Source organism: Proteiniphilum propionicum, assembly GCF_022267555.1.
Classification (GTDB): Bacteria; Bacteroidota; Bacteroidia; order Bacteroidales; family Dysgonomonadaceae; genus Proteiniphilum; species Proteiniphilum propionicum.
The window spans coordinates 3,235,698-3,351,040 of sequence record NZ_CP073586.1; the positions used below are offsets into that span (position 1 = coordinate 3,235,698).

89 protein-coding genes, 2 tRNA genes and 2 pseudogenes (2 of these 93 cut by a window edge) are annotated in these 115,343 nt (G+C 42.6%); 28 read left to right on the forward strand and 65 right to left on the reverse strand.

Annotation, left to right across the window (positions count from 1 at the left end):
* The 12 genes from KDN43_RS13430 to KDN43_RS13485 all read right to left on the reverse strand — a co-directional run.
* A protein-coding gene (locus tag KDN43_RS13430) for a GH92 family glycosyl hydrolase (RefSeq protein ID WP_238866908.1) crosses the window boundary here: on the reverse strand, positions 1–372 show its 5' portion. The gene continues 1,995 nt to the left of window position 1, outside the view; only the first 372 of its 2,367 coding nucleotides appear in the window; it begins with the start codon at positions 370–372; its stop codon lies beyond the left edge, outside the window.
* Between the two features lie 42 nt (positions 373–414).
* The gene (locus KDN43_RS13435; protein ID WP_238866910.1) at positions 415–2,922 is read right to left on the reverse strand and encodes a glycoside hydrolase family 38 C-terminal domain-containing protein; all 2,508 of its coding nucleotides are present in this window, start codon (positions 2,920–2,922) and stop codon (positions 415–417) included.
* A 56-nt stretch (positions 2,923–2,978) separates the two neighbouring features.
* Positions 2,979–4,898: an RICIN domain-containing protein gene (locus KDN43_RS13440; RefSeq protein ID WP_238866912.1), complete on the reverse strand. Its 1,920-nt coding sequence runs from the start codon at positions 4,896–4,898 to the stop codon at positions 2,979–2,981.
* 147 nt (positions 4,899–5,045) lie between these two features.
* Positions 5,046–8,120 (reverse strand): SusC/RagA family TonB-linked outer membrane protein, encoded by a 3,075-nt coding sequence (locus KDN43_RS13445; protein WP_238866914.1) that lies wholly within the window; start codon positions 8,118–8,120, stop codon positions 5,046–5,048.
* Positions 8,121–8,124: 4 nt separating this feature from the next.
* On the reverse strand, positions 8,125–9,885 hold the full coding sequence (locus KDN43_RS13450; RefSeq protein WP_238866916.1) for a RagB/SusD family nutrient uptake outer membrane protein: 1,761 nt from the start codon (positions 9,883–9,885) through the stop codon (positions 8,125–8,127).
* Positions 9,886–9,897: 12 nt separating this feature from the next.
* Positions 9,898–12,963 (reverse strand): SusC/RagA family TonB-linked outer membrane protein, encoded by a 3,066-nt coding sequence (locus tag KDN43_RS13455; protein WP_238866918.1) that lies wholly within the window; start codon positions 12,961–12,963, stop codon positions 9,898–9,900.
* A 32-nt stretch (positions 12,964–12,995) separates the two neighbouring features.
* Positions 12,996–14,060, reverse strand: coding sequence for a DUF4961 domain-containing protein (locus KDN43_RS13460; protein ID WP_238866920.1), 1,065 nt, complete (start codon positions 14,058–14,060; stop codon positions 12,996–12,998).
* Between the two features lie 15 nt (positions 14,061–14,075).
* A complete protein-coding gene (locus tag KDN43_RS13465) occupies positions 14,076–14,531 on the reverse strand; it encodes a DUF5004 domain-containing protein (protein WP_238866921.1) in 456 nt (151 codons plus the stop codon).
* Positions 14,532–14,562: 31 nt separating this feature from the next.
* A complete protein-coding gene (locus tag KDN43_RS13470) occupies positions 14,563–16,395 on the reverse strand; it encodes a RagB/SusD family nutrient uptake outer membrane protein (RefSeq protein ID WP_238866923.1) in 1,833 nt (610 codons plus the stop codon).
* 110 nt (positions 16,396–16,505) lie between these two features.
* Positions 16,506–17,879: an SGNH/GDSL hydrolase family protein gene (locus KDN43_RS13475; protein ID WP_238866924.1), complete on the reverse strand. Its 1,374-nt coding sequence runs from the start codon at positions 17,877–17,879 to the stop codon at positions 16,506–16,508.
* 33 nt (positions 17,880–17,912) lie between these two features.
* Positions 17,913–20,564, reverse strand: a complete 2,652-nt coding sequence (locus KDN43_RS13480; RefSeq protein ID WP_238866925.1) for an alpha-L-rhamnosidase — start codon at positions 20,562–20,564, stop codon at positions 17,913–17,915.
* 14 nt (positions 20,565–20,578) lie between these two features.
* On the reverse strand, positions 20,579–21,727 hold the full coding sequence (locus KDN43_RS13485; protein ID WP_238866926.1) for a glycoside hydrolase family 130 protein: 1,149 nt from the start codon (positions 21,725–21,727) through the stop codon (positions 20,579–20,581).
* Between the two features lie 401 nt (positions 21,728–22,128).
* On the opposite strand from KDN43_RS13485, the gene KDN43_RS13490 reads away from it, so the two are divergent.
* Positions 22,129–23,004 (forward strand): pirin family protein, encoded by an 876-nt coding sequence (locus tag KDN43_RS13490; RefSeq protein ID WP_238866927.1) that lies wholly within the window; start codon positions 22,129–22,131, stop codon positions 23,002–23,004.
* On the opposite strand, the gene KDN43_RS13495 is transcribed toward KDN43_RS13490, so the two are convergent.
* Positions 22,997–23,293, reverse strand: a complete 297-nt coding sequence (locus KDN43_RS13495) for a hypothetical protein (protein WP_238866929.1) — start codon at positions 23,291–23,293, stop codon at positions 22,997–22,999. The two genes, KDN43_RS13490 and KDN43_RS13495, sit on opposite strands and share 8 nt — an antisense overlap.
* A 506-nt stretch (positions 23,294–23,799) precedes the next feature.
* Here KDN43_RS13495 and KDN43_RS13500 point away from each other — a divergent pair.
* Complete coding sequence (locus tag KDN43_RS13500; RefSeq protein ID WP_238866931.1) at positions 23,800–25,443, forward strand: alpha/beta hydrolase; 1,644 nt, start codon at positions 23,800–23,802, stop codon at positions 25,441–25,443.
* A gap of 173 nt (positions 25,444–25,616) precedes the next feature.
* Here KDN43_RS13500 and KDN43_RS16605 read toward each other — a convergent pair whose 3' ends face one another.
* The 3 genes from KDN43_RS16605 to KDN43_RS13510 form a co-directional block, all read right to left on the reverse strand.
* Positions 25,617–25,718 carry a restriction endonuclease gene (locus KDN43_RS16605; RefSeq protein WP_294072998.1) on the reverse strand — a complete coding sequence of 34 codons (102 nt, stop codon included), beginning with the start codon at positions 25,716–25,718 and terminating at the stop codon, positions 25,617–25,619.
* A complete protein-coding gene (locus KDN43_RS13505) occupies positions 25,719–26,204 on the reverse strand; it encodes a hypothetical protein (RefSeq protein WP_238866933.1) in 486 nt (161 codons plus the stop codon).
* 232 nt (positions 26,205–26,436) lie between these two features.
* Positions 26,437–28,668, reverse strand: coding sequence for a glycoside hydrolase family 20 protein (locus KDN43_RS13510; RefSeq protein ID WP_238866934.1), 2,232 nt, complete (start codon positions 28,666–28,668; stop codon positions 26,437–26,439).
* Positions 28,669–29,167: 499 nt separating this feature from the next.
* Here KDN43_RS13510 and KDN43_RS13515 point away from each other — a divergent pair, with 499 nt between their 5' ends.
* Positions 29,168–29,926 (forward strand): copper homeostasis protein CutC, encoded by a 759-nt coding sequence (locus KDN43_RS13515; protein ID WP_238869483.1) that lies wholly within the window; start codon positions 29,168–29,170, stop codon positions 29,924–29,926.
* A gap of 24 nt (positions 29,927–29,950) precedes the next feature.
* On the forward strand, positions 29,951–32,287 hold the full coding sequence (locus KDN43_RS13520; protein ID WP_238866936.1) for a glycoside hydrolase family 20 protein: 2,337 nt from the start codon (positions 29,951–29,953) through the stop codon (positions 32,285–32,287).
* 289 nt (positions 32,288–32,576) lie between these two features.
* On the opposite strand, the gene nfo is transcribed toward KDN43_RS13520, so the two are convergent.
* The 8 genes from nfo to pstS form a co-directional block, all read right to left on the reverse strand.
* Entirely contained in the window at positions 32,577–33,440 is an 864-nt protein-coding gene (gene nfo / locus KDN43_RS13525; protein ID WP_238866937.1) for a deoxyribonuclease IV, read from the reverse strand.
* Between the two features lie 223 nt (positions 33,441–33,663).
* Positions 33,664–35,445 carry a sensor histidine kinase gene (locus KDN43_RS13530; protein WP_238866939.1) on the reverse strand — a complete coding sequence of 594 codons (1,782 nt, stop codon included), beginning with the start codon at positions 35,443–35,445 and terminating at the stop codon, positions 33,664–33,666.
* A gap of 26 nt (positions 35,446–35,471) precedes the next feature.
* The gene (locus tag KDN43_RS13535; protein WP_238869484.1) at positions 35,472–36,167 is read right to left on the reverse strand and encodes a response regulator transcription factor; all 696 of its coding nucleotides are present in this window, start codon (positions 36,165–36,167) and stop codon (positions 35,472–35,474) included.
* 54 nt (positions 36,168–36,221) lie between these two features.
* Positions 36,222–36,968 carry a phosphate signaling complex PhoU family protein gene (locus KDN43_RS13540; protein WP_238866941.1) on the reverse strand — a complete coding sequence of 249 codons (747 nt, stop codon included), beginning with the start codon at positions 36,966–36,968 and terminating at the stop codon, positions 36,222–36,224.
* Positions 36,969–37,071: 103 nt separating this feature from the next.
* The gene (gene pstB, locus KDN43_RS13545) at positions 37,072–37,857 is read right to left on the reverse strand and encodes a phosphate ABC transporter ATP-binding protein PstB (protein WP_238866943.1); all 786 of its coding nucleotides are present in this window, start codon (positions 37,855–37,857) and stop codon (positions 37,072–37,074) included.
* Complete coding sequence (gene pstA, locus KDN43_RS13550) at positions 37,845–38,720, reverse strand: phosphate ABC transporter permease PstA (protein WP_238866945.1); 876 nt, start codon at positions 38,718–38,720, stop codon at positions 37,845–37,847. Before pstA ends, pstB begins: the two co-directional genes overlap by 13 nt.
* Entirely contained in the window at positions 38,717–39,574 is an 858-nt protein-coding gene (pstC, locus tag KDN43_RS13555; RefSeq protein ID WP_238866947.1) for a phosphate ABC transporter permease subunit PstC, read from the reverse strand. The genes pstA and pstC overlap by 4 nt, the downstream gene beginning before the upstream one ends.
* Before the next feature lie 16 nt (positions 39,575–39,590).
* The gene (pstS, locus tag KDN43_RS13560) at positions 39,591–40,820 is read right to left on the reverse strand and encodes a phosphate ABC transporter substrate-binding protein PstS (RefSeq protein WP_238866950.1); all 1,230 of its coding nucleotides are present in this window, start codon (positions 40,818–40,820) and stop codon (positions 39,591–39,593) included.
* A gap of 413 nt (positions 40,821–41,233) precedes the next feature.
* Between pstS and queC the strand changes: the two genes are divergently transcribed.
* Together queC and queF are read left to right on the forward strand one after the other, a co-directional pair.
* Positions 41,234–41,902, forward strand: coding sequence for a 7-cyano-7-deazaguanine synthase QueC (gene queC, locus KDN43_RS13565; protein WP_238866952.1), 669 nt, complete (start codon positions 41,234–41,236; stop codon positions 41,900–41,902).
* 140 nt (positions 41,903–42,042) lie between these two features.
* Positions 42,043–42,504, forward strand: a complete 462-nt coding sequence (queF, locus tag KDN43_RS13570) for a preQ(1) synthase (RefSeq protein ID WP_238866954.1) — start codon at positions 42,043–42,045, stop codon at positions 42,502–42,504.
* 71 nt (positions 42,505–42,575) lie between these two features.
* Here queF and KDN43_RS13575 read toward each other — a convergent pair whose 3' ends face one another.
* Entirely contained in the window at positions 42,576–43,376 is an 801-nt protein-coding gene (locus KDN43_RS13575; RefSeq protein ID WP_238866956.1) for a glycoside hydrolase family 16 protein, read from the reverse strand.
* A 328-nt stretch (positions 43,377–43,704) separates the two neighbouring features.
* A complete protein-coding gene (locus tag KDN43_RS13580; protein WP_238869486.1) occupies positions 43,705–44,451 on the reverse strand; it encodes a glycoside hydrolase family 16 protein in 747 nt (248 codons plus the stop codon).
* Positions 44,452–44,683: 232 nt separating this feature from the next.
* On the opposite strand from KDN43_RS13580, the gene KDN43_RS13585 reads away from it, so the two are divergent.
* The 4 genes from KDN43_RS13585 (at position 44,684) to KDN43_RS13600 (ending at position 51,615) form a co-directional block, all read left to right on the forward strand.
* Positions 44,684–45,880, forward strand: a complete 1,197-nt coding sequence (locus KDN43_RS13585) for a pyridoxal phosphate-dependent aminotransferase (RefSeq protein ID WP_238866958.1) — start codon at positions 44,684–44,686, stop codon at positions 45,878–45,880.
* A gap of 5 nt (positions 45,881–45,885) precedes the next feature.
* Entirely contained in the window at positions 45,886–47,133 is a 1,248-nt protein-coding gene (locus KDN43_RS13590; protein ID WP_238866960.1) for an ABC transporter permease, read from the forward strand.
* A gap of 178 nt (positions 47,134–47,311) precedes the next feature.
* Positions 47,312–48,535, forward strand: coding sequence for a metallophosphoesterase family protein (locus KDN43_RS13595; protein WP_238866961.1), 1,224 nt, complete (start codon positions 47,312–47,314; stop codon positions 48,533–48,535).
* Positions 48,532–51,615 (forward strand): AAA family ATPase, encoded by a 3,084-nt coding sequence (locus tag KDN43_RS13600; RefSeq protein WP_238866962.1) that lies wholly within the window; start codon positions 48,532–48,534, stop codon positions 51,613–51,615. The genes KDN43_RS13595 and KDN43_RS13600 overlap by 4 nt, the downstream gene beginning before the upstream one ends.
* Positions 51,616–51,639: 24 nt before the next feature.
* Here KDN43_RS13600 and KDN43_RS13605 read toward each other — a convergent pair whose 3' ends face one another.
* From KDN43_RS13605 to KDN43_RS13615, 3 genes are all read right to left on the reverse strand, one after another.
* The gene (locus KDN43_RS13605) at positions 51,640–52,527 is read right to left on the reverse strand and encodes a helix-turn-helix transcriptional regulator (RefSeq protein ID WP_238866963.1); all 888 of its coding nucleotides are present in this window, start codon (positions 52,525–52,527) and stop codon (positions 51,640–51,642) included.
* A gap of 364 nt (positions 52,528–52,891) precedes the next feature.
* On the reverse strand, positions 52,892–53,059 hold the full coding sequence (locus tag KDN43_RS13610; protein ID WP_238866964.1) for a hypothetical protein: 168 nt from the start codon (positions 53,057–53,059) through the stop codon (positions 52,892–52,894).
* A gap of 333 nt (positions 53,060–53,392) precedes the next feature.
* On the reverse strand, positions 53,393–53,542 hold the full coding sequence (locus tag KDN43_RS13615; protein ID WP_238866965.1) for a hypothetical protein: 150 nt from the start codon (positions 53,540–53,542) through the stop codon (positions 53,393–53,395).
* A gap of 111 nt (positions 53,543–53,653) precedes the next feature.
* Here KDN43_RS13615 and KDN43_RS16610 point away from each other — a divergent pair.
* A pseudogene (locus KDN43_RS16610) lies at positions 53,654–53,839 on the forward strand (hypothetical protein); the annotation flags it as partial.
* A 384-nt stretch (positions 53,840–54,223) separates the two neighbouring features.
* Entirely contained in the window at positions 54,224–55,429 is a 1,206-nt protein-coding gene (locus KDN43_RS13625; RefSeq protein WP_238866966.1) for a tyrosine-type recombinase/integrase, read from the forward strand.
* A 187-nt stretch (positions 55,430–55,616) separates the two neighbouring features.
* Here the strand turns inward: KDN43_RS13625 and KDN43_RS13630 are convergent, their stop codons facing one another.
* Complete coding sequence (locus tag KDN43_RS13630) at positions 55,617–56,327, reverse strand: helix-turn-helix domain-containing protein (protein WP_238866967.1); 711 nt, start codon at positions 56,325–56,327, stop codon at positions 55,617–55,619.
* A 283-nt stretch (positions 56,328–56,610) separates the two neighbouring features.
* Here KDN43_RS13630 and KDN43_RS13635 point away from each other — a divergent pair, with 283 nt between their 5' ends.
* The 7 genes from KDN43_RS13635 (at position 56,611) to KDN43_RS13665 (ending at position 64,969) form a co-directional block, all read left to right on the forward strand.
* A complete protein-coding gene (locus tag KDN43_RS13635) occupies positions 56,611–57,153 on the forward strand; it encodes a DUF3575 domain-containing protein (protein WP_238866969.1) in 543 nt (180 codons plus the stop codon).
* Positions 57,154–57,164: 11 nt separating this feature from the next.
* The gene (locus KDN43_RS13640; protein ID WP_238866971.1) at positions 57,165–58,715 is read left to right on the forward strand and encodes a DUF3868 domain-containing protein; all 1,551 of its coding nucleotides are present in this window, start codon (positions 57,165–57,167) and stop codon (positions 58,713–58,715) included.
* Between the two features lie 82 nt (positions 58,716–58,797).
* Complete coding sequence (locus KDN43_RS13645) at positions 58,798–59,850, forward strand: fimbrial protein (protein ID WP_238866973.1); 1,053 nt, start codon at positions 58,798–58,800, stop codon at positions 59,848–59,850.
* A 31-nt stretch (positions 59,851–59,881) separates the two neighbouring features.
* Positions 59,882–60,823, forward strand: a complete 942-nt coding sequence (locus KDN43_RS13650; RefSeq protein WP_238866975.1) for a FimB/Mfa2 family fimbrial subunit — start codon at positions 59,882–59,884, stop codon at positions 60,821–60,823.
* A gap of 24 nt (positions 60,824–60,847) precedes the next feature.
* Complete coding sequence (locus KDN43_RS13655) at positions 60,848–62,098, forward strand: hypothetical protein (protein ID WP_238866977.1); 1,251 nt, start codon at positions 60,848–60,850, stop codon at positions 62,096–62,098.
* Between the two features lie 70 nt (positions 62,099–62,168).
* Positions 62,169–64,169 (forward strand): DUF4906 domain-containing protein, encoded by a 2,001-nt coding sequence (locus tag KDN43_RS13660; RefSeq protein WP_238866979.1) that lies wholly within the window; start codon positions 62,169–62,171, stop codon positions 64,167–64,169.
* Between the two features lie 317 nt (positions 64,170–64,486).
* A complete protein-coding gene (locus KDN43_RS13665; RefSeq protein WP_238866981.1) occupies positions 64,487–64,969 on the forward strand; it encodes a helix-turn-helix domain-containing protein in 483 nt (160 codons plus the stop codon).
* Between the two features lie 1,641 nt (positions 64,970–66,610).
* On the opposite strand, the gene KDN43_RS13670 is transcribed toward KDN43_RS13665, so the two are convergent.
* The 4 genes from KDN43_RS13670 to KDN43_RS13685 all read right to left on the reverse strand — a co-directional run bounded on the left by KDN43_RS13670 (position 66,611) and on the right by KDN43_RS13685 (position 71,337).
* Positions 66,611–67,204, reverse strand: a complete 594-nt coding sequence (locus KDN43_RS13670; RefSeq protein WP_238866983.1) for an RNA polymerase sigma factor — start codon at positions 67,202–67,204, stop codon at positions 66,611–66,613.
* Positions 67,205–67,553: 349 nt separating this feature from the next.
* Positions 67,554–69,275: an acyl-CoA dehydrogenase family protein gene (locus KDN43_RS13675; protein ID WP_238866985.1), complete on the reverse strand. Its 1,722-nt coding sequence runs from the start codon at positions 69,273–69,275 to the stop codon at positions 67,554–67,556.
* 70 nt (positions 69,276–69,345) lie between these two features.
* On the reverse strand, positions 69,346–70,365 hold the full coding sequence (locus KDN43_RS13680) for an electron transfer flavoprotein subunit alpha/FixB family protein (RefSeq protein WP_238866987.1): 1,020 nt from the start codon (positions 70,363–70,365) through the stop codon (positions 69,346–69,348).
* Between the two features lie 99 nt (positions 70,366–70,464).
* Entirely contained in the window at positions 70,465–71,337 is an 873-nt protein-coding gene (locus tag KDN43_RS13685) for an electron transfer flavoprotein subunit beta/FixA family protein (RefSeq protein ID WP_238866989.1), read from the reverse strand.
* A gap of 377 nt (positions 71,338–71,714) precedes the next feature.
* Between KDN43_RS13685 and KDN43_RS13690 the strand changes: the two genes are divergently transcribed.
* Positions 71,715–72,767, forward strand: coding sequence for a DUF6340 family protein (locus KDN43_RS13690; RefSeq protein ID WP_238866990.1), 1,053 nt, complete (start codon positions 71,715–71,717; stop codon positions 72,765–72,767).
* A 317-nt stretch (positions 72,768–73,084) separates the two neighbouring features.
* Positions 73,085–75,076, forward strand: coding sequence for a transcription termination factor Rho (gene rho, locus KDN43_RS13695; RefSeq protein ID WP_238866992.1), 1,992 nt, complete (start codon positions 73,085–73,087; stop codon positions 75,074–75,076).
* A 110-nt stretch (positions 75,077–75,186) separates the two neighbouring features.
* Here rho and truA read toward each other — a convergent pair whose 3' ends face one another.
* From truA to KDN43_RS13735, 8 genes are all read right to left on the reverse strand, one after another.
* Positions 75,187–75,936 carry a tRNA pseudouridine(38-40) synthase TruA gene (truA, locus tag KDN43_RS13700; protein ID WP_238866994.1) on the reverse strand — a complete coding sequence of 250 codons (750 nt, stop codon included), beginning with the start codon at positions 75,934–75,936 and terminating at the stop codon, positions 75,187–75,189.
* Positions 75,937–75,942: 6 nt separating this feature from the next.
* Positions 75,943–76,713: a 3'-5' exonuclease gene (locus KDN43_RS13705; protein WP_238866996.1), complete on the reverse strand. Its 771-nt coding sequence runs from the start codon at positions 76,711–76,713 to the stop codon at positions 75,943–75,945.
* Between the two features lie 10 nt (positions 76,714–76,723).
* Positions 76,724–77,848, reverse strand: a complete 1,125-nt coding sequence (gene dnaN / locus KDN43_RS13710; protein ID WP_238866998.1) for a DNA polymerase III subunit beta — start codon at positions 77,846–77,848, stop codon at positions 76,724–76,726.
* Positions 77,849–78,023: 175 nt separating this feature from the next.
* On the reverse strand, positions 78,024–78,926 hold the full coding sequence (xerD, locus tag KDN43_RS13715; RefSeq protein ID WP_238867000.1) for a site-specific tyrosine recombinase XerD: 903 nt from the start codon (positions 78,924–78,926) through the stop codon (positions 78,024–78,026).
* Positions 78,919–81,438: an ATP-binding response regulator gene (locus KDN43_RS13720; RefSeq protein ID WP_238867002.1), complete on the reverse strand. Its 2,520-nt coding sequence runs from the start codon at positions 81,436–81,438 to the stop codon at positions 78,919–78,921. Before KDN43_RS13720 ends, xerD begins: the two co-directional genes overlap by 8 nt.
* 22 nt (positions 81,439–81,460) lie before the next feature.
* Entirely contained in the window at positions 81,461–82,762 is a 1,302-nt protein-coding gene (locus tag KDN43_RS13725) for a sigma-54-dependent transcriptional regulator (protein WP_238867005.1), read from the reverse strand.
* Positions 82,763–82,802: 40 nt separating this feature from the next.
* Complete coding sequence (locus KDN43_RS13730) at positions 82,803–83,141, reverse strand: hypothetical protein (protein WP_238867007.1); 339 nt, start codon at positions 83,139–83,141, stop codon at positions 82,803–82,805.
* A 16-nt stretch (positions 83,142–83,157) separates the two neighbouring features.
* Positions 83,158–83,463, reverse strand: coding sequence for an FtsB family cell division protein (locus KDN43_RS13735; RefSeq protein WP_238869487.1), 306 nt, complete (start codon positions 83,461–83,463; stop codon positions 83,158–83,160).
* A gap of 172 nt (positions 83,464–83,635) precedes the next feature.
* On the opposite strand from KDN43_RS13735, the gene KDN43_RS13740 reads away from it, so the two are divergent.
* From KDN43_RS13740 to KDN43_RS13750, 3 genes are all read left to right on the forward strand, one after another.
* The gene (locus tag KDN43_RS13740; protein WP_238867009.1) at positions 83,636–85,279 is read left to right on the forward strand and encodes a dipeptidase; all 1,644 of its coding nucleotides are present in this window, start codon (positions 83,636–83,638) and stop codon (positions 85,277–85,279) included.
* 19 nt (positions 85,280–85,298) lie between these two features.
* Complete coding sequence (locus KDN43_RS13745) at positions 85,299–87,047, forward strand: phospho-sugar mutase (RefSeq protein WP_238867010.1); 1,749 nt, start codon at positions 85,299–85,301, stop codon at positions 87,045–87,047.
* 308 nt (positions 87,048–87,355) lie between these two features.
* The gene (locus KDN43_RS13750) at positions 87,356–87,814 is read left to right on the forward strand and encodes a methylglyoxal synthase (RefSeq protein ID WP_238867013.1); all 459 of its coding nucleotides are present in this window, start codon (positions 87,356–87,358) and stop codon (positions 87,812–87,814) included.
* 140 nt (positions 87,815–87,954) lie between these two features.
* On the opposite strand, the gene KDN43_RS13755 is transcribed toward KDN43_RS13750, so the two are convergent.
* Positions 87,955–90,081, reverse strand: a complete 2,127-nt coding sequence (locus KDN43_RS13755; protein WP_238867015.1) for a S46 family peptidase — start codon at positions 90,079–90,081, stop codon at positions 87,955–87,957.
* A gap of 269 nt (positions 90,082–90,350) precedes the next feature.
* Positions 90,351–91,847 (reverse strand): polysaccharide biosynthesis C-terminal domain-containing protein, encoded by a 1,497-nt coding sequence (locus tag KDN43_RS13760; RefSeq protein WP_286922794.1) that lies wholly within the window; start codon positions 91,845–91,847, stop codon positions 90,351–90,353.
* 239 nt (positions 91,848–92,086) lie between these two features.
* Between KDN43_RS13760 and KDN43_RS13765 the strand changes: the two genes are divergently transcribed.
* On the forward strand, positions 92,087–93,634 hold the full coding sequence (locus KDN43_RS13765) for a glycine--tRNA ligase (RefSeq protein ID WP_238869489.1): 1,548 nt from the start codon (positions 92,087–92,089) through the stop codon (positions 93,632–93,634).
* Between the two features lie 4 nt (positions 93,635–93,638).
* On the forward strand, positions 93,639–94,178 hold the full coding sequence (locus KDN43_RS13770; RefSeq protein ID WP_238867019.1) for an FKBP-type peptidyl-prolyl cis-trans isomerase: 540 nt from the start codon (positions 93,639–93,641) through the stop codon (positions 94,176–94,178).
* A gap of 35 nt (positions 94,179–94,213) precedes the next feature.
* Here KDN43_RS13770 and dacB read toward each other — a convergent pair whose 3' ends face one another.
* The 8 genes from dacB to KDN43_RS13810 form a co-directional block, all read right to left on the reverse strand.
* Complete coding sequence (gene dacB / locus KDN43_RS13775) at positions 94,214–95,650, reverse strand: D-alanyl-D-alanine carboxypeptidase/D-alanyl-D-alanine endopeptidase (RefSeq protein WP_238867021.1); 1,437 nt, start codon at positions 95,648–95,650, stop codon at positions 94,214–94,216.
* 157 nt (positions 95,651–95,807) lie between these two features.
* The gene (locus tag KDN43_RS13780; protein WP_238867023.1) at positions 95,808–96,563 is read right to left on the reverse strand and encodes a polysaccharide deacetylase family protein; all 756 of its coding nucleotides are present in this window, start codon (positions 96,561–96,563) and stop codon (positions 95,808–95,810) included.
* Positions 96,564–97,067: 504 nt separating this feature from the next.
* A complete protein-coding gene (locus KDN43_RS13785; protein WP_238867025.1) occupies positions 97,068–97,673 on the reverse strand; it encodes a porin family protein in 606 nt (201 codons plus the stop codon).
* Positions 97,674–97,959: 286 nt separating this feature from the next.
* Complete coding sequence (locus tag KDN43_RS13790; RefSeq protein ID WP_238867028.1) at positions 97,960–99,177, reverse strand: M16 family metallopeptidase; 1,218 nt, start codon at positions 99,175–99,177, stop codon at positions 97,960–97,962.
* Between the two features lie 16 nt (positions 99,178–99,193).
* Positions 99,194–99,898: a DNA alkylation repair protein gene (locus KDN43_RS13795; RefSeq protein ID WP_238867030.1), complete on the reverse strand. Its 705-nt coding sequence runs from the start codon at positions 99,896–99,898 to the stop codon at positions 99,194–99,196.
* Between the two features lie 214 nt (positions 99,899–100,112).
* On the reverse strand, positions 100,113–101,069 hold the full coding sequence (locus tag KDN43_RS13800; RefSeq protein ID WP_238867033.1) for an NAD(P)-dependent oxidoreductase: 957 nt from the start codon (positions 101,067–101,069) through the stop codon (positions 100,113–100,115).
* 157 nt (positions 101,070–101,226) lie between these two features.
* Positions 101,227–101,300, reverse strand: a tRNA-Asn gene (locus KDN43_RS13805).
* Between the two features lie 32 nt (positions 101,301–101,332).
* Positions 101,333–101,406, reverse strand: a tRNA-Asn gene (locus tag KDN43_RS13810).
* A gap of 204 nt (positions 101,407–101,610) precedes the next feature.
* Between KDN43_RS13810 and KDN43_RS13815 the strand changes: the two genes are divergently transcribed.
* Entirely contained in the window at positions 101,611–102,168 is a 558-nt protein-coding gene (locus KDN43_RS13815) for an IS1096 element passenger TnpR family protein (protein ID WP_238867035.1), read from the forward strand.
* A gap of 193 nt (positions 102,169–102,361) precedes the next feature.
* Complete coding sequence (gene miaA / locus KDN43_RS13820; protein WP_238867037.1) at positions 102,362–103,273, forward strand: tRNA (adenosine(37)-N6)-dimethylallyltransferase MiaA; 912 nt, start codon at positions 102,362–102,364, stop codon at positions 103,271–103,273.
* Between the two features lie 433 nt (positions 103,274–103,706).
* Here miaA and KDN43_RS13825 read toward each other — a convergent pair whose 3' ends face one another.
* The 13 genes and pseudogenes from KDN43_RS13825 to KDN43_RS13875 all read right to left on the reverse strand — a co-directional run.
* Positions 103,707–103,877 carry a type II toxin-antitoxin system mRNA interferase toxin, RelE/StbE family gene (locus KDN43_RS13825; protein ID WP_256448712.1) on the reverse strand — a complete coding sequence of 57 codons (171 nt, stop codon included), beginning with the start codon at positions 103,875–103,877 and terminating at the stop codon, positions 103,707–103,709.
* Positions 103,878–103,911: 34 nt separating this feature from the next.
* The gene (locus tag KDN43_RS13830) at positions 103,912–104,577 is read right to left on the reverse strand and encodes a transaldolase family protein (protein ID WP_238867039.1); all 666 of its coding nucleotides are present in this window, start codon (positions 104,575–104,577) and stop codon (positions 103,912–103,914) included.
* Positions 104,578–104,796: 219 nt separating this feature from the next.
* Positions 104,797–104,886 (reverse strand): hypothetical protein, encoded by a 90-nt coding sequence (locus tag KDN43_RS16615; RefSeq protein ID WP_407681797.1) that lies wholly within the window; start codon positions 104,884–104,886, stop codon positions 104,797–104,799.
* Between the two features lie 140 nt (positions 104,887–105,026).
* Entirely contained in the window at positions 105,027–105,200 is a 174-nt protein-coding gene (locus tag KDN43_RS16620) for a glycoside hydrolase domain-containing protein (protein WP_349678463.1), read from the reverse strand.
* 51 nt (positions 105,201–105,251) lie between these two features.
* Positions 105,252–106,442 (reverse strand): mannitol dehydrogenase family protein, encoded by a 1,191-nt coding sequence (locus KDN43_RS13835; RefSeq protein ID WP_238867040.1) that lies wholly within the window; start codon positions 106,440–106,442, stop codon positions 105,252–105,254.
* Between the two features lie 6 nt (positions 106,443–106,448).
* Positions 106,449–107,117, reverse strand: a complete 669-nt coding sequence (locus KDN43_RS13840) for a D-lyxose/D-mannose family sugar isomerase (RefSeq protein WP_238867042.1) — start codon at positions 107,115–107,117, stop codon at positions 106,449–106,451.
* Between the two features lie 2 nt (positions 107,118–107,119).
* Positions 107,120–108,121, reverse strand: a complete 1,002-nt coding sequence (locus KDN43_RS13845; protein ID WP_238867044.1) for a carbohydrate kinase family protein — start codon at positions 108,119–108,121, stop codon at positions 107,120–107,122.
* Positions 108,122–108,139: 18 nt separating this feature from the next.
* Positions 108,140–110,359, reverse strand: a complete 2,220-nt coding sequence (locus KDN43_RS13850; protein WP_238867046.1) for a GH92 family glycosyl hydrolase — start codon at positions 110,357–110,359, stop codon at positions 108,140–108,142.
* Positions 110,356–111,660 carry a glucosidase family protein gene (locus KDN43_RS13855; protein WP_238867048.1) on the reverse strand — a complete coding sequence of 435 codons (1,305 nt, stop codon included), beginning with the start codon at positions 111,658–111,660 and terminating at the stop codon, positions 110,356–110,358. The genes KDN43_RS13850 and KDN43_RS13855 overlap by 4 nt, the downstream gene beginning before the upstream one ends.
* A gap of 54 nt (positions 111,661–111,714) precedes the next feature.
* Positions 111,715–112,594, reverse strand: a pseudogene (locus tag KDN43_RS13860) (family 16 glycoside hydrolase); the annotation flags it as partial.
* A gap of 158 nt (positions 112,595–112,752) precedes the next feature.
* On the reverse strand, positions 112,753–113,880 hold the full coding sequence (locus KDN43_RS13865) for a DUF4998 domain-containing protein (protein ID WP_238867050.1): 1,128 nt from the start codon (positions 113,878–113,880) through the stop codon (positions 112,753–112,755).
* An 11-nt stretch (positions 113,881–113,891) separates the two neighbouring features.
* Complete coding sequence (locus KDN43_RS13870) at positions 113,892–115,136, reverse strand: DUF4959 domain-containing protein (protein ID WP_238867053.1); 1,245 nt, start codon at positions 115,134–115,136, stop codon at positions 113,892–113,894.
* A 38-nt stretch (positions 115,137–115,174) separates the two neighbouring features.
* On the reverse strand, positions 115,175–115,343 hold the end of the coding sequence (locus tag KDN43_RS13875; RefSeq protein ID WP_238867055.1) for a RagB/SusD family nutrient uptake outer membrane protein. It continues 1,766 nt past the right edge of the window; the window shows 169 of its 1,935 coding nt (coding positions 1,767–1,935); the start codon falls outside the window, past its right edge; it ends in the stop codon at positions 115,175–115,177.

The following is a 115,343-nucleotide window of genomic DNA, read 5'->3' on the forward strand; positions in this document are numbered from 1 at the left end:
CGTGCCCGCACTTGTCTTAAGATCACCCGTTGAAGGCATGACAAGAAAGTTGCCCATATCTCCATTCCAGCCAATACCACTCAGCTGGGTCATGGCAAACCCTTCAATGGTCTGGTGTTCGTAGCTGTAGCCTGAGCCGTTGTCACCACCAGTAATTGTGTTGGGACTAACTTGTACCATGCCAAAGGGCGTGGTTGCACCCGGGAATGTTTTTCCCAAGCCATGATAAACGCCTGCTGCATCGATGCTGGTACTAGCTCCGATAAACGGATTCACATAGATAGCATAATCACTGCCCTTCTCCATGTGATTACCTATACACCCCTGCAACAACAGGAGTAATACAGGTAAAAAAGATAGTTTGTCTGTCATTGTCAAATATTTAGTGTAGGAAGACTCTTTTTTTATAATAAATCAAAAAGGTTTTATTCTCTTAATTCTCAGTGTTTTAAATCCAAACTGAGGAATTGAAATCTCAGTGGACAATTGGCCGTTGGCCTTTTTCTCATAAGCTACATCCGCTATCTTGTCTCCTTTTAAATCGATCTGTTCAATGCCGTCCACCTCACCATTCAGGATAATTCTCTGAGGTTTTTTGTCTGATGAACTGTTGTATAAGCGAACAATCAGCGCCTCATTCTCTATCTTAGCTGAGGAGATTTCAAGATTGCTATCGATCGTTTCAATAAGATTTCTGACAGAAGTGGAGAGTTTGTTACTGAATTGTGCGATCAGTGGTTCATTCCATGCATCACTCTCCCGCTGCACCATCCCTTTTTCCCAATCTCCGGCATGGGGAAACAATGCATAGTGAATCTCAGTGGGACCGTGAACCTTATAATCACGACCCCATAGCGCCTTTCCGATATACTGTACGGTTAATCCCAAAGGTAGATCGTCGTGTTGAAGGTAGCTGGTGGTATGGTCTGTGAAAAGGGCAACGCCTCGTTCTCCGACCTGGTCGGTCAGATCAACCCAATGTAAAATCACATTGTGCCTGAGACTGTCCCAGCTGGAAAAAAGAGTATTCCTCAGTTCACTTTCACATACATCAAACGGCGCATTTTTAAATAATCTCTCTCCCACTTTATCTAGCGGAAACTCAACATGTAGTTTGAACTTATCATTGTAAAATGCTTTACGCCGATCTGTTGCCTCGTAATTGTCGTGATGATCATACGCTCCAATTCCGGGCTGACCTTCCCAGTCGATGTGCAAGGTAAAATCAATCCGCGGATTGTTTTTATGGAATGTTACCAGCTGATAATAGCTATTTCCGGCTATTTGGTTCTCTACTTTTACTGTGATGAAGAGTGGACCATCCTCAACCACGGAAAGGGTGGCGGGACTCTCGGCTCCTTCATGGAATTTCTCCTCCCGGTAGAAGAAACCCTTCAGGTTATTCAGCGAACGATTGCTCATCACAAGCTCTGCCCCACAATTCCTTTTATCAACCAAGCTTGTAATGGTTCCCCCTTTCGCGGGATCAAAAAGTACTGAATAATAATTGGTTTCAATTTTTAGGCATTCGTTTGAATCCCACACCATTTCTGTTTTATCGGAGACTGAGACAGCTGTTTTCTTCAATTGGAAAGTTGTATATCCCATTCCTGAAACTTCTGCTTCAAAATGAATCAGTTTATTTCCCCGGCTATCGAGGGAAAGTTGAGAGGGAACCACATGGTTTTCTGTATCAATCACCGTGAGATTGTTCTCCTTCAAATAATCCGGCAGAATCAGATCAACTTTTTCTTTTCTTGTAGAGCCCAATGTATTATACACCCGCACAAAGGCGGACTCTTTGGCTTCTCCGAACAGCGAAAAAATCTTTTCATCCGCTATCCTGTTTGTGGAGCGGGTCCACCGTGTGACTTTATCGGCCCAGGTATTGCCCTGTTTACCGTTATAGGGGACGATCCAGCAGTCGTGATGCTGGGCAAGCATCAGTGTGCGCCATGCCTCTGCAAAATCCTCTTCAGGCCATGGTTTGTTGTGATACAAATAATCGAGGGTTGCCATTTTTTCGGCCGCAAGAAGCCGGTTCTCACTCACACGCACCTCTTGTGCGATTCGCTGCATGACCTGTGCTCCCCAAACCAGTCCCGGTTGAATATCCTCCTGCGTAAACCGCCAGTCGGAAGCTTCTACCCTATCCTTTATCCTCTCTATATAATCGGTCCAGGTGGTATACGCCGTCGGTTGATATGCATTGCGCCAAGGCCCGAAATCCCAGCCTGCATCCTGAAAACACATTCCGACCGGATACTGTATCCCATCCTGAAAACAGGCATGAATAAATTCCCTGGAATTGGTCCACGAATCGGTTTGCCAGGTAGATTCCTTCGACAGTCCCTCAATGGCGTACCGGGGAACAGCCAATATGGATGTACCATCGGGGCCGATCCAGTTGACCATATCTTTTCCGAAAGCGCTGGTATATCCTCCCCAACAGGTATTGGGATTCCGCAATACGGCATATTTGAACCCGAAACCTTTCAAAATCTGAGGCAGACTGCTCGTAAAGCAGGGTTCTTCCACGGCATAGGTACGAAAGGTCGCGTTGGGAAAGTATGCACGGGTTTTTGCAATCCCATAGGAAAACTGTCTGATAATACTCTCCCCGGAAATATTATAACAATAGGGTTGTGCCCAGGTGGGATTTACAAATTCTATCCGGCCATGACGTCCTTCCTTGTCGTAGTACGCCTGCAATGCAGCAAAATTATCTGCATCCTTTATACTGATTGTATCCCACGTCTCCGGCTCAATCTCCAGATTGATTACCCAACCAGGATTGGCTTTTAGCTGATCGACCATAAATTTTGCCTGCCACTTGGGATAATGCCCATATATTCCACCGTGATAACCATCTGCGAACCAGGCTTGTTGCGCTTGCAACGAGAAGCCTGCAATCATGAACATGAGAAATATGTTTTTTTTTGCTGTACCAATTATGCAATTCATATATAACTGATTTGTTAGAGTCCAATCACCGACATGGGTACTCTTATCGCTTTCAATCGGTAATAATAAGCGTTCATTGCTTTGTTTCCGTTTTCATCAAAAAAGTAATCCTGCTGGTCACAAGCACTGAAGTTCAGAGAATAAGTGAGTAAAACTTCATTCTGCTCATTCACGCACCAAGGATGTATGATGGGGGTATAAAAACGTGCTTTGCCCCCGTTGATATTTTCTTCTATTTCATATACTTTTATTTTTTCAGAGAAAGGTTTTACGGGACTCGTTGACCAGGATAGATAAATATTACGCTCTTCGGTACACCAGAAACCCATGTCCATGGACATCATCAGATACTTATCCCCCACCTTCACTACACTTGTCGTGGCTTTGGAAGTAGCTATCGACTTCTTTTTCGAGGGTTCCGTACTCCATCCATCTCCATTCCAGAAGGTCCAGTCAGCCAATGGATTATTTTCCGAAAATCTTCTCATAAACAAATCGGTCGTATATCCGATTCCATCATTGGCCTGGTGGCTGTAGCAATACACATAGCCGTCACCACCCTTGACCATTCCGTCTGCTCCCCCTACATTGCGTGGTGTCTTGCGTTCCACCTTCCATGAAGTACCGCTTTGCTGATGCAATACATATAATGCATCGTTGATGGCTTCAAGACCTTTTCCTTCACCGGCATACACATATACTTTATCACCGATCTCTACACCCACACCAGGCCAGGTCCAATCCATACCCTCCTGCACATCCATCATCTGGTACTCTCTGTCGGGATGTCGTGTATCGGGGTTTGTCAGGTTCACTGCCTCGTGAGGGCTCCAATTATCTTTGGAGCGCTGAAGAATTATTGAGTTGTTGTACCTGAAAAAGCTGTTTCCGTTGAGCAGATCGGGTCCCAGCATCTGTGCAGCATCCCATGCATCTTCCGTGATCCACAGTATCTTGCCGTTGTTATCACCCCAGGTGAGGGGGATTGAATTGCCCTGATCAAATGCGACCGATCCCATCCAGGGTTCGTTTCTTCTAAAAAAATTCTGCACCTCCACATCTCTGTAGCTTTCATAAGGAATAGGATTAAGGTACCACAGTTGCGAGATGTTGTCTCCATCAGCAAGTAGTTTCAACTCACCATCAGCCATAGTAAGCAGCAATCCGTTCTGCTTGTTTATGATCTTGTATTTATTTGTACCAGCGGTTTGGATGGTCCACAACTGTTTATCTCTGTCTTCACTGTATGCCTGATCCTGAAAGAGGGATATACCATCGGTCTCATTTCCAACATGAAGTGTAAGGTAGAGACCACTGAAAAGATTTCTGAGTGTAAAATATCTTTTCCCATTCTCTTCTTTTTCGAATATAAAGTGCCATTTTTGCCATTTGCGTCCTTCATTGTTTTGAAGATTTATCACGGCGTGATCCCAGTACTTGTCATTATACAACAAATCGCCTTGTACACCCGGCACTTTGTTACCTGTCACACCGGTGATAATAAAGGTACCGTATTCCATTGTATTGATGTCATTGTCCACAATTTCAAAATGTATGATCCACTCCCTGCCCTGTCCAGAAGCTGCCGTGACCACATAACTGGATTGAAGATTCTTTGATATATCAATCGCCGCTCCCGATGCTGGAGAGATAGAAGCTCCTTCTGATATGGTTATCTCAGGAATGACAGAAGTGAGATCCACGGACCTGTCAATGGTCACATGAACAGTAAAGTTATCCACATTCACTCTCTCGGCTCCTATCTGTCCATTCTTTATTTTAAATGATTTGATAGCTCTGCCGGTGTTGGGCAGAGGTCTTGTTTCCTCTTCGCAGGAAATAAAGAATAGACAAAGAAAACTACACCAAAGGAAGGTAGTCAACTGCTTTCTGGAGAAATTACTTACTCCCCGCTTCAAAGCACTCTCTTTCATCTCTTTACGGTTTTGTTGATTGGTTTATTCAATCAGGCAATACAATGGCATGACTGCATTCGGCAGGCAATTCTGCTTCTACATACAGCCATGCCACATCTCTCTCTTTTAAAAAGTAACTTTCAATTACATATCAACGACTCATTCTTAGAAAGATACCTGAAATCCCAGGTTAAATACCCGTTGATTCATATAGGCATCACCTGCAGAGTTTGTGGAGATCTCGGGATCTTGTTGATATTTATTATAGTTTGTCAACGTAAGTAAGTTATAAGCATTCACGTAAATCCTGACCGAATCTAGAAAGCCGGGAAGCATTCTTTTCGGGAACTGATAGGAAAAATCCACCGTCTTCAACCGAACATACCATGCATCAATCAACCAGAAATCCGACATATAGTTCTCTGCACTGTTGATAGTCGCCGGATTACTGGTCAAGCGGGGGAATTCAATCTCTTCCCCGTTTTGATAACTCTCCAATGTCCAGCGTTTCATATGAAGTGGCTGAAACTGGCTTTTAAAGGGTTCTATACCTGTACCTACCACACTGAAGCTGTAGTTGAACGAACCCTGGAACAACAGACTCAAGCTAAATCCGTTCCAGTTGCCTCCTATGTTCCATCCCAGTGTGGTATTCGGCAGGTTGGGCATGCCGATAGCTCCTTTGTCATAATCGTTGATGACCCCATCGTTGTTCAGGTCCATATACTTCAGGTCTCCTGCCTGTACCGGAATATCGGTATTGGGGACAGCCGGGGCATCTTCAGCACCTTCCGTAATTTTCAGTATCTCATCCGGTGTATAATAACCGATGTTGATATAACCGAAAGGTTGTCCAATGGGTTTTCTCGTTTCTGCAAGCCAGTCATACTTCTGTTGCGCCTCTGCTTTGTAGATTACCTTATTCTTCGCGTAGGAAAACACCAGATTTGTATTAATATTCACTGAACCTACACGAGTCTGATAGCCCAACTGACCGTCCACACCCCGGTTGTTTGTACGTGCCACATTCAAGGGGGCAGTGCCAATACCAAGCAACAAAGGTGTATCGTTTCGCCTTACCAGCTGGTCGTAGCGTTCATCGTAAAAATAGTCGATGGTAAAAGAAATCTTATCGAAAATATTCAAATCGAGTCCCAAGTCTAATTTTCTGGCCTTCTCCCAGGTCACGTGTTCATTGCCCAGATCCCCTTCTCTATACCCTGGGAAAGTCTGTGCCCTGTCGCCGAAATAATAGTTGTCACCCGCCTCGTACACTTGATTATAGAGATAACGTCCCCCTGGTGCGATGTCAGAGCCGACCAATCCGTAGGAAGCTCTTACTTTCATCAGCTGCACAAAGGAAAACCGATTTTTGAAAAAAGATTCTTCTGAAATGCTATATCCTACTCCCACTGCGGGGAACCACCCAAAGCGGTTGTCGCGTCCGAAACGGTCCGACCCGTTATACGCCATATTGAAATCGATCAGATATTTATTCTTGTATTTGTAACCAATAGTGGAGGTATATCCTTCAAAGTTTTCAGGTATCTTCTGTCCCGTGTGTTCCGTAGTTCGGCTTTGACGATTATAAAGCAGCATGGCGCTCACGTCGTGAATTTCCTTGAATGTACGTGCATAGTTCAAGGATGCCTGAATGTTCAGGTCCTTCACCGATTGGTTGATGCCTCCCCCTATTCCGTAGGTGCCATAGGCATATGTTCCGTTGGGATTGATGAAATAGATCTCTGTTTCCGGATCATAATGATAGGTGGGATAGCCATCACTGAAACGGTATACCGACCGGTTATTCTCATAAATATTCGAGTATGCTACACGGAAGTTGGAACTAAGTCCTTCGGTAATAAAATCCATTTTCCAGTTTGCGCCGTACAAGATATTGTTGTCGTTCCGGCGGGTTCGCTTGTATCCTTCGTTAGCCAGTCTTGCATTTAAAGTAGGACTATGGGAGTCCGTATCATATAAATAAGCAAAAGAACCATTGGGGTTTAGAAACGGTGCCGAATAGGGACGCATTTTGGAGAAATTATATATTTCACCTGTTGCGTTCATGTTATTCGGTTCATTGATATTCATGAAACGCGAGGTCACATCCAGGCGCATATTCAAGCTTTTGGTGATGTCAAAGTCGAGATTCGTACGGTAATTAAACCGACGATAAAAATAATTGGTATTGATATCGTCATTAGCACTGGAAAAGTCCTTTACCAATCCATTTTGTGAAAAATAACCCGTAGAAACAAAGTATTTCAGTTTGGCCGTTCCTCCAGAAATATCGACATTCACGTTCTCCTGGAAAGCAATCTTTTTAAAGATCTCATTATACCAGTTCACATCCGGATGTCCGTAGGGGTCTGAACCATCTTTGAATGCCTGCAGGTCCTCATCAGAAAACAAGGGTTGCAAACCGTCATTTGTATAAGCTTCATTCACCAGGGAAGCTGTTTCGTAAGAATTCAGAAATTTGGGCGTACGAACAGGCGTTTGCACCCCTCCTTCCATACGCAGATTGATCTGTGGCTTTCCTTCAAGCCCTCTGCGGGTTTTCACAACCAGTACTCCATTGGCACCCTTGATGCCATAAATAGCCGTGGTAGATGCATCCTTGAGGATAGATATACTTTCAATTTCGTTGACATTGATCTGTGAGAGCTGATCATAGGAATACTCCACATCATCCACGATGATCAACGGCTGGTTACCTGCATCATTCAGTGAACTCTTGCCACGAATAAAGAAATCTGAAGCATCCTTACCCGGTTGTCCCGAAGTTTGTTGTGTAAAAAAACCTGGCAGTTTTCCATACAAGGCATTCTGGATGTTGCTTGTAGGTACAGTGCGCAGTTCGCGGGCAGTAACTCCGCTCACAGCTCCGGTCATGGTGATACGTTTTGCTTTTCCATAACCCACAACAAGTACCTCATCCAGGCTTGTCTGGTCGGGTTCCAGCTCGATCTGTACATTTTTTTGTGCTCCCACCACATATTCCAGGTCTTTAAAACCAATATAAGTTAGCACCAAATGTTCTCCTGGCTCCACAGCAAGCTGGAAATTTCCGTCAATATCTGTAATTGTTCCTCTTCCCGTATCTTTCACCTTAATATTTACCCCGATCAGAAGCTCACCGTCGGTGGCAGTAACAACTCCTTTCAGGATGTTGGTCTGTCCGATGAGAAGGGTGATGATATGTAGATAGAATAGTATGATGATTGTTCGTTTCATAAAATTACCATTTTGGATTTTGAACCATATTTATATTCTTGTTCACTTCGGAATAGGGAATGGGATAGAGATAGCGCCTCTCATTGAAAGGAGCCTGAATCAGATTGATCTCCTGATAAGAAGGGTTGCCCTGGCTTAGGACAATTTGCATTCCTTTGACCGGTTCCGAGAAAACATCTTCGGCAATCCTCCAGCGACGTATATCCCAGTAGCGATGCTCTTCAAATGCCAGCTCGATGCGTCTTTCATTCTGAATAGCTTCGCGCATTTTACTTTGTGACATGTTGCTTTCCAGACCATACTTCTGGTTGTCTCCGGGTTCAATTCCGGCTCTCCTGCGCAATGCAATCAGCACATCATATATCTCGTCGGAGGGTGTATCCAGATATTCATTTTCTGCTTCAGCGAAATTGAGTAGTATCTCCGCATACCGGAACATGATCCACAGGTGAAGCGTATTGCCATATTGATCAGCATTCTCAAAATCACCCAGAAACTTTCGCATATAGTAACTGGTTCTTGAGTACTGACCTGTAGCAGCAGGATTGTGAGGCCCTCCCTGATAGGTTTTCAACTGTGTGCCAAGCCAGTTCGATCCGTTGTGCAAGACTGTCTGGTCGAGTCTGGGATCACGGTTATCATAAGGTCTTTGAGGATTGTATGCGTATTTCGGACTTTCGCCACGTGCAAACCCGTCTTTCATCGGGAAAGCATTCACCAAGTTCTGAGTGGGGTTGGTACGTCCGTTTCCGAGCCTGATACCAGAGAAGCCCAAAGGTCCGTTTACCGTTTCCAATCCTGTGTTGTTTCCGGTATTCCGGAAGAAGATCAACTCAGGATTATCTCCCCCGTACCAGTTGGTAAAAATCTTACGGAAATCGGGAGCCAACTTGAATACATTGCTGCCATTCTCACCGTACGTATCCATAAAACTTCTTGCCGCATCGGCAGCATACTTCCAGCGTTCACGTTTATAAGAAGCGTACCCTACCAGCTCATTTCCTTCTTCCAGGGTGTTTCCGTTAAACAGAGGACTGGCAGCATATAGAAGCACCCTGGTCTTCAAGGCCAATGCCGCTTCGCGGGTTGCTACGTGCGCAAACTCCTCAGGGTATTCAAATGGAATGGTACGAAGTGAATCTTTGATCTCCTCAATTTCATTCACGATATAATCCACACAATCGGAAAATGTATTCCTTGGGAGCTCCAGATTATCTTCGAGTCCGAAGATCTGATCTCCGATCAAGGGTACCCCCCCGTAACGTTGAAGTAGTTCAAAATAGAAGTAAGCTCTTAAAAAACGTGCTTCGGCCTTCATCGATGCATTCAAGGGTCGTTTATTTCCCAAAGCATCGGTATAAAAGCTTTTGAACGGTACCACATCGATATTTTTGATCAGGATGTTGACCTTGCGAATAGAGGCATAATAATCGCCCCATTTCATATCAGAGTTTATCCGGTTGCTTGCTGTATATCTTCCCAGCAACAGTTTATATACATCGGGTTCATCATCCAGGGCAATGGAAAGGGCATTATCTGTAGCTGCCTCAAGATAGTCACCGCCCACACCATTGTGTCTGTTTGGCAATTGCTCATAAATCATGTTCAGGAATTGTCGCGCCTGTTTGCCCGTAGAGTCAGTCGTTGAAAAAACAAACTCATCGGTAAACCTGTCTACAGGCAGACTTTCGTAATTATCTGTACACGAGAGTTGTGTAAAGAAGATGATTCCGACAATCCATACAAAATATTTCAATCGTTTCATGTAAATCTTGATTTAAAATTTGAAATTAATTCCGGTACTCACACAACGCTGCAATGGAGCACTGGTAAAACTGACCTCAGGATCGACCCAGTTCTGCGCTGATTTTGTAAAAAGATTCTGTCCACTTACAAATAGTTTCACCCTCACACCTCCCAGCAATCTTTGAGAAACAGATACCGGCAGTGAATAGGCCAGGTGGATATTCTTCAGGCGGTAGAAATTACCCGATTTCATCCAGAGTGAGGAGTATTGATGGTTATACCCGTTTCCTCCGGCAGAGAGTCGCGGCAGAGTGGCTGTGGCAGCGTTCTCCGGTGTCCATCTGTTTAATAGAACCTGATACGCTTGTCCATAGCTCTGCCCGATAGATTGGAATCCTTCGGTGAGGGTTCTGTCACTGAGATAAATATCCCGGTTGTAGGCCCCCTGCCATAACATGGAGAATTCAACTCCGCGCCACTCAAAACCCAAGTTCGCACCAAAGTAGCTGAAGGGTTTATCTCCGCCAATCACAGTTCGGTCAAACTCATCAATGGTACCGTCCTTATTCATGTCCACATATTTCACATCTCCGGGCTGAATGTTTTCATAACCCTCCATCACGGGATAACCGTTCTTCAGGTCGCCAGCTGTAAGAAATCCGTCTGCTACAAGTCCGAAAAGTGCCCCTGCAGGACGACCTGTTTCCCGCAGATAATCATAGGGTACATTTTGTTCGTCCTTAAACAGGAGACGACTTTGCTCCGTACTCCAATTGGCCGACAAGTAATAATTGAGTGAGCCGACATGGTCCTGGTAAGTCAACCAAACATCTGTTCCAAATCTTCGCACTTTTCCAATATTTTCTGTAGGGAAAGAAATACCCATCAGCTCTATATTCTTGCCCCGTGTTTGCAATAGATCATAATATTTATCATTATAGTAGTCGACAGTCAATTGCAGGCGACGGTTAAAGAAAGATGCATCCAGACCCAGATTTACCTTTTGTGATTTTTCCCATGTTATAAAAGGATTCGCCAGCGCGCCGTACTCCCGAGTGAAGTATCCGTTGCTCATTGAGGAACCCTGGGGATAAGCAGCTGTAGTAATCTGCTCGAAGGTCTGTCGCCAGTCGTAGTAACCCGTATTGTCTATGCCATTTCCTGTTTTACCATATACGCCACGCAGTTTGAACTGATTGATGTTTTTATTGAACGAAGACATGAAATTCTCTTTACTGATGTCCCATCCAAGACCCACGGCGTGAAATGTACCCCAGCGACGCCCTTCGGCATACCGATTGTAATAGCTCTCGGTCAATGCCAACTGCACGAAATACTTGTCATCATAATCATATGACAATGTTTCCATCACGTTGGAGGGAATTTTAGGCAGTTCATTATTTACCAGTTCTGTTCTTGTATCTCCCAGCAAGGTGGCCTGAAAATTATGTTTGTCAAACCGACGCGTGTAATCCATGGCAAACTGACCATACATATACTGATAATTTGATTTGGCGAAGAAATTATTACTTTGAGGAGAGGAAGAACCATACATCGTATAGGAAGGTTCCACGGATCCCTCCTCCAGCTTCAACTGATAGACCGGTGCCCTTTTGGTTCGGGTAACGGAAGACCGGTTTTGGGTAGATACACTTCCGATGAAACGTGCACTCAATCCTTTTACCACTTTGTGAAAATCATACTTCAGGTTCATGGTCCCCAAAATATCCCTTGAGTTGTCGGCAATATAACCGGAATGAAGAGTCTGGGCCTTCAAATTGTTGTTGAAAGTAAGATTGCCACCCCAACTGTCGTTCGGGTTTTTCACCGGATAAGCATTGTTGGGTGTGGTGTAAATGGCATTCAACAAATCACTGTATCCAGTACCTGTACCTCCCGGCTGGTTGTTTTCCTGTAAACGGGCCAGTGCAGTGAGGGAAGCGGTAAAATCTTCCGTGACATTTATATTTACCTTTGAAGAGATCATGTAACGCTCAAACTGAAAATTGGTATTGTAACTGTTGGCCGGGTCAGTCTTAAATAATCCGTTTTCGTTATGATACCCAAGACTGATATAGTACTGTGCGACCCTCTCTCCACCCGATACATTCAGGTTATAAGACTGTGTAGTGGCATGGTCATTCAACAATTCATTCTGCCAGTTGACATCGGGATGGGTGAAAGGACTGCTCTGATCGAGATATTTTGCATAATCATCGTAATTGTAAAAAATCTCCTTATGATCATTCGACAATGCTTCATTTAACATATAAGCGTATTGTGAGGCAGAGAGTGGCTTTGGCTTGTTAATCATGCTTTGTACCCCAAACTGTCCTGTTAATGAGAGGTGAAAAGCTCCCTTCGATGGATTCTTTGTCGTAATTATCAGTGCGCCCCGTGAGCTTCGCATTCCTAAAAACATGGAGGAAAGTGCATCTTTTTGAATAGAAACAGACTCTATTGCTTCGGGATCAATCGATAACAGATCACGCTGCACTCCATCAATGACCACAATCGGGGAATTTCCCCGGGAGTTCAGAAAAAACTGCGAATTGTCACTTTCCGTTAAGCGGGTACCTCGGTATTGCGAAATATACAGTCCGGTCAACCGTCCTTGCAAAGCTTCTAAAATGGTTGACGAAACAGTTTTTGTCAGGTCGTCCGTGTATACGGTAGATGAAGCCCCCAAAAAAGCATCTTTTGGCTTACTTTCGCCATAAGGTCCGGTAACAGGTTGATTGTTCTGCAAAGCATTCTCTGTCAGATAAATCAAGTTCTCCCCACTGTTCTCCTGTGATACATTCAACGTGATTTCCTTGTAGAGGTAGTCGGGATGAGTAAGTGTAATTATTTTTCCTTTTTCGTATTCACAGGAAAAAAAGCCCTCACTGTTCGTCTGCGAAAAGGCATTTTCTCCCTTTGCTCTGATCACAACACCTGACACAGGGTTGTTCGCCTGGTCCAGAATCCTGCAAGTATACATTGCATTCCCTTTATCCTGTGCCATCATTTTTATCGGTCCCAGGCCCATGCAAAAGCAACAGATGACGCAAACAAATAAAGGGCAGTATTTTTTTGTAAATGAAATTGTGTACATACAAATAATTTTAGTTTTTAAACAATGATGAATCATTCACACAAAAACTCGAAATAAAAGGGAGCCATCTCTTCCGGGTTTTCTTCACCCAGAAGGGCATCATCATCCGTTTTGGAGATCACAATGGTTTCATTTTTATTTGTGAACCAATAATCCACAGATACAATGTGTTCATCATCATTGACACTGAAAAAATCTGAAGGCCAGATTGTAATACTATAGGTATCAGAAAAGGCGTTTTCTTTTGTCAACTGTGTTTTTCCACTCTTTTCATTCACTGTGTAACGATTCCCAGCATCAGTGACAGCAATTGCTTTCAGGTAGACTTCTCCCGATTTGGAGAGTGCATTATCCAGGTTTACGGCACCATTGAAACTGAAAGTCACAAAATCATCCTGCAACGATGCCAGTGGCTGCACTTTATTGTAGTGATCATTGCAATAGTCGATTGTAAGACCTTTTCCATCCACGACTTCGAAGCATTCATCGCTGAATTTCACCTTTTTATGATCACCACCGTTGCTAAAACCATCATCGGTGTGATTCACAAAGAATCCCAGCGTTGCTTTCATATTTTGTTCTCCCACATTCGTCCGAATGTAAATGGTATAATTGGGATTGGCATTATTGACGATATCCCATGAGTCGTCGGTCCAAAAAACCACCCATTCCATGTCATCCAGCACGTTGGGACCCACACCATACTCCTGTGTCAATGCTTCCACCCAGGTGCGTCCTCCGCCGTTCTTGGGCAAGGATGTTTCTGGAATTAATGACATGGTTTTTTCCTGATTGGGATCCTCAGCAAGGTCATTTTTGTAGGTAACCTTCGCGTTCTGCGACACTTTCCAACTCTTTGGAGCAAGGAAACCCACCACAAATTTTACACCGTTATGATCTTCATGGCATTCAATGTGTCCCTTGAGCGTAAATGTAGCGATGTCTCCCGCTTTTGCCCAGGCTACTTCTTCTCCGTCATATATCTGCGTTACTTTTACTGAATCAAGGTATACACAGCTAAACATGATTAATCCCAGCAAAAGCAAAATCGTGTAGAATGCTTTTTTCTCCCGGATTGTTTGTATCATTTTTTTCATCAGATTATCTCCTTTTTATTGTTGATCTGTTCTGTTAAATACATAAGTATAAACGTTGCTGAAACAGCCAGGACTAAGGTCAATAGAGAGTGAACGCTTTCCGTTTACAATCATATATTCAATTTCAACGTTTACTTCCTCCGAGCTTCCCCCTTCTTCCTCAAATATCAGGTGAAAAGGGTAAAGAGGATCGTCCACTTGCCATCTCCCGTTATTTTTTACCACAAAAGGCAGGTAGTTTTCAATCACATAGTTTCCATTTTCTTTCAGTTCGAGGCTGAATTTGGAAAAGTCCATCAGTCCGGTAATATCAATTCCGTTGCGTGTTACTTTTTCCAGCTTCCAGATCCCGCTCAAGTCCTTGTGAGTTTCTTCATACACGTCGCTCTCCGTCGCACTAAATTTGTTACATGCATTCAACACGATCATGGAGAGCAGCACAAAAGCCACTTTTATTATCTTGTTTTTCATATGATTCTTTTATTTTTTTACGCTCACACTATTAATCATAAAAAGGATTCTGTAACAAATCTGGCGATTTTACTGTCTCCTGATAGGGGATAGGCCAAAAGTACATACCCTGACGGAATACATGTTTTCTCACATCAAACTCACGCCAGGTTTTATTACCATTTGCTTCTCTGGTAATTTCCATTCCACGCATCATGACATTGTCTGTCTGCTCTGCGATCTTCCAGCGACGCACGTCGAAGAATCGGAAACCCTCAAATGCAAGTTCCAGACGACGTTCCAGACGAATAGCATCTCTCATCTCCTCCTTGCTCATATGGGATTTAAGACCATACATTCCATCTTCACCCGCTTGGATACCAGCGCGTTTTCGAATGAGTTTCAAGGCTGTATAGACACTCATCTCCTGTTCACCAAGGAACTCAGTATAATCAGGGCCAAAAAACTCGTTGGCCGCTTCGGCATAGTTAAGTAATATCTCTGCATATCTTATCAGAGGACGATTCTGTGGCGGCTCGAGCCAATAATTGGCAGAAGCATTCCGATGAATCATTTTGCGGATATAATACCCGGTGGGAGTCCCGCTGTGCACCGCATCCTGCGTAGCCCCCCTACCCTGACGGGTGTATACAATATGATCTGCATTGCCTCCGCTGTAAACCTTACAACTGTCATAGATCACCGTATTTGCGAACCGGGGATCTCTGTTCAGGTTGGGCCGCAACGGATTGTAGGGATATGCACTTTCACCTATCGGCTTACCGTCAATCATCGGAAAGGCATTGGCAAGATCACCGTATACATAACCAGCATCGCCGCCACCGCCGCATGAAGGAGGATCCAGAAAAGACATCACCGTGACACCATGACGATCTTTTTTCTCGAAAATCAATTCGCAATAGGCTCCCATATCAAATGTCTGCCCTTCGTATTGCGTAATATTATTAAAATCGGGCGGAAAGAAGATCGCGTAAAATCCAAATCCCGGTTCATATTCCTTGCGATCATTCAAATGATAATCAAACAATCGGAAGTTACCGCTCATCGTCAGCATATTCCTTGCCGCGTCGAGTGCCAGTTTCCACCTGTTCTCATCGTAGGTGGGATAACCCAGCAGTTCTTTTGTATCTTCGGTACCAAATCCGCTCCCGTTGTATAAAGGACTGGCTGCATATAACAAGACACGGGATATCAGGCTCCTGCAAACAGCTTCGCTCACCCTTCCATTGTTACGACCCCTTGTGCGTGGTTGCAGGGTATGTGATTTCAGGACTGCTTCGGCCTCTGTTACAATGTAATCCACACACTCGGCAAAAGTGTTGCGACTGGTTTTCATTTCATCCTCCGCACCATAGACCTCATCTCCAATCAACGGTATCCCTCCGTAGTGACGTAAAAGGATAAAATAATACCATGCCCTGAGCGCTCTGGCTTCCGATTTATACTGTTGTTTTGTGGATTCAATAATCGGCGCTCCGTCAACTTTTTTCAAAAAAACATTCGCCCGACGGATGTTCCGGTAACATTTTTCCCAGACATCTGCCGTGACCGTCACAGGATTGATGGTTCCGGTAGCAAACATCATCCCGGTGGAAATGGCATTCGACTGAACAAACTCAGCTTCGTCGCTGGCAACCTGCAACCCTCCTCCTTTCGTACCCCAGCCATTGAAGCGGTTGAGGTCGGTATCAAATCCTACATCCACATAGATCTGGGTTAGAAAACCGGCGGTATACGCACTGTCGGAAAAGACTTTGTTCTCATCCAAATCTGTCGTTTGGGTCTGATCCAGAAAGTCATTGTTGCAAGAGGCCAGACTCCAGACAAAAAAAAGGAATAAAGTAAATTTCAAAGAATTCTTCATAGTAAACCATTATTCAAATAAATACTCATTTTTTTAAGACTCTATTTTTTTATGTATATTTTTTATGTATATTTTTTATGTTGACAGAATGCATCGATTAAATTCATGTGTCAGAGTTTGATCAGTTCAACCTTCAATGCTTCAGGTCTATTTTCGCGGTATATCTGATCGGTCAGATGCTGTTGTTCTTCGATGGTATTTTTACGAACACTTTCACTCCTTAAATGAAGCCAGTATTTATGGTTCCAGTTCACAAACGGATCAATCTCTCGGTATTTAAGGAGCGTATCCACAGCCGCTTCATCTCCTTTCCACAACATTCCTGTTCTACGCATCAAATGATATTCCATCCAGTAATACTCTCTCATTTCCCTTTCCATCAACCAGCGCTGCTCGTTCAACCTGGCTATTTTCTGTGCTCTCTCGTATTGCGGGGTATTTCCATAAGAAGCCAGGTTGATTCCCCGTCTTAACTGGTATGCCGTAAAACGGGCAATCTCCTTTCCTCCAATTTTTAGCAAGTAGTATCCATCTGGTAACCCTGCTACAGTCAATACTTCCTGGTTCAGCTCCTCCATAAATGGAATCACCTTCAAGCCATCAGCCTGATTGTGCAATTCATTGTCATAATAGGATGAATCGATAGGAAAAGGAAGTGATTTTGCCAGATAAGTAAAACAAATATTTTGTGCAGAAACAGAAAGATCTGAAACAGTACAATTCACTGCATGCGTAATGGCTTTCCCTGCAGCATAGATGGAAATATCAGCGACCGGATTACCAGCCAGACCCTGTGCTCTTAGGAAAAGATAAGCCATGACCAGATGACCGTCTGTGGAAGGATGAATGCGATCACGTCCGCACAAAGTGAAGGTAGAATCAAACTGTTGTTCCCGTTGATTGATTGCGACCATGGGACGGTTGAAATCAATAAAATACCATTGATTATCCGCAGCTCGCTTCGCCAGATAATCTGAGATATCCGCAATCAGATTGTTTTTCCCAGGAAAAGGGACTTTATTCAGTTTTGAAGTTTCATCATACGGTGAACTACCAATCAGTATTTTTTTTACGCGCGGTTGTTTTTTCAGGATCTTCTCCATCTGTTGATAATGATTCAGGGAGGTTTTTACATTTCTCTCTCCGATTGTATCATTTCCAGGAAGCGTAAAATCCATATACCCCACATCGTTCATCCCAAAAGTGAGGGTCACAATGGTGGGACGATGCTCAAACACTTTATCCATTCTCTGTGACATTTGTTGTACCACATCACCACCGATCCCTTCATTAAAGATATCGATCCGCATTCCCGGAAAATGGGTCATATAATAAAGCCAGATATAAGAGTGATAACGACCACCGCAGGTGATGCTGTTTCCTATAAAAGCAACCCGTTCGCCCTCTTTGAAAACGGGAATACTTTGTGCGCTCATATGAAGGGCGACTGACAGCAGATAAATAACGACTACAATTTTTTTCATTCTATAATTGATATAAATGAGATAATTTCTTTTCTAATTCAAACCCGGCTGCGGCAACACAAACTCTACATCGTATGTGCCACTTTTCAGAAAGAGGTCGCCCTCCAAAGAAAGTTCATCCTCATTCAGTGTCCCTTTTTGTGTATGTTTGGGTACAAGAACTGTAGCCTCCACTCCCGCGGGCAACAAGAAGTGCATCCGTTGCACGTTGTCTTTCACTTCCCATTTCAGGATGATGGTCCCGTAGGGAGTCTCCTTGGTCGTATGCGCCCATGTCACTCCTTCGGGGATCTGCGGCTCAATAAAAACATGCTGATAACCAGGGTACTGCTCATCGGGGCGGATTCCTCCCACAGCCTGGTAGAACCAACTACCAATACCGTTGTAGCAATTATGAACCCTGCTGCGTTCACCGCTCCAGTATTCCCAGGTGGTGGTGGCATTGTTTTGGAGCATGTAGAGATAACCGGGATAATCCCGCTGCTTTAACATGTCATACATAAAATCTGCTTCCCTGTTCCGGATTGTCCATTCAGTTAGAATGGGCACTCCAACCAATCCGGCTGCAATATGACCCTTGTGCTGCTCCTTGGTCCGGGAAATCAACTGATCTCTCACTTTTCCGATCAACTCCTCTGGCACTGCTCCCACCAGCATGGGATAGGACATATCGAGCTGCGATCCTGTGGCATAGATATTCATTTCGGCATCGAAGAATGTTTGATGAATCAACTTGTTCAGTACAGCGCTTTTATCGGCAAAAAGCTGTGCCTCATCCGGCTTATCAAGTTGTAAGGCAATCTTCTCCAGTGTTTGCAAACACTCGCTGATAAAACAGTTGTTCACCAGATCAATGGAAGACTGAGCACCGGTATCCACTCCGTATGGAGCAAGCCAGTCCCCCAGATACCAGTCACGGTAGGGGGTATCCGGCCAGCGTTTTAACAAGCCCTCCACGGTATATTTATCCACATAGCTCATCCACTGTTTCATTGCATCGTAGTAGAGCTCCAGGGGACGGGGATCGCCATAGTTGACAAAAGTCCGCCAGGGAGCCAGCACCATGAATCCGCACCAATAAGGTCCCCCACCTCCTGCACCGGGATTTGGCGCCACATGAGGCAAGCTGCCTCCCTCACGCATTACATCTTTCCAGCTCTGTAACCAGTTCATATAGGTGGGCGATACATCAAACATCGTCTGGAGCGCTTGTGTTGATGAGTTCCCGTCGCCGCCGTAACCGGTGCGCTCCAGATGGGGACAATCCACCATATAACCGCTAAATGTGAGACAACGCAGGGTATAATTGACCATGTCATGAATAGCATTCAGCTCATTGTCGGAACATCTGAACGTTGCCGCCGGCTGATAATCACCGTGTATCAGATATGCTTTTATCTGACTGGAAGTGGGCCTCTCCGGCAGATTGGCAATCTTGGCATAACGGAAAGCGTGATGGTTGAATTTATTTCGAAACAGATCCCCTTCCCTGCCGGAAGCAATGTATAGATCCCGTTCACCCTGCTCTTCAATTTGACCCTCTTTGGTCATGAAATCGCTGTATGTAACTACGATCTCGTGTCCTGCATTGAGTGCAGGAACCGACAGTTCGAACCATCCCGTCACCATTTTTCCCATATCTACGAGCCAGGTATCGTTGCCCAATGCTTCGATACTCTTTGGGGAAAGTACCTCCTGTATCCTGTTGGTTTCACACATTTGAGATGAAACCTGATGAGGCGTAATGGCCATCACTTTTGCCGGCTCCCATTTCAATCTATCCAGGTTCTCGGATGTCAAACAAGCCGGAAGAAGTCGACCGTCTATTCTTTCTCCTCCGAACTGCAGGGCCTGCCATGTTCCAGTGTCTGCGTATCCGCTCGCGCGACCGCTCCAGAAAGCATCTGTCGCCACAATCTGTCGCCATTTCCCCTGCTGCAGGGTACACATTTCGGCTCTTACTACCGGTCCGTCGTGTTCAGCTCCGAAAGTTGTCTTCTTATACCATCCCTGTCCGAGCCATAGCACGATTTCGTTTTTTCCCTGCTGCAGATAAGAGGTCACGTCATAGGTAACCACCAACGAACGTTTATTTAACTGCGATACGGCAGGCGATAACACATCCTCTCCTACTTTTTTCCCGTTGATGTATATTTCGTGATAACCCAAAGAATTGACATGCAAGAATGTGACACCTCGTTCGTTGACAACAAATGATTTTCTCAGGAGAGGCGATCTGACATCTCCCCCACCCAATCCAATATATGCTCCCTTCAGATAATCCTTCGCTACGATACCCACAGCAAAACGTTGCACAGGGCTCCAATCAGAAGTTTTCCCATGCTCATCCCATACGCGTACCCTCCAATAGCAAAGCAAGCGGGATCTCAAGGAGGCTCCCTGATAGGGAACCATCACCGAGGCGGATGAGTGAATGCGGGTATTCCACAAATCGGCTTTCCCTTTATCAAACAGCACACTATCTGTAGCGACCTGAATTTCAAAGGATTGTTGCCTCGCGATGGAATCCCCTTTTAATTTCCAACTGAAGTGTGGCGCCAGGTTATCTATGCCTATTGGATTTATGAGGTTCTCACAACGCAGATCCACAAGACTGATCGGCTTGGCAATCAAAAAATAGAAATTGCAAAAAGCGCATAAAAGAAACAAGATACTTTTCCGCATGATACTAAATTTTTTCATTGTTGTGTGGACGGGTCATATACGGCCACTGCCACTTTTGAATCGGCACATCCATAATAAAGAAACCATTTTTGTTGAAAATAGACCAACCCTTCAATAAAGACTGTTCCGGCAGGATATTGTCCGCTCTTCTCAAACTCTTCTTCGGGAAACAGAAAAGGTTTATCCAGTCGTGTAATCAATTTTTCAGGATCATTTTTATCGAATAGAGCCTGTCCGGCACAGTATGCATTCGGTGCATATTGGTGATCACCCTCTCCTTCTTTGTTCTTTCCATTATACAACAGAATAATACCCTCTTCCGTCCAAATGGCAGGAGGTCCGCATTCAGTCAGATCACTGTCGAAACAACCCTTTCTGGGTGACATCAAGACCGCCAGTTCATTGTCTTCATTCAGAATGGGCGTCCAGTTGAGCAGGTCGGTAGATGTAGCACCATAAATCACATACTCGCCCCAATACATGAAGTAATGTCCATTTATCTTTTTGATGACCTGTCGATCATTCTTCAGGCAGGTCAGGATGCTGGATGCTTTTGACCACTCATTCAGGAAGCGGCCTTCGTATGCTTTAGCAAATGCAGGCCCCTGTTTTTCCCAGTGAATCAAGTCTGTAGAGGTAGCTACGCACAATCGGGCCGTTTTTCTGTCCCACGAAGTGTAAAAAAGCACAAAAGTACCCTCTTCGGTCACTGCTATACGGGGGTCCTCGCATCCTCCCGGCCATTCGTATGCTTTGTTCTGGTCGCTATCCGGGTAGATCACCGGAGCGTTCCTTTTATTCATTGTATATCCATCAGGGGATTCGGCCAATCCGATTCTTGAAACACGCGTACCTATACCCACCGATGAGTTGTCTTCTGCGCGGTACAAGAGATGTAGCTTTTCTCCTTTTACCACGACTCCAGGATTGAACACATCCCCTTTCTCCCAAAAAACATCGCTGTTATTCATTGGACAGTGAAACAGCGCTGTTGTGTCGGGAACAATGATTGGATTCACGTACCTGGGGCGGACAAATTCCCCCAGGGGAAAAGCAGGTTCATATTCCTGGTTGGAATGATTGCAGGAACAGAACAGGAGAACCAACGAAGTGATTCCGAGAATTGTTGTAACAAAAGGGGTACGATTATTTTTAAATTTCATTAAAATTAAATCTGAAAATATTGGTAAGATTTCTCTTGATATTGTATTGTGTCATTTTTTCCAAACACACAAATTTACGCGCAAAACGGGAGGATTCCATTTCAAAGTAGCGCATAAAGTAAAACTATTGAAAGGGCAAAATCCTTATTCCTCTCATTACATACATATTAGCGACACAATGATCGATCCCTTTGGTAAACCATTTTGAAGAAAATAAATCGCTTTTCTTGCAAAAAAACGGATCTTGACTTAAAGGGTATTAAAAAAAAAGGTGTGACATTCGATCTTTAAATTATATATTTTTTATTTTGCCTTTTTAAAAAAACCCAGTATTTTTAACCAATGAAAAGGCATATGCTTGCCCTTCCTGATCAAAGTTTGACACTGTAACAATAGAATAAATGATGAATAAAAGAAAAGCGACTCGAATTGTGAGAGGCCAACATGCGGTAGATGGCGCCGGTGTTCGTTTACGCAGGGTATTGGGTGCAGAAACCAATCCCGATTTCGATCCATTTCTCATGCTCGATGGATTTGACTCCTCAGATCCAAAGGATTATATCAAAGGGTTCCCCTGGCACCCGCACAGAGGCATCGAAACGATCACCTACCTGGTGAAAGGCAAAATTGAACATGGCGACAGCCTGGGCAACAAGGGAACCATCCATGACCAGGAGTGCCAGTGGATGACAGCCGGATCGGGAATCATCCATCAGGAGATGCCGAAAGCGTCGGAGAGGATGCTGGGGTGCCAGCTCTGGGTCAACCTGCCGGCAAAAGATAAGATGACCGAACCCGCCTATGGTGATATCACGAAGGACAAGATTGTCGTTACAACGGAAGAAAATGCGGTTGTCAGGATACTGGCAGGCTCTTATAAAGGAAAACAAGGCGTCTTTGAAGGCAAGTATGTGAAGGTTACCTACCTTGATATCGATCTTGCACCCGATAGTACATGGACCTACACGGAAACCCCAAACAATGAAACGCTGTTCATCTATCTGCTGGACGGGACATTGGCTGTGGATGAGCAGCTCTCGGATTTTGAAGAGAAGTCGTGTGCCGTTTTATTTCGTTCCGCCAATCCCGATGAAGAGACAAACGATGCAGTCGTTGTACGCTCAGGAAATCAGGGTGCCCGTTTTGTGCTGCTGGCAGCCAAACCACTCCGTGAACCTGTCGCTTGGGGTGGCCCCATTGTGATGAACAGCCGGGAAGAGTTGCAACAGGCTTTCGACGAACTGGATCGCGGCACTTTTATCAAACGAGTCAATTAAACACCCTGTTTTCATTTAATGAATCATTTTCATTGACCTGTTCATCGGAGTCCAGGAATTCTTCTTCGTTATATCGGCTGGCCTCGCTTTGGTCGGGATCGATCTCCAGGTCGATATCCATATCCAATTCAGGGTCCCATTCCGGATCTTCATCCAGGTCGATGTCCGGATCCTCATCCAAATCTGTCTCCAGGTCGAAGTCGTTGATATTATCCTCCTCCGTTATATATTGGCTCGGATCTTTTTCCATTTTCCGGCTCTTTCCGTCAAAATCTTTCATTGCATTCATAATTAGATGATTTATGCTGTATCTGATGCATCTCAGTACATTTTTAGAACCGCAGAAAGAAACAAAATGTTCTTGAACACGTACGAATTGTGTTTTTTTTAACGCTCCACCTGAACCCAAGGTAATACAAAAGTTGCTATCCCCCACTATCCCTTATTATCATCCAAACTAAATATTTGGAAGGATAGCGTTGGCAAAGTTGGACGGTACTGTATCTTCCTGAACTGGTACAACTCCTAATATCGCTCTAATATAGTCATAATGTACTCCTAATAGGAATGGAGTTGATAAGGCTTACATTAAACCGAAATCAGGTGAAAACAAGATGATAAAATAACTTTGACCATCAGCTGGAATAAGCTACTTCAAAGAATTTACTTACTTTTGTTCTCTTTACTTTATATTTAAAAAATACGACTATGAGAAAGATGACATGCTTATTAGCTTTGTTTATTAGCATTAGTTTATTTGCTAGTGAAAGAGTTAATATTTGGCCAAAGGATAAAATGCCACATAGGCAAGACCATCAGATTGCTGCCATGACAGACGAGGCCAGGCAAAAAGATTTTAAAGCGGACAAGAATCGGGTCGCTTACTTGGAATGGTACGATGCACCAGCTGAGGAAGTACGCAATGGAGGATGTATGATTCTTATTTCGGGCGGTGGTTACGAGTCCTGTTGTGATATGGAACTCATTAAACTATGGAACAAAACATTTACGCAATTAGGATTTCAATGTGTGAACTTTGTATATAGGACGCCCAGACCCGTGGGGCTGCCAATTTATCAAACTGCATGGGAAGATGGACAACGTGCTGTTCGTAAAGTTCGAAGCGAAGCAAGGAAACGTGGATTTGATCCGGAAAGGATTGGAGTTATCTCCATGTCGGCAGGTTCGCATTTAGCCTTGCTATTGGCTACCAGTTCGCAAACTTCGGCTTATGATAAAATAGACCCGATAGACGAGCTGCCTTGTCATATCAATTGGGCGATTGTGAATGCCCCGGCTTATGGTACTACCGATGCCGAAACAGGCATACCTGCAAGCCGACAAGGATATGGAACGGATGTAAAATTGAGTTCAGTTTTTAAATTTGATGAACGAACCTGCCCAATGAGTCTTCATCACGGAGGAACCGACGTTTATGCTCCACATACTTCAACATTGGTTTACCGGCAACTCAGACGAATGAATATTCCTGCCGAATTACACCTGTATGCGGATAAGGGACATGGCGCTTTCGGACTGGAAAGAGGAATTGAATTTATGCGCCAAATGGGATATATGGGTAAGTTAGAAGAAGAGGTGGAGTTGATGGAGCGCTATGCCGATGATAGCGACCGCCTTGATTACTCGAAAATGGATATCTGGCCAGAGGGAAAAACACCAGATATTCAGCCTAATCAGTGTACACCATATCTAGAATGGCATACACCAAAGAACCTGAAAACAAAGGCAATACAGATTATCTATTCGGGAGGAAGTTATACAGGAAACGACCCGGATGGTTTTGAGGTAGCACCTGCGCGTCGTTTCCTGAATGAAAAGGGGATGACGGTAGTAACCTTAAAGTATCGTACACCTCGGCCTACAACTGGGTTGGCTAAGCATACAACTGCCTGGCAAGACTTGCAGCGTACCATTAAAATTGTACGAAGCGAAGCGGCTAAGCGCGGACTTGATCCGGGACGAATTGGTATCATGGGCAGTTCGGCAGGCGGACACCTAACTTTAATGGGAGTTACTTCGTCTTCACATCGGTCTTATTTGCCTATTGACGCAATTGACAAACAGCCTTGTCATGTGCAGTGGGGGATTGGCTTTTATCCTGCCTATGCACTGACCGATGGATTGAATCAACCCAATGTGAAAAAAGGAAATGAAGATGATGCTGTATTGGCTCCGGAATTCTCATTCGATTTGAAAACTGCTCCTATGCTGTTTATACACGGAGATGCCGATGGATGGGCAGCCATGAACTCAGTAAAGACTTGGGAGAAAATTCTACAAATAGGCATTCAGAGTGAACTTCATACCTTGGCTACTCGCGAACATTGTTTCCAGCGAAAAGCTTCTCCGGAAACAGGAAGTTATACCCACCTGGAACGTATTTGGGAGTTTCTTACCGCAAAGGAATTTAATAAATAAAAGTTTCGTGTAAGTTTTCAGTCTAAAGATTACCTCTGGAAGTTTATTTAATTTTTTGCAAAAAACTCTTTTTAGGATATTTTTCTTTTCAAAATTTTTTTTCGTGAGAAGGTTCGCTACATTTCACTGACAAAATTTGAAATTCTCTTTTTCCATGACTTAACAGATTTACTTCATTTTTCCACCGGCGTGTTGATGTAAAATCCCTTGGGTAGCTTCACATATACACTCACCTCGCTGCTTATATCCAATTGTTCGGCAAATGGTTTTTCCACCTAGGGAGAGTCGAAGATCACGTAATCGTACAAGTGTTTATTTGCCGGAATTGCATTTACACCAAGCTTTCCTTTCAGGGTTGGCTCGATGAAGATTTCCGTGCCGAAGCTATCGTTTTCCTCTTCATCGAACAGACCCAAATCCTCCTCGTAATCCTCTTTCGTGACTTTAAAATTGTCACGGTAGACAAAATCGTTCCCGGTATTGTAAGGGGGATCGATATAGATCATCTTCACCTTGTTCAGGTAGGGGTTTTGCAGGAGCTTTAACACATCGAGATTGTCGCCTTCTATATAAAGGTTCTCGGTAGTGTTCCAGTCCTTGATCTCCTCCTTACCGGGTCGAACTGTTTTGCGAATAGGATGGTTCCCCTCAATGATGGATTGCTTCTTCCCCACCCAAGTGAACTCGTAACATTCATCACCATCGACCACCTCAAATGTAAAATTTTCCTGCTCTTGTTCGCCATGGTTTTTGGAGCTCAATTACCGGCACAGACTGTCAAAAAAAGAAGTTCGCCTAAGTGGCAACGCATATTGTCACTACACACAGAGACGGTGCACATATCAGTCGTAACGGATTGGGGAGATAGACTTACCTCGGTTGCAATCATACTCAATCAGCCGCAGGTGTTTCAGTAATCATTTGTTCTTGGCATACAACGGATCTTATCTACACACGACAAATGGAAGAACAAAACGTTGTTCCCCCTTGAACTTACCAAACAACTATCTCATCGAGAAAAACCCAGCCGCCTTTTATTCCGTTCGCTATGGCTTTGTAACGGATGTATCGACCTCTTGCAGCTCCCTGCCATCCGAAATTCTGGAACAGCGTTCCGGCCTCCTTTTCAGATACGCTGTTTTTGATACGCGATAATTCAGTAAACATTTTGTTATCGTCAGACACTGCAATTACCACCTCTTTGGGAAACCATATCCACGGGCCAATACTCTGCATAAACCGTGCATTGACAGAATAAACGGACTGCGTACTTCCCAGGTCTATGGTTACATCCATTCCATTGGTCATAAATCCCTGCCAACGACCGTCGCCATGAGATAATCCACCGGTCAAACCGTTTACCAGGGCTTTTTCGCCCCCGGCAGCATAGTAAGGATTAACAGGGATATTGTAAAAGACCGGTTTCCCGATAGCCTTATGGTAGTCGAACCGGCGTGTTACAGCGGGGCCTGATGGCTTTTCACCGTCGAACAACTGTGCAGTAACAATGACAGAATCAGGCACCTGAACAGGGCCGCTATAAACAGGCGACTGAGCATCGGGCAGTGATCCGTCGGTGGTATAACGTATATCCGCCGGCGCTTTTTCTGTGGAAAGTGTTACGGTAATGGCATTTTCCACGGAATCGGTATCGTGTGAAAAATCCACTTCGTTGGATAATGTAAACGGGTTATAACCCTTTTGCTGCAACACGGGTATAGCACTGTTTACACGTGTACGGAAATCTGTCCACGATTTGTTCCCGGGCTGTGTCCATGCCACTTCTGCCAAAGCAAGCAAGCGTGGGTAAAGCATATATTCAACATGTTGTTCCGTAGGAATATATTCAGCCCATAAGTTGGCTTGTACACCTAATATATGTTTCGCCTCTTCGGCCGAAAGAGCAGCCGGGACAGGATCGTAGGAATATACTTTTTCTATGGGCAAGAAACCGCCTATGGCCTCGGGTTGAGTTCCGGGATTTGCCTGATAAGCATCGAAATAACAAAATTCGCCTGGCGTCATCACAGCATCGTGCCCACTTTGCGCAGCAGTAATCCCGCCTTGCTCGCCACGCCACGACATCACGGTAGCATCTGGTGCCAATCCTCCATCGAGAATCTCGTCCCAACCCAGCAGTTTTCGCCCTTTTGAATTCAAAAACTTCTCTATGCGCTTTATAAGATAGCTTTGCAATCCGGCTTCATCTTTCAGGCCTTCGGCTTTTATCCGCGCCTGGCATTCAGGGCATTTTTTCCAATGTTCGCGACTGGCTTCATCGCCACCCACATGAATAAATTCCGACGGAAAGATATCGATAACTTCAGTCAACACGTTTTCCAGGAACTCAAACGTTTGATCGTTCCCTATGCAAAACTCGCTGCTTGTATATGGTTTTCCAGTACACGAAAGATGCGGATAAACAGCCAGCACCTCTTCGGAATGACCCGGCATCTCTATCTCGGGGATCACGGTGATATGTCGTTCAGCAGCATAGCGTACAAGCTCCCGTGCTTCGTCTTGTGTATAATAACCGCCATAAGCACCTGGTGTGCCTTCAGGCAGATATATTCGTTCCGAGTCCCACCACTCTTTCCATGTGGCGTGCGTTCGCCAGGCTGCAATACCTGTAAGTTCGGGATATTTTTTGATTTCTATACGCCATCCAGGCCCATCGGTCAAATGCCAGTGAAAACGGTTTAACTTATAGTATGCCATCAGGTCGATTTGTTTCTTGAGAAAATCGAGCGATACAAAGTGACGCGAACAATCGATCATAGCCCCTCTGTAGCTGAAACGCGGAGCATCTTCGATTTTCACGAAAGGGATGCTGGTCCTGTTTTCAACCATCTGCAGGAGCGATTGGATTCCGTAAAACAGTCCAGCTTCGCTCGAAGCCGAAATCAACACACCATCACTATTTACTGTCAACATGTAAGACTCATGCGGAGCAGGTAATTCGCTTGGGTTCTCCATCACCAATTGCAGTTTCTTACCTGAAGGAGATATTGTTACACTGTTTTTTAAGAAAGTTAATAGTATCTCTGCTGATTCGGTATCAATATTTTTTGTCACAGCATTAAACCCACTTGAGATATTAAGATTTCCCTTACCAAATTCAGTATTATTGGGCTTGGGAATGAGGTTTAATTCTACCTGAGTACCCTCTTTTTGTTTACACGAGAATAAAACTAGAAGTAGTGAAAGAACAAAATACTTTTTCATTAAAATTTGATTTTAGTTTCGCATGCTTAAATTTCTCCATTTAAAGCTAAATTTAAGTCATATATATGTTTTATGATGTAAAGGTAGTGAAAATAATTATCAGGCATAATTACTCAAAATGTTATATAATATAAATTTTTAATTTATATAATTGTAAATCTGTTCACTATAGGGCCACTCATTATGCTTTATATCATCCTATTATCTAATATTTTCTAAGGCTGTACAATATTGTAACGGTCGACAAGGAACAACTGATTTTTTTGAAAAGGTTTAATTTTGTTGTTAATATTATTACATTTGCAATATCATTTTGCCAATGCTTCGGTAATTATTTTTTAAACTCCTGACAATCAGCGAAAGTGCTACTGGGTTTTGGGTGGGTTTGTTTTGCTGTTAATTAATGGATTACATGGCGTTTCAATACTTTTACCGGGCTGTTGGTTTCGCAATAAATTTAGTTTAACAAAATTAGAACTACGTGAAATTCAATACAAACATGTCAGATTATAAACTAGAGATATGCGCCAACTCGGTAGCCAGTTGCGTTGAAGCACAAAAAGGTGGCGCTTACCGTGTAGAGCTATGTGCAGCCATTCCCGAGGGGGGGACAACGCCCTCTTACGGTGATATAGCCCTGGCACGCGAACTGCTCGATATCAAACTAAACGTAATCATCCGTCCCCGGGGAGGTGATTTTCTATACTCCGCCCTTGAGCAGAGGATCATGCTCAAGGATATTGAGATAGCCCGTAAGCTGGGCGCCGACGGTGTGGTAATAGGCTGTCTGACAGCTGAAGGTGAAGTAGATATGAAACGTAATAAGGAGCTTATTGATGCCGCAAGCGGGATGAGCATCACCTTTCACAGGGCATTCGACATGTGCCGGGATCCTTTTGAAAGTCTCGAAAAAATAGTATCTTTAGGCTGTGATAGAGTCCTCACTTCCGGCCAGCAACCCAAAGCTGAACAAGGCATTCCTCTACTGAAACAACTAGTGGAAAAAGCCGCCGGCCGCATTGTCATCATGCCAGGGAGCGGCGTTAATGCGCAAAATATTGCAAAGATTGCAAAAGAGACCGGAGCTAAAGAATTTCATCTCTCCGCGCGTGAGCAGATAGAAAGCAAAATGGTTTACAGGAACCCCGATGTTAAAATGGGTGGTAAAACCATCGTAATAAACGAATACGCGCAAGAGATCACTGGCGCCGGGATTGTTAAAAATACATTGCTGGAACTGAAAAAAGTACTAAGATAAAGTCAAACAAATTAAAAAAGAAAAATGAAGAGAATAATTAAATTAAGTATGCTTATTGCATCCATCTGCTGTATGACATCGTGTAATACCGGTAGCAGCAGCCAGGCTGAAGTGAATTACAACGTGGTTCCTCTGCCCGGAGAAATTGCTATTACTGAAGGCACACCGTTCACTCTTTCAGGATCGACAAAGATTGTATACCCCGAAGGAAATGAAAAAATGCAGAGAAACGCAGAGTTTCTGGCAGATTACCTGGAGATATCCACCGGGATTAAACCTGCTGTTACATCAGCTCCTGCCGATCAGAACGCCATAGTCCTTTCTACGGGGCTGAACCATGAAAATTCCGAAGCCTATGAGATTACTATAGACAACCAGGCCATACGAATAAATGGTGCTTCCGAAGCAGCTGTATTTTACGGTATACAGACATTGCGAAAATCCACGCCTGTTGAAAAACAGAGAACCGTATCGTATTCGCCGGTAACCATCAACGATGCTCCACGATTTGCATATCGCGGAATGATGCTGGATGTGGCACGCCATTTCCAGCCAGCGGAGTTTGTGAAAAAGTATATCGATCTCCTGGCATTGCACAACATCAACCGCTTTCACTGGCACCTGACAGAAGACCAGGGATGGAGAATTGAAATAGAATCATACCCGAAGCTTACCGAGATCGGTTCCATGCGGAAAGAGACAGTGATAGGCAAAAACACCGGTAAATATGACGGCACCCCTCACGGGGGCTTCTATACCAAGGATGAGCTGAAAGAGATAGTGAAATACGCCGAAGAACGTTATATTACAATAATCCCCGAGGTGGACCTGCCTGGTCATATGCTAGCCGCGCTGGCAGCCTATCCCGAGTTAGGTTGTACTGGTGGCCCGTATGAGGTATCACGTGAATGGGGTGTCTTCGACGATGTGCTATGCCCCGGAAAAGAAGAGACTTTCGCCTTCCTTGAGGCGGTGCTGGCAGAGGTAATGGAGATCTTCCCATCAAAGTATATTCATATAGGTGGTGACGAAGCACCAAAAGTACGCTGGGAAAAATGCCCCGACTGTCAGACACGTATCAGAGAGCTGGGTTTGAAAGACCGTGACGGACATACTGCCGAACACTACCTACAGAGTTATGTTACTGCTCGCGTGGAGAAATTCCTTAACGATCACGGCCGCAGCATTATCGGCTGGGATGAGATACTTGAGGGTGAGCTTGCTCCCAACGCCACCGTTATGTCGTGGCGCGGAATGGGAGGAGGAATACAGGCAGCACAGATGGGTCACGATGTGATCATGACCCCCACCACTTACTGTTATTTCGACTATTATCAGACACAGGACACTAGTGATGAGCCTCTTGCTATCGGCGGTTTCCTGCCTCTTGAACAGGTTTATAGCTTTGAGCCTGCGCCCAACACGTTGACAGATGATCAGAAAATGCATATATTAGGACCACAGGCCAACTTGTGGACGGAATATATCAGAGAACCATCGCATGTTGAGTATATGACTCTGCCGCGACTGGCTGCAATGTGTGAAGTACAGTGGATGCAGCCCGGACAAAAGAACTATGAACAGTTCCTTACAAGGCTGCCTCAGCTGTTGTCGCTATACGAAAAGCTTGGTTATAACTATGCTACTCATGTTTACGATGTACAGGCATCGCTCACTCCCAACTTCGACAATAACGCCCTTGACGTTGAGTTCTCCACCATTGACAATGCTCCGGTATTCTACACGCTTGATGGCAGCGACCCTACCGTCTCTTCCACGAAGTACGAAGATAAATTCTCCATCAGGGAAAATGCGGAACTTAGAGCAGTAGCCATTCGTGAAGGAGTAAAAGACAGCAAGGTATTCAAAGAAAACATCACCCTCAGCAAGTCGAGCTTTAAACCGGCCCAGTTGCTTACTACCCCTGCAGGAAGTTACGAGTACTCGGGCGCCGGGATGCTTGTCGACGGGCTTAACGGTAACAGCACTAACTATCGTACCGGAAGGTGGATAGGTTTCCAGGGAGAGGATCTGATTGCTGTAATTGACATGCTGGAGCCTACAGAAGTCTCATCGCTTGAGGTATGCAACGCTGTAGTAACAGGCGACTGGATTTTTGATGCTTCTGAGATCATCATTGAATCTTCAGATGATAACAAAATCTTTGCAGAGGTGTCGGCTCTTAAGATTGCAGATGAGAAAGACGGACACTGGTCAGATATCTCTACCCACAACCTTTCATTTGAGCCGGTGACGGCACGCTACTTTAAGGTAACGGTGAGACCTTCGGTTATGCCGGACTGGCATCCGGGAAAAGGGAACAGAGCCTTTATTTTCGTGGATGAGATAAAACTGAATTAAAACAGATGTACCTGATCAGATGATATTGGTACAGATTAGTAATAAAGTAAAGCGCCACCTCCTTCGGGAAGTAGCGCTTTTTTTTGATGATTATACTATTTTATCGGGGTTCTTCCTGCTTTATCTGGTTCTTCCTGCTTTATCTGGTTTTTTCCTGCTTTTAAAGGATTGAGCCCTCTCCGAAAACCTCAAAACCCAATTTTATCGGTTTGTAACTTATTGATAATCAATGTTCATCTTGTGAAATTTTCAAGAAAAAAGACTTATCGGACGAGACTCAAGGATTCTATTATTTTTGAGGGTCTTCCTGTTTTATCAAGCTATATAGCGTCTTAATCTCTTCCGCCCAAATGGTATCATCGGGAGTTTCAAGAATTAAAGGCATGTCGTCAAATCGCGGGTCATTTACAATAAATGAGAACAGATTCATGTTCATCACCCCCTTTCCGAGGCTGTCGTGACGATCAACCCTTGAAGCTAGCTCTTTCTTGGAATCGTTGATATGTAAGCCTTTTAAATAATTAAATCCGACAATTTCATCAAATTTTTTAAAAGTATCATCAAAACTCTCCTTGGTCCTTATTTCGTAGCCGGCAGCCAATGTGTGCGCCGTATCGAGGCAGACACCCACCCTGCTTTTATCTTCCACCCTGTCAATAATATGCGCAATCTGCTCAAAAGTGTGTCCCAGATTAGTCCCCTGACCAGCCGTATTTTCAATCACTGCGGTTACTCCATTGGTCTTCTCAAGTGAGATATTAATTGATTCGGCTATCCTGTTAAGACATTCATCAATAGGTATCTGATTCAGATGGCTCCCGGGATGGAAGTTGAACCGGTTCAATCCCAACTGTTCACAACGTTTCATCTCATCATTAAAAGCAGAGCGGGATTTTTTCACACCCTCCTCTTCGGGATGTCCCAAGTTAATAAGATAGCTGGCGTGCGGCAGAATATGATCAGGAGAGAATCCCAGTTCATAACAGCGCGATTTGAACAGTTCGATATTTTGCTCAGTGTACTCTGCCGCAAACCACTGGCGTTGATTTTTTGTAAAAAAAGCAAATGCTTTAGCTCCTATTGCCTGTGCGTTGAGTGGTGCATTTTCCACACCTCCAGAAGCACTAACATGGGCACCAATAAATTTTTTCATTCAATCTTATTATATTAATAGTACGGTAAAAAAGTTTCTAGACACCTTTTAATGAATCAATTATCATTAAAATAGTTTTTTGCTGAAATTTAAAGGCCTTTCTTTAGGAATATCAGGTGTTTAAAAAAATATTTACCGAAGTGTTGTTATATTATTCTGATTCTTTTCCCTTTTTTATGAATCGGTTGTAAGGTAAAAGGTATGTTCCTCCTGCCCTTGAAAGTCATTTTCCACTTGCATCGGGAATGTTGTCCCTCTCCTGCTTAGGGAATGTTATAAGAAACATAAGCCCTCCTTCAGCCCTGTTTTTAGCCACTATACTCCCTTTATGAAATAGTACGGCATTCTTCACAATAGACAACCCCAATCCTGATCCTCCTGTTATACGTGTCCTTCCTTCATTCACACGATAAAACCGTTCAAAAATACGCACCAGATGCTTCTCTTCCACTCCGGTTCCGGTATCGTAAAATTCAAAATAATAAACATCGCTGCTTTCACTGTAACAGCTGATCACAATCTCAATATTTTCTCCGGCGTATGCGACAGAGTTCTCAGTCAGATTCCGGAAGATTGAGTACAAGAGAGTACGGTTTCCGTGAATTACCACATTATCCCCAACATCAACTATAAACCTGTCACTCTTTTCGCTCAGCTTATCAGCCATATCGGAGGCCAGCTCTTTCAACAAAAGGTTCATTTGAACCGGCTCCTGTTCAAAACATTCGGCAGCATCCTCTATTTTGGTCAGCATACTTATATCTCTCATCAGTTCTGAAAGACGGATAGTTTGTACATATGCCCTATCCAGGAAATTGAGAATCTTTTCGTCTTTCTCTCCCTCTTTTTCATAAAGGCTCAATATGGTTTCAAGATATCCCCGAATGCTTGTAACAGGGGTACGTAGCTCATGAGCAATATTGTTCGTCATCTCCTGCTTGAGCAGGCGGGTTTTTTCGGACTTGGTGATATCGCTGATATAAAGTTCAAAGCTGTTATCATCGAAGATAATTACCCGGGCATTAAACTGTTTGCCGCTTTTAAAAATCCGTATTGATAACACATTGCCATCTCTCGATCTATTATCGATGAAGGCCACAATATCTGTAAAATTGGGGTCTGAAAACAGCTGCTCTGTTTCCAGAGTTGGCTTATCAAGGATCAGGTTAAGAAATTGCAGGAAACGTGAGTTGGCATAGATTTTTCTTTTATCCTTCGAGAAAATTGCAATCCCCTCATCGGAATATTGAAAATGCTTCAACAGCTTTTCCCGTTCAGCCACAAGCTTGCGCTTATTCTGTTGCAGGAGGTTGTAACTCTCCACAATATCGGCGCTCAACTCCCCCACCTCGTCATCGGCAAACAATAAAGAGGATGGTATAGGCAGGCCTTTTTTTACTTTCAGCGAGAACTCTCTCAGTTCCTTTATAGATTTTGTAAATCGGCTCGTAAAATAGAGCATCATCAGCACGCAAACTATAAAAAACAGTAGTACAATAAATGTGAAAGAGTTGCCTGTATCTGTAAAAGTACCCATTTCAACATTATAGGGAAGGGCCATCCGTATAAAAAAGCCCTCATTGTATTTTTTTGAATAGTAGAGATATTTGATATTATTGCTGCCAGAGAGACGGATGTGCGTGCCTTCTCCAAATCCGAGGGATTTTTTTACTTCAGGCCTGTTCAGGTGATTCTCCATCAAGCTTGCGTCCATAAGGTTGTCATACATCACGTCACCCTGCCAGTCAATAATCGTGAACCGCAGACTGGTTGGCAAATACCTTATAAGTTCCTTCACCTTTCTGGCATCTGAAACAGTAATATTGTTTTCATTCATATATCTGTAAACAATATCAGCATTATTTTCGAGATTACGTTCCAGACATTTTGTACGTTCTTCTTTATACTGTTGTTGACCGAAAAAAATTATCCCCACAGTAAATACAGCGATAATAATTGAAAAGTAGAACAAGATCCTCTTTTTAAAAGATACTTTTCGCCTCATAAGATAAAAAATTATTATTCCACCTTTTAAACTTCGTTCTTAGTATCCGGATTGAGGCAGTAGCCGAATCCTGATCTGTTTACAATAATATTTCCGTATGTGCCCAGTTTTTTCCTCAATCGTGTAATATGTACATCTACAGTACGATCAAGTACAAATTCATTATCTCCCCAGACACTATCGAGAATTTCAGCACGCGTAAGTACATTGGGTAATGCCTGAGACATAAGCGAAAGTATCTCAAACTCTTTTTTGGTAAGCTGCACTTCATTATCATCAATTGTTACCCTGTTAGCCCGGATATCAATGGTGAGTCCACGGTATGTCCATTTGGCCACTGCGGGCATTTTGACAGGTGAAGTACGTTTGAGAAGAGCTTTTACACGGGCAAGTACCTCCTTTACCGAAAAAGGCTTTGCAATATAATCATCGCACCCCAGGGAGAAACCTGTAAGCATGTCATTTTCGGTATTTTTGGCTGTAAGGAATATAATAGGCACAAAATTTTCGGATTTCCTAAGCATATCTGCAATCTTAAATCCCGACACTCCTCCCATCATAACATCCAGGATAATAAGATTGTGAACATCGTTAATCTTATCCAGTGCCTCTTCGCCGGAATAAGCCACGTCCACCCTATATCCCTCATTCTCCAAATTAAATTTCAGAATATCGCAGATATCTTTTTCATCGTCGACTACAAGAATTCTCTCTTCCATAATCAATTAAAACAGCAGATCAGCTATAATTGTTTTCTTTTACCATTTATATATATACTACTTCACTTTCTCTCCCTCTTCAGCAGGTTTTTTGCTTACATTCACGTGGCGGATATCCCTTCCCTCTATGAGATATACTGCCGATTCGGCTATATCAACTGCTTTATCTCCAATTCTCTCCAGAAAATAGGAGATGCTGTTAAGGCTCATTATATTAACCAGCGACTGTGTACTATGCACTTCGTTGTGGAAGTCTTCCGCCAGCTTCCTGTCAATTTTACGTTCCATCCTGTCTACTTTGTCGTCCATCTGTATTGTATCGTAAGCCATCTCGTTGCTCACGCCTGAAAAGGCAAAGAGAGCACTTTTCAGCATCTTGTCTGTATGGAAAAACATCTTATAGATGGGTTTCTTGTATTTGTCGAAACCGGGAAGAGAGAAATCCATCTCTTGCAGAGAGTTGGTAATATTCTCTATGAGGTCGCCCACGCGCTCCATTGAGATTGTCATATCGTGATATGACATCAACCTTCGCAGATCGGATGCCCTGGGGGTAAAAAGCATGATAGCATTTATCACCTTCTCTTTAATGGTTACATCAAGCGAGTTGATTATCTTCTCATTTCGCTTCAACTCTATGAGGATCTCTTCGTTATATTTGTCGTTCACCAGATCTGAAGCTAATTTCAACTGTGTAAGTACAATTTCTGAGATCAACTGAAAATCGCTATGCAGTTGTTCAAGATAGCGATCTTTGATTCCCGTTACTTTTGAGTCATTGCTATTTTCGTTTCCGCTGTTCATAGTTTCTCAATATTAATTGGACCGCCAACGGGTGATGGACGGTAATCCGGTTTATGTTACGCAAAAATAATCATTTTTTCTTTCTGTATACCTATCATTTCCATTAACCAAAAACGCCTGTCAGATACTCTTCGGTGCGCCTATTTTTCGGCTTGGTAAACATCTGGGTGGTATTGCCATGTTCCACCATCTCACCAAGGTACATAAACATTGAGTTGTCTGAAATACGTGCAGCCTGCGACATATTGTGTGTAACAATGACAATGGTAAAATCATTTTTTAATTGCAACAACAGCTCCTCAATCCTGTTTGTCGAGATAGGATCGAGAGCCGATGTAGGCTCATCCATCAGCAACACCTCGGGGTTAAGAGCAAGCGTACGTGCAATACATAAGCGCTGCTGCTGCCCTCCCGAAAGGAACGACCCCCTCTTTGTCATTACATCTTTCACCTCGTTCCACAACCCCACGCTCATTAGGCTTTTTGCTACAATCTCATCTTTATCTCCCCGGTTTAAACGGATACCGTTTAGTCTGTATCCGGCAAGAACATTGTCATATATACTCATTGTGGGGAAAGGGTTGGGCTGCTGAAAAACCATTCCGGCCATACGGCGCACCTCCATAGGGTCTGTCTCAAGCACATTCTTTCCTTTAAGGATTATCTCTCCTGTGGTTTTGATATGTGCATAGAGGTCGTGCATCCGGTTAATGGCACGCAAGAGCGTACTTTTCCCACATCCCGAAGGTCCCATAATGGCAGTAATGGTATTGGGGTAAATATCGGTAGTAACCTTGTTCACAGCATACTTTCCCGGTGTGTAGGAGACCGATACCTCTTTCAATTGAAGGATCGGACCTTTTCCGTTCGTTATTTTTATACTTTCCATTTACTCGCTACAATTTTGGCTATCCAGTTTAACAGAAATATTACAATCAACAACAACAGCGATGTTGACCAGATGAGGCCGATAAGGTTCGGGTCGTTATAAAAATCCCATATCAGCAGCGGTATTGCACTGGTAGGTTCAAGCACATCCCAGTTAACCACGGAGGCACCCAGTGCCGTGAGCATAAGTGGCGCCGTTTCTCCCGTAACACGCGATATGGCGAGAAGTATTCCGGTGAAAATACCACCGAAGCCCGAGGGAAGCAATATCTTAAATACTACGTTCGTATATGATGATCCAAGGGCAAGCCCGGCTTCCTTATATGCCGCCGGAAGCATTTTTAGCGTCTCTTCGGTTGAACGGACTATCATTGGCAGCATCATGATTGTAAGGGCCACACTACCAGCCAGTGCAGAGTAGCTGCTCAGCGGTTTTACCACCCAAGAATATGCAATAATACCGATAACAATGGATGGCATGCCCTGCAACAGGTCAGTAAGATAGCTTATCACTTTAGCAAAATGCCTGTCACGATTATCAGCCAGATAAATACCAATAAACAACCCTATGGGAACAGAAATAAGAATGGCAAGTCCCACGATAAGCAACGTACCGGTTATACCATTCAATATACCACCCGGAATGGGATCATTATTCATTCTTGCCATAAGCGCGTCCATCGATGAAGGCGTTACCTCTGTAAAAAGACGCAGATTAAAATTTTCATATCCTTTTGAAACTACATCCCATATAATCAGGAAAAGCGGCACCATAGTGAGAAAAGCAAAGAAACAGACCATCCAAAAAACCAGTTTGTTTTTTCCTTTACGTGCCCGGGGCAACACTATCTGATTTTGATTCATAGTTGTGACAATTTTTTCATTACTATCTTGGCAATCAAATTAATGACTGCTGTAATGATAAACAATAACAGTCCGATGGCAATCAACGCACTTAATTTTAACCCATCGGCCTCTCCAAACTGATTGGCTATTACGCTGGCCATTGTATTGCCCGTATCACGCAAACCAAGCGGAATTCTGTTGGTGTTCCCTATAAGCATGGTAACAGCCATCGTTTCGCCTAGAGCCCGGCCCAGAGCAAGGATGTAGGCAGCTACAATGCCCGATGCAGCGGTTGGAAGGCTGATATGCCTTATCACTTCTATCTGTGTGGCACCCAGGCTATAAGCTCCCTCTTTAAGGTTGTCTGGCACCATCGATAAAAATTCGCTGCTCAATGATGACGCGTAGGGAATAATCATTATAGCCAGTACTATCGACGAGAGAAAAATACCAAATCCCTGCGCATTCACACCCATTTCAATAATTACCGGGCGTACGGTATAAAAGCCCCACAATCCGTAAAGGATGGAAGGAATACCCGCCAGCAGATCTACAATGGAACTAAGGGCAGAAGATATTTTCTTCCCTTTGAAATACTCCCCGTTGAATAATGCCACAGACAGTGAGAAAGGAATACAGATAAACAAGGCAAAAAACGCCGTATAAAGTGTGCCCATAATAAACGAAAGTGCTCCGTACTCTTCGGTGGCAGAACGGGGATCCCACTCACCATTGGCAATAAACCCCCATACGCCATACTCTCCGAATGCTTCCATTGATCTACCCACCAACGCATATATAATTCCTGCTGTAAGCAACAGGATAATCAATGATGCCAGGAAGAGAAAAAAACCGAATATTTTATCCTTCATAATGATGAATAGTGGTTTATTGTTCTGCAGGAATAATTTTTGAAGTCACGTTTAGCACGTTTTTGGAATTTTGTAAGCTTTGACCATTTTGTAAGTCTTTAACGCTTTGTGGGGCGCTTTGGGCGCTTTGACCGTTTTCTGGGCTTTGCGCAACACTATCAGACTTTGAATTTAATTGCTTGTAAGGCGAAATAATTTCACCCCCGTAATTTATCTCACCTATCAGCCTCCTTGTTTTCTCCACAGCCTGCTCAGGGAGCGGAGCATAATTGATCTGCGCGGCTACCTTCTGTCCCCCGGGGCTAATTATATAATTGAGTAGATCGACCAGCATCCGGGCTTCACTTTTTGTACGGTTATTATATTGCTGGTCCCTGAAGATAAGAATCCAAGTAAAAAGGCTGATAGGATATGCATTGGGATCGCCAGAATCGGTGACGGTGGCACGCATATCGACGGGAAGTTCCACATTGGCCGCAGCCGAGATGGTTTCGAGCGTTGCATCCACATAGTTTCCGGCTCTATTTTTCAGCTTGGCAACAGGCAACTCTAGCGTAAGAGCATATTCCGACCCTATATATCCAATTGCTCCTTCCGTTTTAAGAACAATACCGGCCACCCCGGGATTACCTTTGGCTGCGATACCTGCTTCCCATTTAAGCGCTTTCCCTTTTCCCATAACCGACTTCCATCCGGGACTCACAACCGACAAATATTCTGAGAAATTATAAGTTGTGCCACTGCCGTCAGACCGGTAAACAGGCGTAATATCCAAATCGGGCAACTGCACACCGGGATTTTCCCTCACCAGCTTTGGGTCGTTCCATTTTTTTATCTTTCCCATATAGATATCAGCAATAAGGGAACCTGTCAACCGGAGGCTGTCAATGCCTTTAAGCGTATATGCCATAACCACTCCCCCCATGCAGGTTGCCACGTGTATAACCTCACCATTCATAGAGGCTATCTCCTTGTTGTTAAGAAAGGCATCGCTCGCTCCAAAATCTACCGAACGGTCCCGCAGGCTGCGAATTCCTCCTCCGCTGCCTATTGCACCATAATTCACGGTTATTCCTTCGTGCAATCTCATATAGTCGCGAAAAACAATGTTATAGAAAGGATAGGGAAAGGTTGCTCCTGCACCCGAAATGGTACCACCGGAACTCGTCCCGCCAGAATTAGTGGAAGCGTTATTACATGAGAATAATAAAACGGACAGTGATAAAAACAGAAATAATCTTCGCATTTTATTGAACTGAGTTGTCCTGTTTATAAATTTCATTACAAAATTACAATATCATTGTTACAAAACAGTTACAAAAATGTTACAGATTTGTTAAGATTATAAAGGACGAGTCCACTTTAATAAGTCGTTTTGTTAAACAATGACATTTGATTCTTAAGTGATTACGATGATAAATCTTCTAATTTGAGACTTTTTCAAGCAGACTCAAGGACGGATTATCAAAGTTCGATAACAGGGTAAACAAATCTCATATGCCAAAAGCAGTGAGAGAGAGGTAAAAGATATACTTGCGCAACAGATTGGAAATAAAACCAATTAAACGGATTGAATCTCCTGGAAAATTCGTAATTTTGTAGGTGGAAAGCAACAGCTTTTCTGTGTAGCTTAGGGAACCACATAAAAAACAAAGAATAATGAAAGATTATAAAGATCAGGATGCGCTGGTACTTTTTTCTGGCGGTCAGGATTCCACCACCTGCCTCTATTGGGCAAAGCAGCATTTCAAAAATGTTTACACACTCTGCTTCAGCTACGGCCAGCGTCATTCGCGGGAAGTGGAGAACGCACGGCGCATTGCTGCCATGGCAAATACCCCTTTTCAGCTTCTGGATGCTTCGGTAATCTCATTTCTGGCACCTAACTCACTTACAGACCTCTCCATGCATATGGATGAGGAGAAACCTGCCGGATCATACCCCAACACCTTTGTACCCGGCAGGAACCTTCTTTTTCTCACCTTCGGGGCGACTATCGCCTATGCACACGGGATACGTCATCTTATAACCGGTGTGTCTGAAGCCGACTACAGCGGTTATCCGGACTGCAGAGATACGTTTATCCGCTCAGCAAACACCACTCTCAACCTGGCCATGGACAAGCAGTTCGTGGTTCATACTCCACTCATGTGGCGTAACAAAAAAGAGGTATGGCAGCTAGCCGATGAACTGGGGGTTTTCGATATAGTGAGGAATGAGACTCTTACCTGCTACAACGGCATTCTTGCCGAAGGGTGCGGACACTGCCCGGCTTGTCTGCTCCGCAACAAGGGGCTGGAGGAGTATCTGAAGGAAAAAGCTCTTTAACAATTAACTATTAACCGAACTTTCGCAAGTGTTATTATTACAGACATACCTTTAAGCTTAAGCTGGATGTTTGAATACTTTCACAATAGACAGACAGATGCGAAAGTTGAAAAATTAACAGCAAACAAACTTTTCAGAATATGCAAAACAAAGGACTCACCCACCTGGGCAGTAAAACAGAGTACAAACAGGATTATGCACCAAAGGTGCTGGAAGCATTCGAGAACAAACATCAGGGTAACGACTACTGGGTATCGTTCGACTGCCCTGAATTCACCAGCCTATGTCCCATAACGGGCCAGCCCGACTTTGCAACAATACGGATCGACTATATCCCCGGCGTGAAGATGGTAGAGAGCAAAAGTCTTAAACTCTATCTGTTTAGCTTCCGGAATCACGGCGCCTTCCATGAGGATTGTGTAAACATAATAATGAAAGATCTGATACAGCTTATGGATCCCAAATATATTGAGGTGACCGGTATCTTCACCCCACGCGGTGGTATCAGTATCTACCCCTACTCCAACTACGGACGGAAGGGGACCAAGTATGAGAAACTGGCCGAAGAGAGGCTTTTCAACCACTCATTCCCCATAAAATAAAAACGGGGACATCCTGCCGTTGGTAAAAACCGGTCTGTGGATGTCCCGTAATATACTTTTAATAGCTACTGCTATTTGGCGACAGCTGATTCTGGTTCGTAATAACGTACCCAGTCTATAAACATATCTGCGGGTAGGGCCGCGGGATCGGTCTCCTTGTTTAGTCTAATACCGATAAAGATATTAAACTCCATGTCATCAAACGGGAACTGCCCTGGAATATGGGTGAGGATACGAGGATACTTTTTTGTACGGATATTATCCACGAAAAAAACCAGGCTGTCGGGATATTTTTCCACTCCGTAAATATGATATTCATTGGGGTTTACACCTACCAATGCACTGGAGGGGGGATTATCAGGCATTCCTTCTGTGGTGGTGTATTCAGATGTTACCGACTGATAGACGAACTCATCAAGGCTATACCGCTCCATAACATCAATTGCAATATTCTTCGTTCCATCGGCAGGCAGTAAAGTGACAAAGGGTGTTGCTCCTTCAACGGGATTCATGCGGGCTTTTACCTCTATTCTGCTCACACTGCCCTTCTTAACACCTTCCCGGGTGATCCCCCCGGTGAGAAACGGAATTGCTTCTGTATCTGCGTTATTAGCCACTCCGCGCAGCACAAGGTTCCCTTCCTGCATGACATAGAGAGCATCGTTGCTACTCATATACAAGCTCATATGTGTCTTTCCCCTGGGCGATTTTGACCATTCGTCTTCATTCAGCTTACCGTTAAAATCATCTTCCCAGGCAAGTGCCCACCCCTTTCTGAACTTCTCATCTTCATTACCTTTCTGTTCAGAGCAGGATATCAGTCCCGTCACAAATACAAGAGCCGCTACCAGGATTGTGTTTGATTTGTTCATCTTTTTTCTTTTTTTTAATTATACTGCTTGCAATGCTTTTTAATTGTACAGCTTGTACTGTTTTAAAATGCAATGTTTTTTAATTTCACTGCAAAATTAGGTATAATCCTTATTTTACAATCCAACGCCTCCACAATAAGTGTTAATCATTCAAAAAGCCTGTAAATAGAAACTTTTACGTGCGTAATTTGCCCATAACGATATTTCTAGCTTACACCATTAATAAACATTCAGGCATTGCGAATGTTAGCACAATTATAACCCGTTATTACTCCTTCAACGTGTAGAACCTTGCCATTGCTATCTATTCTGCTTTTTCAACAACATATCATTCCTTTATCCCGTAGAACCGTACCCAGTCTATATACATCTCCACAGGCAAACCGTTGGGGTCAACCTCTCCTACCCAATTACCGCCAAGCTGCATATCCAGCAGCAGATAGAATTCCTGATCGTTGAACGGGAACTGCCCATCTTTATCGGTCTCGATACGTGGATATGAGAATGTGCGCCTGTCGTTCACGAAGAAGACAAGGCTGTCGGCATGTTTTTCAACGGCATATAAATTATACCCTTCTGGATCTATTGGTGCTGTACCGCTGTTAACGGGATCCTTAATCTTAAGGTTGAATGTATAATTTGTGTGAACTGTCTGATAAACAAAATCTTCGTGGCTCAGTCGTTCCATAATATCTATCTCACCGCCATTGGGCCATTTTGTATTTGCCGGCAGCATCCAGAATGCAGGCCATGCCCCTGTGGCACCATTAAGCCTGGCTTTTATCTCTAACCGTCCGGAGCCAAACGTTTTTTTGCCTTTCGTGAAAACGCCACCGGTTATAAAAGGGGCTGTATCGTTGGGAAGCACATTGTTAACTATACCTCTGAGAATAAGGTTGCCACCGGCCACACTATACAGGGAATCATAATCGCTCATATAGTTATTCCAGTCGCTTTTTCCACGGGGAATCTTGGACCATACTCCATAATCTATACTTTCACCGTCGAAATTTTCCTCCCATATAAGCTTCCATTCAGCTGCTTTATCCGAAGTCTGTTGTCCGGTACATGCCATTAATGCAAGACATGCGGCTGAGACCAAAAAAATAACAATAGTTCTGTTCATTTGCGTTTTATACTTGAAATTTAATACTTACTATTGAATTTAATTTTCTTTTCGATACTATTCATTCATAACAACATTCCACAAAGATATGTAAAAGCAGAAGAATAGTAAACTTTTTTATTACCTTTGCCTCCTACAATCAAAGAAAAAGATTTATAAGGTTTCAATCAACGCGATCGCTATGCCCGAGATTTCCCGGCGCGGCATTCAGATGCCCGCTTCACCCATACGCAAACTTGCTCCACTGTCAGATGCAGCTAAAGCCAGGGGAGTAAAAGTATATCACCTCAACATCGGCCAGCCCGATCTTCCCTCTCCCGTTTCGGCACTTGATGCAATCAGGGAGATAGATCGCACCACACTGGAATATAGTCCCAGCGACGGTTACAGGTTTTACAGAGAGAATCTGGTTACCTATTATAAAAAGTTCGATATCGATCTCTTGCCCGAAGAGATAATTGTCACGGCAGGAGGCTCTGAGGCGGTACTGTACGCATTTATGGCCTGTCTGAATCCTGGTGACGAGATCATCGTCCCCGAACCGGCCTATGCCAACTATATGGCTTTTGCCATCTCTGCCGGTGCAGTTATCCGCACAATTCCCTCTACTATGGAAACTGGGTTTGCCCTTCCTCCCATACCTGAGTTCGAGAAGCTGATAAACGAACGTACCAAGGGAATACTTATTTGCAATCCCAACAATCCAACCGGTTACGTATACACAACGCACGAGATGATGCAGATAAGGGACCTGGTGAAGAAATACAACCTCTATCTCTTTTCGGATGAGGTGTACAGGGAGTTCATATATAATGACACACCTTACATATCGGCATGCCATCTTGAGGGACTGGAAGAGAATGTGGTGCTGATAGATTCAGTATCGAAGAGATACAGCGAGTGTGGCATTCGTATAGGAGCACTTATAACAAAAAACCGCAAGGTGCACGACACCGTGATGAAGTTCTGCCAGGCACGGCTGAGCCCTCCGCTTATAGGGCAGATAGCAGCTAACGCGTCTCTCAAGGAGAATGGATTGTATATGCAAAAGAACTTCGATGAGTACAAGAGTCGCCGCGACTTCCTTATCGAACGTCTTAACAACATTCCCGGAGTCTACTCGCCCATGCCGCAGGGTGCTTTTTACACTTTGGCAAAGCTACCAATTGACGATGCCGACGCCTTCTGTGCATGGTGCCTGTCCGATTTCCAGTATGAAGGACAGACTGTATTCATGGCGCCCGCAACTGGATTTTATGTGACTCCCGGACTGGGTAAAAACGAAGTACGTATTGCCTATGTCCTGAACAAGGAATATTTAGAAAAAGCCCTTACTGTACTGGAAAAAGCACTGGAGGCATACCAAAATACCCGATAATATTTATGAATGCGGAGCTGTTCATAGCGAGACGGATATACAAAGGAGACAAGAAGAACGACAAGCGTGTCTCGTCACCTGCCATAAAGATAGCCATTGCGGGCATAGCGCTGGGACTGGCAGTGATGATTGTATCGGTCTGCATTATAGTAGGCTTCAAAAAAGAGGTTCGCGCCAAGGTGATAGGCTTCGGTTCTCACATTCAGATCACAGCTTTCGACAACAACTCCTCATATGAGCATGTGCCTATAGCTTTCTCCGATACGCTTGCGGCTACACTGGCTGCCAATCCCGATATCCGCCACATTCAAGAGTTTATCACCAAGCCGGCCATTATCAAAACCGATAAAGACTTCATGGGGGTGGTGCTGAAAGGGGTTTCCGAAAACTATGACTGGAGCTTTTTTCACAAAAACCTGCTGGAAGGCGACATCATTAATAAAAACGACACCGCCGCCGGCAACCAGGCTATCATATCAAAAGATATTGCAGACAAGCTGCAATTAAATATGGGGGACAACTTCACCTGTTATTTTGTCCAGGAACCTGTCCGGGCACGCAGGTTTAACATTATCGGCATCTATCAGACCAATTTCGAGGATTATGACAAGCTTTATGTCATCACAGAAAAGAATATACTCTCAACTATTAATGGATGGGACAATGATATGGTGAGCGGTATTGAACTGTTGGTGAAAGACTACAACAACCTGGACAAGACCTCCAGGGATCTTTTTTTCGACATGGCCTCATACAAAGACCGTCTAGGCAACAATCTCTACACACGATCAATTAAGGATATCAATCCCATGATTTTCAACTGGCTTAACCTACTGGATATGAATGTGTGGGTCATAGTAATACTCATGTTGGTGGTCTCCGGGTTTACAATGATCTCCGGCCTGCTTATTATCATTCTGGAACGGGCCAACATGATAGGCATGCTGAAATCGATGGGTGCAAGAGATTTCAGTATTCGCAAAGTATTTCTCTACCTCTCGGCCTTCTTGATAGGACAGGGCATGTTGTGGGGAAACCTGTTTGCTCTTCTCTTCTGCTTAGTTCAGGACCGGTTTCAGCTGCTGCGGCTCGACCCCTCTACCTACTATCTATCGGCGGTGCCGATAGATATAAACCCGTTATATATTATCCTTCTAAATATTGGTACCCTGATAGCTTCCCTGCTGATGATGACAGGCCCCTCCTATCTGGTGGCCAGGATTACTCCCGCAAAATCCATCCGGTTTGAGTAAATAAAATCTTTCCACCACGCGCGGATATCAGAGGGAAGAAGTAATCTGGCCGGATTTATCGGGGACGATTTAAATTTGTATCTTTACAACAATAAAAAATTACATATGCATGCGTTCTCTTATTTATATGAGACATAGGATGCATTATTAATCATGATGATAAAAATACAGATCAGGAATGAGAATACTTCATACATCGGACTGGCATCTGGGGAAGAGGCTTGAAGATTTTCCACGCCTCGAAGAGCAGCAGGCGGTGATGCATGAGATCTGCGAAATAGCGGAACGGGAAAAGGTTGATGTTGTGGTGGTGTCGGGCGACCTGTTCGACACCTTCAATCCTTCCACCGAGGCGATAGAGCTGTTCTACAAAACCCTGAAGCGGCTGACAGCAGGCGGGCACCGCCCAGTGATTGCCATCGCAGGTAACCACGACTCTCCCGACCGTATTGAAGCCCCCGACCCATTGGCCCGCGAGTGCGGCATTATCTTTGCTGGCTATCCCCATTCGGAGGCTACCCCGTTCGCACTCGACAGCGGCCTTACGTTGCTGCAAAGCGAGCAGGGTTTTCTAGAGTTGCAACTCCCCGAAACAAATATTCCCCTGAGAGTTTTGCATACCCCTTACGCTAACGAGTATAGGTTGAAAACCTTTCTCGGACACGAGGATAGCGACGAGGAGCTACGCACCCTCCTTCAGGAGAGATGGGAAAGCCTTGCCCAGCGCTACTGCGATACAAGAGGGGTAAACATACTTGTTTCGCATCTCTTTATGGTGAAGAGAGGCGATGAGCTGCCGGAAGAGCCGGAAGATGAAAAGCCAATACTGCATGTGGGTGGTGCCCAGGCAGTCTATACCGAAAATATTCCTCGGCAGATACAATACACAGCACTGGGGCACCTGCACCGCATGCATCAAGTGTCATCATCACCTTCGCCCGTATTTTACAGTGGTAGCCCCCTCTCCTACAGCTTTGCCGAGGCAAATCAAAAGAAATACGTACTACTGACCGATGTTATGCCGGGTAATCCCGCCGTCATCCGCGAGGTGGAGCTCACCCGCGTGAAACCATTGCTACGTAAACGAGCCATGGGAGTGGAGGCGGCACTACAGTGGCTGGCAGAGAATCCTAACGCACTAGTAGAGCTTACGCTGGCCACCGACACCTTTCTGACCGCTGTGGACAGAAAAAACCTGCATGCCGCTCATCCGGGTATCGTTGCTATTATCCCGGAGGTTGCAAACGCTGAAAACCTGTTCACCACCCATCATAAGCAGATCGACCTGAGCCGGAGTGTGGAAGCGCTGTTTCGCGACTACTTCTTCCATGAGAAAGGGCAGGAGCCCAATGAGGAGATCATGCAGTTATTCACCGAAATAATGGCAGAAGAAAAACAATGATACCCATACAACTAACCATAGAGGGCCTCTACTCCTACCGTGAGAAGCAGACCATCGATTTCGGAAAGCTGACTTCCTCGAGCCTTTTCGGCATCTTTGGGACAGTAGGTAGCGGCAAATCCTCCATCCTCGAAGCCATCACCTTTGCACTCTACGGACGTACCGACCGGCTCAACCTGTCGGGCGATAACCGCTACTACAACATGATGAACCTAAGGTCGGATACTCTGCTCATAGATTTCATTTTCGAGAACGGCAGCGATCAGTGCGCTTACCGGGCAACAGTTAGAAGCAAGCGCAACAGCAAGCGCTTCGAGGATGTGAAAACGCCCGAGCATACCGCCTATAAAAAGATCGGCGGCCGGTGGGTACCGATTGGAGTCAACACTCTCGAAGAGGTTATCGGGTTGAGTTACGATAACTTCAAGCGCACCATCATCATTCCGCAAGGACAGTTTCAAGAGTTCCTGCAACTGGGCAACAGAGACCGCACACAGATGATGAAAGAGCTTTTTAACCTTCATAAGTTCGAGTTCTACTACCAGGTAGTTTCATTAGAAAGTAAAAACAACGACAGGAAGAAGTATGTTGAAGGTCAGCTTCAGCAACTGGAGTATGCCTGTCCCGAACAAGCAGTTAGGTACGAGTCGGAATTAAACGACCTGTCGGAAGCGATAGAAGAGCTTGATCGTAAACTGGGCGAAAGCATAAAGAATGAAGAGTCACTCCGAAATTTGCAGGAGTTGACCCAGAAAAAGGGAGAAGCAGAGATGGAGCACAAGCGCCTGTCGGATCAGGAACCCCTGTTTGTGGAGCTCGAAAAAAGAATCAACAGTTATGAACAGTGTGTTATACAGTTCAAATATTTGCTAGATTCACTTCGTGATTACCGGAAGAAAAAAGAGGATAGGAAAAAACAGATTAATGCTGACACTCAAAAGTTTAACGGAATAACCTCCGGTATTGATCTGCTGGAAAAACAGATTGGAAAGCTCCAGCCTGCCTACGAAAAGAGGGAACAGCTGAAAAAAAAGACAGAAGATTTAGTGCGCCTTCTACAGATGAAAGAGCTTGAGAAGAGCGTTGCGAATGAGGAATCCCGTTTAGAAAAAGGAACAAATATATTCGATGAGACAACCCGTAATGTTGAAAATCTGAGAACAGCAAAACAGCAGTTGGAGGTGGTCATTAAGGAAGGGCGAAACGCCCTTCCCGACCTTGCCCTCCTATCGGAAATAAGAGCATGGTATAACGAAAGAAACAGCCTCGGCAAACAAATGTCCGTAATTGATAAAGAGATTGAAAAATACGAAGAACAGGAAAAAGAGATCCGGGAGTCCAGAGCAAAGCTGCTGGCAGACCCACTGTTTGAACTGCTCCCGTCTGATGCCGGTTATACCGAATGCAGCTACCACCTTAAGGAGGCGACAGAGAAAGTTAAAGGGAAGCAGTACCTCCTGGGAGAACAGGAATCACATCTGCGGGTAAAGGAGCAGCTGAAGAGTTATGCCGAAGCCCTGAAGGAGGGATCCCCCTGCCCTATTTGCGGATCGCTCCATCACCCCGGAAAGTACAAGAGCGGGGATATAGACGAACAGTTCAAACAGATCACGGTAGAAAAACAACTGCTGGAGCAACAACTCAACCGGATTGCCTCGTTTGGCAAGCAGTTTGATCTGCTGGAAAGCAGGTATAAGCAGTCCAAGAGAGATCAGGAGGAGTGGCAAGGTAAAAGAGAGATCCTGCAGCAAACCGTTACCAACCATAACAGGCAGTTTGTGTGGGAGAAATACAAAGAAGAAGAAACGCTGGATACCGCTTTCAAGCGGGCAAAGCAACTTCGGGAGGAGCTCTCAAAGCATGAAGCAGCTCTGGCAGAGAAGGCCGCACAACTGGAAAAAGAGGAGAGCAACAGGGATCGTTTCAGGGAAGAACTTGAAAAGATAAGAACCTCTCTCACCATTCACCGCACAGAGCTAACCACCATCGGGCAGCAGTTAACACAGATCCGCCCCGGCGATTGGCGTGAAAGCTCTTCGGGAAGCATAGAGCGGGAGAAAGATGAATTACTGAAGGAGTACGTTCGGATAGAAAAAGAGTACACCGAAAGTAGCCTCCTTCTACAGGAACAGAAGCAGCGGAAAGAGGCACTGAGAGGGAGTATGGAGATCAATCTCAAGGAGCTGGCACAGGAGCAGTCGGTACTCACCAAGCTGCAGCACCAGCTGGATGAACAGCTTGAAAAATCGACTTTCGGATCCCTCGATGAAGTAGTTCAGATTCTGTCGGAACAGATAGATACTGAAGCTGAGAAGTTAAGGCTCAGCAACTTCAAAGATCATCTCCTGCGAAGCAATTCAGCGTTAGTACAACTTTTGAAAGATATTGGCGACAGGGAGTATAATCCAGATAGCCACCAAGCCATTCTGGCAGAGATCGTTACTCAACGGGATCAGATCAGGGAAAAAACCCAACTGAAAGGAGAAACCGCCCAGCAGCTCAAAAAGCTTCTGCAAGATTTAGAAAGTCAGGTGTTGCTCCGTGAAGAGTTAAACAAGCTCGAAGCAAGGGCTGAGAACGTTAAAACCATGAAGTCGCTTTTCAAGGCAAGCGGATTTGTTAACTACATCTCGTCTGTCTATCTGCAGAATCTCTGTAACGCAGCCAACGACCGTTTCTTTCGGCTCACCCGCCAGAGGCTGAGTCTTGAGATCACCCCCGACAACAATTTCCAGGTGCGCGACTTCATGAACGGCGGTAAGGTAAGGAATGTAAAGACTCTTTCCGGCGGCCAAACATTCCAGGCCTCCTTGTCGCTTGCGCTGGCATTGGCCGACAATATCCAGGAGATTACCCGGTCAAGCCAGAATTTTTTCTTTTTGGATGAAGGCTTTGGCTCATTAGACAAAGAGTCACTCGACATTGTGTTCGACACACTTAAGTCGCTACGAAGTGAGAACCGCATCGTAGGTGTTATCTCACACGTGGAAGAGATGCAACAGGAGATAGATGTACACCTTTACATTGAGAATCACCCAGATAAGGGCAGCGTCATTCATTCCAGCTGGGATCATGCATAGACGTAATAGCAAGTTTTAGGTGACTCATTTTTTTATTCGCGAGTCAATATATTTTTGAAATTCTGGTGAGTCCATGATCTCAATATCATCAATCAGTCCGATCACAAAACGTCCTACTCCTTCGAAGGAGCACACCTCCGTATCCAGCAGCCACTCATTGTCAGACACTTTTTGAAGCACTTTCGATGCAAGCGGAAACTCTTCCATGAGCAGGTTCGCCGACCGCAGTCCCAGTTTCAGTATCACCCGCATCTTTTCGCTGCTGTGCATCCTGAAAACGTCCATATAGCCGCTCTTATGCTGCAGCTCATGCCCCCACGGCTCTGGTGATATCTCAACGCTCCCTATCCTGGATAACCTGAACAGTTTGTTTTCATTGTCCTCCAGGCAGTAGCACCACACCTGCTCATAGTTGGTAGTAAACGAGAACGGTTCAACTACCCTGTCGCGAATATCACTCCCATGCGAAGAAGAGTATTTCTTCAGTACCACGCACTGATGGTTCTCTATAGCCTGTACCAATCGTTTTACATTGCGGCTGTTTTTACCATCCACAATGGTTTCTGCAAGGATCTTATAATCATACACGGTATAGAGTTTCTTCTTCAGGTTCTGCTTAAGCAGGTTATTATCATCGATGCTCTCGATGGCCGATTTCAGGATATAAGCCTCCTCTTCTGTGAAATGGATTAGTTCGCTGATATCCCTGAAGTATTGTGATGAGCTATCCAGTTTAATGTAGTTGTTCACTTTCTTCACTACAAATCCCGCCTGCCGGAATGTATCTATATAGCGATATACAGATCGAATAGAAACAGATAACCTATCGGCAATCTCTTCAACAGTTAATGAATTGTTGGCGGTAAGCATTTTCATCAGTCTTAGAATACGCTCGATTTTAGGCTGATCCATGGTTCAATTTTTTTAGGAAATTATTCAATATTGAGTCCACTTTAAATAGTGGCAATTTTAAGTTTAAAAAAGTAATTCGTCTATTTTTCATTTCCAGTTTTTGAAAAGCGAGGAAGTAAAAAATCGAACACGTTGAATAGTTTCTCCATTATGGAGGTCTTTATATAGCGAAAACTGGTTATTAAACCATTTTCATGCGCTCTTTGACTTATTGTTATCAGATAATTTCCAAGGCGGACATGGTCTATCCATAAACATCTGGCGAAAGTAAATCATTTGTGCCTGAGCAATCCTCTTTATCGTGTTTTGTTATTCCTCGTATGAAAGCAATACTGAAAGATGGTTGCCTCCACGTTGTTTCTTTTCATCTACTCCTGCCCGGGGATAGCCGCGAGTTGGTGCTTACCTTCTCCCGAATGTTGGTGACGGCATCCTTCAGGTAGCCGCTGTCTGCGGCATTTGCCAGTTTCACCTGAACGTTTAGTTTATCTTTCTCTTGGTCCGTGTCATCACAGGTATCGGTGATGTTCACACTATAGCTCTTTACCTTTTGGTCTCTTTTTTTCGATAATCGGCATAGGAGTCATTGTGATTTTGTACGCTCCCGGCCGTGATATCCTCTTTGGAACGAAGGATGGTCTGTTCCTTGACTACCTCGTATTGTTTGTGGAAGACACGGTGAAGAAGATCTTAGCCGGCGGTGCTTTCTGAAAGGCGTTTAAGAACCTGATAAATGAGCTCACCCAGGGAAGAGATTTTCTCACCGAGAGTTTCACTGTTTAAGCGGTAAACCATCTTCCGAGCATCTTCTTCTAAAAATTGAAGGACCTGTTTCCTGAGCCCGGGGTTTAAAAGAAGCATTCCGCTATCGCCCAGGTCCTTTGATAAATCCGCGGAAAGTGTTGTGAATAATCTCGAAACGGGAGTACCAGGCGATGTTACTGCCTATTAGCTTACTATCCATGCGGACAGACTTACCGGATATCTTGAAATGGATTGAAGATGTGGAAAACATGTCATTTTACGGATTTACAGATGTCTTCTTGAATATGATTTTTGTCTTTTACGTGATGCAAAATACGATTTTTTTATCTGATAACAATGGATTTTTAGAGCATTTTATCAAAAAAACGAAATTCCCTACCCCAAGATCATCACCGAGTCGGGACGTGCCCTTACGGCACGCCATTCGATACTTATCTTTAAAATGCTGGAAACAACAACGTTACCCGAATGAGGAGAGGAGGTGGAAATTCAGGAAAACGACCATGAACTGGTAAAAGAGCTGTTCAAGATCTGGGACAACCTGCATAACTTGTTTGGCGACACCAACGTGGTACACGTTGTAACGAGGGACGAAAACACAGGATATAAAATAGAGCAGGTAATTGATGGGGAGACGGTTGCCGGAGTATTGGAGTATGCGCAGTATAACGCCAAGAAGTTAGTTTACTTTCATACATCGTAGATTAAGGTTCCTTTTCTTTGTTTTTACATCTTGTCGTGAGTGCTCACTCAAGAATAAGGTTCTCTAATTCTCTGAAAAAATATCAATAATGAAATAAATTTTAGTAACTTTATACTCGTGAATCAAAGTGGATTCACAATTAAAACATTATTGATAAGCATTTTAAGCCTACAGATCTTTTCTCTATATTTCTATTTTTAAATCAATTTTAAACACTATACACTATTCATGGCTTCAATTAAGTTCAAGTTGAATAAATCCACACAAACGGTAAAAAATGACTATCCATTAACGATACAGATCCTTCATGCGCGAAGCAAAAGTATCATGTTCACTCCGTACCATTTGCGGAAAGAAGATTATAATGAACAAGCAGAACTTGCACTTCTCTCCTGCAAACAATCCAAGGCAGAAGAAATTAACAGTTACATAGCAAAGCAACGGGACCGATTGCGTATAATTATAAGCGATCTGGAAAAAAGAAATCAGCCGTATACTGCCAAAGATATTCTTTCTATATACAAGTGTGGAGATAAAGGAATGTTTTTGTCTTTTATTCATCGCCTTTCCAATGAATTAACAGCCTGTAACAGGCAAAGTACAGCACAGCTTTACATGGCCGTATCTTCCCATCTAACCCAATTTACCCAAAGAAGTTTCGTTATTTTTTCGGGCATCACGGAAGGCTTCGTAAATTCTTTTCGGTTTTATTTACAGAATCAACAGTTGAAGCCCAACAGTATCCAGTTGTATCTTCGTGTTTTCCAAACGCTTTATCAAAAAGCGCTGAAAGAAGGTTTTCAAACACAAGCGCCCGATCCTTTCGGAGATATCAAATTAAGCAAACACCGCACATTAAAAAAAGCGATATCTGCACATACGTTGCGTAAAATAGCCACAGCCGATTTGCCGGGGCATCCCTGCCTTGTAAAGAGCAGGGATACGTTTCTTCTGAGTTTCTACATGCGTGGAATGCCCTTTGTAGACATGGCATACCTTCAGGAGAAAAATATTTCACACAACTATGTATGTTACAACCGCAACAAAACGCAGCAACCGTTACAGGTATATATCGAAAAAGAGATGAAAGTGATTCTTGAAAGGTACCGCACCCCGGGGAATCCCTATTTAATGAGTTATATTGATCCGCAAAAATCCAACTCTTATTACACCCAATATAGAAATGCATTGAGGCGGTATAATCGTCATTTGAAAAAAATAGGAGAAATTCTGCACTTGGATACGGTACTTACCTCCTATGTGGCTCGCCATTCCTGGGCAACATTTGCTCGTGACAACAACATTCCTGTTTCCATTATCAGCGAAAGCCTGGGGCATGCCAGCGAAGAGATTACCTATACGTATCTAGCCTCCATCGGACAGGAAAAAATAGATAAGTCGAATCGGAAACTAATTAAACTGCTCGGAACCTGATTCTCTATTTAACACAATTTGTTATCTTTGTGCTTTAGTTGTAGGAAAGAGCTAATAGATAAATAAATTCATAAAAACACCGCAAAGGTAAGAAAACCAGTCTAATAAATTGTTATACATTTTACCCAACTTGTTTCACTTTTTCACGCTTAACATATTTTTACTTGTTTTTATTACACTTCATTTTTTAACAGATCCCTTTTCGGCAATTTTCTGCAGGACAACAATGGCCCTCAATTTTTTTATGCCTAATTTCAGAAGCAGAATGGCCAAAGTTCTCTTTACAAAACCTGGCAAAATGGGCAGGGGATGAAAAATGAAAGGTAAAAGCAATGGATTTCAAAGGAACTGTAGGATCTTCTAAATTCTGTAGTATTCTTTTTTTTCTTTCATTTATCATCCACTTGTAGGGGCTCGAGCCAAACTGTTTCATAAATTCGCGATTAAACGTATTATACGTATACCCACATAACTTGGCCAGCTCTTGCACATTTTTTGCTTTGAGATGATGAAGCAACACCTTGTTTTTAAACTTGTAGTCACTACATATCAATGGAGAGAAAAAAAGTGAATTCTCTTCTGGAGAATAATTAGCTGAATATAAATAGAATATTAAGTTCAGCATTCGTTTTAGTATTTCAGGATTCGTCAACCCTTTGGAATCATGAATAAGGTTTATTATTTCGAGAAATTGATTCAGTTCCGGTTTTATATTCAGCAGATACGGCTTACAGCATTTTTGATGTTTTTCGTTGAGAACATTTTTCAACGAATTAATAAAGAGCCCATACGACGGATCTGTCATCTCAAAAAAACTGATGAACATCATTTCTGAATCCCGTAGAAGTTTACAGGAAAAAGTAGTGGAAATTGGACACAAAACCATTTGTTTTTCCATCAGGTTATATTTTTCTGTTACGTGGCTTTCGCATTTTCCACATCCTTTTCGCATAAAAACTATGCAATGTGTGGTTTCAAAATTTTCGTGTACAACTTGATTTTTTGTTAACTTTAAACAATTTAACTTCATATATATAAGCATTTTAGTTGAACAGGTAGAGGACGGACATATCGTGTATTTCAACTATCTGTTCCCTCTGAAACGCTGTCTCTTTTATCTTATTACAAATCAGTATATTATTTTTCGTCTCTTTCCTACAACTAAAGCGACAAATTTAGAGATGAAAAAAATGGCATGTATCCTCTTGTTTATGGGGGTTGTTGCTGCTTTAACCGCCCAGCAAACCGGGATCAAAACGAATACGGTATTCTTAGTAACGGCTTCACCCAATATGGGGATTGAATTTGGGCTGGGTGAAAAATTCTCGTTGAGTATTGAAGGTGGTTACAACCCATTTCAACTTAAACCGGAGTTGTTTTGGAAGCACTGGTTTGTTCAACCCGAGTTACGCCGATGGTACTGCCACCGCTATGCAGGATCTTTTTGGGGCATACACACGTTTTATGCAGGGTACAACGTGGATGTACCTAAAATAACCAGGTCACGTTTTGAAGGAAGCTTGTACGGTGCCGGCGTATCCTACGGATACAGTTGGATGCTGAATAACAAATGGAACCTCGAAGCAACAATAGGAGCCGGGTATGCCCGCATGCTATACGACAAGTACGAATGCGGGGATTGCGGTGAGAAGCTCGGCTCGTACAGCCGTAATTATTACGGCCCCTCCAAAGCGGCGGTATCCCTTATTTATTTTATTCACTAACTCGTATAAGTATGAAAAATAGATCCTTGCCAGTTTCACTATTTACCTTTCTGATTTCTTGTATGCTGCCTTTTCAGACAAAAGCGCAACAAAACAAAGGACAACTTTATATTCAAGAAAAAGAAATTATTCAAAAGGATAACACGCTGCGTATTCATTTATTGATAGATGCGCGAGAGATTAAGGTGAATAGTGCCACTGCCCTGGAACTTATTCCTGAACTTTTCGATGAAGAGTTGCATACTTTAGCGTTACCGAAAATTGTTCTTAACGGCCGAAAAAGACACAGAATAGAAAAAAGAAAGCAAGTATTCGACGTGTCCCATAGCAGCGGGCAGGACGTATATACCATTATACAACCCGAAACAGATCCTGCAATAATTGACTATGACGTAACAACGCCTTACGAAGGATGGATGAATGCCTCCTCATTGCGTGTGCGCCAAGCCCTTTGCGGTTGTCCTGGCGAAAGAGAAGTGTTGGCTGATAATCTGCTGATTGAAAATCTACTGGGAGAGGGAAAACCCGATATTGCTCAACGGGAAGCGCCCCAAGAGGAAAATGTCACGCTATACCTCCATTTTATGGAGCCTGGCAAAGAAGAAAAAAAAGCGCGATCGGAGTACGGCGAAGCCTACCTTAATTTTATTGTCAACAAATGGGACATACTTTACGATTATAAAGACAATGCCAAAAAGCTTAATCAGGTACAAGATTTTTTCAAGCGGGCACAAGAAGACAAAGACATTGTGATGGACGGCATTTCCATCATCGGTTATGCATCTCCCGAAGGCACGTATGAACACAACATGATGCTCTCGCAAAAAAGAGCCAGCTCCTTTGCCAACTGGATACAATCGCGATTCAGTTTCCCATACAGTCTGTATAGTGTGGAATGGTACGGTGAAGACTGGGAGAAACTGATAGAGTTAGTAGAGAAAAGTTACATGCCCGAAAAATATCAGGTGGTGGATATCATTCGTAACATTGGCGTGTACGAAGGAAGGGAAACCAGATTGATGAATCTCAACGGCGGACGCACCTATAATTATATGCTGGAAAACATGTTTCCACAGTTACGCCGTGTGTATTACCGCATCGATTATACGGTACGCCCGTTTACAGTGGAAGAAGGCAAAGAGATTATGAAAACCAAACCGCAGCAAATGAGCGTATTCGAATTATACTCAGTGGCCAACACCTATCGGCGGGGATCAAAAGAATACAACCGGGCCATGCAAGAAGCAGTTGAGCAGTTTCCGCAAGATCCGGCAGCGATAAATAATGCCTCGGCAGTGGCGTTGCAGGAAGGGCGTTTGGGTGAAGCGAAAGCACTGTTGGATAGAACCCCCGAGTCGGCATCCAGACAAAACAACTTGGGAGTATATTATATGCTCACGGGTGATTGGGCACGTGCGCAGGCCGCTTTTACCAAAGCGCTTAACGGAGGTATATCGGATGCACGGCACAATCTGGATATTGTGGCACGCCAGCTATCGCTCAAGAAGCAGCGTGAACGCGAAGAAACCGAACGAAAAGCCATTCCCTATAGAATAAGGTAAGATGATAAAAGAGACTTGTAAGGCAACGAAACAACTATACAACCAATCAACTCAAAATTAATAATTAAATAGCAAGAAAAAAATGAAAAAATTATTATTAAGTATTGTGGCATTATGCCTGCTTTTCACATCCTGCGATAAAGAAACGGAGGTGACAAAAAAAAGAACAGCGATGTCCATTTCACTGGTGGCCGAGGCAGGGACAAGAGCTTCCACGGATGTAACCCAAGAAGAAGAAAACAAGGTAACCTCCATGACGGTATTAATTTTTTCTGCTACATCAGATGTACTTGAGAGAAAAGCCGAAATTCATGGCATTACCGGCAAGATTACCGATCTTACGGTAGGCAACAAAAAAATTGTAGTCATAGCCAACCCCTCATCGGCATTGAAAACTCAACTTGCCTCTGTTACCAGCTATGCCGATTTAAACGATGGTACGAAAGTAAATCTTGAATTGTCTTCACAATTTCAAGGCCCGGCTGACGGGTCCATGAACCAGACAGTAGGATTAACCATGACCGGTGAAGCCACAGCTTCGTTGTCGGCCGGAGATGAAAACAAAGTAGGGGTAACCGTGAAACGCGTGGTAGCAAAAGTGAAACTGGGTACGGTAACCATTACTCCCGATGTAGGCTATGACAAAACAAAATTCCAATTGCTGGGTGTGTCCGTACAAAAGGCTCGCAGCAAATCGATGCTCGGCTTTACCAGTCATTTGCTACCCGAAGTATCTCCCTCGTTGTTTAATTATTTATGCGGCACCATAATCTCAGCTAGCCCCAACGTGGATTATCGCTTAACAGGCTCGGCAGTAGAAGGTCAAAATACGGAATACTTTTACGTGATGCCCAACAACAACGATACCGGCAATTGCACTTTGCTGGTTATTAAAGGAAAGTACGACGGAAATCAACAATACTTTGTATTCCGCATAAATGATGTATATGACAATGTTAATCCGCTTACAGGTAGATTCATTGAAGCCAACCATCAATATACGTTGAATGTAACGTTAAAACGCTTGGGCGACGGCAGCACCGACCCGAATGTACCCAGCGATCCCACTTCACTGGACGTAACGGTTACTCCTGAAAACTGGGTGGTGGTTCCTACACAAGACGTGACGTGGTAATTTCCCGCTAATCATTACAGGACGGCTTCTAATGACACAACAAAGCCGGGAGCGCATTGAGATGAACAAAAACAGTACATACACACTCGTTGTGGCCATCGTTACCTTGCTGAGCGGTTGCATTAATAGCGATTTGTCGCATTGTGGCAAACAGGCCCAATTGGTAATAAAGGCAGTCAACAAGTACGGAGACGACATTACCCCCAGCGGAGCAACGGGGGATGTTATGTTATTTGTTTTCGATGACGAAAATAGATTTTTATCCCACCAATATTTGCCGGTTCAAGATATCAGGGACAGAAGAAATATTGAGGTAAAGCTGCGTAGTGGCGAAGCCTTTAGGTATGTGGCTTGGAGTAACATATCCGATACTGTAAAGATGTTTGACTTCGATCCCAATTGGTTATTGAGCCAAAACAAAGTAAAGCCCCTGGCGCTGTCTGACAATATTGTATCTATCCCGGCAGATATATTTTATGGCAGAAAAAGAATGTCTTGTGCCGATGACGAATATTCGCCTGTGACTGAATTGGTGATAAAACGCTCTGTTGCACAGATTCATGTAGCCGTTGTGGGAATGCCTGCCGGTGATAGTCCCGGCCAGTATTTGGTTGTACTGAGTGATAAGGAAGACAAACTTAATTTTGAAAATCAGATATTGCTACTGGGAGGCAACGGCATTTATGTAAAAAAAGCCATGTGGTTCCAAAAAGGGGTGATGATGGGAATTGAAGACGCATTCCGAGCTTTGCCTTCTTTGGGAGGAGCTAAGACTGTGTCGCTCTACAAAGGGCAACAAGTGGTGGCTGCCGTTACACACGACATAGAAAATAAACCCATTGCCCCAAGAGCCGACGAAAGAATAAACGTACTTATTAATTTGAACCAAGACAACCCTTCGGAAACAGCCGGTGTGGAGATGCGGATGGTTGTATCTGACTGGGATGAGGTGGTGGAATGGAAAGAATGGTAAGACGATAATGATAAGATAAGACAGATGAGAAACAATTCTTTCAACAAATATTTATTGTCACCGGTTGTTTTCATTGTTGCGATGCTCGTGTTGTTGGAGTATTCCTGCAGCAATGAACAACAAATATCTGCTCACGGCAACACCCCGGTTTCAGTAACATTTACTCTTGCCAATACACGGTCGAAAGCACAAAGTGAGGTTGAAGGAGATGAAACACAGATACAAGAAATGCTGCTGTTGCTCTTCCGCAACGAAAAACTGGTACAAATACAGCCCATAACTACCCTGCAACCGGTAGACGGTATGGCAAACAATTACAAGTTCAACGTGCTGGTACTCTCTACTTCACGTCCGTTGCGGTTTGTTTTTTTAGCCAATACGGGATGGCAATCTTCTCAACTGGAAGAGTTAATGGGTAAAACTTACTCAGAGGTAATTGCCGCGCTTCCTCCTTTCCAGCCGGAAATGAACGCCACAGGAGTGCAAAACCCGTTCCCCATGTGGGGTGAACTGGTACGTGAGCAAGGTGTACCGCCTGCCACAGACGAGGAGCCAACAATAATGGCAAACATCCGGCTAATGCGTGCTGTGGCTAAAGTGGAAATCACAAAAGACCCTGCTCTGACAGAGCAGGTGTTTAGGTTAAATTCTGTACGGCTGTTTCGATGTCGGGACATGTCGGTAGTCCCTTTATTGGAAAATATGAGTGAAAACATCTCGGAGTTCCAGGTGGTAAAACCAACCTTACCCCCTAACCCAGACATGGCTTCCATACCCACGGTCATAGAAAGCAGTACCCTGCCCATCAGGATGTATGCTCCGGAAAGCAAAGGCATAGCTGTTACGGAACCCGGCTGGGCTACAGCAACAACAGTAATAGTGGTAGGAGGATTTTTCAACGCAATGCAGCAAGAAACCTATTATCGCATCGACTTTATAAAAAATGGGCCGGCGGAAGGGGGTGCCCAACAAGTCTCTTATGGTGAAATATTACGCAACCATCATTATTTATTCAATATAACGGAAGTGAAAAGTGCAGGGTGCTATACTCCCGAAGATGCTGCCGAAAACGCTACCTGTGGCATATCGCTCAAAGTAGCCGGGTGGATAGACCGTCCTTGTGATTTTCCCGATGTGGGAGCAGGATCCGGCGGAATACTAAAAGTAGCACCCTGGATTACAGCTTCTTCAGAGCAATATATTGGAAGCGGATGGTCGCTGGCCGTACCGTGGACAGAGGGTGGATATAATCCGGATGTGGGCGATGCGGAATAACGCAATTCTCAATTAACAATACACAATTGAAAATCAGGATGAATAGTAAAAGATAAAATAAACAATATATATGATGAAGTTTCTTTTTCAACAATGGCTATTTGCTGTCCTGTTGCTTACCGGTTTTGTGGCATGTAGTAAAGAAATGCCGGTCTCCGGTAATGAAACGGATGCAACCGTGCAGGCAGCTTTCAAGCTGCAGGTGAAGCCCGTGGAGGAATACTTCACACGCGGGGCTGCCGTTGCGGCTTGTGAGGTACCGGAAACGGATGACGCCATGACTGTAACCTTTACTCGCGACAAGCGTGAACTTCAAACTCGCGCGTCAGGCGATATTTCGGAAAATAACGAAGAACGCGTAAGCAACGTGTGGGTATTGCAGTTCGATGGCACCAACCCGGAAGCTAAACTGGTGTTAAGGCAGTTTTTCTCCGATTTGGGAAGTGATTACATCGTCCGTCCGTCACTGCTACACAACAGTACCGAGCAAACCATCTATTTTTTGGTAAACACCAATAACTCGTCACTTTTTAGTGATCTTCAACTCAACAAATACACGCTGGCCAATTTTGAGGAAACACCCTCGCGTCAGTATGCAGACCAATTGGAGGTTACCTCCAATGGAACAACATTGCCCATGGCAGCCAAATACACGGGCATACCGGGGGAGGCCCTTAAGAACATCACAGTAACGCGCATGGTATCCAAGATAACCTTTAGCTACACTACTCTCCTCCCGGCGGGGCATAGCTTTGTAGCCAAAAGTGTGCAGTTGCAGGATATTCCCCGTACAGCACTTTATGCCGGGCAACTCACCGGAGGCGTTTTCCCTACCGAAGAGGGTGTGAATTTTACGGACTACGACATGGTGAACCTTGCCCCCGGCGCTTCATGTACCTGGTACATGCCCGAGAGCATGAGGGGAGAGGTGCCGGCCGTAACTCAACCGGGGATGAAAGGAGCGCACAACGCGCCCAAATTTGCCACCAACATTGTTATTACGGGCGACTACACCAAGCCGGGAGCACAGGGCGAAGAAACACAAACAGTTTTGTACCGCATCTTTCTGGGCGAAAACGACACCTACAGCTTCAACACCAGGCGCAACCATCACTACACCCTGAACGTGGTAATAAGGAATATGATGGAAAGCGATAAACGCGTGTTGGTTGCCAACAATGCGCTGGCCCGTTTTGCCACCCATGATTTGGCGGCTTTGAACACATTTGCTGAGGGCCCGGAGTGGCAGGCCCCGGTAGCTTATTGGCAGTGGGGACGCAACAAAGCCTTTCCAAACGCTGTTCCAAAGGCGAATGTCGAACGTTTCATTAGTTGTACCGACCCTTTATTGTGGGAAACTGACGCAATGATCTGGAGAAAATCAATTTCTAGCACCTCCATTACCTCAATTTTCAATAATATAAATGCCAGCTATACATGGAGTGATGTAGTGAAATCCGCCATAGGTACGGCTCCCGAAAGCTATATCGGCAACAATACCGACTACCTGGGAAACCTTTCGGGAGACCCTTGCCCGCAGGGATGGCACGTGCCGGATGACGCAGAGTATCAAGCAATAACAATACAAACCAACGACGCAACCATAAGGGTGGGCGGTAAAACGGGGGTATACAGTGGACAAAAAACCACCAATGCCGGGGTAACGTACGGACTTAAATTCATTCAAGACAACAACTGGGATATGCTTACCGCTTACCGGTGGGAGAAAGTAACGATTGAGGGGGTGGATTGTCTTAAAATCACCTCCCGATACTTGGGATTGGCAGGACGCAAAACAACTGTTGCCGACTTGGTGCCACACACGTATTGGAGCAAAAACAACGCGCAAGACGTTGTGCGTTATTTCCCGGTAAGCGGAATATATACTTATATTAAAAAAGAAAATGCCTCGAGTGTTTATCGTTTTGCTTCTGATTATATAAAGTACTTATCAATGGGTGCAGATTATTCCGCACTTAATGTTTTTGCAGCTAAGGCTGGTTTCTCTTCACAAAGCAATGAGCAGTCTGTGGCATCAAGTATGATGCCTGTTCGTTGCGTCCGAAATTAAGAGGAGAGTTCCACCGTCGCCTATCCGCTCTTTTTGATGATAGAAGTCGCCCACGAAAGGCTCGCAAGGCGACAGAAAGCCTGTGTAAGGTATCGGCGTATTTCTCCATTGCTTCAGTGGCAATTCAGACGGACAAGTGTTTCGTTCATCCAACAGTACATAAACTTACTTGCGAAGACGAGAAGCAACAGACATTACAACAAGAAATCAGCATGCTGTATGCTAAGTTATGGAAAAAGAAGATATAAAGTATTTGTTGGAGGTTGGGGAGTAACAATCTACGAATCACCATTAAACACCAAACATCATTAACTTGTATGTCAAACCAAAAAGAGATATCTTATTTATATTCGAACGTAGTTTCGTGTTCGCTTGAGTTTGCCGACGGTAGCAGGAAAACTATTGAGTTGCCAAAAACGAAGAACTATATGAAATTGCAATATTTGGATGTGGAAGCGAAGAATCGTTTTTTTGCCGATGCAGTGAACGTTAAGATGAATACGTTGATGAACAAACCTGCCACAGTATCGATGCTTGCGAAAAAATGCGGATACAATTCTCTGAAAACATTCACACGCCACTTTAAGAAATATTTAGGCATAACACCTTATCAGTGGATGATGGGCAAAAAAATGGACTATGCGCGCTCAAAACTATTAACCACCACCCTTTCTATAGACTCGGTATCTAAATTATCCGGCTTTGTCAATACCTCTCATTTTTATAAATGTTATTTGAACCGATTCGGTAATTCTCCCGCTCAGGACCGAAAAATGCGTCGGCCGGGGAAGGATTTTTAGAGCATTCTATCAACAAAAACGAAATAAAAACAATAAAATTTAAGTCGGCGACTTTTTATAGTGGACTGTACCTTACCAAAATAAAAATAAACGTACGAAATGATTTTATTTCAACGAGAGCCCTATCGTTTTCAGTAGTCTGATATCCTATTATGTAAGCCCATAAGGAAAATCAGTGGAGATCGAGAATGAATTCTATATATCTGAGATCTCTAACTACCCTGAAAAAGAGGCCACCTAATCTGGCTATACTTAGTTCTGCGGTAAAAAAAGCAAAGCAAAGTAAAAACAAAGCATTTCAATAATGCCTCACCTGACAAATTCTATATTTCATACGTTAAAGGAAACAATACAAGGAAACATTAACTCATAAAATTATCTTCAAAGTCGGCCAAAATATATAAAATACTCCCTTTTGAGTATACTATTTACTTTTCCTGTCATGTAACTTCGCACTAGAAATGCCCTGAAAATATTGAGTTCACTATCGGCCTATCGATCATTAAAGAAAGGGATCTATAACTGACACAATTGCTTATAACAAAAATCGCCATGGAACAGGCGATTTGCAAAAGCTGTTCAAAACCTGTTGATAATGTATTCATAAGTTGTTTATAATAACAGCCTGAAATATTTGCTTTTTTCCTTGTAAGGTTATTATATTTGCAAACAGCGATAAAGTTTATCAGTACGATTATCGTACACAAGATACTAGGAGTTCATTGACATTTTGTACACAACCCGGAAGGATTTCATTCAAAAGAAGAACAGATTCGTTTGTAACTCTTGAAACTAAGGAAGACAATAGCTTAGCCGCTTTTATCAGAATCAGTTGAATGATTATCCTGTTGCACATTGAGATTTTGCAAAAGTTGTTGTTATCCATTTCGGTTGAATGGCACTCCTTAACCGGTTTGTTATCTCCGAAAGCCGATGCAATAATTTGCAACAATTGTAAGGATTTTCGGAATGCCGTAATTACCATATTAAAAGTATGGCAATATACTCCCCTTTCCGAATCTAATGGAAATTGCATTGAGAGAAAAAATTTCACGAGCCAACGCAAGAGAGAAGATTTCTTTTACAGTAATTATCCTGTTTCAGAAAAAGATTTTCTACTACATCGGTTTTCCGTTTGCGGAAACACACGGATGGTAAGAAATTCCGAGGTTGAATAAGTTACATAATCCTGCGTATTCCCGCAGCGACAGAAGCAGGTAAAGCTGCAATATGTCAATAACGGAATCGTTGAGGTTGTATATTCTGCTTCACAGTCCGGAAAAATTAGTATCAAACGATTTCCTGTTATCGAATAGGATGGTATATAAGACTTCTCATAATTGCTTAAACAGCTTCAAACACTGTATTGGAAATTATTTGAAGTATCCGTATTCTGAAGTACAAACCTGGCAAAGAAACAAAAAAGAACTTAATCGTTACTTTTCTGATTCTCACGTTTTTTTGAAATATTCCAAACAAAAATTGCATGCACTGTCAAAATGGCACCGAGTGTGCAGAACGATTTGAACTCCTACCCTATACAAAAAGCCGACTATCCAGCCGGCTTTTTTGTTTTGTTGACAATGTAATAGACAGATGGTTACAAAAAGATGATTTATCTCTAACCTGAATATCTTATTTCTAACTTAGCGTCAAAATCATTCTGTTATCAATTGCCAGTTTGCGCATGTTGAGGATGGCATAACGCATGCGCCCGAGGGCAGTATTGATGCTCACACCGGTTGCATCGGCTATTTCCCGGAAACTTAAATCCTTATAATATCTCATCTCTAGCACTTCACGCTGTGTTTCAGGCAGGAACCCAATCAGCTTCCTTACATCACTTAGTACCTGTGTCTTCACCATCTCCCTTTCCACATTGTCATTGCAGAGGGAAGGGTTATTCAGCAGGTCCACCTCGTAATCGTCATTGGAAACAGTGTTTTCGTTTTTTTTCTGACGGAAATAGTCGATCATCAGATTATGAGCAATACGCATAATCCATGCTCTGAATTTGCCTGTCTCGGTGTATCGCCCCTGTTTTATGGTAACGATTGCTTTAATAAAGGTATCCTGAAAAATGTCTTCCGCTAGGCCACTGTCGCGTACGGTAAAGAAAATATATGCATAAAGAGGTTGCTTGTGCCTGTTGAGTAACTCATCAAACGCAGCATCATTGCCCCCGGCATACGAAACAACCAACTCCTCATCGGTCATCGTGCAGAAAGTATCCATTGCTTTACTTCTTAAACTATTATGTTAATCAAGTGGAGTAAAGAGGACTTATAGGCGAATGATTTTAGTGTTTGTTATTATTCAGTAACAAAGAAAAATAAAAAACACATAACTGCCAAACAATAAAGGATAAAAATTCTCTGCAAACTATTTGTTCTTTGTCGGCGCTCAAAACATAATACCTGTGGTTGACGTTAGACACTCAAAATAGCAACGTATCAAATCTTTGTTAATCTCGTTTATGAGTTGCCCGTAGTGACAAAGCTGTTGAATCTTGAATATTGCCTCAGGCACAAAAAAAGGGATCCGTGATAGACCCCTTGTAAAGTGAATATGCTTTTTAATAGGATTACTCTTCGGCGAGAGCCGGTTTATAGTAAGCCATATCTTCGATACGCGACTTGGTAACAAAATTGTAGTTCTTCACCACCTCTATCTGTCCATAATGGATATATACCTCTGCACTTCGGCGGAACAGCTCCGGATCTTTATTGGCATCCTGCAGAAGCAGGTGTCCCATGATTATATGTCCGGCACTCTCCACAAGCCGGCGAGAGTGAAAATCGAGATAATCCTCATCTTTGGGTGCGGTAACCAAATCGACCAACTTTTCATACATCTGTGTCATCTTCGACAGTACCCGCTTCAGCGGCTCTAGCTCGGGCGCAACCGGCATATCGGCATACTCTTTGATCCTTTGAAGATAGGTTCCTGTAGTGACATGACGGATGGCAGCCACCACCTGCAACTGCGTGGTACCTTCATAGATATTGGTAATACGTGCATCGCGATAGAGCCGCTCACACTTGTAGTCTTTCATATAACCCGATCCGCCATGTATCTGGATGGCATCGTAGGCATTCTGGTTGGCATACTCGCTACTCATACCCTTACCGAGGGGTGTGAAGGCATCGGCCAGGCGAGAGTAGTACTTCATCTCATTCCGTTCTTCAGGTGTAAGCTTGCGTTCTCTTGCAATATCTTCCAGTGTTTTGTACATATCTACAAAACGGCAGGTCTCATAGAGCATGGTACGTGATGCATCGGTCCTGGCACGCATGTTGGCCAGCATCTCGTAAACCGGAGGAAACTCTATGATGGCTTTTCCAAACTGACGGCGCTCGATAGCATAGTTGTATGCTTCGCGGGTGGCGGCTTCGGAAAGGCCTACCGACTGGGCAATAATTCCCAGGCGTGCACCATTCATAAGCGACATAACATATTTAATCAATCCCATCCGGCGTGTACCTACTAACTCAGCTTTTGCATTTTTGAAAACCAGCTCGCAAGTAGGTGCTCCCTTGATCCCCATCTTGTTCTCAATGCGGCGCACGTTGACACCTCCGTTTTTCTTATCATAAACAAACATCGACAGGCCCCTGGCATCTTTAGTGCCTTCTTCAGAACGGGCAAGCACAAGGTGAATATCGGCATCGCCGTTAGTAATAAAGCGCTTCACTCCGTTCAGGTACCACTGATTTTCTTTTTCGTTGAAAGTGGCCTTCAGCATCACTGCCTGCAGGTCTGATCCAGCATCGGGCTCTGTGAGGTCCATCGACATGGTCTCGCCCTTCACGATACGGGGCAGATATTTTTCCTTCTGCGCTTCATCGGCAAATTCATAGATAGTTTCGCCACAATCCTGCAACATCCAGATATTCTGAAAGCTGGCATCGGCACGGCTCACAATATCGGCACTCATCATATAGGGTACCATGGGAAAGTTAAGACCGCCATACCTGCGGGCCAAACCCATTCCCATCAACTCTGCCTTATTAAGCGCATTGAGGTTCTCCTGCGTGGGGCCGGCATAAGTCACACGCCCGTCTTTAACGGTAGGGCCACACTGATCAACACTTTCGGAGTTGGGTTCAATGATGTCACCGCAGATCTCGCCCACCACTTCCAGCACTTTATTGTAACTGTCCATTGCATCTTCGAAGTCCATTGGGGCATAGTCGTAAGTATCCTTGTCAGAGTAGTTTCTCTCTTTCAATTCCACAATTCGTTTCATCAGTGGATGATGAATATAATGACGAAATTGTGGTGTATCTGTGTAAAAGTTTGCCATTTCTTTTTCGGTATATTTTTGTTATTGTCTTTTATATCAAAGAGCTTTGCTGTCACTCTTCAATTTTCATTTATTTCGTGTTTTTCTTATAATATTTAATCATCTTCGGTATCACCTGCTCAATTTCTCCGGTAATTACATAGTCGGCAATAGCATTGATGGGCGCATTGGGATCGTTGTTAATAGAAATGATGATAGAACTATCTTGCATACCGGCAATATGCTGTATCTGTCCCGAGATGCCACAGGCGATATACACTTTAGGGCGGACGGTTACACCCGTTTGTCCCACCTGACGTTCATGTTCTACAAATCCGGCATCTACAGCTGCACGTGATGCGCCCACTTCAGCACCCAGCACGTCGGCAAGCTGGTAGAGCATCTGGAAGTTTTCTTTCGACCCCACGCCATAACCTCCTGATACAATGATGGGTGAATTTTTAATATTTACCTTTGATTTCTCAACGTGACGATCGATAATGGAAACAATGAAGTCTTCTTCTTTCACAAAATCTTTCACATTGTATTCCACTTTTTCACCTTTATAGTTAAGATCGTAAATCTCCTTTTTCATAACCCCTTCGCGTACCGTAGCCATCTGCGGACGATGATCGGGGTTAATGATCCATGCCACAATATTTCCACCAAAAGCGGGACGTATTTGATAGAGAAGGTTCTCATAATTTTTTCCAGCTTTTTTATCCTCGTGGTCGCCTATCTCTAACGAGGTACAGTCGGCGGTTAACCCGCTTCCCAATGCCGATGATACGCGTGGGCCAAGGTCGCGCCCTATAATGGTAGCCCCCATAAGACAGATTTGCGGCTTTTCTTTTTTGAAGAGTTCCACCATGATGGATGTATGAGGCAGTGTGGTATAAGGCGACAATCTGTTATCTTTGAAGATATGCAACACATCTACTCCATAGGGAAAAACCTGTTGATCAACATTATCGAGTTTTGATGCAGCAGCCACAGCCTCAAGCTTGCATCCCAGCTGGCTAGCAAGCGATCGCCCTTTGGTCAGCAGTTCCAGACTCACATCAGCTACCGTTCCCTCTTCTATTTCCAAATATACAAATAAGTTGTTCATTTATTCTTAATAAATTAGACTATTTCCTACCATAACAGATTTCAAACATACTTCTATTCTGTTCATATAGCTTAGCAAAATAGTTCATTGTAATTTTTATTATCCAATCGTATGACTTTCTATTAGCTCCCTCATCAGCTCGTCAATCTCCATATCACTGCCGCTGAGTCTTTTGCTCTCTTTGGCCTGAAAGACAACGTTCTCAATCTTTTTCACTTTCGTAGGAGAACCGGAGAGGCCGCACTGAACTATGTCCGCATCTACATCGGCCACACTCCATTCGGTTAAGTTCAGATAGGGGCGACTGCTATATATATCTATGTAGTCGATATTTTCAGTCTGACGCTCGGTGATGGTTCTGGCGTGTTTATACTTTTGCAGCAGCTTCGCATTGCGGGGCCTGCATGTTCGAGCCGATCCGTTAACGGTAATCAACACCGGAAGGGGGCACTCCACCACTTCTACACCGTTATCAAGGCGCCGTTTAACAGTTACCTTATTTTTTTCTATTCTTTCGATGTCCTCGGCATAGGTAATTTGGGGTATTCCCAGTTTTTCGGCCACCTGGGGACCTACCTGGGCGGTATCACCATCGATAGCCTGTCGTCCGGAAATGATGATATCGAATTTTCCAAGTTTCCTGACAGCCATGGCCAAAGCATACGATGTAGCCAGCGTATCGGCACCGGCAAAAGCCCTGTCGGTCAATAACACTCCGTCATCTGCACCACGGAAAAGCCCTTCGCGAAGGATTTCGGCAGCACGTCCCGGTCCCATAGTCAGCACCGTAATTGTAGATCCCGGATAGCTCTCTTTGATTCCAAGGGCCTGCTCCAAAGCATTCAGATCTTCGGGATTGAATATAGCGGGAAGTGCCGCTCTGTTTACAGTTCCATCGGCTTTCATCGCATCTTTCCCAACATTGCGTGTATCAGGTACCTGCTTCGCCAACACAATAATGTTAAATGTCATACTTCTGTTAGTTTCTTTTTTTATGTTTCTGTTGTGTATTTTTAAGAGTGCCACAAATATACATAAAAAATTGCCAAGCCAATCATAGGGAAACGAACTTTCTAAAAAAAGAAATAATCGTATAATAGCTTACACTCAAAAAAAACAAAACCCACATTAAACCAAATCCGTTGAAATGCATCTTTAATAAGGGTTCGATCTTTGGTGTTCTGAAAACTTTTTCGGACATAGAATTGAGCACCATGTCATCTTCAGTTTATATTTTTAGTGTTCTGAAAACTTTTGCGCTACCGTAAATGTTAATAATGTACGAGAATAAGTTCTATATGATATCCTCAATAATAAATAGGTTAAATAGGTTAAATAGTTTAAACCGTATGAATCAAGCATACAAGCCATTCCTGTCTGTTCTTTTTGCAGGAATGCTTCTGAGCAGTTGTGCAGGAATAAAATATCTGTCAGTGGAAACACGTGAGCCAGCCCAGGTAGCATTACCATCGAATGTGCTGAATATAGCAGTAGTAAATAATGTAGTACAGCAACCCGACGAGATTGGGCATTACATAAAACAACTGGGCCGCTCAGCCGCACAGAGGACGAAAGCCTCGTCCGACAGTATTGCCATATACTACACCGAAGCCCTTTCACAATTTTTGAATGAGGAGGATTATTTCCAGCGGGTTGTGTTCTATAACAAACCTTTGAGAAGCGACAAAGACTTCTTCAGGGAAGAGCTTATTGCCCCCGAAACAATGAACGAAATTAGAAGGATGACCGGCGCTGACGCTATTGTTTCGCTCGATAAACTGATAATAGAGACCAATAAAAGGGAGCATTTCAGGCAGCAAGGCTACACATACAGCGATTTGACAGGAAAGATAAACTCAGTTATACGTGTGTACCTTCCCACCATGGAGGGGAAAATTCCTGCAGTACAATATACCGACAGCATTCGTTGGGAAGGCTTTGATATTCAGGATGGGATGGCTTATGCGGAAGTAATGATTCCGTCAACCGAAGAGGCTATGAAGTTATTGGCTGTAAAGGCAGCCGAAAAGATGACATATGTGTTTGCACCTCACTGGGAGATGCAAGACAGATGGTATTACACACTCCCCAACTCTTTGATGCGAGAGGGAGAGACATTTGCAAAGGGAGCCAGATGGGAAGAAGCAATAGAGAAATGGCAAACTTTTTATAATTCCCTCTCAAACAAAACTGATAAAGCCAAGGCAGCAAATAATATTGCACTTGCCTATGAGATGATGGACGATATGGATAAAGCATCTGAGTGGGCGGAAGTGTCAAACAATCTGTTTGTTCAATCCACATCTCCAAACTCGCTGGAAAGAAGAAGGTCTTTGTTGTATAAGAATGAAATAGAGAGGCGCCGCAACAACTCAAACAGAGTGAATCAGGAGGATTTCTGATTAGTTTGAATTATTTTGGCTAAACTTTGCCAATAAAATGGCTAAATATTGCAACTTTTTTGGTTAAATTCCGCATTTTACAAAAAAAAACGCGAAGTTATTCAGTGTTATCAAAAAAAACACTACCTTTGTGATTGAATCTTCAACAGTACACATTCTCAATTTTTACTGTTATTATTTGTTTATTCATTTCAAATTCAATTATATCCGCCTTTTTTAGAATATTTGTATGCTAAATCATACATCCGTTGCTGAAACCGGAAATAATTTATTAACAATATTTATTCAAAAACCATAACGAAATTCAATAGATCTACATGGCTTATAACATTATTGAGCTTAATGAAAAGCTTACAACCGAATTACGGGTACTTGCCAAAGAAATGGGAATAAGACGCCCGGACGCATATAAGAAAGAAGAACTCATCTATAAAATTCTTGACGAACAGGCAATTGCAGAGACAAAAAAAATGAGCGCCGAATCAGCAACCAGACAGGCTAGCTATGGGAAAAACCGATCCAATGCCAACGCTAAGAAGGGTGGTTCTGATAAAAAAAAGGTGGAGCCGGAAAAGAAAGCTGTTAAAAACGAACCGCAAAAGAAAGAACAGGATACATCAAAAAATCAATCGAAACCTGCCGTTGCTGAAACAGAAAAACCAAAAAAAGTAGTTAAAGAAGATGCAATGCCGGAAAAGAGTGCTGCGAAAACTTCTTCTCAATCTCAAACCCAGACAAAATCAGAGTCGGCAAGCCAAAAAAAATCAGAGGCAGCAAAAGACACGACTACAACCACAAAAGGGACAACTGCCTCTACAAAAGAGGCAACTACAGCTACAAAAGAGGCAACTGCAGCACCAGAAACTCCAAAATCTCCCGGAAGGCCTATTCAATTGGTATTCCGCTCATCAAAGCACCGAAACGATGAAAAGAAGAGTGCGCCTGCTCCAGTAACCTTACCACCGGTAGTTGCAGAAGAAACATCTGAAGTAAAAGATACAGCTATTGAGAAAGAAACTCCCGTTTTGGGCAGTAAAGTATCGATGATGGATCTTATTTCACCTTCACCGCTACAACCCAAGCAGCAGCCACAGGCTCAACAATCGAAAAGTCATGGGCAGTCACAGGCTCAACCCCAGGGGCAACAGCAACAGCAACAGAAAGAGAAAGAGAAAGATCCCGGTTACGATTTCGATGGTATACTCACGGCATCGGGCGTTCTGGAGATTATGTCTGACGGTTACGGATTTCTGCGCTCTTCGGACTACAACTACATGTCTTCGCCAGACGATATCTACGTTTCACAATCGCAGATCCGTCTTTTCGGACTTAAAACGGGTGATGTGGTGGAAGGGCCTATTCGTCCTCCCAAAGAAGGTGAGAAATTTTTTCCTCTGGTAAAGGTAGATCTAATCAACGGTCGCAAACCTGACGATGTGCGTGACCGTGTTCCATTCGATCACCTGAAACCACTATTCCCAAATGAAAAATTCAACCTTACCAAAGGTCATAACGATAACCTTTCATGCCGTGTGGTAGATATGTTCTCACCCATTGGTAAAGGACAACGCGGACTGATTGTAGCGCAGCCGAAGACTGGTAAAACCATGCTGCTAAAAGATATTGCAAATGCAATTGCAGATAATCATCCTGACGTATATATGATTATTCTGCTTATAGATGAGCGCCCTGAAGAGGTGACAGATATGGAGCGTAGCGTTAATGCCGAGGTGATATCTTCTACCTTTGATGAGCCTGCAGACCGTCATGTGAAAATTGCAGAAATTGTATTGAACAAAGCCCGCAGGCTGGTGGAATGTGGTCACGATGTGGTGATACTTCTAGACTCAATCACTCGTCTGGCACGTGCTTACAACACAGTACAGCCTGCATCGGGGAAGGTACTTTCTGGTGGTGTGGATGCCAACGCACTGCATAAGCCCAAACGTTTCTTCGGTGCTGCCCGTAATATAGAAAACGGGGGTTCTCTAACAATTATAGCGACTGCCCTCACAGATACCGGCTCCAAAATGGATGATGTGATCTTTGAAGAGTTCAAGGGAACAGGCAACATGGAACTTCAGCTCGACCGTAAGCTATCAAACAAACGTATTTTCCCGTCGGTGGATATTATTGCATCGAGCACACGTCGCGATGATCTTCTTCTTTCTCAGGAGACGCTCAACCGCATGTGGGTGCTCCGAAATTTCCTTTCGGATATGAATTCAGTAGAAGCCATGGAGTTTCTGCTTAACAGGATGAGACGCACATCGAGTAACGAAGAGTTTCTTATTTCAATGAATGACTAATTATTTCAATTAATCATTGATAACAGAAAATATAAATGTCTGAAAAGACGAAAAAATTCAACGCAGCGGCTTCACAGTCCCGCTGCGTTAATTTTTCACCCATATACCTGTCATAACCAAATATTATCGGGATAGGAAACATCTTCCAGGAAAAGGGCATTTCCCGGAACAGAGTCACCAGCCACACTTCGGTTTTTAGCTTCAATAACACGTCGCAGGCCACGCTCATCAAGCCTCCCCCTGCCTGCTTCGAGCAGTGTTCCCACTATAGCACGAACCATATTCCTGAGAAATCTGTCGGCCTTGATTGTAAAGACATACTCTTCTCCCACCCTCTCCCATCCGGCATATTCAATCTTGCAATTGTTGGTTTTCACATCTGTATGCAGTTTGCTGAAGCTTGTAAAATCTCTGTACTGCTGTATTACTGAGCATAAAGCGTTCATCATCTGGATATTGAGGTGATAACGAACCCTGTATGTAAATTCATGGCGAAAAGGATCCTTTACAGTTGTAACATAGTATCTGTAAGTACGTGAAATTGCACTGAACCGGGCATGCGCATCTGGGCGCACCTCACGTATTGAGGAGATAGATATATCTTTCGGAAGAAAATTATTAAGTTTCCGCAACAGATTGTCTGAAGAAAAATCGGCTTCTTCCCAATCGAAATGGGCAATCATTTTCCGGGCATGAACGCCCGAATCGGTTCTCCCAGCCCCCACAACTTCCACCTTATCTCGCAGAATAGTTGACAACGCACCCTGAAGAACTTCCTGCACACCAGTCCCGTTGGGTTGGACTTGCCATCCAACGTAGTTCTTACCATTGTATGCAAGGGTTATGAAGTAACGGGGCATGAAGAATTATCCGTTAAGTTCTTTTAATCGTATTTTGGTGAGTACCTGTTTGGTATTCATCGGGAAATCACCATCCATCATCCAGGAATAATAGCTTGGCTCGTTTTTAAGTACCTCACTGACCGGCTTCCCCTTATGTTTTCCGAAGTTGAACACCTCTACACCCTCTTCATTATAGATGAAACGTCCTGCAAAATCGACATTATTATTGAAGCTTGAGTACTCCTTAGATAATACATCTATATCATTTACCAAATCGGGATAGCGGTCGAGTTGCGACTTGAGCACTTCATAGGTCGCCATTGCATCTGCCTCAGCAGAGTGAGCATTATCCAGTTTTTTATCGCAGTAGAAAGCATATGCTGCCTCCAACGTACGCTGTTCTTTCTTGTGAAAGATGATTTGCACATCCACAAATTTACGTTTGCTCATATCGAAATCAACACCAGCACGAAGAAACTCCTCTGCCAGCATAGGCACATCGAACCTGCTGGAGTTGAACCCTGCCAGGTCGCACCCCTCCAACTGGTCGGCAAGTGATCTAGCTACCTGCCTAAAGGTGGGGCAATCTTTCACATCTTCGTCAGTGATACCATGTATTGCCGTTGACTGCGGCGGAATGGGCATCTCGGGGTTTATACGTCTCGATTTGATTTCTTCCTTACCGTTTGGATATACTTTAAGAAACGATATTTCAACAATTCGATCGTGTGTGATATTTATTCCGGTAGTTTCCAGATCGAAAAAAACCAGCGGATTTTTAAGATTCAATTCCATTTTATTCCCTTTAATCGTTCAGCATCATCGGCATAAGTAGCGTTAGCATATCCTCGTTATCCTCTTTCTCCACCGGCAGTATTAATCCGGCACGTGAAGGATCGGAAAGTTCTACTCGCACATCAGCAGAGGGAATATTATTAAGAATATCTATAAGGAACAACGCTTTAAACCCAATATTCATCACGTTGCCTTCATAAGTGCAGGGTATCGTCTCTTCTGCAGCAGTAAGAAAATCAATATCCTGCGCGGAAACAACAATTCTGTCTTCGGAGAGTTGCAACTTTACAAGGCTGCTTGAAGGATTTGAAAAGACAGCTACTCGCTTAAGTGCGTTCAAAAATGCCAGCCTGTCCAATGTAAACGTGTTGGGGTTATTTTGCGGAATTACAGAGTTATAATTTGGATATCTACCCTCAACAAAGCGGCATACCATTTTGTATGTAGGCAGGGTAAAATATGCGTTGTTCTCATCAAATTTGACATCAACTTTTCCCGTTTCCCTGGGAAGGAGAGATTTTAACAGGTTAGCCGGCTTTTTGGGAAGAATAAACGATGAGCGCCCCTCACCCTGGGCTTCAGAGGTAGTCACTCGTACTAATTTGTGACCGTCGGAAGCTACAAAAGTGAGATCATCGGCTGTAATATCAAAATATATTCCGTTCATCACCGGACGAAGTTCATCATCGGCAGTAGCAAAAAAAGTCCGGTTGATTCCTGTGAAAAGGGTTTCTGCATCAATCTCAAGTGACATAGCAGAGTCATTAAGTGGTTTCGGTTCCGGATATTCATCACCCTTCGATCCCACAAAATTGTATTTACCATTGTGGTAGTAGATAAACACCTCAAGGGTTTCATCATTGATATCGAAAGTGAGTGGCTGATCGGGAAGCTCACGCAGAGGATCGAGCAGATTTCTGGCATTAATAGCCAAAAATCCTTCACCTGTTGCACTGTTAACCTCAACCCATGTCTCCAATCGCGTTTCACTATCGGCAGCCGTTAGTGTGAGCATATTATCTTTTAAATCCAAAAGGAAGCAATCCAGAATTGGTAATGTATTTTTGGTATTTATGACCCTGCTTATGGCCTGTAAATGATTCAACAATGTGGCGCTTGATACTACAAACTTCATGATGATATATCTGTTTAATAAGTTTTAATGAGCAAATATATAAAATAATCCCGGAGGTTCTATCTATTTCAATATAATTTTATCAACACGCTCAACATGCTCCTCTCTTTGATGTCTTTTACTTTTAGGAGTATCCATTACACCATTTCTTGTTTCTGACTATTGAGCTCTAGCCTTACTTATTGCTTTTCCTGTTTCTGGGATGATGATTTATTATCTCCTGCCGCAAAAAGCTACGGTCTATATGGGTATATATCTCTGTTGTAGTTATTTTCTCATGTCCCAGCATCTCCTGGATTACACGGATATTAGCACCTCTTTCGAGCAGATGCGTAGCAAACGAATGACGAAAAACATGCGGGCTGATCTCTTTTTGTATACCTGCCGCTTCGGCATACTGCCTTATGTAGTGAAAAACTGTTACACGCGAAATCGCCTTACCGCGTGAACTGACAAAAAGTACATCTTCGCTTCCTTTCCGAATATTAATCTGATTACGGTATGGTATCCAGTTCCTGATTTTCTGCACAGCCGTTTCGGAAATGGGGACTAACCGCTGTTTACTCCCTTTACCTTCCACACGGATAAAACCTTCCTCAAAAAAAAGATCTGAAAAACGCAGGTTTGTCAACTCCGATATACGCAGGCCACAACTATAGAGCGTTTCGATAATTGCATAGTTACGTGTTCCCTCAGCTGTAGACAGATCTATTACGCTAAGAAGAGAATCAATCTCATTTAAGGATAATACCACGGGAAGTTTTAATCCGATCTTGGGCGATTCAAGCATTTCGCCGGGATTATCATCCCTGTAGTTATCAAGCAGAAGAAAGCGGAAAAAGGATTTTATCCCCGAGATAACGCGGGACATGGATCGGGGAGAAATTTTTTTATCGTGCAAATCGGCCACGAACTCCTCCAGATGATTCTGCCCTATGGAATTAAAAGTGAGTTGCCGCGACTCAGCGAAATTAATCAGTTTCTGCAGATCAGACATATAGGCTTCAATGGTGTTAGAAGAGAGCCCCTTTTCCAGCAGAAGATACCTTTTGTATTTTTCAATCACCGGATTACTCATCGTCTTTGTTTTCAGACAGTTCTCTTATAAAAACATGTGCCTCGTCCACACTTTTTCTAATAGCATTAAACAAATACTCCTCTTCCCCGGCAAATATAGGTTGCTCTCTCTCCAGTTGTTCCAGAAGAGTAATAACCTGCTTATCACCAATCATCCGGAAAAGCGGAAGCATTTTATGAGAGAGATTGCCTGCTGATTTGTAATCTTGCCTATCAAAAAACTCTTTCAATGAGCCCAAATCTCTAACCATCTCATCAGAAAATGATTGCAGTATTTCCAAAGATATTTTCCTGTCTGTCCTCACAAAATTGATAAGTGCTCCAACACCTTTTTTTATTTCAGGCTTAGACTCAACGCGAAAGACAGGTTTCTTGTTATTTTTTTGGGTCACATAGCGCAAAATAATACGATATAGCTGATCCTGAGTAAATGGTTTGATCAGAAAATCGGTAAACCCGTAACCTTTTACATCTGATGCTGAAAGATCTGAACGTGCCGACAAAGCTATGACTGGAATATCATCAATATTAATATTTTTGGTCTTTCTTAACTCCTGAATAACCTCAAAACCATTTGCTCCGGGCATCTGAAGATCAAGGAACATTAAATCGAACTTTGTTTTCTGAATGAGTGATGGCAAATTAAAAGTATTTACCTCTGAAATGCATTTCACCTTCATATTCTCAAGCATCCCTGATATCATTTTTAATTGAATTGGATCGTCGTCAACTGCCAGAACAGAAATATCATTCAGATCATGCCTTTCAGAAAATTCAACCGGTGCAGCTGCCTTTTCGGATAGTACCGGTTTCAGGGGAATTTTCACAATAAATTCAGAACCTGCTCCTTTTTTAGATTTAAGTATTATTTCACCCTTTAATATTTCAACAAATCTTTTTGTAATAGACAACCCAAGACCACTTCCATCTAAATTTCCGCTCTGGTCAGCACCTTCATCCAGCTGCTGAAACTCCCCGAAAATAAGCTGTTGTTCGTCAATATCAATTCCTATACCTGTATCGATAACTGAAAATATTAACCATTTGGCTGACTCCCACACCTCTTCTCCTGTGACAATTAATATTCTCCCATTTAAAGTATATTTTACTGCGTTAGAGATAATGTTTCCCATAATTTGTCTGATCACATAAGGATCGCCATGACATTCAGAATCTACCGACAGACAATTCTCTACTATATACTCCAGCCCTTTTTGTTCAGCAAGCGGCTTAAAGCTCGACACAGTTTCGTTCACCAGGCTGTAAAGATTAAAATCGGACTCCTTAGGCTGCCACGTACCCGATTCAAGCTTATGGTAATCGAGCAGCGTGGATACAAGTTGCAGCACGTGTTCTGCTGACTTTCTCATATTGCCGAGATAGGTGCTGCTTTTACGGTAGGCACCAGAATTCATCAAGTCAATAAATCCAATGATGGAACTCATAGGCGCCTTAATGTCGTGAGAGATGGTTAGCATCAGTTTCTCACGTGAGAACAGCAATTCCGATATGCGCTTGTTGGATTCTTCAAGCTGTTTTCTGTAACGCTGGCTTCTGTTGATATCAACCAGAAATAGAATACCGAATATGATAACAATCAGTATTGCCAGACATAGCGCAAAAAACATAGTGCGCTGCGATGATGAAAGTGCACGCTCCTTATCAATGATAAGCTGAAGAGATTTTTTTATCTCCTCCTGTTCTATTCCTTTCAACATTTCATCGATGCGATTTGTAAGCATTCGGTTGGTATGATTAAGCTCCTCCTGCCGTTCCAAAAAAGCCTTTTTAAACTGATTTTGCCGTTGCAGGTCGAGTGTTTCCGAATAGCGTACCTTGTTAATGAGGGTGTCGACAATCTTACTAAGGCTATTTTCTTCTACAACAGACCTGTTCTCAATTACGAGAGTTGAGTCGTTTGAGGGGACAAACACATCGCGGACCCGGTTCAAAAAGGTTCTACGTCCTTTCATTACTACAGTAGTATCGCTTTGAGACTTGTCGCGATCCTTTATTTTACTATCTTCCAGATAATCTGAAATTTCCCTGTTAAGCTTTTTAGGTACATAGCTGCTCTCGGTTATACGGATAATCTCCGGCGCTTTCCCGATAGAATCCAGCAGTACAGCAACAGTTTTCAAATTCTCCTTTTTTTTGACTATAAGAAGTTTGATGGTGTCGAGCTCTTCCTCTCGGTAGGAATCTCTGGCAAGAATTTTTAATGAATCAAGACTAGAGTGGATTTCTGGAACAATAGAGTCGTATTTGGAGAAATATTGTTGCGCACCCTCGGCTGTGAATAGATTCTGCTCGCTCTCAATTTCATAAAGTTTAGACAGTACATTACCCACAAGCAGCAGTTCCGACATATCTTCGTTTTTAATTTTCTTATTGGAAAAATCGACAAGATAATTATAAATGGCAAGCAGCCCAATGGCCATGATAAATACTACCAGCAGATATCCGGCAATAACGGTTAATTTTATCTTTGAAAATCCTTTTTTTTTCATCATTGGTAATATATATAGTTATTTATCAACCGCTTGTTGTAACATTATAGAGCTTGATCTTGTTGTACAATGTTTTCCTGTCAATATTCAGTATAGTTGCTGCCATAGTCTTATTTCCTTTGGCCAGTTCAAGAGCCTCAAGTATTTTCTCTTTTTCATAGTTTTCCTTGCGAAGGCCCTCTATTGTTTTCACAGATATGTTGCGATCTCTTTTTTTCGGCATATTCCCGAACAGGCCAGAAACAACAGAAATATTAATATTTGTCCCTTCGGTAAGCAAAGCTGCTTTAATAATACAATTTTTCAGTTCCTGAATATTTCCGGGCCATTCATATCCGATGAGTGTATCCTGGAAGGCTGGATCGATACTCTCAATTTTTTTGTCAAGGGTGATATTGGCGAACCTGAGAAAATAGGATGCGAGATACATTATTGCCTCTTTTTTCCCTTTCAGTGAGGGAAGGGTCAAACAATCCTTTTCGAGCAGGTAGTAAAGTTTTGGAATCAGATTTTTCTGTAAATTTCTTTTGCTCATCTCTGTGCTCATGACTACTTGTGTAAAATCATCGTCCCTTTTCTGTTTGGTTAAAATAGTCAGTAATTCGTCCTGCAGGTTGATGTTGAGCTTATCTACTTTCCGGATGTACAAAAGGCCACCCTTTGCCAACTTGAATTTTTCCATTAAAATAGACCCTTTCTCATCAGTCTCATTAAACCGGCTATTTAAGCTGGCGGCATCTGTATATTGGTCAAAATCAAGCACAACAAGCGGTTTGGATAAATGAAGGCCTCTCTCGTATATGTATTTTACGGTAGATGCTTTCCCCGTTCCCCTGCCACCGATAATAAGCAGATGTCTGTTATTTTCGGTAACCTTGCTGAGTTTATAGAAAACCTGTTCATACTCACTGCCGGGAAGTTTTATGAAATCATTGGAAAAACGTTTTCTTTTAAGCCTGTTTTCCTGAATATTAAACGCCTCGTCGATTTTCAGATAAAGCTGTTCAGGATCAATTGGTTTGGAAATATAATCCGCAGCACCTGATTTCATGGAAGCAACAGCAGTTTCAATATCGGCATATCCAGTCATCATGATTACAAGTATTTCAGAATCATATTTTGTAATCCATGATAAAAAGGCAAAACCATCGGTTTCAGGCATTCTTATATCACTTAGAATTAAATCAAACGGCTGTTCTTTCACCATCTGTTTTGCCTCTTTAACGCTTAAAGCCGTTTCGACATTGAAATTTTTCTTTACCAACCACGATTTCAACATCAGACAGACTGTTACATTGTCGTCGATTATTAGTATGCTCTTATTCATTCATTTTTTTTAAAGAATTACGTGCGTGTTGCTGTAGTTCTTATGATTCGCTGATATTTTCCTTTTCCAGTTCTCTGGGTATTGTAATTGCGGCATAAAGGAGAAAAACTGCGCCTGCTATCATTGACAATGCCCATTCGTTACGCTGCCTGAACATAAGGTATGTGGCAACTATCATCAGTGCACATGAAAAAATCTGGAAATTAAACAGCCTTTTACCCCGGATACTTTTCCCGGGATAGGGTTTTGTAACAGTCAGTGCAGAAAAGATTAACACTGACAGAGCCATTATCCATGGTGCTACAAACGGAGCAAACAGATAAAGGAGCGCTGAAAATAATATGCCTGAAGCGGCAATTCGAAATAATATATCTTTCATCTCACAGATATTATATTTACTCAATAATGAAAATTTCTTCGTTTTCCTTTTTCATGAGATAATTTTCTCGTGCGAATTTTTCCAGATCATCTCTATTTGATTTGAGTTCATTCAACTTTTCTTTATCAGCATCTGCCTGCTGCCGGTAAAAATCAATCTGGGATTCAAGATCTTTGATCTGCGTTTCATATTTTATCCTTTTGGTTATGCTGCTGTCACTAAAGAAAAAAAGCATCACAATCAGTATCAGAAGGAAAATTATCTGATAAGATGTAATGCCAAGTATTCTTTTTGATCCGAATTCTGTTATTTTAACTTTCATATAGTCCACACAGTGAGGTTTATTATCTTCACAAATATAACCTGTTTTTTTCAAATATGCGAACCATTTATGCGAAATAAAATAAATATCCAGGCTACTATTTGGACAGATTGAACAAAATAAATTATCTTTACACTGTTGTAGAAAATTTTGTGATAATCTTTAAATATATATGATACGATTCTTTCTGACTACGCTCGCGGTAATATTTACCACCTTTTTATCACTTCCGTGCACTAACCTACTCGTTGGGAAAAAAGCATCTGCCGACGGTTCGGTGCTTATCTCGTATGCTGCCGATTCATACTCCCTGTATGGAGAATTGTACCATTGGCCTGCAAGACAATACCGGCCCGGAGAAATGCTCAAGGTGCATGAATGGGATACCGGAAAATATCTGGGTGAAATACCACAAGTGCTTCAAACATATAATGTGACAGGGAATATGAACGAATATCAGCTTGCCATTGGAGAAACCACCTTTGGTGGGCGCGGAGAATTATCCGATTCCACCGGTATTATGGATTACGGAAGCCTTATTTATATTACACTCCAACGTGCCAAAAATGCGCGTGAAGCCATTAGAATAATAACCGGCCTGGTAAAAGAACACGGTTATTACAGTTCCGGCGAATCGTTCTCTATTGCCGATCCTGATGAAGCATGGATAATGGAGATGATTGGGAAGGGCACCGGAAATAAAGGTGCTGTATGGGTGGCCGTGCGTATTCCCGACGACTGCGTGTCAGCACACGCTAACCAGGCTCGCATACAGCAGTTTCCGTTGAATGATCCGGAGAACTGCCTTTACTCACCCGATGTCATCTCTTTTGCCCGGGAGAAAGGTTATTTCAACGGTGATGATGCCGATTTCAGCTTTGCCAAGGCCTATGCCCCATTGGACTTCGGTGCACTCCGTTTTTGTGAAGCCCGTGTATGGTCGTTCTTCAATCGGGTGAACAGGGAAATGGGCAGGTATCTGCCTTATGCGCAGGGAAAGACAACCGACCCAATGCCGCTTTATATCAAACCTGACAGGAAACTGAGCGTTCATGATATTCAGGAAATGATGCGCGACCATTATGAAGGCACCGAACTGGACTGGCGCTTTGATGCGGGTGCAGGGCCTTTCAACTCTCCTTACCGCTGGTCGCCTCTCACATTTGAGGTTGACTCCGTTCAATACTGCAATGAACGTCCCATATCTACACAGCAGACGGCATTCTCTTTTGTAGCGCAGATGCGTTCATGGTTGCCCAATGAAATTGGAGGTATTCTCTGGTTCGGTATTGACAACGCTGCCCAGACAGTATATTACCCGTTCTATTGTGGACATAACGAGATACCTCACGAAATGGCTGAGGGTAATGGTGATCTGCTGAGCTTCTCGTGGACATCAGCATTCTGGGTGCATAACTGGGTCTCCAACATGGTTTATACACGGTATAGAGATATGAGTGCCGACATGAAAAAGGTACAAACTAAGTTAGAAGATCAATATAGAGAATCTCAGCCCGGGGTAGAAAAACATGCTGCCGAACTCCACAAGCAGTCGCCCTCTGAAGCAGTTCACTACCTTACTCAGTATACAAACAATCTGGTTAAAGAGGGTGTAGCGGAATGGAAAAAACTGGGTGAATACCTTATGGTTAAATATGTTGACGGTGTTATTAAAAGAGAGGAGGACGGCCAGTTTAAACGCAATGCCTATGGACAACCTGCATCTCCAATACGGCCGGGTTATCCAGATGAATACTACAGAAAGATAGTAGAACAGACCGGCGATAAATATAAAGTAAACACAATTGAAAAATAGATAAATTCATTGCTTGAATATGGAAGAAGAAACATTATTAGCACAAGTCACAAACAAAGCCATATTATGGCTCAAAGGAAACTACGATTCTGAAACGAAGGAAGAGGTCCAGAAGATGCTCGACAGCGAAGATAAGTCGAAACTTATTGATGCATTCTACAAAGATCTTGAGTTCGGGACGGGCGGATTGCGAGGCATCATGGGTGCCGGAAGCAACCGGATGAATATTTACACGGTTGGCTCGGCAACACAGGGCCTCTCCAACTACCTGAAGAAAGAGTTTTCAGAGCTGGATGAGATAAAGGTGGTGATAGGACATGATTGTCGCAACAACAGCAGAAAATTTGCTGAAATCTCGGCCGACATCTTCAGTGCAAATGGTATTAAGGTGTTTCTTTTTGAAGATCTGCGTCCAACCCCCGAAGTATCTTACGCCATCAGAAAGCTTGGCTGCCAGAGCGGAATAATGATCACCGCCTCGCATAACCCGAAAGAGTATAACGGGTACAAGGCATACTGGAATGATGGGGCACAGGTGTTGGGGCCTCACGACAAAAATATCATTGCTGAGGTTAACCGCATTAAATGTGTTGACGATATCCTCTTCAAGGGAAACAAAAAACTGATAGAGATCATTGGAAAAGATATGGACAAAGCGTTCATTGAGGAGGTCAAAAGGCTTGTACTCTCACCTGAGTCAATTAAGCGGCACAATGACATTAAAATTGTTTATACACCAATCCACGGCACAGGCATCACCCTGGTACCCGATGCACTAAAAGCCATAGGCTTTACCAATATCATTCATGTACCCGAACAGGATGTGATCAGCGGTAATTTCCCCACAGTGATATCTCCCAATCCCGAAGAACCCGCTGCATTGGATATGGCTATTAAAAAGGCAGAGGAGACAGGTGCAGAACTGGTTATGGGGACCGATCCCGATGGTGACCGTTTTGGGACAGCTATTCGCGATGATGAGGGCAATTTCATACTGGTTAACGGTAACCAGACAATGCTACTATGCCTTTATTACCTTATGAATAAACGCGGAGAGCTGGGCTTGCTCACAGGAAAAGAGTATGTGGTAAAGACCATTGTTTCCTCAGAGTTGCTGAAGAATATCGCTGTTAAAAAAGGTGTTGATATGTATGATTGTTACACCGGTTTCAAATGGATAGCAGATGTTATCCGAAAAAATGAGGGAGTAAAAAACTATATCGGCGGCGGTGAGGAGAGCTATGGCTTTCTGGCAGGCGACTTCGTGCGCGACAAGGATTCTGTATCGGCATGTGCTCTTTTTGCAGAGATAGCAGCCTGGGCTAAAGATAATGGGAAAACCATGTACCAGCTGCTCCAGGATATCTATGTAGAGTATGGTTACTCAAAGGAGACAGGTATCTCTCTTGTGCGCAAAGGAAAAGCAGGTGCGGACGAGATTGAAAATATGATGAAAAACTTCCGTACCAATCCTCTGAAGTCATTGGGTGGTTCACCCGTTGTACTGATTAAAGATTTCGCGAAGCTGGAAGCAGTGGATTTTGTCAGAAACGAAAATGTTGCCCTTGAGATGCCTACCACCTCAAACGTTATACAATATTTCACCGAAGAGGGCACAAAACTCTCTATCCGCCCTTCAGGAACAGAACCCAAGATAAAGTTCTACATAGAAGTGAAGGGAAAAGTTAAGTCGCGTGAAGATATTAAACAGGCAGAGTACGCTGCCAGCGAAAAAATAAATGCAATCAGAGAGGAGCTGGGAATTTAATGAATGAGCCTGCCACGAAAACCCTGAACATCTAAAACAATCATTCGTAATACACTGAATATCTACGTGTATGGTAATTCGAATGCAATGGAATAGGCTTTTCGAAAGGGTTCCATGAATCAATATTTCGGTAATTTTTTTAAAATAATTCTTATAATTCACTAAATATCAATAGAGTATACCCCCTTTGAGGATTCGACATAACTTATTGACTGCCAGTGTTATAAATGAGGATTTATCGAAACATTAATAAATAAAAATAATATTAAAATGAGAAATCATAAAAACAAATTTTAAAAACAAACCAGATGAATAAAAAACTTACGATAGCTCTTGTTGCGCACGATCACCGCAAAGCAGACATGGTTGACTGGGTAATTTACAATTCCGACTTTCTGTCGGAGCATCATCTTGTTTGCACAGGCACGACAGGTAAGCTGGTGCGTGAAGCACTCCATAACAACGGCGTTTATCCCGATATAACTATCATGAACTCGGGGCCAATGGGAGGTGATGCCGAAATTGCGGCCATGGTTGTCCGCAAGGAGGTTAATCTAGCAGTCTTTCTTATCGATGATCTCAATCCACAGCCTCACGAGGCGGATATAATGATGTTGTTACGCCAGTGCAGGGTACACAACGTACCTATTGCCTGCAACCGTTACAGTGCAGACCTTATGATCACCAGTTCTCTATGGGACGACAAAGAATATGTGCCCCTGCCACCACGGTATGAGGAGTTTGACAGGAAAGAGTTTAACCTGTAACATTAATTTTTCTAATCCGGACATAGGCATACGGTCAGTTCGACATGAAAAAATTTCACCTGCAACCTCATATGAACGAAACAGCCTCTCATTAGCTAAAAAGCTAATGAGAGGCTGTTTCGTTCGTTGAAAGACTACTTCTATTTAACTATCTTCAACTCTTTTATAATATTTGGCGCTTCCATCACCCTATCTATTATATACAAAACATAACGAATATCGACACTGATCATGCGCTGCATCGAGGGTTCGAAGAGGATATCACCACTCAGCGACTCCCAGTTACCATCGAATGCCAGGCCTATAAGCTCCGCTTTACCATTCAGCACGGGGCTGCCGGAGTTGCCGCCAGTAATATCGTTATCGGACAAAAAATTCACCCTCATGCAGCCATCTTTATCACCATACATTCCAAAATCCTTTGAGCGGATGGCATCGAGGATATATCTCTGTACATCAAACTCCGGGTCACCCGGTTTCTGTTTCTCCAATACTCCCTCTGTTGTTGTATAGTAATCGTACCAGACAGCATCACGCGGTTTGTAACCTTTCACCGTTCCGTAGCTCATCCGCTGCGTGAAATTGGCATCGGGATAGAAAGTTCTATGGGAATCCATTTCCATCAAGGCTGCCATGAACTCCCTTTCGCCACGAAGTATTTTCTCATAGGCCGGCATCATCTTTCCCGACAGTTCATACCCCATATCGGTCGCGGACAGCGCCAGCTCCATAGCCGGATCGTTTGTCAGCTCCTGCATATCGGCAGACTGCAACAGCTGCAGTAACTCTTCCAGAGAGGTAAACTGTGTATTGCAAAACAGCCAGTCGGCATATTTTTCATAATCGCCTCCGAACTCCTCCCTTATTTTATTGTAAATATCGGGATGATATTGTTCAGGCACACGTTCTGCATAAAGCTTCATTAAAATGGGAAGCACCTTTTTATCCAGTCCGGGATCATAATTTTTATACGACTCTATAAGACGGTCGTTAATAAACGCCTGCTTGTCCTCTTCGGTTCCACCGGAATCGAACTGAAGGATGGTGTTGGCAAACCTTATCAGCTCTATACCGTTATTGAATGTCTCTAGAAAGTAGGTAGTATAACGAGCCATTTCATCTGAGCCGGTATAGGCCTCTTTAAGAGTTGTGAGAGTGCTATCGTATTTTGCTTTGTTGTTGGGATTGCTGTTGATCCATTTAAGCAACCTTGCTTCCAGTAACTCTTTCCGGGGTAATACTTCAAGATTGACAATTGCCTTGTTCATTCCCATTGAGTTTTTCCAGTAGTTGGAGCTTCCGGCGTACTTATTGGAGTATTTGATGCGGATTGTGTCGTTTTTTTTCATGGCATCCCACCATACATCCTGCTTTGCGCCCCTCACCTCAACACGGGGAGTGTTTTCAGACTCCATTGTCTGGTGTATTCCCCAAGACGACAAATATCGTTGCGTACTCCCAGGATATCCTACCGTCATCGAATAATCGCCCTGCGTAACACCTGCAATCGAAACGGGAACTACATGTTTGGGTTTGTACGGAACGTTGCTTTTACTGTAATTTGCAGGCTTGTTGTTCTTTCCGGCATAGACACGAAAGACAGAGAAATCACCTGTATGCCTCGGCCACATCCAGTTATCGGTATCACCCCCGAACTTCCCCACCGACGAGGGAGGAGCAACCACCAATCGTACATCACGGAAAACATCATAAATAGCCATATAGTACTTGTTGCGGGAGTAAAAAGGGACTACACGAACATGAGTAAACGGATCATCCTCATACTCCCTGATCAACTCGTTAGAGATGGAGTCAATAGCCAGCTCCCGCTGTATTTCACTGAGCACTAATGGCACATTGGGCACAATACGGCTGGTTACATCTGTCATCGACCTGAGGAACGAAACGGTAAGGCCATCTGCATACAATTCATCATCTCTTTTGTTTGCAGCAAAACCGTTCTTCAAATAGTCATGCTCAACATCGCTTAGTTTTTGTATAGCTCCATATCCACAGTGATGGTTAGTGAAAATCAATCCTTTTTTTGATACCGCAACACCACTGCATCCTCCGCCAAAGATGACAACAGCATCTTTCAGCGATGGGCTGTTTTCACTATAAAGTTTATCCGCTGGAAATGTAAAGCCCAACTCCTGCATACGTGCAACGCTCTCGCTATTAAGCTCCTTTAGAAGCCACATGCCCTCATCGGCTCTCGACAAGAATGTTACGAGCAATATAGCAAGAGATAAAAATGGTTTCTTCATAAAGAATAAAGTTTCTATATTGATTATTGATTATTGATTCCCAATTTTCTGATATTACATATCATCAAAATTGTTTACAATCTTAAATTTTTCTGATGTATCATCAAAAATTCTGAAATCTGAGCTCAAAATTCATAGTTGCAATTTCCAAATTACAAAATCCAAATTATGAGTTAATGATTCTATTTTAATGATCACTAAGTTTTTTTCTTCCCAATTAATTTTCTTTGAGTGCATCTTTTAGTGGCCCGTACTGAACTTATTGGGTTTTATGCCTTAAAATATTTCCCTATAAACGGCCATTCTCTCAAAGGGAATTCCCTCTTCACAACCACAAATATATACGCCACTATAAAAGCGGTGTTTAACAACAATCTGCTCCACAGATTTGGAACATAGTTATATGTTGACACAATTCCTGCAAAAAGGATTATTGACAGCAGAAAAAAGAATCCGGCTGATTTTAAATTGTATGGAATAGGATAATTTTTTTGCCCCAGGAAATAAGATATTAGCATCATAGATAGATTGGCAATGAATGACGCCCAGGCACATGCCATATAACCAAAGTGCGGAATAAACAGCACATTTATTAATATGGTGATAATAAAGCCAAATATTGAAATATATGCTCCCCATTTTGTCTGATCGGTAAGTTTGTACCAGAGAGAGAGATTGAAATAAATCCCGAAAAACAGCTCACCCATAAGGACAATTGGCACCACTTTCAATCCAACGTGATATTTAACGGGTATCAGATATTTGATAATATCAATGTAACCTACGGTCACTAGAAAGATTAACAATCCGAAGATGATGAAATATTTAGTAGCATCACTGAACGATTGCCTGTCGCCTGAAGCCTCTTTATTCCGGGCAAAGATAAATGGTTCAAAGGCATAGCGGAATGCCTGGGTAAACATCACCATAATAATGGCTATCTTGAAGTTCTGTCCATAGATACCCAACTCCGTATAAGCATTTATCTTATCAGGATAAACCCAGGGAAAGACAATCTTATCGACTGTCTGATTCAAAATGCCCGCAACACCAAGAATAAGAATGGGGAAAGAATACTGCAACATTTTGCGGAGCAGCTGCATGTCGAAAGTCAATCTGATTCTCAGCTCCGGCGATACCATCAGAAACTGAATAACAGAAGCAGCAAGATTTGATATAAGTATGTAATCTACACCTTTACTGATATCGAACCAAGAAAATATGTCTGGGTAAACGGCTTGAAGCCGTGGACAAGCCAGAAAGAAGAAGAGGTTGAACAGGATGGTGAGTACTACGTTCGCTATCTTGATAGTCGCAAAACGTATGGGCCGCTTTTTAAACCTGAGATTGGCAAAAGGAATTGAACCAAGTACGTCAAAGCATAGGATTACAACCATGATTAACAGGTAGTGAGGTCTCATTGCCGTGCCACCCAATGCTAATGCTGCCGGCTTCAGAAATAATAATGCCAGGATAAAGAATATCGATGTTGTTGCAGCGATGCTGATAAATGTGGTTGAAAAAACCCTTACAGGGTTATCCTCCTTATTGGCAAAACGGAAAAAGCCGGTCTCCATCCCGTATGTAAGAATCACCTGTAGAAGAGCCACCCAGGCATAGAAATTGGTGAGCACCCCTATATCGGAGACCCTTGGCAGTGCAAAAGCCCAATAAAGCGATAAAAGCCAGCTAAGGAGTTTTGGCAGGACGCTTCCCAAACCGTAAAAAAAGGTCTCCTTTGCCAACGTTTTCATTCCATTCGCCATATTTATCTGAAAATTTTCATCGTTTCAAGTGATACGGTCACAAAAGTACAATTTTTCGTCAAGCTCTCCCAAAAAGGGGGTCATTATTTATCTTTAAGAATAATGGTAACCAAAAATTCAAAAAAAACCACTTACTTTGCAGGTTGAAACAAATATAAAGATAGAAATATGAAATAAAAGCATGTAATCAGCCTGTAACCTGAAGAAAAAGGTACTGGTAAAACATGCACTACAAAATTATGGCACAACAGGACGACGTTTTTAAGAAACTGGTATCGCATTGCAAAGAGTACGGGTTTGTATTCCCTTCAAGTGAGATCTATGATGGATTGGCAGCTGTGTATGATTACGGACAGATGGGTGTGGAACTAAAGAACAACCTTAAGAAATATTGGTGGGACAGCATGGTGCTACTGCATGAGAATGTGGTAGGAATAGATTCCGCCATCTTCATGCACCCTACCATCTGGAAAGCATCGGGACACGTGGAAGCTTTTAACGACCCGCTTATAGATAACAGGGACAGCAAGAAACGGTATCGTGCCGATGTACTGATAGAGGAGTATCTGGCAAAGCAGGATGACAAGATAGAGAAAGAGGTAAAAAAGGCTGAAAAACGTTTTGGAGACAGGTTTGATGAAAAAATGTTCCGTGAGACCAACCCTCGAGTATTGGAATACTGTGAGAAAAGGGATGAGATTCACAGCCGCTTTGTTAAGGCGCTTAACGATAACAATCTGGAGGAGCTACGCCAGATTATAATTGACTGCGAGATTGTTTGTCCAGTTAGCGGAACACGTAACTGGACAGAGGTGCGTCAGTTCAACCTGATGTTTGCCACAGAAATGGGATCTACATCCGACGGTGCCATGAAGGTTTATCTTCGACCCGAGACAGCACAGGGTATCTTTGTCAATTTCTTAAACGTCCAGAAAACAGGACGTATGAAGATACCTTTCGGCATTGCACAGATAGGGAAAGCATTCCGCAATGAGATCGTTGCCCGTCAGTTCATCTTCCGAATGCGTGAATTTGAACAGATGGAGATGCAGTTTTTTGTTGCCCCGGGAGAAGAACTGAAATGGTTTGAGCACTGGAAGCAATTCCGTATGAAATGGCACCAGGCTCTGGGTTTTGGGTCCGCAAAATATCGTTTTCACGACCACGATAAGCTGGCGCACTATGCTAACGCTGCTACAGACATAGAGTTTGAAATGCCGTTTGGATTTAAGGAGGTGGAAGGAATTCACTCCCGTACCGATTTCGATCTGAGCCAGCACGAGAAATATTCTGGCAAGAAGATGCAATACTTTGATCCGGAACTGAACAAATCTTATGTACCGTATGTGGTTGAGACCTCAATAGGTGTGGACAGGATGTTTCTATCGATACTGGCCGCTACCTACCACGAAGAGAGATTGGAAGACGGAGAGACACGGGTATTGCTGAAGCTGCCCCCAGCACTTGCACCCGTTAAACTGGCCATCCTCCCGCTTGTTAAAAAAGACGGGTTGCCAGAGAAAGCACGTGAAATTATGGACGAACTTAAATTTTGCTTTACCTGCCAGTACGACGAGAAAGATAGCATCGGCAAACGATATCGCCGACAAGATGCCATAGGCACACCTTTCTGTGCCACCATAGACCATCAGACGCTCGAAGACAATACGGTAACAATTCGTTATCGCGACACCATGGAACAAGAAAGGGTATCCATAGATTCACTGCAACACACCATTGCCGACAAGACCGATATGAAATATTTACTGAAACAATTATCAGAATAGAATTATGAAGATGTATTCAACCATATTCATCATTTTAAGTGCTGCCATTCTGTTTACATCATGTGATAAAACAGAGACATTTGATGACAAGTGGAAGCTCGACAACGAAGCACAGTTTGCCCTCATCACTAACGATGCCAGGTATAAAAAGATAAATTCTCAATCAGGAAAAGGGTTTATCATGCAAAAGGAGATTGAGTCTGGTGACGGCGCAACCCCGTATTTCACCGACAGGGTTGAAGTGCTTTATACCGGATGGTATAAGCGCGACTGGTCGAAATCGGACACCTACAAAGATGATAAGGGTAACATCATCTACAATAAAGTAATTTTCGATTCAACTGCAAACAGAAATAATATCCCCAGTAAATTCCAGATAAAAGAGCTTGTAGATGGTTTTTCCACTGCACTGCAGCATATGAAGGTGGGTGACAAGTGGGAAATTTGGATCCCATGGTATATGGGATACGGAGAAATTTCATCAGGGACTATCCCCGCTTACACCACTCTGGTTTTTGAAATTGAATTGGTCAGCATCCTTTAGAAATCACGTTAATAAACGAACAAACACCTGTTTTTTCACAAACTAAGCAAAAACTGTTCAATGGCACCTTTTACCTGAATACGGGCTCCATTGAATTTATTGACCATCACGGTAAAAGCCAACTTCTTGTTGCCATCGACCAGATATCCTGCGTAACACTGTACTCCGCCAATGCTGCCGCTCTTTGCCGAAACTTTACCACTTAGCCGGGTATTTTGGAGGAAGTTCTGAAGTGTTCCGTCCTGCCCTGCCTTCGGAAGTGAATCGAAGAAAGGAATTGAATAATTGCTTTTATTATACATATAAACCAGTAGATCATCTAAAAACAAGGCGCTCACCGCATCCTGAGGTGCCAGGCCACATCCGTCGTACATTTGCAGCGATGAGACGTCAACCCCTTTTCTCTTCCAGAACTCCTTAACATACTCTATACCTGCTTCAAGCGGATCGGCATAGATATCTTTATTGCTGTATCTTCCAATGGTACGGATAAGATGTTCGGTATAGTGATTGTTGCTCTCTACGTTTATCTCATGTATAATCTCCTTCAATGTGCGGGAAAGCTGTGTAAAGATAACCCTGCCGATATGGTACGGTTGGCTTCTGTCTGATGAGCAGTTCAGTGAAAAATAATCTGAACGGGCTGTCTCCACCTTGCCAATTTTAAAGCCGGCCCGGGAGAGATAAGCGGCAAGAGTCTCACCCAGCAGCAAGCCAGGATCGGGAATATCTCCTTTTATGCTGAATTCGACCCGCCCTGCAGGTATATCTCCTCTAACGGCCCGATCGTAAGAAAAAGGAACTCCATAAATATAACCGTTATCAAGTCCCGTGTTATTCAGCGACAAGCTGTTCAGAAACTTAAGCCCTTTTATTGCAGGTTCCGTGCGAAGAATTTTTGGACAGCCATTCTTATCGGTAGTATTGAAAAATAGCCTGTAGCTATTATCGAAAATACTGATCCCGTAAGCGCCAGCTGCATAATAATTACCAATGTCTATCCATGTCCATTCAGGAGAAATACCATTGTAACCAAACAGGTTATCAACAACGTAGATAAAATATTCCGGGTCCACAGGAAGAGACTTTTTCAAGGCATCGACACCATTAATGAAGAAAGCGTTGGGGTTCTCTCTAAATGCTTCACTCCCCAAAGTGGGATCACCAGATCCAATAACCAGTATACGAGAGGGATCATTTGCATCTATCGCCAGGTCGGTCTTATATCTGTAGTTTTCGCCAAGAACTTCAATTGCTGTAGCTGTGGTAACCAGCTTCAGCACCGATGCCGGAGCGAGCGATTTATCGGCATTATATGACACAATCCTCTTCCCGGTTTTCATATCGGTAACAGATATTCCAACCGATGCATGCTTAAGAGCAGGATGAGTGATGAATTGCTGTAAAGCTGTCTGTGAATAGCCAAAGCTTGCTAAAAACAGGAAAACTGAGAGAACGAGATTTTTTTGCATCGAGACTTATCTTTTGATTTTAGCAAACTTACATAAAAAATTTGTGATCTTTTATGGAGCTTGAAAAAAATCAATGAGAATTTTTCGAAACAATATATATGATATTCCATATTGAAGTCACAGATAATGGGAAAAAAGAGATTAACAGGCAGACAGCCTACCCTTTCAGCAGTTCATCAATCCTTAACAACCGGTATTCTCTTTTTTTTAACTCTTTTATCAGATCATCCAATAAATCATACAGCTTATCGGTACGCTTCGGATCGGTTCCAATATGAATTAAAAGTACAAAACCATTCAATCCATCTTTCTCTTCATATTCTAAAATATTGTAATAAATTGTTTCCGAAGAACGGTAGTTCTTCATATCGGGAGTGGTGTAATCGGCATTTGATGTAGTTCCAGGTGTAAAATTTACTATCTGTACTCCCTTCGCTTTTGCCCAATAACTGATCTCCCGGTTATACCATTCATAAGGTGGCATAAAATAGCGGGGCGACTGAATTTTCAAACCAATTTTCCGCATTGCTTTATAGTTATCATTCAGATCTTTTTCAAACTGCCGGCGGGTCACAAGTGTTGAGTCGCGCTTATTCCAGTCGGCATATAGCAAGTGTTTATCGGAGTGTGGGCCCATATAATGGCCCTCCTCTCCTAGTTTTCGTGCTATGACAGAATATTTGCGATAAAACTCACCTGTGAGAAAAAATGAACCTTTCACTCCATTTTTTTCTAATGCTTGCAGAATGGTTTCGGCACCATCGGCATATTCGTGTCCTGTAAAAACCAGCGAGAGCTGCTTTTTGAATGTATTCCCACGCACTATGCCTCCCTCTTCAATTTTTTTATTTTTGCTTATCAGGACAGCCTTCGTAATACCCCCTTGAGGATAATAAACGTGGTTAAATTGCATAAAGTCCTTTTCTGCACATAACATTTGAGAAAAAGAAATCAGCAAAAAAACAAAAATCAATTTCCTCATATATTTTTTTATTCAACTTTCGGATCTGTTGCAACTACAGCCGTACATACTATATTTCAACACTTTATATGTTTATACAGAAATATTGATTGTAATTCGTGCAAGATACAAATTATGTATGATTCAAAAAAATTTCAATCAGAAGTTGCTTTTTTGAATAGTTCTCTTCTGTAATAAATCGCAAATCTTTCATCTAAGATACAGATAGGCAAGAGGTTACGCAGGACCCTCGAAAGAGCCATACTCTATTGACATTCAGCGATTTATAAGATTTAAAAAAAACACCAAACTATTGATATTGCATATAATATCAACATCTTTATTGGCACATTTGTAATAGATGAAACTTTTAGAGGGATTATAAGGTCAAAAAGCAGCCACAAAAAACCCTGCACAGGTAAATATGCAGGGATAGTAAAAATATTATGATCTGATTTAAAACTTATATCCTACAGAGAGATATGCGTTTTGGTTTTTTACATCGCCATTGGAATAATTGGCAATCTTAAGCAATCCCATATCCCATCCGAGATCAACAAGGAAAGGCCCAAATTCTGCACCTACACCGAGTCCTAACCCGGCATCAAATGGTTTAAGTAATCCATCATCGCCAAAAGTATCGGCCAGGTCAACACCACCACTTGAAATTTTACCTCCTACACCATAAGCTACATAAGGGCCGCCATGAAATACCATACGTGTTCCCGGGGTAATATCAGTCTTATAGGCATAATGGACAGGGATCTGCAAATTCAACGAATTAACTGTGCCGTCCACTTCTCCGATGATTGGAAAATCATAATCAATTTTTGTGCCTTTGGTTGTAAAAAAAAGCCCGGACTGAATTGCCATTGCAGGAGCAAATTCATACTCGGCAGCTAAACCAATATTAAACCCGAACTTAGCATTTTTACTGTTCAGTTCTTCACCCCAGAAATTGGACATATTCACGCCACCTTTTACTCCGAGACTTACTTGTGCGCTGACAGCCGTTGCAATTGCAAGCATGGATACAACTGCTACAAATCTAATTTTTTTCATAATTAATCAAGTTAAGTTTTAGTTAATATACCTATTATATATCTCATTCACAATACTTGAATTAAAACATTTTTAAAGGTTTTTTGTTCGCACCTGAAAGTTTATTTACCTATTCAACTCCCTTATGCATTAATTTCTGTCTCGTACAGCTAAATATGAGGAATATAGATGTTATTTTGGTAACAAAACAATATAATACATTTCCTTTAGGTAAAATCTATTTTACCGCAGTTCCGCGATCTTTCTTTCTGATTGTGTAGTGTTTGAATATTTACCGAAGTATTGGCTATAAATATCGCAGTTCAAACATGGGAAATGAGAAAATTTTATTTGCAACATCCTTTATCTGTTTGGAGGTTATTGCGTCTATTTCGGAAAACAGTTCATCCAACGAGATATAACGGTTAAAATGCAAATAGTATTTTGCCATGGTCAAAGCATTATTTTCTCTGCTTTCAGATGCAATTCCCAATTGCCCTTTCCACTGTCGCTTAGCCAGCGACAGCTGCATAGGTGTTAACTCGATCTCTTTTACTTTATCTATCTCTTTATTAATAAGACTAATGCACTTATCCTTATTTTTGAGGTCACTTGTGAAATATATGGCAAATAGTCCAGTATCGGTATAAAAAGTGACATTGGACTCAACATTATAAGCCATGCCGTATCTCTCTCTGAGCATATTGTTAAGACGACTGTTCATACTTCCGCCACCCAGAATATTATTGAGCAGGTAGAGAGCCTGTTTTTGTGGATGATACATATCAAACGTATTACATCCCAACATAACATGTGACTGTGATGTGTTTTTATTTAGAACACGCTTATGTGGTGAAAAAAGAGCAGGTGCAAACCTTTCTTTGACAGGGCAAAAGGACTGGGGAACTGAAAAATATTTTTCCACCAGCCGTATTATTTTTGTAAAAGGTGTTTTACCAAAAGAAAAAAACAACATCTCTGAAGGGTGATATTGCCTTTGCACAAAACTAACAATACTATCCCTGTTAAAATTTCTCAACGAATCAGGATCCCCTAATATATAGTGTCCGATATCGTGTCCGGTGAACATCATATTCTCAAAATCGTCATAGATAAGCTCCGATGGTGAGTCGTAATAAGAGTTTATCTCATCGATAATAACCTCCCTCTCCCTGTCAATCTGATGCGAAGAGAACTCGGAATGAAATATCAGGTCGCTCAGTAATTCCACTGCCCTTGGAAAATATTCATGCAGAAAAGTAGAATAAATAAATGTCTCCTCCTTTGTAGTATAGGCATTCAGCTCTCCTCCAACATTCTCCATTCTATTGGAAATATGGTGTGCCCTGCGTTTTGCCGTACCCTTGAACAGCATGTGTTCTACGAAATGAGCCATACCATACTCTTCTGGATATTCATCACGGGCGCCTGTATTCACCACTATCCCACAATAAGATATTTCGGAGGAAAAAGCTTTGTGAATAATTCGAAAACCGTTTGGTAATATATGTGTCTGTACTGTCATAATTTATTAGAAACTCCTATGCTCTCTGCATATACTTTTTTTTATGCCCTGAAGAGAGTCTTTCAATAGCATAACGCAGCATAGTGCGTGGCATTTTCTTATAGTATTTGTCGAGAAATCCTGTAAGCACCGATTCATCGCGTTTGCCTGTCTCTCGTAGCATCCAGCCGCATGCTTTATGTATCAGGTCGTGGTTGTGATACAAAAACTTCTCAGACAGCTGCAATGTATCCCCGAAATCGTTATCCCTGATAAACGCCATGGTGGAAACAACAGCTATACGCTGATTCCATAAAAGGCCGCTATCTGCCAGGCAATATAAAAGAGAGCGGTCTTTCTTATTCTTCAACCATTCGCCCACTATTTGGTAACACGACAAATCCACAAGATCCCAGTTATTTACGCACGATGTATGTGCAAGATAAAAATCAACGATCTCATTTCGTTTCAGCTCACCAGCCTTTTTATACTGCTCAACAAGTATTAGCAATGCACATAAACGACACTCATGTAATTCATCGTTCAGCAGTTTTTCCAACTCCGCGAATGACATATTTTTATGTACTTTAGCCACATAACGTGTTTCCGGAACTGTACATCCGATAAATTTATCTCCTTCCCCGTATTGCCCCTCTCCTGTCTTGAAGAAATACTTAGAATGTTCTGCTTTTTTGGGATTTCCCAAAGCAAGGAGCTGTCTTTTTATATTTTCTGCCGTCATCAAATGATATGCGTAAATTCTAAATATTAGTCTGCTCTGAAAACCCCAAAACTCGATTTTGGTGGCTTACAACTTGCTGAAAATCAGCGAGAATTTTGGGCGATTTTCAGCAGAAAAGACTTATCGGAGTGAGCTCAAATATTAAGGTGAAAACTCTAATAACGGATAAACTGAATACATTAATGCTGATTTACTGACTTAGAAAAATCACAACTCAGTTGACCCGTGACACCGGATAAGTACCTTCATAAAATCCCACAATATTTTGTGACATTTCAATTGACATATTTATACGGTCTTCGATGGTCTTTGTGCCGGCATGCGGAGCTAACACTACATTGTCAAGCTCAACCAGTTCGGGAATAATATGCGGTTCGTATTCAAAAACATCAAGTGCTGCGGCCCATATCTTTTTTTCTCTAAGCGCCTTAGCCAAAGCCTTTTCGTCCACCATACCCCCCCGGGCCGTATTAATGAATATGGCTGTAGATTTCATCATGTTCAGTTGTTTTTCGCCTATCATATGATATGTTTCAGGAGTGTAGGGAGCATTAAGTGAAATGTAATCAGCTGTCCTAAGCAGCTCCTCAAAAGTAAAATAACGGGCATTGTACTGCTTTTCAAGAGATTCATTCAATCTGTTCCTATTATGGTAGATTATCTCCATCCCCGATGCCACTGCACGCCTGGCAAGTGACTGTCCTATACGTCCCATTCCTATAATACCCAAAGTTTTACCATACACAGACTGTCCACTTTCGGCATATATACCCCAGTTAACGCCTTCTGGTAAACGCAACTTGCGATCATAATACCCTATACGTCGGCCTGCAGCCAGGAGAAGCCCGAAAGCAAACTCTGCCGTAGGTTCCCGTGTTGAATTAGGGATATTTGTAACTGTAACCCCTTTCGCTGTCGCATACTCTACATCAATATTGTTATACCCAACACCAAAATTGGAAATCAGTTCCAGCTTCACGGCCTTATCCAATATATCTTTGCCGGTATAAAAGCTGAAATTAGGGACAAGAACCTCGTAATCGGGAATCAACTCCATAACTTCATCTTTTGTAAAATAGGATTTATTTTCAGGAAGCGTAACCTTATATTTTCCCTCCAGCATTTTTAATCCTTCCGGTTTTAAACGATAAGCTATCAAAACTTTCTTCATTGTTGTAATATTAATGATATTAATGATTCTAACCGCATATTCAGGACAGATGATGTATCTTTTAACGAGTTATCAATGCAAATTGTTTTTGGGAAACAATTATGATTAAGTAAGTAGGTATGCTAACAAAAAAACGAGCCTTTAGACTCGTTTTTTGCTCTTCAGGCTGGACTTGAACCAGCGACCCTCTGATTAACAGTCAGATGCTCTAACCGACTGAGCTACTGAAGAATTAATACACCCTTTAAAACTTTACTTTTCTGCTCTTCAGGCTGGACTTGAACCAGCGACCCTCTGATTAACAGTCAGATGCTCTAACCGACTGAGCTACTGAAGAATTAAATTTTCGATCTCAGAAAAGTGATGCAAAAGTAGTATAAATTTCCGAATTAACCAATATCTGTAGCGAAAAAAATGGACATCTAATTTTTTTGTGTAAAAACAGGCTCGGGAACGATCAATTTATGATTTGTCGAATATAAATATTTGAAACTTTTTATTACCTTTGAAACGTAATCAATCAGCATAAACAAAGATTAAAATGATATTCAAATTTCTAATTCTTTCCGATGAAGCAGATAACTTCAAAAGGGAAATCAAAATTGATGCCGATGCCACTTTTTTGGATTTCTACCATGTTATTTTAAACTGCACCGGTTTCAGCAATAAGGAAATGGCATCGTTCTTCTTATGTGACAACAAGTGGCGTAAGCTGCAGGAAATCACGCTGGTAGAAATGGATACATATTCTGATGAGGACTCCTATATAATGGAGAAATGCATTTTGAGCGACTATCTTGAAGATGAAAAGCAAAAGCTGATGTACGTTTTCGATTATCTCACCGAACGCGCACTATATATTGAATTATCAGAAATAATTCCCGGAAAAAACCTTGATAAAGCAATCTGTTCACTTTCCGTTGGCGAAGCACCCAAACAGCTATTGAATATTGAAGAAATAAAAACCGATGGCGTTTTATTGGATACCGGCGAATCGTTCTACGGTGATGAAAATTTCGATATTGATGAATTGGACAGAGAGGGATTTGAAGGATTGGATGATATCTCTGTTGATACAGGCGAAAGTGATATCTTTTGAATTGCCCCATCAACATTATCAAATCATCAATGAACGCCGGATATTAATTTAATAATAACGGGAAACTGAATCAATCCGTTTTAATATCGCTCATAATCGTTCAATCTGATTATTTACGGTTAAAGTTCAATTAAACCTGGTTTTGTATGTTTCAAACTCTCCAAATATCAATCAATCTCATTAAATCTGAATAATGAATACCCTTCTCGTGCTGCTTGGTCCCACAGGTGTTGGAAAAACCGAATGGAGCCTGCGCATCGCCGAAGAGATAAAAAGTCCCATCATATCAGCCGATTCACGGCAGCTATACCGGGGAATGACCATTGGAACAGCTGCTCCTACAGAATTACAACGTAAACGTGTACCACACTATTTCGTGGGAGTACTTTCACCTGAAGAATATTACAGCGCCAGTGAATATGAACAGGATGCCATGGCTCTGCTAAGTGAACTTTACAAGCAACATCAGGTTGTAATTATGACGGGGGGTTCTATGATGTATATCGATGCGGTGTGTAAAGGTATTGATAATATACCCTCTATTGATATCAGGTTGCGAAAAGATGTTCAGGAGCTCTACCGTAAAGAGGGGCTCGATCCTATTCGCCGGCAATTGAAAATTCTGGACCCTGCATTTTATGATGAAGTGGATCTGAAAAACCCCAAGAGGGTCATTCATGCATTGGAGGTGTGCCTGATGGCCGGGAGACCTTACTCTTCCCTACGTACTAACCCTAGAAAAAAGCGTCCTTTTAGTATAGTGAAGATAGGATTTACCCGCGACCGGCAAGAGCTGTATGAACGTATCAATAATCGTGTTAATCAGATGATAAAAGAGGGACTGGTTGACGAAGCTCGTCACTTTTATCCGCACCGTTATTTAAACTCACTTAACACTGTTGGTTACAAAGAACTTTTCGATTACTTCGACGGTAACTGCACGCTCGATTTTTCTATAGAGAAAATTAAACAACACTCCCGAAACTATGCCCGCAAGCAGATGACTTGGTTTAAGAAAGACCCGGAGATAAATTGGATAAACCTGTCAGAAGAAAATAGAGATGTGATAAATGAGATTAAGGATATTTTGAAATTAGATTGTTGAACAGATTCTTTTATTCATTGTATGAGTCCCGTCCGAAATATCTCGATTTTTCATGTTTTTGAAAAATGAGGTTTTAGGAGGGGACTCAAATATACAAATTAGAAGTACCGAAAAGCTAAATCTTACATAGTGTCGATCCTTTTTCCTTTTTTTATTGTAATCATTCAGTTTCATATAAAAATATATTTATACTTTTAATTATTCAGAACTTTTAAATGTCTCCCATTCATGTTTACTAATTTATTATGCGACTAATACTCCATTAATTAGCATTTTACAACAGTTCTTTATTCTGTATTAATGTTCACCACTCATCACACATGCATGGATTGAAACGCTTTTCTTCCATCGCTCATGGCGAGAATTACCGTTTGTTCTGCAGCAAGCAATGTCGCCACCGGCAAAATGATCTTATCGGCCGTTTCAGGTATCCCTAAGGTTTAAATAATTCAGAATGACTACCCAATCGTATCAATTTGATCACATCACTGTTTTCGTCTATCCAAATTAAAAGAAAATCACCCTCGATATGGTATTTCCAACATCCCTTGTAATTTCCGACCAAAGGGAGAAGTTTAGTTTTTACAATTTTTTCAATTGTCATCTTTAATATAAATCGACCAACAATTATACGATCTTCAAAACTTCACATCATACAAATGTGAGCCATCTCGCTCAAATTCCATTACCCCCTTGTCGGTCATCGGATGCTTCAGAATAGCTTCTAACACATTATATGATGCAGTTACGGCATGGCAACCAACCATACTTACGCGATATATCTGATCAACATTTTTAAAACTAGCTCCTAACACTTTGCAAGAAAATCCGTATAATTTGAATGTATTTACAATATCAGCCACAACATCAATACCATGAGAGGAAATATTATCGAGACGATTGACATACGGTGCAACAAAGTCAGCACCTGCTTTTGCCGCAATTAATGCTTGTTGCTGGGTAAAAATTGCGGTTGCCGTAACATACATTCCCGCCTCTTTTACCATTTGTATTGCTCTAAAACCTTCTTTAGTTACAGGGATTTTAACAAAATAATTATTATCGAATTGAAAATAATCTTTATAGCACTTAGCTTCACGTAAAATATCATCCGCTTTTTCACTTATTGTTTGTACGTGAATCATTTTATCGCCTATACATTCCTGAATTTTAGGAATAATTTTTGATAAAGGTTCATTTTCATGAGCCAGAATAGTCGGATTTGTAGTTACACCCTCTATTGGAAAGTGCGTGAACAAATCTTTTATTTCATTTATATTTGCTGTATCTGCTAAATATATCATAATATTGTTTTTAATTAAATTATATCAAAAAAATATCTTTGCCTTATCTCTTTACGTCAGCCTCTCCGAACGTGAGTTCTGAGTATCCTATTAAAACAACGTCTTCGTGAAACTGTTCATCAATATCGAAAATACACTTGCTATCGAAGGAAATAACTGGGACTTGGTCCCATGTATTACCTTGTTCATAAGCTTCTTGACGTCTCAAGGCAACTTTATCTAAAAGATGGCTTTGTCCGTCTCATAAGGAAACAAAATGTCTCCTTTTTTAACGGAATCACCCTTTCCCTTTTTTATTTCTGTTATGATATAGCTTTCAACTGATTGCCCCTTTCGTAGGCATAATGACTAAAACTGCCATAATTCTTGTCAATATCTTTTTTAAAACAATATATTGATTTCATCTTAAAAGAGAAGAAAGAAAATATAAAGTGGAGGACATATCTATTTCAATCATCGCACCGCTTCATAAGGGTTGTGTGGTCCAACCAGCTTTTGGTATGATTCTTACCGTTCAGGATTACCCTATCGATATAACGATTTTCTGCATTATTGCTAGGGGCATCAATCACTTTTTTTACCGTTTTCAAGATGAATGGTTGCTCTCTTGAATAACGTGGCACACATCACATAAAAAGCAAGGGACAGGGAGTATATTATGAATTGAATTATCCTTACTCATATTCGTTTGTCTTATTGATCTGGTTTAAAAACAGCATTGCTTCGCCCTCTGTCAATCCGCATATTTTCTCAAGAGTATTAAAAACCCCGTGCTCTTTCAATTCCTTGTGAAACTCGATATCCGGGGGATACATCTTACCGTTGATATCTGTTGCCTTGAATCTCAATGCCGATTCCAGAACCTTCCCTATCCTGTCATACGGCAGTCCGTTATTATACGCCGACATTAGTGGTGTAACAATCCTATCGTCGAATGATAGCTTACGAGGCAGATCGCAACCAACCCGAAACACCGTATCTTCCAAAAGTTGATTTGAAAAACGACGAAGCAAATCATCAATATGCTCATCCAGGTGGCGGGTTGAAAACACACCGGGATATTCATATTGTAGAGCTCCAGCACTCTGCTGCATTGCTTCATGTACGAAAGCCATTATCCTCCCATCTTCAAGCACCTCCCATAAAAAAGTCTGTTCGGGGTGAAATCTATATCCGAGATAGGCAGTCGCAGCATGCCCAAAATTGTGAATGAACAGTTTGCGATCGACCCAGGCTTTCATGTTCTCTTTCGCTTGCATTCCAGTAATAACGGGTATGGGATTTTTAAATGCTTCCTTGTTTACGATAAGTGTGTTGTAAGCCTCTGCATAAACAGAAAGGATGTCATTATCCTGGTGATTAACAGTGAAAGGCACCATTTTCCCGATACTTGTTTCCACAAGTCCCACATATTTGTTCAAAGGATAGCTTTCCGGCAGAACTTTCGCCAACTCATCACGCATAAATACATCCGCGTTCCGCATATTTTCTGCCAGGACGATATCAATCTTTCGTCCCGGACATACGTTTTCGCGTGCCAGCAATCCGCGTGCCAGCGTGGGAACGATATGTTTCAATCCGTTCTTTCCGATAGATACGGCAATGATATCTGCAGAGATAATCTCACAGATGACCTTTTCCTCATCCTGGCCCTGTACACCCCGTACATTATCTACAACAATTATTTCCGGACTCGTATCACAGATAATGACTTTGTAAGAATGTTTCTGATTTAAAGCATCGACAATGTTTTGGTCTATATCAATAAAAACAACTTCATATCCGGAACGGCTGAACAGTTGACCAATAAATGAGCGCCCAATTTTTCCGGCACCGAATAAAACCAATTTTGGAGATTTGGTCATTCTTATTTATCTTCCATACTCATTACACAGACAAAAATGCATGGGTTCATCTTCCATGATTTCCGGATAGCGCCCAAGTGATTCATAAAAACGATTATCATTACTATCATCGTTTACCGTCGAGACTTCACCCACAAGTGCCGGTCCGCCTTCCGCCCAGAAAGCATGATACACATACGGTTCAAGGCAGATACTGTCACCCGGTTTCAGGCTAAAAACATCACCAGCATTAAATGTTTTCCTCACACCGTCTATTAATAAAGAAAATCGCTCATTGGTTTTTTCTTCCGTTTGCTTATCGGCTTTCCATAGTTGAATGCAAAGATCTCCCCCACCCCGGTTAATAATATCTTCCATCTTTTTCCAGTGAAAATGCATGGGAGTGACCTGCTTTTCTCCAACAATCATTATTTTCTCACAGTATGTTTTATAAGGCACACGCGAAGGGTAGCCGTTACGAAGGGTAAATAAAGTCAACCCTTCTTCTTTAAAGCGTCCTTTCCCGAAATCGGTAATATCCCAACCCAATTGTGCCAACCGTATCTCTTCATACTCTTTACCTTTGGTCTTCCACTCTTCCGGAGTAAGGTATGCCCATGAAGGCAATTTGAATGAATGCTGTTTATAAAATTCAATCGCAAAGTCAATGGCATTGTTAATTTCACTTCGTTTCATAATCAATCTGTTTTTATGTATTTCTGTAATTCGAATAACGGAACCGCTCCTCCCGTACTGTTTTCGCTCAGCAGGTTAAACCTCGCATTCGCATTGGCCAATAGAAGCATTTCATGCAGTGAGAACCCTTCATGAATAGCATACAATGCACCGGCACAGAAGGCATCACCGGCGCCTACCGTACTTTTTATCTCGGCTTGGGAGACTTTAAACGCCGGCACAAATAGTTGTTGTCCGTCTTTTTGCATAACATACCCTCCCTCAGGAAAATGGATCACGACCATCTTATTTACTCCCTGGTTGAAAAGATCTTCAGCAACTTTAGACAGGTTTTCCCGGCAAAGCGTATCCTTTTTCCGAAGTGCTATATCCGTACAGGCACCGGCTTCTATCTCATTACAGATAAGATAATCTACATACTTTAAACTTGGTATGACCACACTCCGAAATCGTTCGCCTTGCTCCGATACAACATCAATGGATATTTCGTATCCCTTTGATTTTAGCATATGCAAGACTTTTGCCCCCACGGTACCATACTTTTCATCGAATGAGTCCAATTTATCCAATAACAACAGATACCCCAAATGGAAGATTTTTGCCGACGATTCCATTTTTTCAAGGTCGGAATAATCCAACAGCGCGTTTGATCCCCTGTAATGAAAAAATGTTCGTGCCCCGCTATGCATTTCCGACATCACATCAGTAAAAGAGGTTGTAACTCCGTCACGTATTGACATATACCGATTATCTATATTGTATTTAGCAATCTCATCCATAATATATCTGCCGTTGTCGTCATTACCAACTATTCCCCCTGCCCATAAAGGTATATCTGTTTGCAACCTTGCCAGATTGACGAGCACGTTATGCGCACATCCACCTAAAGCTCTCCCGGCTACAAGTTTGATATTGGCCAGATTGCCTTTTCCCGGCCAGGTATCGATCATTTTAATATGGTCGATGACCCAATTCCCTGCTGAAATGATTCCGTTGCGTTGCATATTCCGTTTCTTTATACTTTATTTGGTTATTGATCTGTATCCGTTATACGAAGGTGGCATATCGTTTTCTTTACTCCCCCACTTAAGATTGGGTTTATCACCCATTTGCAATTCCAAAAGAGCTCCTTTTACCAAATCTTCGTGAGAAAACCAGCATTTGGTCAAATCGCTACCGTTGAGACTAGCTCTTTGTATGTATTTGTTTTCACCTGAATTATTATAAGCGTTGATTATGAATTGTTTCCCATTGGGTAGATCGATGGTTATCTTTTCAAATACTGGGCTCCCAATGTTGTAAAACGGAATACCCGGGGTTACGGGAAAAAATCCCATCATGGAAAATACGACAAAAGACGACATACCTCCTCCGTCTTCGTCTCCGGGAATACCGAACAGGTTGTCCGCAAACCAGGTATCCAGCAACATACGAATACGCTTTTGGGTTTTCCATGGTGCCCTCAGATAATTGTACAGGTAAGGAATATGGAAGCTCGGCTCGTTGCCCATCGCAAATTGTCCTACTAAGCCCGAAGCGTCAGGTTGTGTGTACCAAAATCTGAATTTCGGAAGTCCGAGATCTTCACGGAACAACTGATCGAGTTTTTCTTCTGCCTGCTCCTTTCCTCCCATAAGATCAAAAAGTCCATACAAATCATGTTTGGCTGCCCAGTTAAAAGTATATGCATTATTTTCCGTAAAATATTCCCGTCCGGCAAAACGGGGATCGAAATGTTCAATCCATTCGCCGTTCTTGTCTTTAGGCCAAACAAAACCTTTTTCGACACGAAAAACATTGCGATAATTCAATGAGCGGTTTAAAAATAATTCGCGATCCTTTTCATTGCCTGTAAAATCAGCCATTTGCGCGATGCACCAGTCGCTATAACTATTGTCGATCGTAACGGATACGCTTTGCCGTTTTTCCCAATCTGGATCTACTTCTTTTACAGTTTCTTCTTCGCCGGGCCATAGTCCGGGCATGTATCCCTTTTCATTGTAAAAAGAATCAAGAGACGTTGCAGGACCATTATTCCAGGGCAAAAGAGTAGCTTCCAAAGAACCTTTTTTAATACCCTCATAGGCTTTGTCAAAGTCAAAATTCCGCAATCCTTTCGCCCAGGCATCCGTCATCCAGATAGCCGCGTTGTTGCCAGTCATTGCCGGCCAATCACCAAATACGACTGCGAAGGAAGGCATCCATCCGCTTTGTTCATACATGGTTATATATGAGCGGATCCGTTCCTGAGCCAATGCCGGATTCAGAATCATACCCAATGGTTCTAATGCAATATAATTATCCCATAGCCAGTTATCCACATAAAAGGGCTTATCGGATTGATGTACCTTGTGATCGAAAGCACTATAATACGCCCCATACTCATTGATATCGACCATACGTTCATAACTACGGTACAAGGCAGTATAAAAGACCCTTTTCTGCGCTTCTGTTCCCCCTTCCACATTAATTTGTGACAAAACCTTGTCCCAGGCATTATAGGCAGCCTTTTTGACCTCATCAAAATTCCATCCGGGAATTTCATTATATAAATTTTGTTTTGCCTTTTCTACACTGATATAAGAAATACCGTATTTAAAGCGTACGGTTTTCGCGTTTTGACCGATTTTCAATAATGCGTGTTTCTTTTCGTTGTCTTTATACCGGATATCTTCGATGTCCACATCAGTTTCAGCATATAAGTACGCTTTCATCCCCTGAAAATGATCGGTTCCGGTTATCACTCTTTTGTTGGCCTTCAACTCTCCTTCACCGTTGAGAATGCCCAAACGAAAAAAATTATGATCATTCTCCGCAAAAGTCACCTGAAAGATCGCACTTCGCTCAGCGGTTGTAAATTCAATCACATCATTTTTCACTTCAGAAGCTACCTGATAGTAATAAGGTGTCGCTTGTTCCTTTTCTATGTTGAACTTTTTATCCCATAAATCCGATTCACCACTTACAGGCAAAAACTGAAAAACATAAGCAATACGGTGAGAAGCCACATTTAAAGGGAAGTAGCGTATCTGGTCATCCAACTGGTCCTTCTTCATCGGATAAGACCTCAGCATGCAGTTCGGCAACTGTACGGTAGGTCGTGTAGGTTCAAGTATAAGTCCTACACCACCGATGGTCGGGTCTACATACGACAGGTTTGATTGCGCAAAAGCGATAGGTGAAATAAGAAATAGTACTATTAAAATATAATTTCTAAACATAGCCTTAAAAAAATTAATCATTGATTGTATTCTTCAATCGTTTTGATAGCCGACCACAATACACCGGCTGTGCCTCGATATGCCCCCGAACCTTTAGGCTCACCGTCATGCGACCACCATTCGTAAAAACCATCATGTGCAATTGTTCTGTCAAGCATAGGGGATATGGCTTCATATGCTTCCGCATAAAAACCGTTGCGGGCTAACTGTTTAACCATTCGCGCCCCGAACCATGTCCAATCACCACCATTCTGATAGCCATAATCGCCGCACTCGTATAAAATTGGATTATTAAAAAATCCGATGGGATAAAATGGATATATCGTTAAGCCTATAGATTGGGCTCCAGCCTTTTCAACATTCTCTTTCATCTTTTTGTATGAACTAATAATTTCCTTCTTTGATAACAATCCGGCTTCTATTGCAATCGCCGTACCTCCGTGATAATATATCTCCAATTCGTTTAATTCTGGGGGGAAAGGGGATTTATCAAGATAGAGATGGGGAATGAATTTCTGGCGTTTCTCGTCCCATAAATGTATCCTTACATTTGTGAATATTGTATGGAATGTTTCTGACCAGAATTCTTTATTGTGCGTGGTGACAGACAGTAAATCCTTTATCGCAATGATAAACATCGCATTGTCATAAATATCCACACAGAGATGTGACGTACTGTCTAAACAAACGCCCCATTCATGCTCAGGTTGCACATCGCCCCAATCGATCGTGGTAGCCCCCCACAGTAAACCGTATTTATCGGAATAACGATGATCTAAAAGATAATACATAGCTTTTTCCATCCGTGACAATACGGATAAACCGTTAATTTTCTCTTGCAGAATTGTCGTATCACCGGTAGCTCTGATATATTTTGCAACAGCTTGTACAAGCGACGTCTCCTGATCGGTTTCAACCGTGTTCTTGTGAGCCATAAAACCGGGAGCACTGTCGGAATACCGGTAATCATAAGACCCATTCGCTTTCTCTTTTGGCACATATCCGTCCGGAATATCCCCGTCTCCTTTCTGGAAATGAAAAAACATCAGCAAGGCTTCCCTTATTTCATGAGAACGGCCCACGTCACAAGCTAATTCAAGAAATGTATTCAGGTCCCTGATCCAAATCTCATTATAATGGCCGCCGGCATTCAAACCGGTTGAAATGAATTCTTCGGCTTTATTTACCACTGATTCCAAACGTTTGTCATCCGCAATCTGGTTTCTTAATTTTCTATCCTGACAACCGGCAAACAGCATAAGACAAACAAATAAAACAGTAGTTAAAAAATATTTTTTCATATCCATTAGGTATTTATTCATACGATTATTTTATTTTTCACAATATGATGTATGAAATTATTTGAGTTATTGCACAGAAATTTTAAAATCCACTTTCAACATGAAATTTTTATACTTTCTTATAGTGATGATATTACCTCCGTTTGTAGACTCCCCTCCATCACCTTTAAGAACTTTTAATATCCCGTTTTAACTACCCAGCCTTTTTCAGGGAACTGATCGAGTTTGGCACCACGCCATCCTTCAGTAGTTTTTCCGATCCATAACAGCTTCCATCCATCTCTGGCTTTTTTTATAGAAATAGTTTTGGCAATTAAATTAATCTGCTTGATTTCATCTGGGTTTTCATTAATTTTAAATTGATCAGGATTTTCAGTTATGATGCGTATATTTCGCCATGCAACAGCTTTTCCTTCTAATTCCACATTTCCAATAGAGTGAACTTGCGGGGCAATAAAGCTGGAAGGTGTCTTATCATCTAAAAAATCGGCACAAGGTATGCCATTTACCCATGTGCGAATTGAGCTACCTATTGCCTCTATGCGAGCTTTGTTCCACTCATTCTTTCTAAATGCTTTTTGCCCTGCAGAGTTGTGACCCATCGAATACAACCATCCACGACGTGCTTCATCGTAAACACCTCCGGTCCAAACTCTGGTAGAAGGATCAATCTCAAACTGATACCCATGCACTCTGCCGTTTTGATACTCTTCTAAGCTATTACTTCGGAGCTGGGCAACTGAATTTAGGCCATCATCAACTTTAAATTCAAACTCCAAAATAAAATCATCGTACATTTTTTTGTTGCTAAAAACGTATTGGGTGATCCCATTTTAGATATTCCTACAATTGTCTTGTTCACAATTTTATACTCTGCTGTCCCATTTAACTTGGTCCAACCTTTTAGATTTCTCCCGTTAAATAGATCCTGCCATTTTGCTATAACTTGCAGCATTGGTCTTTGAATATATACCGTTCATGGCTAATCTTGCGGATACCAATGCGGCACTTTTAATAAATTCTCTTCTTGTTGTCATAACATATTTTCAAGAGCTAATGCTTCGTATTTCATGTTTATTATGGATTTCACTCCTCATTATTCCCTCTTTTCCATTAATCCGAATAGGATCCATAAACTGAAAATTCGGCCAAATGAGCATGGACAGTACCACCCGCAGTCATGACAATTTTGATAAATTGTAAAGTTGGTTTTCCTTCCAAGGAGAATTGTTGTACTTTACCATTTACCGGTTCGAAATCGAAACTGCCGTAATCATTCCATGTGATGCCATCCTTACTTCCCTCAATGTTGAATTTTGTGAAACTTTGATTGGCATAATTTGATCTCGGGATAAGTTCAATATACTTTACGGTCACTTTTCTTTTCATATCAATTGCAAGCCAATGAGGATATCCAGGCGAGGCGGGTTTATGCTTGGAATGCCAATATGTATTCGGGTCATCATCAATCACTTTCTCAGGACCTCCGTTTGGTGCCTGGGTATCGGCTGCGTTTGAACTCGCGGTAATGGCCCAACCATTTTTTTTCATTTTTTGCGGAGGCATGGTTCTTAAATAATAGTCAGTATAAAAAGTATCGATAGCGCCAACCTCAGGAATATAAGCAGTCCTATACCTATATTGGGTTCCACCTTTAAAATCGGTAATGGTAGTACTGACATCATCGACCATGGCAAGTATAGTACGATCAAGCCCCTGACTGTTTTTGTAAACTATCTCTGAAAAGATAGCTCCTTTGGCTATATCGGCTTTCTCCCAATTAATGATCCATCCGTCATCTTCAGAGACCACTTCTTCCGAAATATTTCTGTTAAAAATGCCTGCTTGATAAATTGCCCCGTAAGATCTCCCGGATACCTCTACCGGGATCGAAGCATTACCTGCGGCATCAAAAGTTTTTATGATAAACGTGTAGGTATTTTCCTCTAATCCTTCTATAAAGCAGCGGATAGTATCTAATTCTTGTGATACATCCAACTCCACTGAATCAGTATAGTTATTCCAATAAATCTCTGATCTGGACACTTTGGGATCAGATCCCTTAAGCCATGAAACCTGAACTCTATCTCTGCCCGCAGCAATAAAGGGAGAAGTTGCTTTTCCCGGGTAAATGATCCCGTTGGGAACAACATGCTCCTTATAAATTTCATCCATATTCTGACAAGAAGAATACAGGAATAGTACAATGATACTTGATAAAATATAATTAAATGTTCTCATTGGATATAATTTTAATCGATAATTTGTCCCCAAAAAGATATTTCAGCAATGATTAGTTGCCCACTGGTAACTTCCGAACCATGGGTTGCATAAGTTGAGTTGGTCTTGAACCGAATATATTTCACCGGCCGATATGGATTTGGTATCTTGTCAGAAACAACTAATTCACAATCAATCCCTTCAACTCTAGCATAGTTTTTATCTTCGGCTGTTATGGTTCCTACAGAACCTTTCTCAGAATAGCCCGATGGTTTAAAAGCTTCAAATTCACCCAAAAGATGCCAGTTATCCCAACTTCCATCGGAAGGAGGGAGTTCGGATCCCCACAGTTCGAAGGTTCTTGGACTTGAATTCATATATTCATCATTCAACCGATGATGTACCTTGAATCGGCTAATGGATACTTTATGTCCTAAAGAGATGGTGAAGTGTTGAGGTATTGGCTCCGTATTTTTTCCTGCATAGACATTCCCCCCTCTGTTGCTGGTTATGCCATCCCACATTCCCTCTATTGCATACTGAGGACCTTGGATATACTCCCAACTGTCCCCGGGTAGTTTCATATTTTTAAAATTATCCTTTGGAATTTCTTCTTCAAGAACAGGTATAATCGTTTGTACCAGTGTGTCAGACTTGTTGTTCCATCGATCTCTGATATACAGAGCAAAGTTCAGCTCCTTATTCTCGAGACCTCTTCGGTAAAAACTTCCGCCTGGTGCTTTTGTGTAAAAAGTTTGTAATGGTAACCATTCACCCGTTCCTAACGAATCGATCATAAGTACCAATGCCAAATTAGCTCGAGCTTCATTGGTGAATTCAATTTTTACACCACCGAAAGTGGCATCCATACTCTTGGAGGCGATGATAATAGGCGGTTCTAATGGGTTAACATTCACGGCAACGGGTTTAGAAGATTTGCCATTTCGTCCGATACTATAGAGTCTTACTTCATACGATTTTATTTCCCCAAGTCCTTCAACAAGCAAGGAGTCGGTGTATAATGAAGCCTCCGATTTCACGATTTGTCCGGGAGTCCTTTCATATTCTGCTTTCACTCCTAATAAATTTTCGTCGTCAGGTATAGAGTACCGAATAATAGCCCCTCCGGATATATTCTCAATTTTTGTAATTGTTACAGGTGCGGGAGCAGGGGTTGCGTCATCAATCTGATCGATGCGACCTTCTTCTTTACAACCTATAAAGATTATGAGAACAGAAAATATCCACATTGACAGCAAAGCAATACTTTTATTCATATTTTCCATATTTTTACATTCATTTTTTTCAATACATTTTACCAACCAATATTTTGAACAAGATTTCTGTTATTCTCGATATATGCTTCTCTTAACGGCCAGAAATAATTTTTTACGGAAAATTTCTGTTCGAATAGGGGAACAACTTTATAAAACAGGTCCGGATTACCTTCGGTAACATTCCATCCCTCTATCGGGGTTTGATAA

Excerpts from the sequence above, each read along its gene's own strand:
- KDN43_RS13510 (WP_238866934.1), bottom strand. The coding sequence starts at position 28,668 with ATGAAAAAGTATTTTGTTCTTTCACTACTTCTAGTTTTATTCTCGTGT.
- KDN43_RS13725 (WP_238867005.1), bottom strand. The coding sequence starts at position 82,762 with ATGAATAAGAGCATACTAATAATCGACGACAATGTAACAGTCTGTCTG.
- KDN43_RS13690 (WP_238866990.1), top strand. The coding sequence starts at position 71,715 with ATGAATCAAGCATACAAGCCATTCCTGTCTGTTCTTTTTGCAGGAATG.
- KDN43_RS13475 (WP_238866924.1), bottom strand. The coding sequence starts at position 17,879 with ATGAAAAAAATTGTAGTCGTTATTTATCTGCTGTCAGTCGCCCTTCAT.
- KDN43_RS13855 (WP_238867048.1), bottom strand. The coding sequence starts at position 111,660 with ATGAATAAATACCTAATGGATATGAAAAAATATTTTTTAACTACTGTT.
- KDN43_RS13785 (WP_238867025.1), bottom strand. The coding sequence starts at position 97,673 with ATGAAAAAAATTAGATTTGTAGCAGTTGTATCCATGCTTGCAATTGCA.
- nfo (WP_238866937.1), bottom strand. The coding sequence starts at position 33,440 with ATGAAAAAATTTATTGGTGCCCATGTTAGTGCTTCTGGAGGTGTGGAA.
- KDN43_RS13625 (WP_238866966.1), top strand. The coding sequence starts at position 54,224 with ATGGCTTCAATTAAGTTCAAGTTGAATAAATCCACACAAACGGTAAAA.
- KDN43_RS13590 (WP_238866960.1), top strand. The coding sequence starts at position 45,886 with ATGAATGCGGAGCTGTTCATAGCGAGACGGATATACAAAGGAGACAAG.
- KDN43_RS13670 (WP_238866983.1), bottom strand. The coding sequence starts at position 67,204 with ATGGATACTTTCTGCACGATGACCGATGAGGAGTTGGTTGTTTCGTAT.
- KDN43_RS13755 (WP_238867015.1), bottom strand. The coding sequence starts at position 90,081 with ATGAAGAAACCATTTTTATCTCTTGCTATATTGCTCGTAACATTCTTG.
- KDN43_RS13490 (WP_238866927.1), top strand. The coding sequence starts at position 22,129 with ATGATGAATAAAAGAAAAGCGACTCGAATTGTGAGAGGCCAACATGCG.
- pstC (WP_238866947.1), bottom strand. The coding sequence starts at position 39,574 with ATGAAGGATAAAATATTCGGTTTTTTTCTCTTCCTGGCATCATTGATT.
- KDN43_RS13450 (WP_238866916.1), bottom strand. The coding sequence starts at position 9,885 with ATGAAACGATTGAAATATTTTGTATGGATTGTCGGAATCATCTTCTTT.
- pstS (WP_238866950.1), bottom strand. The coding sequence starts at position 40,820 with ATGCGAAGATTATTTCTGTTTTTATCACTGTCCGTTTTATTATTCTCA.
- KDN43_RS13865 (WP_238867050.1), bottom strand. The coding sequence starts at position 113,880 with ATGAGAACATTTAATTATATTTTATCAAGTATCATTGTACTATTCCTG.
- KDN43_RS13500 (WP_238866931.1), top strand. The coding sequence starts at position 23,800 with ATGCCACATAGGCAAGACCATCAGATTGCTGCCATGACAGACGAGGCC.
- KDN43_RS13440 (WP_238866912.1), bottom strand. The coding sequence starts at position 4,898 with ATGAAAGAGAGTGCTTTGAAGCGGGGAGTAAGTAATTTCTCCAGAAAG.
- dnaN (WP_238866998.1), bottom strand. The coding sequence starts at position 77,848 with ATGAAGTTTGTAGTATCAAGCGCCACATTGTTGAATCATTTACAGGCC.
- KDN43_RS13840 (WP_238867042.1), bottom strand. The coding sequence starts at position 107,117 with ATGAAACGAAGTGAAATTAACAATGCCATTGACTTTGCGATTGAATTT.
- queF (WP_238866954.1), top strand. The coding sequence starts at position 42,043 with ATGCAAAACAAAGGACTCACCCACCTGGGCAGTAAAACAGAGTACAAA.
- KDN43_RS13445 (WP_238866914.1), bottom strand. The coding sequence starts at position 8,120 with ATGAAACGAACAATCATCATACTATTCTATCTACATATCATCACCCTT.
- KDN43_RS13605 (WP_238866963.1), bottom strand. The coding sequence starts at position 52,527 with ATGGATCAGCCTAAAATCGAGCGTATTCTAAGACTGATGAAAATGCTT.
- KDN43_RS13460 (WP_238866920.1), bottom strand. The coding sequence starts at position 14,060 with ATGAAAAAAATGATACAAACAATCCGGGAGAAAAAAGCATTCTACACG.
- xerD (WP_238867000.1), bottom strand. The coding sequence starts at position 78,926 with ATGAGTAATCCGGTGATTGAAAAATACAAAAGGTATCTTCTGCTGGAA.
- miaA (WP_238867037.1), top strand. The coding sequence starts at position 102,362 with ATGAATACCCTTCTCGTGCTGCTTGGTCCCACAGGTGTTGGAAAAACC.
- KDN43_RS13480 (WP_238866925.1), bottom strand. The coding sequence starts at position 20,564 with ATGCGGAAAAGTATCTTGTTTCTTTTATGCGCTTTTTGCAATTTCTAT.
- KDN43_RS13655 (WP_238866977.1), top strand. The coding sequence starts at position 60,848 with ATGAGAAACAATTCTTTCAACAAATATTTATTGTCACCGGTTGTTTTC.
- KDN43_RS13455 (WP_238866918.1), bottom strand. The coding sequence starts at position 12,963 with ATGTACACAATTTCATTTACAAAAAAATACTGCCCTTTATTTGTTTGC.
- queC (WP_238866952.1), top strand. The coding sequence starts at position 41,234 with ATGAAAGATTATAAAGATCAGGATGCGCTGGTACTTTTTTCTGGCGGT.
- pstA (WP_238866945.1), bottom strand. The coding sequence starts at position 38,720 with ATGAATCAAAATCAGATAGTGTTGCCCCGGGCACGTAAAGGAAAAAAC.
- KDN43_RS13575 (WP_238866956.1), bottom strand. The coding sequence starts at position 43,376 with ATGAACAAATCAAACACAATCCTGGTAGCGGCTCTTGTATTTGTGACG.
- KDN43_RS13665 (WP_238866981.1), top strand. The coding sequence starts at position 64,487 with ATGTCAAACCAAAAAGAGATATCTTATTTATATTCGAACGTAGTTTCG.
- KDN43_RS13720 (WP_238867002.1), bottom strand. The coding sequence starts at position 81,438 with ATGATGAAAAAAAAAGGATTTTCAAAGATAAAATTAACCGTTATTGCC.
- KDN43_RS13635 (WP_238866969.1), top strand. The coding sequence starts at position 56,611 with ATGAAAAAAATGGCATGTATCCTCTTGTTTATGGGGGTTGTTGCTGCT.
- KDN43_RS13845 (WP_238867044.1), bottom strand. The coding sequence starts at position 108,121 with ATGCAACGCAACGGAATCATTTCAGCAGGGAATTGGGTCATCGACCAT.
- KDN43_RS13730 (WP_238867007.1), bottom strand. The coding sequence starts at position 83,141 with ATGAAAGATATATTATTTCGAATTGCCGCTTCAGGCATATTATTTTCA.
- KDN43_RS13750 (WP_238867013.1), top strand. The coding sequence starts at position 87,356 with ATGAATAAAAAACTTACGATAGCTCTTGTTGCGCACGATCACCGCAAA.
- KDN43_RS13765 (WP_238869489.1), top strand. The coding sequence starts at position 92,087 with ATGGCACAACAGGACGACGTTTTTAAGAAACTGGTATCGCATTGCAAA.
- KDN43_RS13795 (WP_238867030.1), bottom strand. The coding sequence starts at position 99,898 with ATGACGGCAGAAAATATAAAAAGACAGCTCCTTGCTTTGGGAAATCCC.
- KDN43_RS13790 (WP_238867028.1), bottom strand. The coding sequence starts at position 99,177 with ATGACAGTACAGACACATATATTACCAAACGGTTTTCGAATTATTCAC.
- KDN43_RS13515 (WP_238869483.1), top strand. The coding sequence starts at position 29,168 with ATGTCAGATTATAAACTAGAGATATGCGCCAACTCGGTAGCCAGTTGC.
- KDN43_RS13660 (WP_238866979.1), top strand. The coding sequence starts at position 62,169 with ATGATGAAGTTTCTTTTTCAACAATGGCTATTTGCTGTCCTGTTGCTT.
- KDN43_RS13585 (WP_238866958.1), top strand. The coding sequence starts at position 44,684 with ATGCCCGAGATTTCCCGGCGCGGCATTCAGATGCCCGCTTCACCCATA.
- KDN43_RS13615 (WP_238866965.1), bottom strand. The coding sequence starts at position 53,542 with ATGTTTTCCACATCTTCAATCCATTTCAAGATATCCGGTAAGTCTGTC.
- KDN43_RS13520 (WP_238866936.1), top strand. The coding sequence starts at position 29,951 with ATGAAGAGAATAATTAAATTAAGTATGCTTATTGCATCCATCTGCTGT.
- KDN43_RS13650 (WP_238866975.1), top strand. The coding sequence starts at position 59,882 with ATGACACAACAAAGCCGGGAGCGCATTGAGATGAACAAAAACAGTACA.
- KDN43_RS13760 (WP_286922794.1), bottom strand. The coding sequence starts at position 91,847 with ATGGCGAATGGAATGAAAACGTTGGCAAAGGAGACCTTTTTTTACGGT.
- KDN43_RS13870 (WP_238867053.1), bottom strand. The coding sequence starts at position 115,136 with ATGAATAAAAGTATTGCTTTGCTGTCAATGTGGATATTTTCTGTTCTC.
- KDN43_RS13835 (WP_238867040.1), bottom strand. The coding sequence starts at position 106,442 with ATGACCAAATCTCCAAAATTGGTTTTATTCGGTGCCGGAAAAATTGGG.
- truA (WP_238866994.1), bottom strand. The coding sequence starts at position 75,936 with ATGCCCCGTTACTTCATAACCCTTGCATACAATGGTAAGAACTACGTT.
- KDN43_RS13645 (WP_238866973.1), top strand. The coding sequence starts at position 58,798 with ATGAAAAAATTATTATTAAGTATTGTGGCATTATGCCTGCTTTTCACA.
- KDN43_RS13530 (WP_238866939.1), bottom strand. The coding sequence starts at position 35,445 with ATGAGGCGAAAAGTATCTTTTAAAAAGAGGATCTTGTTCTACTTTTCA.
- KDN43_RS13815 (WP_238867035.1), top strand. The coding sequence starts at position 101,611 with ATGATATTCAAATTTCTAATTCTTTCCGATGAAGCAGATAACTTCAAA.
- KDN43_RS13595 (WP_238866961.1), top strand. The coding sequence starts at position 47,312 with ATGAGAATACTTCATACATCGGACTGGCATCTGGGGAAGAGGCTTGAA.
- pstB (WP_238866943.1), bottom strand. The coding sequence starts at position 37,857 with ATGGAAAGTATAAAAATAACGAACGGAAAAGGTCCGATCCTTCAATTG.
- dacB (WP_238867021.1), bottom strand. The coding sequence starts at position 95,650 with ATGCAAAAAAATCTCGTTCTCTCAGTTTTCCTGTTTTTAGCAAGCTTT.
- KDN43_RS13630 (WP_238866967.1), bottom strand. The coding sequence starts at position 56,327 with ATGGAAAAACAAATGGTTTTGTGTCCAATTTCCACTACTTTTTCCTGT.
- KDN43_RS13580 (WP_238869486.1), bottom strand. The coding sequence starts at position 44,451 with ATGGCATGTACCGGACAACAGACTTCGGATAAAGCAGCTGAATGGAAG.
- KDN43_RS13735 (WP_238869487.1), bottom strand. The coding sequence starts at position 83,463 with ATGAAAGTTAAAATAACAGAATTCGGATCAAAAAGAATACTTGGCATT.
- KDN43_RS13540 (WP_238866941.1), bottom strand. The coding sequence starts at position 36,968 with ATGAACAGCGGAAACGAAAATAGCAATGACTCAAAAGTAACGGGAATC.
- rho (WP_238866992.1), top strand. The coding sequence starts at position 73,085 with ATGGCTTATAACATTATTGAGCTTAATGAAAAGCTTACAACCGAATTA.
- KDN43_RS13675 (WP_238866985.1), bottom strand. The coding sequence starts at position 69,275 with ATGGCAAACTTTTACACAGATACACCACAATTTCGTCATTATATTCAT.
- KDN43_RS13680 (WP_238866987.1), bottom strand. The coding sequence starts at position 70,365 with ATGAACAACTTATTTGTATATTTGGAAATAGAAGAGGGAACGGTAGCT.
- KDN43_RS13830 (WP_238867039.1), bottom strand. The coding sequence starts at position 104,577 with ATGATATATTTAGCAGATACAGCAAATATAAATGAAATAAAAGATTTG.
- KDN43_RS13745 (WP_238867010.1), top strand. The coding sequence starts at position 85,299 with ATGGAAGAAGAAACATTATTAGCACAAGTCACAAACAAAGCCATATTA.
- KDN43_RS13470 (WP_238866923.1), bottom strand. The coding sequence starts at position 16,395 with ATGAAGAATTCTTTGAAATTTACTTTATTCCTTTTTTTTGTCTGGAGT.
- KDN43_RS13685 (WP_238866989.1), bottom strand. The coding sequence starts at position 71,337 with ATGACATTTAACATTATTGTGTTGGCGAAGCAGGTACCTGATACACGC.
- KDN43_RS13705 (WP_238866996.1), bottom strand. The coding sequence starts at position 76,713 with ATGGAATTGAATCTTAAAAATCCGCTGGTTTTTTTCGATCTGGAAACT.
- KDN43_RS13740 (WP_238867009.1), top strand. The coding sequence starts at position 83,636 with ATGATACGATTCTTTCTGACTACGCTCGCGGTAATATTTACCACCTTT.
- KDN43_RS13770 (WP_238867019.1), top strand. The coding sequence starts at position 93,639 with ATGAAGATGTATTCAACCATATTCATCATTTTAAGTGCTGCCATTCTG.
- KDN43_RS13825 (WP_256448712.1), bottom strand. The coding sequence starts at position 103,877 with ATGACAATTGAAAAAATTGTAAAAACTAAACTTCTCCCTTTGGTCGGA.
- KDN43_RS13780 (WP_238867023.1), bottom strand. The coding sequence starts at position 96,563 with ATGCAATTTAACCACGTTTATTATCCTCAAGGGGGTATTACGAAGGCT.
- KDN43_RS13465 (WP_238866921.1), bottom strand. The coding sequence starts at position 14,531 with ATGAAAAACAAGATAATAAAAGTGGCTTTTGTGCTGCTCTCCATGATC.
- KDN43_RS13485 (WP_238866926.1), bottom strand. The coding sequence starts at position 21,727 with ATGAAATTTAAAAATAATCGTACCCCTTTTGTTACAACAATTCTCGGA.
- KDN43_RS13600 (WP_238866962.1), top strand. The coding sequence starts at position 48,532 with ATGATACCCATACAACTAACCATAGAGGGCCTCTACTCCTACCGTGAG.
- KDN43_RS13800 (WP_238867033.1), bottom strand. The coding sequence starts at position 101,069 with ATGAAGAAAGTTTTGATAGCTTATCGTTTAAAACCGGAAGGATTAAAA.
- KDN43_RS13435 (WP_238866910.1), bottom strand. The coding sequence starts at position 2,922 with ATGTTCATGATTGCAGGCTTCTCGTTGCAAGCGCAACAAGCCTGGTTC.
- KDN43_RS13640 (WP_238866971.1), top strand. The coding sequence starts at position 57,165 with ATGAAAAATAGATCCTTGCCAGTTTCACTATTTACCTTTCTGATTTCT.
- KDN43_RS13850 (WP_238867046.1), bottom strand. The coding sequence starts at position 110,359 with ATGATTAATTTTTTTAAGGCTATGTTTAGAAATTATATTTTAATAGTA.
- KDN43_RS13495 (WP_238866929.1), bottom strand. The coding sequence starts at position 23,293 with ATGAATGCAATGAAAGATTTTGACGGAAAGAGCCGGAAAATGGAAAAA.